Raw genomic sequence first — 112,720 nt, forward strand, 5'->3', positions numbered from 1 at the left:
CTCTCGGCCACCCGGGCGCGCAGCGCCAGCTTCCTCTCCAGCGGCAGCGGGCCGCGGTAGTCCAGCTCCAGGTGGGCGGTCATGCCCCACAGGCCCGCGGCCGCGGCCGCGGAGCCGAGCAGCTGGTCCATGAACAACGCACTCATGCCGCCGTGCACGAAGCTGGGCGGTCCCTCGTACGCCACCCCCAGGGTCACCTCGGCGGCGACCCCTTCGCCGTCCCGGCGGACGGCGAGCGGCGGGGCGAGCGCGCTGCCGATGCCGGTCACCGGGTTGAAGACCCGGCGGCCCGTCGTCAGGTCGTCCAGCGCGGGCAGCTGGGAGGCCGTCCGCCGGGCGACGGCGAGCCGCTCGGTGGCCTGGCGCACCAGCTCGGCGGCGGCACGCACCTCGGCGGCGGCGACGGTGGTGGTCACCGAGACCTCGATCAGCTCGCGCAGCGCCGTCCCGAGGTCGGCCGCGGCGGCGAGCGGTTCGGCGTCGGGGATGGTCCCGCTGTCGCTCGGAGTCACCTCCGGATCGTGACAGGGACGCTAGGCCGGCTCCCCGCCACCCCCGTGGCGGGGGAGGTCCGGCGACCCGGAGCGGGGCAGTCGGACGGTGAACGTGGCGCCCTGGCCGGTGCCCGTGGCCAGGTCGACAGAACCGCCGTGCGCGGCGACGAGCGAGGAGACGATGGCCAGGCCGAGGCCCGTGCCTCCGGCCTTCGCCACGCCGTCCTCGCCGCGGGCCCGGGAGGCGTCGGCCCGGAAGAAGCGCTCGAACGCGCGGGCGGCGTCGGCCGGGTGCAGGCCCGGTCCCTCGTCGGCGACCCGCAGCACCAGCGCGTCCCCGTCGTCGTCCGCCTCGGCGACCGACACCGTCACCCGCACACCCGGCGGCGTGTGCGTGAGCGCGTTGGTCACCAGATTGCCGACGACCTGCCGCAGCCGGCCCTCGTCACCGATCACCACGGGGACGTCGGTGAGCGACTCGTCCAGGTGCAGGCTGATGGGCCGCTCGGGTTGGACGGCCTTCGCCGCGTGCACGGCGTCCCCGGCGACCTCGGCCAGGTCGACGGGGGCCAGGGTGAGCGGGCGCTGCTGGTCCAGCCGGGCGAGCAGCAGCAGGTCCTCGACCAGGAGCCCCATCCGGCCGCCCTCGGCCTCGATCCGCTCCATCAGCCGGGCGACCTCCTCGTCGCTGCGCACGGCCCCCTGCCGGTAGAGCTCGGCGAAGCCCCGGATGGAGGTCAACGGGGTCCGCAGTTCGTGGCTGGCGTCGGCGACGAAGCGGCGCATCCGGTGCTCCGACCCCCGGGCGGCCTCCTCGGACGCCTTCTGCGCACGGAAGGCGCTCTCGATCCGCGAGAGCATGACGTTGAGGGCGGTGGACAGGCGGCCGACCTCGGTCCGCTGGTCACCGGCGGGCACGCGCTGGGAGAGGTCACCGGCCGCGATGGCCTGCGCCGTCCGTTCCACCTCCGCCAACGGCCGGAGGCTGTTGCGCACCAGCAGATAGCCCGCGGCGCCAAGGAGGACGAGGAGGGCCAGGCCGACGACCAGCTCGATGCGGACCAGCCGGGAGATCGCCTTCTCGTCGCCTTCGAGACCGACGCCGACGACCAGCATGTACCCGCCGGGCAGTTCCCCCGAGGCCATCCGCCAACGTTCGCCGTCGACCCAGACCGTGAGGGGCCGCTCGTCCTCGCGAAGCCTATCGACTGCCTCTCGGCTCAACCGGGGCAGCGCGTCGCCGTCCGGGCCACGGGGCTCGCCGATGACCACCGGCTCGTCGCTGTCGGGAACGAGACACGCGACGTAGAAGGAGCTGGGTTGCGGATAGCCGTCCTGGAGGCAGGCGCCGACCAGTTCGGCCCGCTGGTTGTTCTTGACGGTGGCGCGCAGTTCGTCGTCCCGCTGCTGCTGCAGGTAGTCCCGCAGAAGGGACGTGGTGGCGAAGCCGGTTGCCAGCAGGGCGACGCTCAGCAACGCCACCATCAGCGCGACGAGGGTGACGCGGAGCGGGACCCGGGGACCCGACGGCGTGGCGGAGCTGCTCACGCCATCACCGGTTCGCTCCCGCGGGGCGCTCCGCTCCTCTCCGCTCACGTGCCGCGCGGCAGCCGCAGCGTGTAGCCGACGCCGCGGATGGTGTGCAGCAGACGCGGCTCCGTGGTGTCGATCTTCCGGCGCAGGTAGGAGATGTAGGACTCGACGACGTTGGCCTCGCCGTTGAAGTCGTAGTTCCAGACGTGATCGAGGATCTGGGCCTTGGACAGCACCCGGCCGGCGTTGGCCATCAGGTAGCGCAGCAGCTTGAACTCCGTCGGGGACAGGCTGATCAGCGTGCCCGCCTTGATGACCTCGTGGCTCTCCTCGTCCAGCTCGATGTCGGCGAAGGTGAGCCGGGGCGCCTCGGCCGCGGCCTGCTGGGCGCCGGCGGTGCGCCGCAGCACCGCCCGGATGCGGGCGATGACCTCGTCGAGGCTGAACGGCTTGGTGACGTAGTCGTCGCCGCCCAGCGTCAGCCCCGAGACCTTGTCCTCGGCGGCGTCGCGGGCGGTGAGGAAGAGGACCGGCGTGTGCCGGCCGTTCTGGCGCAGCCGGCGGACGACGCCGAAGCCGTCCATCCCCGGCATCATGACGTCGAGCACCAGCAGGTCCGGGCGGAAGGAGTCCGCCAGCGCGAGAGCCTGCTGGCCGTCCGCGGCGGTGGCGACCTCGAACCCGGCGTACCGCAGGCTGGCCGAGAGGAGCTCGCGGATGTTGGGCTCGTCGTCCACGACGAGGAGCCGGGCCTCCGGTGTGGTTCGGGTGGTCCCACCGGGAGACTGCGAGGTGCCGGCCACGGTTCCTCCGGTCGGGCGAGCGGGTGCCGTCGTCATGCCCCGAGGGTGGCGTTCCCGGCTGCGGTCGGTCTGGACGCTACCTGTGAAATCCCTGTGCCCGACTCCCTCGGGCATAGGAAGCTATTCATACGTCTCGGACCCGCTGAACGCTGGTAAAGCCTCCTATGCCCAGGAGTCAGCCGGCGGGCGCCATGCAACCAGCGGCTTCCGCGCTCCGGTCCGCTCCTCGCTCGACGTCAACGGCGCCTCCGCGGTCGCTCCGCTCCTCGCTCGCTGGCGCTCGCTGCGATGCTCACTCCCTGTCGGCGCCGGCCTCGCTGCGATGCTCCCGCAGCTGTCAGCCGCCCATGGCTCGGCCCCGGCGCCAGTAGCCGATCGCATGGTGCTGGGCCCGTCCCAGTCCCCAGCGGCTGCGCAGGTCCGCGCGGATCGAGCGGACGGCCGCGGACTCGGCCGCCACCCAGGCGAACACGTCGTCCCCCTCGGGCCGGTCGAGACCGGCGACGGCGTCGACCAGCAGCGTGCTCTCCCCGGGAGCGACGCCGCTGCGGTGCAGCCAGCGCACGGTGACGCCGGCGGGTGCCGGCAACGGCTGCTCCTCCGTGGCGTCCGCGACCTCGACGAGGGCGAGTCCGCGAACGGTGGTCGCCGCCTCGGCGAGGATCCGCGAGATCGCCGGGAGGGCGGTCTCGTCCCCGGCGAGGAGCAGGTGCCCGGCCGGTCGCTCGCCCAGCGACGCGGCGCCGCCGACGGCCAGCAGGGCGCCGGGCGCCGCCGCGGCGGCCCAGGCCGCCGCCGGGCCGTCACCGTGCAGCACGAAGTCGATCTCCATCTCGCCGACGCCGGGATCCTGCCGGCGCGCGGTGTAGCTGCGCAGCGCGACGCCGTGGCTGCCCTGTGGCCAGACGATCCGTCCGTCCTTGGCCACGCGCGGCCACTCGGGGGCCGGGTCGCCGACGCGGGGCACGAGCAGGTTGACCGTCGGGCCGGCGGCGGCCGGGGAGCCGGAGAGGGCCACCCGGCGGACCGTCGGGGTCACGTCCCGGACGCCGACGACCGTCAGGACGTCGACCGGACGCAGCCCGCCGGGCGCGAGGCCGTCGGAGGCGGGGGGCGTGGTCACGGCACGCCAGCCTAAACGGGCCGACCCGGCCAACTCCGGGGGAATGGAGTCGACCGGGCCGGCGATCGAGGACGGAACCGGGAGTCACGCTGGGTAGCGCGATCTCCCGTCGGACCAGCGTGGACGCCGATCCGGTTGCCGTCGTCGTCGACGCTACGTGACGAAAGCGGCCCTGCAATGGCCCCTTGGGGTGAGGTCGCGTCCCGAACGGGTGATCGTGCGCCCGGCCGCGGCGATGTGTGTGCCGCGACGCCCGGGGGCAGGGCAGTGGCGAGCACGTACCGGACGGAGGAGGGACGTCATGGCAGAGAAATTCTCGAAAGGTGACCACGTCACCTGGCAGAGCCACGGCAGCACGACGGAAGGCACGGTCGAACGGAAGATCACCGAGGACACGGAGGCGTCCGGGCGCACCGTCCGGGCCAGCAAGGACGAGCCGCAGTACGAGGTCCGCAGCGACAAGAGCGGGAAGACGGCGGTCCACAAGCCCGCCGCCCTGCACGAGGACTGACCAGCCGCCCGGCTGCGTCCGGGCCAGAACCGAAGGAGACACCGTGACCGAGTCCGGCGGCGAGTTCGCCTCCCAGCGGAGCACCAAGCACAGCCCGCGGGTCGACGAGGAGATGGAGCACGAGATCCAGGGCTTGCTCAAGGCCGAGCGAGCCACCCGCGCCGAGGAGTGGCGCGAGGTGGAGCCGGTCGCCGAGGGCGACCCGGACATCGACGCCGACCCCGCGGGCACGCAGGTCGGCGGCACACCGGTCGGGATGGACGCCGACGCGGTGGTCGCCCGCGCCGAGCTCGCCCGCTGGCTGGACCGGGCGGACTTCCCCGCCACCGGCCCCCAACTCGTCGAGGCCGCCCGCGACCACCGGGCCCCGGACGTCGTCGCCACGGAGCTGGAGAAGCTACCGGCAGGGGAGACCTTCGAGCGGATCGGCGACGTGGTGCGCGCCCTCGGCTACCCGACCGAGACGTGATCCGAGGCGGGAGGACGCCGGCTCACGAGCCGGCGTTCTCCCGCGCCTCGTTGTCCGAGATCTCCTCGGCCCCCCGGCGGCGGAACAACTTCGAGCCGGGGAACCCCTTCACGATCTGCCGCATGTCCTGGACGGTGTCCACCAGGTCGTGCACGTCGGTGCCGACGTTCGCCAGGTTTTCCAGGACGGGCAGGATGTCCTCGTCCAGGTGGATCACCAGCTGGGGCAACCGGTCGATGAGCGTGATCAGGGCGTCGACCTCCCCGGGGTCGAACGAGGCCGCCAGCCGCCTGATCGACGGCGCCAGGGCGGTCAGCGCCGGCTCGTAGTCGGCGAGCAGCGGCTCCACGCGCCCGACCATCACCTCGGCCCGTCCGACGATCGAGTCGGCGCGGGCCGCCGTCCCGTCGACGGCCTCGATGGCCGCGTCGGCCTTGGCGCGGGTGTCCCCGACACCCTCGATGGCCACGTCGGCCTTGGCGCGGGTGGCCGCGACGCCGGCGATGGCCTCGTCGGCGTTGGTGCGGGTCCGGTCCACGCCGGCGATGGCCTCGTCGGCCTTGGCCCGGATCAGTTCGACGCCGGCGATGGCCTCGTCGGCGTTGGTGCGGGTCCGGTCCACGCCCGCGATGGCCTCGTCCGCTCTGGCCCGGATCAGTTCGACGCCTTCGATGGCCTCGTCGGCCCGTGTGCGGGTGGTGTCCAGGCGACTGATGGCCTCGTCGGCGCGGTCCACGACCGCGTCGACCCGGTCGAGGACGCCCGCCACCCGGCCCAGCAGCTCTTCCATGCGGCCGACCGCCGCGCCGACCCGGGGGATCAGGTCGAGCGCGTCGGAGAGACCGTCGCGCACACCTCCCACGGCGTGCAGGAGATCGGACGGACCCGGCACCGAGGGCAGTCTCACCGGCCACACGCTACGCAGGAGGACGGTGGCCCACTATTCGGTTGAGTGCCTCGTTCGCCCGTCCGGGGGTGCCCGGTGCCGCGCGTCCGGCCCTCTCCCCGCCCGTGCCCCCGTATCGTCGGTGACGGGCCGGAACGACGGCCGGCGACGGGGCAGGACGACGACGAGAAGGTGTCGACACCGGTGGGGGAACAGCCGACGCGGGACGCTGGTGGTTCCGGCGTCCCCCGTGGCGTCCCGGGACGCACCCGCCGCGGCCGGGACGGCGAGCAGGGCGGCGCCCAGGCGGTGACCGTCGAGCAGCTGCTCGCCCGTCAGGGCAGTGGCTCCGTCAGCCGTCGCCGAGCCGCCCGCCGGGTCGAGGACCCTCCGCTCCGGGCTCCCGACGAGCCGCCGCCCGTCGTCCGGGACGGGCTGCCGCCCGTGCCCGGTGGCGGCGCGGCCGCGCGGCAGGGCGGGCTGCCGCCCGTTCCGGGAGCCGGCCGTCCCGCGGCACGGGCCGGTCTGCCTCCCGTGCCCGCCGCGCCGTCGTCCTGGGAGCCCGACGGCCGCCCCTCCCGGAAGAGCGGCCCTGTTCCCCCGCTCCCGGGTCGGTTCCCTCCTCCGGCCGACCGCGACCGGTCGCGGCCCCGACGACCCGCCCGCCCACCCGCTGGCCCCGGGCGCCGGCGGCTGACCCGCGTGCTGACGGCGCTGGGTGTGGTCGTGGGCGTGGTGCTGCTCTACCACCTGGGGCTGTACTTCTACGTGGACCAGAAGATCGATCGGGTCGACGCCCTCGCGGTCGACGGGCCGGAGATCCTCGCGCCGGTGCTGCAGGCCGGCGACGAGACCTATCTGGTGGTCGGCAGCGGTGTACCCGGCGAGACCGGCGCGGCATCGGTCGCCACCCTGCTGGCGTCGGTCTCGGCCGAGGGCGACCGGGCGGTGCTGGTCAGTTTCCCGCCGACGGCGCTCGTGGACACGCCGGCCTGCCGCACGCCGGACGGCTCACTGCGCAGCCCGACCACGGAGGCCTTCGCCAGCTCCCTGCTCGAGGGCGGCCCCGGGTGCATGGTGCGGGCCGTCCAGCAGCTCTCCGGTCTGCGCGTCGACCACTACCTCGGCGTCGATCTGGCCGGCCTCCCCGGGATGGTCGACGCCCTGGGCGGGGTCCCCGTCTGCGTCATCCCGTCGCAGGCGACCGAGGCCGCGGCGACCCCCTTGCCGGCAGGGTTCTCGGAGGTCTCGGGCGAGGCGGCGGCCGGGTACCTGCAGCCGGGTGACAGCGGTACCGACGTGGACGGTACCGCCGTCGCCGAGCGGGCCCAGCGGCTGCTGACCTCCACGCTGCGGGCCGGGATGTCGACCGCCACGCTGGTGGACCCGCTCGCCCTCAACCGCTTCCTCAACCGTGCCGCGGAGGCGCTCACCGTCGACGAGCAGACGACCCTCGGCGACCTCCGGACGCTGGCTGCCAGCCTCGGCGACCTGTCCGGCGACGCGGTGCAGCGGGCCGGCCTGCCGGTGGCCCAGGTCGGCTACGTCCCGGCCGGCACCGACCAGGCCTACGTGCTCCTGGACGGCGCGGGCACGCGCGCGCTGTTCGACGCGGTCATCGAGGGCACCCAGGTGCCCGAGGAGTTCACCATCGGCCCGGAGGCGCCGGGCGCACCCGCGGAGGAGCCCCCGGCCGCCGATGTCCCGCCGCCCGCCGAGGCTGCGGCGCCGACGGGCACGGGGCCGACCGTCCCGCCGTCGTCGGTGGCGGTCGACGTGCTCAACGGCACGGGGACGACGGGTCTCGCGGCGACCGTCGCCGACCTGATGCGGGCACAGGGCTTCGCCGTCGGCACGGTCGGCAACGAGTCGGGGACGGTGACCGAGACCGTCGTCCGCCACGGGCCGAACGTCCTGGAGCAGGCGCGCACGGTGGCGGCCGCCGTGCCCGGGGCGGTGCTGCAGCCCAGCGACTCCATCGGCGACACGGTGCAGCTGGTCATCGGGCCGGGGTACTCGACCGTCGTCCCCGTGACGATCGCTCCCGTCCCCGAGACCGCAGCGGCGGCGGATGTCAGTGAGCCGGCCGCGGCCGAGCCGGAGCAGGCGCCGGTCACCTGCTGAGTGGTGGGCGACCTGTTCACGCGCTCGTCGCGTGGACGGCCCGGCGAGGGGTACGGCTCGCGCATGTCGATGATGCCGCCGCCGTTCAGTGCCGACCCGTCCGACGAGGGGATCCCCGCCGCCGATCCGGGAGCCGGCGCACCACCACCGGCGCCGGGCTATGGCGAAGAGAGCGGAGAGCCCGACGTGTTACTGCCCGAGGACGGGCCGTCGGACGACGCCAGGGTGACGGAGCGGGACGAGACGACGTTCCGCACGCCGGACCCGCGGGAGGTCGGACCGGACGACGAGCGCTGAGCAGCTCAGCCGAAGCGGCCGGAGATGTAGTCCTCCGTCGCCTTCTCGTCGGGGTTGCTGAAGATCTTCTCGGTCGGGTTGAACTCGATCAGCCGGCCGGGCTGGCCCACCCCGTTGAGGTTGAAGAAGCCGGTCTGCTCGCTGACGCGGGCGGCCTGCTGCATGTTGTGCGTGACGATGACGATCGTGTACTTGTCCTTGAGCTCGGTCATCAGGTCCTCGATCGCCAAGGTGGAGATCGGATCCAGGGCCGAGCACGGCTCGTCCATCAGCAGGACGTCGGGCTCCACCGCGATGGCGCGGGCGATGCACAGCCGCTGCTGCTGCCCACCGGACAGGCCGGAGCCGGGCCGGTCGAGGCGGTCCTTGACCTCGTTCCAGAGGTTGGCGCCCCGCAGGGAGGACTCGACGAGGTCGTCGAGGTCGGCCCTCTTCATCTTCGCGTTGTTGAGCCGGATGCCGGCCGCGACGTTGTCGTAGATGGACATCGTCGGGAACGGGTTGGGGCGCTGGAAGACCATGCCGATCTGCCGGCGGACGTCGACCGGGTCGACGTCGGCGCTGTAGAGGTCCTGGCCGTCCATGACGACCTTGCCCTCCACCCGGGCGCCGGGCAGCACCTCGTGCATCCGGTTGATCGAGCGCAGGAACGTCGACTTGCCGCACCCCGAGGGGCCGATGAGCGCCGTGACGCTGCGCGGCTCGATCGAGACGGTGACGCCCTCCACGGCGAGGAAGCTGCCGTAGTAGATGTGGAGATCGGAGACGTCGATCCGCTTGGCCATGAGGTTCTCCAGATCCTGGTCAGCGACCGGTCTTGGGGGCGAAGAATCGGCTGATCAGACGGGCGATGACGTTCAGCCCCATCACCAGGACGATCAGGATGAGAGCGGCGGTCCAGGCCCGGTCGATCGCGTACTCCGGCGGGACGCCGGGCTGGGTGAGCTGGTAGTAGGCGTACACGGGAAGCGTCGCCATGCGCCCGTCGAAGGGATCGAAGTTCGTGGCGTTGGTGATGCCGACGGTCACGAGGAGCGGTGCGGTCTCGCCGATGACGCGGGCGATCGCGAGGGTGACGCCGGTGGCCAGCCCGGCGATCGCGGTCGGGAGCACCACCTTGATGATCGTCCGCCACTTCGGCACGCCGAGGGCGTAGGCGGCCTCGCGCAGCTCGTTGGGGACCAGCTTGAGCACCTCCTCGGCCGACCGGACGACGACCGGGATCATCAGCACCGACAGCGCCACCGCGCCCGCGATGCCGAGCCGGACGCCCGGGCCGAAGAAGATGACGAAGAGCGCGTAGGCGAAGAGCCCGGCGACGATCGACGGGATGCCGGTCATGACGTCGACGAGGAAGGTGATCGCCCTCTTCAGCCGGCCGGTGCCGTACTCCACGAGATAGATGGCGGTCATCAGGCCGATCGGCACCGAGATCGCGGTCGTGAGGGCGGTGATGACCAGCGTGCCCATGATCGCGTGGTAGGCGCCACCGCCGTCGCCGAGCACGCCGAGCAGCGACCACGTGAAGAACTGGCCGTCCAGTCGCTCGATCCCCCGGCGGAGGACCTCGTACACCAAGCTGATCAGCGGCACCATGGCCAGCCCGAATGCGCTGCCCACCAGGCAGGTGACCAGCCGGTCGGTGGCCCGGCGGGGGCCCTCGACCCAGCGGGACAGGGCGTACAACCCGACCGTCCCGAGGACGACGGTGTAGACGACGAACGTGGCGACGTTCAGCGCGCTGAGCGAACCCAGGACCACGGCGCCGACGGCTCCGCCGGCGAAACAGGCCCAGGGTGCCCACCGGGGCAGCCGGCTTCCCGGCGGCCGGCCGGGTGACGGCGGCTCCGTGCCCACGGTGGGGGAGGACGTGGGTGTCGTCGCCGTGCTCACGAGTTCGCCCCGGAGAACTCCGCACGACGGTTGACCACGTACCGGGCGAGCATGTTGACCGCGAAGGTGATCACGAACAGGACGAGTCCGCTGGCGATCAGCGTGTTGACCGCGAGCCCCGTCGACTCGGGGAAGTCCAGCGCGATGTTCGCCGCGATCGTCGACGGATTGCCGGAGCCGATCAGGTTGAACGTGATGCCGCCGGACACCGAGAGCACGAGCGCGATCGCCAGGGTCTCCCCGAGCGCGCGGCCCAGCCCCAGCATCGCGCCACCGATGACCCCGGACTTGCCGTAGGGCAGGACCGCCATCCGGATCATCTCCCAGCGGGTGGCGCCCAGGGCCAGCGCCGCCTCCCGGTGCAGGATCGGGACCTGGCGGAAGACCTCCCGGGCGATCGCGCTGACGATCGGCAGGATCATGATCGCGAGCACCAGGCCGGCCGTGAACATGGTGCGCCCGGTCGCCGAGGTCGGTCCCGCGAAGAACGGGAGGAAGCCGAGGTTCTCCTCCAGCCACCCGTAGAACGGGACGAGCCGGGGGGCGAGCCAGTAGATGCCCCAGAAGCCGTAGACGATGCTCGGGATCGCCGCCAGCAGGTCGACCAGGTAGCCCAGCCCCTGAGCGAGCCGGGGCGGAGCGTAGTGCGTGATGAACAGGGCGATGGCCACCGCCAGAGGAGTCGCCACGATCAGCCCGATGGTGGCCGCCAGCAGAGTGCCGAACAGCAACGGGGCGACGTAGGACACCAGGCCGTCCCCGCCGGGGATCTCCTCGGCCGGGGCGGTGAACGCCGGGAAGGCCTCGACGAGGAGGAAGATCGTGACCCCGGCGAGGATCGCCAGGATGAGGATGCCGGCGCTCCTCGCCCCGCCGGCGAAGAGACGGTCGCCGAGCCGCGACGCCGGCCGTGGCCGGCTCGACGGGCGCTCGCGGGTGGCCGTCACCGATGCTCCGTCCGGATCGTCCGCGCGGTGTCCCCGAGGGTCATGGGTGCCTGCTTCATGCCGATCCCGCCGCGGTGACGGCGTCGATCGCCGTCAGCGCCTGGTCGCGGAGAGCATCGGAGATCGGGGCGGATCCCGCCACCTGTGCGGCCGCCCGCTGCCCTTCCTCACTGACGACGAACGTCATGAAGGCCCGCACCAGCTCGGCGACCTGCGGGTCGTCGTACTCGATGCAGCCGATGTGGTAGCTGACGAGGACGATCGGGTACTGCCCGGAACCGGTGGTGTCCCGGGCTATCTCGATCGCGTAGTCGTACTCACCGCGCCCCTCCAGCCGTCCGGAGTTCTCCACGACGGCCGCCGCAGCTTCTGCCGACGGCGCGACGAACTCCTCACCGACGCCGATGCGGGCGACGCCGAGGTCACCGGCCTGGCTGAGGTCGGCGTACCCGATGGCGCCGTTCCCGGCGCTGACGGCCCCGACGACACCGGAGTTCCCCTGCGCGGCCTCCCCGCCCGCGACGGGCCAGTTGCCGTCGGGTTCGTGGGGCCAGGCATCCCCAGCGGCAGCGCTGAGGTACTCGACGAAGTTCTCCGTCGTGCCGGACTCGTCGCTGCGGTTGACGGGCGTGATCGCGAGGTCGGGCAGGTCGACGTCCGGGTTGTCCGCGGCGATCGCCGGATCGTCCCACCGCGTGATCTCCTGGTTGAAGATCCCGGCGAGCGTCTCCGGCGAGAGGTTCAGCGCCTCCCCGTCGGCGAACACGCCCTCCAGGTTGTAGACCACGGCGATGGGGGAGATGTAGTTCGGCAGCTCGAAGATCCCGGCCGGCCCGCATCGCTCGTTCGCCTGCGCCAGCTCCTCGTCGTCCAGAGCCGCATCGGATCCTGCGAAGTCCGTCCCCCCGGCCAGGAACTGCTCCCGGCCGCCTCCGGAGCCGACCGGGTCGTAGTTCACGGTCACTTCCGGCTGCACGCTGGTGAACGCGGCAGTCCAGCCCTGCATGGCGGCCTGCTGGGCGCTCGAGCCCGCCCCCACCAGGGTTCCGCTCAGTGCCTCCTCGCCGGTACCGGTGAGGCCCCGCTCGTTGACTGCCGCGCAGCCGGTGACGGACAGGCCCGCGGCCAGCAGGAGGGGTGCCAGCGAACGGAGGCGCGCGCCAGGAGACCCCACTCAGCTGCCTTTCGTCGATGAACCGATCATGACCGCAACGGTGAACGACTGGTGACCGTAGGCGGCACAGGTTGACGCCCGACCCACAGTCGATGAACGGAAGATGAACGAGAGCGGGAACGCCTTGATCCACGGCTCGCGACGGCCGGGTCGGGTGACCGGCCTCACGTCACTCCGAGGGGGCCTGGAGCAGGTAACCGGAGCGGCCGACCGTGGTGATCAGCCGGGGTCGGCGAGGGTCGTCGCCGAGACGCCGGCGGAGGCGGCGCATGTGCACGGAGACGGTGTTGGACGCCGACGGCGCGGTTCCTCCCCACACCGCCTCCCAGAGCTGCACCTGGCTCACCACGCGCCCTTCGTGCGCCATGAGGAAGTGGAGCAACCGGAACTCCCGCGGCGGCAGAGGGATCAGCGAGCCGCGCAGCCGGACCGTCCGCGCGTCGGGGGAGAGCTCGAGCGGGCCGCAACGCACCACGTCGCCGTCGCGGGCCGGCGAGGCGGGACGGAGGGCGGACACCAGGGCCAACAGCTGGGCGGCACGGTACGGCCGTGCGACGCACGCCACCGCTCCGGCTTCCAGCGCCGCGCCCGCGAGCTCCGGGTGCTCGCCGTCCACGGCCACGATCACCGGCAGCTCGCAGCAGTGGTCGAGCAGGTGCACCACTGTCGGCGCGGGGACGTCGGCCAGGTCGGCGCGCAGCAGCACCACGTCAGGACGCGTCGCCCCGGCGACGAGGAGCCCCTCGGCGGCCGACGCGCACACACGGACGTCGAGCCGTCCGTCGACGTCGTCGAGCAGGCCGGTCGCCTGGGGATCCGGGTCGATGACCAGCAGCAGGGTCCGGGCGCGGGACGCGGCCACGTCCCAGGCCGGCTCGGCCTTCAGCAGTGCGGTCGCCGTCGACCGGAGGTTGTCCATGGTGCTGGGCAGCAAACCGGCAGCGGGTGTTGCCCGGGGGTCCTCGGTGTGAACGCCCGCTGAACATCGACGGTGATGACGATGACGGCCGGTCCGCCGCCGGTGGCCGGGGCCGTCCGGGGCACTCACCGTGGGGACGCGAGGTCGACAGGCGTGTCGGCAACGTTCGCCGTCCGTTCACCTGACGCGGTGCACCGGTTCACCGCTGCTCCCTAGCTTTCGAGCCGTCCGTCCCGCTGCCTGGCAATCGGCCAGGTGGAGACAGAGAGGCTCATCCGTTGACGACCAGCACCCTGCGCCGCCGTTCCGTGCCCGCGGCCGCCGTGCTCGCCCTTGCCCTTGCCCTCAGCGCCTGCGGTGGCTCCAACGAAGAGGAGGCCGGTGGCGGCGACTCGGCCCTCTCCGGCGACGTGCTCTCCGACGGTTCCTCGACGGTTGCACCGCTGACGTCCGCGGCAGCGGAGTTCTTCGCCGAGGAGGAGCCGGGTGTCAACGTCTCGGTGGCGACGTCGGGCACCGGCGGCGGCTTCGAGGTGTTCTGCCAGGGCACCACCGACGTCTCCAACGCCTCTCGCCCCATCAGCGACGAGGAGATCGCCATCTGCGAGGAGAACGGCGTCGAGTACACGGAGCTGACCGTGGCGCGCGACGCGCTCACCGTCGTCACCTCCGCCGAGAACGACTTCATCACGTGCCTGACCACCGAGCAGCTCGCCACCCTGTGGGGCCCCGAGGCCGAGGGGACCATCACGACGTGGGACCAGATCGACCCGTCGTTCCCGGCCGAGCCGATCGAGCTGTACGGCCCCGGCACCGACTCGGGCACCTTCGACTACTTCACCGACGAGATCAACGGTGACGAGGGTGTGAGCCGCACGGACTACAACGCCTCGGAGGACGACAACGTCATCGTCCAGGGCGTGTCCGGCTCGCCGAACGCGCTCGGCTACTTCGGGTTCACCTACTTCGAGGAGAACGCCGACTCGCTGAAGGCGATCGAGGTCGACAGCGGTGACGGCTGTGTCGCACCGAGCGCCGAGACGGTGCAGGACGGCTCCTACACCCCGCTCGGGCGCCCCCTGTTCATCTACGTGAACGACGCGTCGTACAGCGAGAAGCCCGGGGTGGCCGCCTTCGTCGACTTCTACGCGCAGAACGACTCCGACATCGCCGAGGCCGCTCAGTACATCCCGCTGAACGACGAGCAGCGCGGCGAGCTGGAGTCCGCCGTCGGCTCGATCAGCTGAACCCCCGCAACCCAGCGGCAGGACGGGAAACGACGAGGCAAGGAGTGTCGTGAGCAGCATCACGGCAACAGGGGGGCCCCCGGTGTCGGGGGCCCCCCGCGGGCGGGGCCCGGAAGACGGGCGGCGCTCGCTGACGCGGCAATCGCCTCGGTACGGGGAGCGCACCGTCATGGTGGTCCTGGCGGGAGCATCGCTCCTGTCGGTGCTGGTGACCGTCGGGATCGTGCTCTCGCTGCTCCTGCCTGCGCTGTCGTTCTTCCGCGAGGTCAGTGTCTCGGAGTTCCTCTTCGGGACCCGGTGGACGCCACGGTTCACCGGACAGGAGTCCTACGGGGTCCTGCCGCTGATCACCGGCACGGCGTGGACGACGTTCATCGGCCTCCTCGTCGCGATCCCGTTCGGCCTCGGCGCGGCGGTATATCTCGCCGAGTACGCGCCGTGGCGCGTCCGCAAGGTGCTCAAGCCCGTGCTCGAGGTGCTCGCCGGCATCCCCTCGGTCGTCTACGGCTTCTTCGCGCTGACGTTCGTGGCGCCGTTCGTGCTCGACGACCTGCTGGGCCTCGACGTCGGCACCTTCAGCGTGCTCTCCGCGGGCATCGTCCTGGGGATCATGATCATCCCGACCGTGGCCTCCTTGTCCGAGGACGCCATGTCCGCGGTGCCCGACTCCCTCCGCCAGGGCTCGTTCGCCCTCGGGGCGAACAAGATGCGGACCACGCTGCGTGTGGTCTTCCCGGCCGCGGTATCCGGCATCGCTGCGTCGATCGTCCTGGCACTGTCCCGTGCGGTGGGCGAGACGATGATCGTCGCGCTGGCGGCGGGGACGCAGGCCCGCATGGTCGGTGGTCCGACCGAGTTCGGGCAGACGATGACCGGCTTCATCGCCCAGACGGCGACGGGGGAGAGCACTCCCGGGACGCTCAGCTACAACACGCTCTTCGCCGTCGGACTCCTCCTGTTCGCGATCACCTTCGTGATCAACATGATCAGCATCCGGCTGGTCCGCAAGTTCCGAGAGGCCTACTGATGGCGACCATCGGCCAGATCGCCACCCGGCCGCTCCGCGCGGAACAGCACGGTGAACGGAGCCTCGCCTCCATCGCCTTCCTGGTGACGCTGTGGCTGGCCCTGGCCTTCGCGGTCCTGTGCCTGATCACCCTGCTCGTGACGTCGTTCCTCGACGGTGTCGGGCGCTTGGACGGCAACCTCTTCACCCAGTACTCGTCGCAGGTGCGACCGGAGACGGGTGGCGCACGGGCGGCGATCTGGGGGACCGTCTGGGTCATCGGCCTGACCGCGGTCCTGGCGATCCCGCTGGGCGTCGCCGCGGCGGTGTACCTCGAGGAATTCGCCGACCCGGACCGCTGGTACAACCGCCTGGTCGAGGTCAACCTGCAGAACCTGGCGGCTGTGCCGGCGATCGTCTACGGCATGCTGACCGCAGGCCTCGCGCTCACCATCGGGCTGCGTCGCGGGGTCGTCCTCGCCGGCGGGATCGCCCTGGCGCTGCTGATCCTGCCGGTCATCATCATCACGACCCGGGAGGCGCTGCGCGCCGTGCCGGCGGAGATCCGCCAGGGGTCTCTCGCCCTCGGCGCGACGCCCCTCATGACCGTCTGGAAGCAGACGCTGCCCTCGGCGGTCCCTGGTGTGGCGACCGGGACCATCCTCGCGCTCTCCCGAGCGCTGGGGGAGGCCGCGCCGCTGCTCCTGCTGGGCGCCGTCGTGTTCATCCGGTTCGACCCCGACGGGCTGATGTCGGGCTTCACGACCATGCCCGTGCAGATCTTCAACTGGGCCAGCCAGCCCCAGGCAGAGTTCCGCGAGCTCGCCGCGGCCGCGATCATCGTGCTGCTCGCGATGCTCCTGCTGATGAACGCCGTCGCGATCCTCATCCGCAACCGCTACCAGAGGCGTTGGTGAGATGCCCGCCCCCGCTCTGCACGCACACCCCCACACCACTGGACGGATCATGACCAGCACCCAGACCTCGACCGACGCGCCCGCGGCGTCCGGCGCCGCCGTGGCCCCGGAGGGCTCTCCCCGTCCCCATGTCGAGACCCAGAGCGGTACCGGACGCCACCTCTCGGAGACGCCGGTTCCCGTCATCGAGTGCGAGAACGTCGACATCTACTACGGCGGTTTCCGCGCCGTGAACGACGTGTCCCTGGTCTACGGGCAGAACGAGATCACCGCGATGATCGGGCCGTCCGGCTGCGGCAAGTCGACGGTCCTCCGCTGTCTCAACCGGATGAACGACCTGATCCCGGGCGCTCGGGTGACCGGACGGGTGTCCTACCACGGCCAGGGCATCTACGACTCCGACGTCGATCCGATCGAGGTCCGTCGCCGGATCGGCATGGTCTTCCAGAAGCCGAACCCGTTCCCCAAGTCCATCTACGACAACATCGCCTACGGCCCCCGGGTCACGGGCATGCAGGTCGAGTCCATGGACGACCTGGTGGAGCAGGCGTTGCGCGCGGCGGCCCTGTGGGACGAGGTGAAGGACAAGCTCAAGCAGTCGGCCTACGGGCTGTCCGGCGGCCAGCAGCAGCGCCTGTGCATCGCGCGCACGATCGCGGTACGGCCAGAGGTGATCCTGATGGACGAGCCGTGCTCCGCCCTGGACCCGATCGCCACCGCGCGCATCGAGGACCTGATGGAGGATCTGCGCAAGGACTACACGATCATCATCGTCACCCACAACATGCAGCAGGCAGCCCGAGTGGCCGACCGCACCGCGTTCTTCACCGCGCAGGCGGCGGAGGGAACGGGTGATCGCACCGGCCAGCTGGTGGAGTTCGACCTCACGACCAAGATCTTCTCCAACCCCGCCGACAAGCGGACCGAGGACTACATCTCCGGCCGGTTCGGCTGAGTCGTCAGCCGGCCGGGCACAGCCTGGGCAGCCGTTGACATGCCACCTCCGCGGGACCGGCGTGGACACCGAGATGGAGGACCGATGAGTGGACGGAACGACCGTCCCGCGGGCGAGAGCAGCGACCGAGGACCTCACGAGAAGGTGGCCCGGCACGCTGCCGACGGCGGGGACGCCGGGTCGGTGGGCGCCCTGGACGGCGTCGCGGCGGCCGGTGGCAGGGGCGCCGTGAGCGACGGCAAGCGCGGCAGCCTCATCCCTGAGGAAGCCCCGGACCCGAGCATCGGCCCGGACTGAGCCGCAGGGCGCGAGGGACGTCGGCCGGCATGCCTCTCGTCGTCGCTCAGGGGACGCATCTGCTCCCAGAGCCCTCACACCGCCTCTCTCGCCCGACGGCGCGGCCGCGATGCCCCCGGAGGGCACCGACACCTGCTGCCCGGCGTAGCGGGTCGGTCAGAGCGGTCCCGGCGCCAGGAGACGTCGACGGCGAAACGCCGGAAGCCGCGGCTCTCGTACAGCCGGACGGCTGCGGCGTCGTCCTGCTCCACGTACAGCAGCACCTCACCCAGTCCGCGGCCGCGCAGGTGCCAGGCCGAGGTCGGTGAGCGCCCGCCCCAGCGACATGCCCTGGGCGTCCGGGTCGGTGCCGGGCACGTAGATGTCGATGCCGGGCACGTAGATCTCGCCGACCGGCTGATCGGCGACGTCGCCGGCTGTGCGTCCAGTTGCTCTCCGCAGGCGGATCCCGCACGTACTCCTCGCGGGTGAACGGGAGGGGGCGGCGGGTTCACCGGAACTCCGATCCGTGGCCACGTGCGCGTCGATCGGGCTTCTTAACGTCCCGGGCGCCCCCACTGACAACGCCGAGGAGCCACGATGTCCGTATCCACCGGACCGATCATCGATCAGTCGTCCGACCCGGACGATCACTCGTCCAACCCCTCGCACGGTCGACACTTCGCCGAGATCGTCGACGCCCGGCTGTCCCGCCGCTCCGTCCTCGCCGGCGGCATGTTCGCCGCGGCCAGCTTCCTGACGACCAGCATCGCCGGCGCCCCGACGGCTCTCGCGGCACCACGCGGACGCGGTCGCGGGCCGGGGACGGATGGCGCGTCGCTGCTGGGCTACGAGGCGGTCCCGCTCGGCTACGGAGACGAGGTCGTCGTCCCGCCGGGATACTCCGCCACCCCGTTCCTCCCGTGGGGCACGCCGATCCTCGGCAGCTTCCCCGACTTCCGCCCCGGCACCCCGCCCATCGTGCCCGGCGGCAACACCGCCGAGGACCAGGCCCAGCAGATCGGGATGCACCACGACGGCATGCACTTCTTCCCCCTCGACAGGGGCGGGCGCGAGGGCAGCTCGCGGGGGCTGCTCGCGGTGAACCAGGAGTACACCGACGAGTTCTACCTGCACACCGGCACCTACATCGAGGACTACACCGAGGTCGCGAAGGGCGAGTACACGGCCGAGATGGTGCTCAAGTCGCAGAACGCCCACGGCGTCAGCGTGGTGGAGGTCAAGCGAGCCGGCAGGAAGTGGAAGGTGGAGCGCTCGGCCCTCAACCGCCGCATCACCGCCAACACCGAGATGCGCTTCGCCGGCCCCGCGACGGGCAACGAGCTCGTCCGGACCGGTGCCGACCCCGAAGGCACGTCCCCCCGCGGCACGATCAACAACTGCTCGCACGGCGTCACCCCCTGGGACACCTACCTCACGTGCGAGGAGAACTTCAACGGCTACTTCGCGATCCCCGAGGGGAGCACGTTCGACCCCGAGACCACCGCGCTGCACGAGCGCTACGGCGTGGGCGGCGACCGCTTCAACTGGGGCCTCCACGACGCCCGCTTCGTCGTCACCCCTGACGGAGCCCACGAGCCCAACCGTTTCGGCTGGGTGGTGGAGATCGACCCGTTCGACCCCGCCTCGACGCCGGTCAAGCGGACTGCCCTCGGCCGGCTCAAGCACGAAGGCGCCTTCGTGCAGACCGCCCGGGACGGCCGGGTTGTCGTGTACATGGGCGACGACCAGGTCAACGAGTACGTCTACAAGTTCGTCAGCGCCGCGACCTGGGAGGCGTCGCACAGCGCCGGCACGAGCCCTCTGGACGAGGGCACCCTCTACGTCGCCCGGTTCGACGACGACGGCAGCGGCACCTGGCTGCCGCTCGTGCACGGCCAGGGCCCGCTGACCGCCGAGAACGGCTTCGCGGACCAGGGCGAGGTGCTGGTCAAGACCCGGCTGGCGGCCGACGCGGTCGGCGCTACGCCCATGGACCGGCCCGAGTGGACCACGGTCGACCCGATCACCGGCACGGTCTACCTGACCCTCACCAACAACGCCGGCCGGGAGACCCCGAACGCCCCGAACCCGCGAGTGCAGAACCGCTGGGGCCAGATCGTCCGGTGGGAGGAGGCGGGCGGCGACCACACCGCGACCACGTTCGCCTGGGAACTGTTCCTGCTCGCCGGACCTCCGGAGTCGGGTGCCACCATCGAGGGGCAGGACGCCTTCGGCTCGCCGGACGGCCTCTGGGCCGACCCCGACGGCCGGATCTGGATCCAGACCGACGGCACGCAGCCGCTGGCGGCCAACGACCAGATGCTGGCCGCCGATCCGACCACGGTGGACGAGAACGGCGTCCCGGAGATCAAGCGGTTCTTCACCGGGGTGATCGGTTGCGAGGTCACCGGGGTGATCACCACGCCCGATCAGCGGACCATGTTCGTCAACATCCAGCACCCGGGCGAGGACGGCGGCAGCACGTGGCCGCAGACCGACGAGTTCGACACTCCCCGGTCGGCCACCGTGGTGATCACCAAGGACGACGGCGGGGTCATCGGCACCTGAGCCACTCCTGCGCCGAGTGACAGCGGCGCCGTGACCGGCTGCTCCGTCCGGTCAGCGGTCACGGCGCCGCCCCCATGGACAGACCGCGCTCGCCCCGGTCGGCGCGGGCGCAATGCACGGAGCAGGCCCTGCTCCCCCGACGACCTGGAGGAACTCGATGAACCTCGGACCCATGGAGATCGGTCTGATCCTCCTGGCCATCCTGCTGCTGTTCGGATACAAGAAGCTGCCCGACGCCTCGCGATCGCTGGGGCGCTCGCTGCGCATCTTCAAGGGCGAGATGAAGGGCATGAAGGACGACGACGCTCCCGACGGGCAGGCGACGGGCGCCGCCCCGGGGCGCGGGACGATCCTGCCCGCGGCGACTGTGCCCGGCCATCCGGCTGACGTCGGGACGTCGGGGACCGCTGCCCCAGCGAACCGGACACCGTCGGCCGACGTCGACGGCGCCCGCTGAGCTCGGACAGGTGGGGGCCATCGGGCGTCGCCGGCGCCGTGGCGGCACTGGCCGGGACAGCGCGGCCACGATGACTCTCGTCGCGCACCTCACCGAGTTGCGCACGCGCGTCGGCACGTCGCTGCTGTTCATCCTCCTGGGCACCGCACTGGCCTTCTGGTGGTACGAGCACGGGCTCGGCGACGTCATCCGCGCCCCGTACTGCGGGCTCCCGGAGGACCTGCGCTACAACGACTCGGATGGCGGCTGCGGACTGCTGATCACCGACGTCTTCGGTGGCGCGCTCATCCGGCTGAAGATCAGCTTCATCGTCGGGATCGTCCTGTCGGCTCCGTTCTGGCTGTTCCAGCTGTGGCGCTTCGTCACGCCCGGGCTCGAGCGGAACGAGAAGTTCTACGGAGTGTCCTTCGTCGCGGCGTCCTCGGCGCTGTTCGCCCTCGGTGCCGCACTGGCCTACGTATCACTGGCCGCCGGCCTGCGGCTGCTCCTCGGCCTGGCCGGCGACGGTGCCGTGATCGCGCTCACCGCGCAGGACTACATCGGCTTCGTCCTCTCGCTGCTCCTGGCGTTCGGGGTCTCGTTCGAAGTGCCGTTGATCGCCGTCATGCTCAATGCGGTCGGCATCCTGACCTACGCGGCCCTGGCGAGCGCCCGTCGCTGGATCTTCTTCCTGACCGTCGTCTTCGCCGCCTTCGTCACGCCGACGCAGGACCCGTTCACGATGCTCGTCATGGCCGGGCCCATGGTCGTGCTGTTCGAGATGGCCATACAGCTCGCCCGGCTGGTGGACAAGCGGCGCGCGCGACGGGCGGCGGTCGAGTCCTTCCACGACCTGGATGACGACGCGGCATCCCCACTGGACCCTGCACCGTCCCGGCTCGACGGCCGGCCGGCAGCGGCTGCGCCCGGGCACGTGCAACTCCTCCCGTCGGCCGGCCCGGCGCAGTCGAGACAGGGTGAGCGATGACTGCCCCCGCCCGCAGGAGCGACCGCGCTTCCAGCCACCGACCTCCTGCCCCGGCAGACGGTCCCCGTCGGGGCACGAGATCCCGTGCCGTGCTGACCCACGTGTAGGAGGTTCCTGGTGTTCGACTCGATCGGCTGGGGCGAGATCGTCGTGCTCGGCCTGGCAGCTCTCTTCATCTTCGGCCCGGAGCGGCTTCCGGACCTGGCGAAGGACGCCGCGGGGGGCCTGGAGCGGGTGCGAGCAGCGGTGTCCGGTGTGCGCGGTCAGTTCCACGACAGCCTCGGCGACGACTTCGCTCACCTGCGCGAGGTCGACCTCCGGAGGTACCACCCCAGGACGTTCCTCCGCGAGCACCTGGTGGGCGAGGACGACGGCCGGCCGGCGCCCCACGCCGGCGCGACCACGAACCGTCGGGTCCCGACCGCCCGTCCCGACCGTTCCAGCCCCGCATCCGTCGATCTCGACGCCACGTGAGCCGACGTCAGGCGCCAGGAGCGCGCTGCCAGGAGACGTCGACGGCGAACCGCCGGAAGCCGCGGCTCTCGTACAGTCGGACGGCCGCGGCGTTGTCCTCCTCCACGTAGAGGAGGACCTGATCCAGTCCGCGGCCGAGCAGGTGCGCCAGGCCGAGATCGGTGAGCGCCCGCCCCAGCGACATGCCCTGGGCGTCCGGGTCGATGCCGAGCACGTAGATCTCGCCGACCGGCTGATCGGCGACGTCGCCGGCCGGGTGCACCTTGGTCCAGTGCGAGCCCAGCAGGACGCCGCCCTCGTCCGGGGCCCCGCGCCAGGCCATGAGGAAGCCGTCCGGGTCGAACCACGGCTCGGCCTCGCGCAGCTCCAGGTCCGCCCGGGTCATCCGGCCCTGTTCGGGGTGCCAGGCGAACGCGCGCGCGTTGACCCGCAGCCAGGCCTCCTCGTCGCGGCCCGGGCGGAACGGCAGCACGCGCACGTCGTCGGGGAGCGCGGGCCGGGGGCCGGGCTCGATGGAGTCCAGCGGCATGCGCATCTGCAGCAGCACCCGCGCCCGGTCGAAGCCGTGCGGGGCGAGCAGCTCGGCCGAGCCGGGCAGGTCGCCGTGCGCCCAGATGCTCAGCGGCCGGTCGCCCGCGAGGTCGAGCAGCTGTCGCAGCAGCGCCGTCCCGAGGCCGCGGCGCCGCCGGTCGGGGTGCACGACCAGCTCGGCGGTCCCGTCGTCGAGCCGCGCGTAGCCGGCCAGGGTGCCGCCGTCGTGGACGACGACGTCGTGCCCGCCGGGGGAGCCGTGCTGCAGCCGCAGCTCGGCCTCCTCGGAGACCGGCCGCACGCCGTCGGCGACGGTGGCGGCGCGCAGGAGGGTGAGAACGGCGGGGACGTCGGTGTCGCTGTCGGAGCTCACCCGAGCATCAGACCAGCTCGGCGTCGGCCCTGTCGCCGGAGGTGGCCCCCCGGGCGGCCTTGGCGGCGGCGTCGGCGACCTGCCGGTCGAGCTTGTAGCCGACGTTGCGGACGGTGCCGATCAGGGCCTCGTGCTCGGTGCCCAGCTTGGCGCGCAGCCGGCGGACGTGGACGTCGACGGTGCGGGTGCCGCCGAAGTAGTCGTAGCCCCAGATCTCCTGCAGCAGCTGGGCCCGGGAGAAGACCCGGCCCGGGTGCTGCGCGAGGTACTTGAGCAGCTCGAACTCCTTGTAGGTGAGGTCGAGCGCGCGACCGCGGAGCTTGGCCGAGTAGCTGTGCTCGTCGATGACCAGCTCGCCGGCCCTGGTCACGCCGCCGTCGCCGCCGCCGTCGGCGGGCGTGGCCGCGGCCAGCCGCCGGGCGGTGGCCCACTTCAGCCGGGCGTCGACCTCCGCGGGGCCTGCGGTGTCGAGCAGGACGTCGTCGACCCCCCAGTCGGCCGACAGCGCCACGAGCCCACCCTCGGAGAGGACGGCGATCAGCGCGCCGGCGACACCGGTGGAGGAGAGCAGGCCGCAGAGGGTGCGGGCCTGGATGAGGTCGTGGCGGGCGTCGACGAGGAGCACGTCCCCGGAACTGGCCATCGAGTCGCCGTCGAGCAGGCTGGACAGCTCGGGGGCGACCACACGCACCTGGTGGCCGAGCAACCCCAGTGCGGGCAGCACCTCGGTCGTCGCCTGCCGGGCCGCCGTCATGAGCACGAGTCGCATCAAGTCTCCTTCGAGGGGAGTCATCGACGGCGCTGTCGAGGTGAGACGGCAGGATAACGGACGGCACGACGGCGAGGGCGCGTCCGCGGGTGCTCCGGCGCAGCCGCCGTCCGAACCGCCGTCCGAACCGGCGACGGAACCGCGCTGGACGCCAGGCGTCTGCCACGATCGACCCGTGACGTCGCCGGCGCCCCCGACCGCCCTCCCCGGGCGGGTCCACCACCTCCAGCCGGCCGCCCTCACCGTGCTCGCGGTCCTTCTGCTGGTCGGGTTACCGGAGGTGCTCGGCGACCGGGGCCGGCTGGCTGCGGTGCTGGTCCTGCAGCTCGGCCTGGTCCTCACCTGGGTCGTGGTGACCGGCATCCAGGGATTCGCCGGCTCGCTGACGGTGGGCGCCGCGGCCGCGGTCGCCGCCGACCTCGTCCTCGTCCTGCCCGAGCGGCCGGCGCTGGGCGACCTCCTGGTGGTGCTGGGGCTGGGCTTCCTCGCCGCCGTCCTGCAGCAGATGGTCCGCACGCCCCGGCAGGACCTCGTCGCGTCCCTCTCCGGCTCGGCGTTGCTCCTCGCCTCAGTCGGCGCGCTCGCCGCGCTGCTGCTGCTGGGCCGCACGCCCGAGGGCCACGACCGGGCGCTCGTGGCGCTGCTGGCCGTCGGGGTCGCGCTGCTCGTGGGGCACCTGGTCGACCTCGTCCTGCCCCGGCCCTCCCTGGCCACCGGCGTCCCCCGCGGACTTCTCGGCCTCTCGCTCTCGGTGGCGGCCGGGGCCCTCGTGGCCTTCCTCGGACGGGACGTCGGCGGCAGCGCCGGCGCGGTGCCGGCGCTGGTCCTCGGCGCGGCCCTCGCCGGCGTCACGGCGATGATGGCGCTGGTGGCCAGCTACGTGGTGGTCGAGGTGACCGCTAGCGGCGAGGACGACCGCACCGCGCTGCCCGCCTCCGGCGCCGACCCGTCGCCGTCCCCGTGGGCGCTGTCGGTGGTCCAGGCCGTGCTCCCCTTCGCGGCGAGCGCCCCGGTGGCACTGGCCCTCCAGGCGGTGCTGTGAGCACTCCCGCGTGAAGGCGCTGCTGGTCGTCACCGTCCTGCTGCTCGGTCTGGCGTACGTGGCCGACCGGGTGCTCGAACGCTGGGCCGAGGGGTACGCCGCCGAGCAGCTGGTCGAGCAGGCCGACCTCGCCGGGGCGCCCGTGGTGGACGCGCGCGGTTTCCCGTTCCTCACGCAGGTGATCGGCGGCCGCTACGACGACGTGCGGATCTCCCTGACCGCCGAGCAGCTCGGGCAGCCGGAGGGCACCCGTGCCGACGTCGTGCTGCGCGGGGTCCACGTGCCACTGTCCGGCGTGGTCTCCGGGGCGGTGGAGGAGATCCCCGTCGACCGGATCGAGGGGACGGCGACGCTCTCCTACGCACTGCTGTCCGAGCAGCTGGGCCCGGGCACCGAGCTGACCCGCGAGGGCGACGACCTGCGCGTCACGCGGACCGTGGAGCTCATGGGCCGGGAGTTGCCGCTCACCGCGGTGGGCCAGGTCCGCCTCGACGGCGGGGACCTCGTCGTGGACGTCGACCGTGCGTCCGCGGCGGGGGACGAGGTCCCCGGCTTCCTCCTGGACCGCGCCGTCGACCTCCTGGACCTGCGCTACGAGGTGCCTGCGCTGCCCTTCGGGTTGCAGCTCACCAGCGTGCGTCCTGCCGAGGGCGGCGTCGACATCCGGATCGAGTCGACCGACACCGTGCTCGCGGCCGTGGAATAGCCGCTCGGCACGCCCGGTTCCTGCGGGGGATGAGTGGGATGGGCGCCGTCGTCGACCGGCTCGGCCGGGTGCGGACGTGATCGGCTACTCTCGCGGCGTGGGCACCCTGCTGACCTCGCGACGCACAGTCGACCTGTGCCGCGTCGGCAGCTGCCTCTGTCCGACCCCCTGAGGTCGGTTCCGACCGTCCAGACGCGCCCTGTCCGCCGTCCGAAGGTCTTCCCAGCAATGACCGCACCGTCCTGCCGCACCCACGTGCGGCGGTGAGCTGCACCTGATCCACCACCGATCTACGGAGGAACCACCATGAGTCGTGCCGACGTGCTCGTCACCGCCGACTGGGCCCAGGAGAACCTGGGCGCGCCCGGCCTCGTCTTCGTCGAGGTCGACGAGGACACCAGCGCCTACGACGGCGGACACCTCGAGGGTGCCGTCAAGCTGGACTGGAAGAAGGACCTGCAGGACCCGCTGCGCCGCGACTTCGTGAACAAGGAGGCCTTCGAGGCCCTCCTGTCGGAGAAGGGCATCAGCAACGACGACACCGTGGTGCTCTACGGCGGCAACAACAACTGGTTCGCCGCCTACGCGTACTGGTACTTCAAGCTCTACGGCCACGACCAGGTCAAGCTGGTCGACGGCGGCCGCAAGAAGTGGGAGCTCGACGGCCGCCCGCTGTCCAAGGACGCCGTGCAGCGCCCGGCCACCCAGTACAAGGCCAGCGAGCCCGACCTGTCGATCCGCGCCTTCCGCGACGAGGTCGTGGCCTCGATCGGCTCGAAGAACCTCATCGACGTGCGCTCGCCCGACGAGTTCTCCGGCAAGATCCTGGCCCCGGCCCACCTGCCGCAGGAGATGGCGCAGAAGGGCGGACACGTCCCGACCGCGAAGAACATCCCGTGGAGCAAGGCGGCCAACGAGGACGGCACGTTCAAGAGCGACGAGGAGCTGGCGAAGCTCTACGCCGAGCAGGGCTACGACGAGAGCAAGGCGACCATCGCCTACTGCCGGATCGGCGAGCGCTCGAGCCACACGTGGTTCGTGCTGCGCGAGCTGCTCGGCAAGTCCGACGTCAAGAACTACGACGGCAGCTGGGTCGAGTACGGCTCGCTCGTCGGCGTCCCGATCGAGAAGTGAGCTGACATGTGCGGCGCTCCGCAGCAGGGCGGTGCCCTCGCGGGCATCGATCTCAGCACCCAGACGGTGATCCAGGGTCAGGTCTGGCACGACGGCGCTCCGGTGGCCGGTGCCTACGTCCGGCTCCTGGACGCCACCGACGAGTTCACCGCCGAGGTGGTGACCAGCCCCGAGGGTGAGTTCCGGTTCTTCGCCGCCCCGGGGGAGTGGAAGGTCCGGTCCCTGGCCCCCGTGGGCAAGGGCGAGCGGGTCATCTCCGCCGAGGTCGGCCTGAACGAGACGACGATCGTCGTCGGATAGCGGACGGCTCAGTCCGCGCCCGGCGGCAGGCGGTTCGGTCCCGCCTCCGCCGGGCGCGGGCCGTCCTCGGGATAGGCGCGCACGGCGACGACGGCGACGTCGTCCTCGCCCGCCCGTGGCACCAGCCGGGTCAGCACCGTGTCCAGGAGCTGGTCGAGCGGCTCGCGGCCCACGTCGCGCAGCGCCTCCTGCAGCCGGGCCCATGCCCTCGTCCAGATCGCCGCCCCGGCGCTCGACCAGGCCGTCGGTGACCAGCAGCAGGGTGTGCCCGTCGTCGAGCTCGACGGTGTGGCCCCGGCGCGCGGTGGCCGGATCGACGCCCAGCATCAGGTCCGGCGGGGTCTCCAGCACCCGCGAGGTGCCGTCCGGGGCCAGCAGCAGCGGGGGGACGTGCCCGGCGTTGCTCCAGCGGACCACCCGGGGGCCCGTCACGGGGACGTCCGGGTGGCGCTCCACCCGGGCGAGGATCGCGGTGGCCAGGGTCGAGACGGCCAGACCCTGGGCGGCCCGGTCGAAGCGACCGAGCGTGGTCGCCGGCGGCTCCTCGTTGTCGTAGGCGAGGGCCCGCAGCAGGCCGCGCAGCTGGCCCATCGCGGCCGCGGCGTCGCTGCCATGGCCGACGACGTCACCGATGGCGAGCATCGTCGCGCCGTCCGGCTGGAGGAAGGCGTCGTACCAGTCGCCGCCGACCTGGGCCTCGTGGCCGGCCGGCTGGTAGCGGACGGCGACGTGCAGGTGGTCGGGCTCCGGCGGCGGGGTGAGCAGCGCCTGCTGCAGCCGGTCCGACAGCGCGCGCGAGGCGGCGGCCTCGCGGGCCAGCCGGTCGAGCTCGGCCGCCTGCTGCTCGGCCGCCCGCCGCTCCGTGAGGTCGCGGAAGGAGACGACGACGCCGGTCACCTCGCCGTTCTCGACGGTCGGGACGGCGATCAGCTCGACCGGCACCGCGGTCCCGTTCTTGCGCCAGAACACCTCGTCGTCGGCGACCACGGTCCGGCCGACCCGGAAGGCCTGCCAGACGGGGCACTCCGCCCGGGGATAGGGCGTGCCGTCGGCCCGGTGGTGGTGGAGGAGGGCGTGCTGGTCCTGTCCGCGCTGCTCGTCCGGCGGGTAGCCGGTGATGCGGACGGCGGAGGGGTTCACGAACTCCACGCGCCCGTGGACGTCCAGGCCGTAGATCCCGTCGGCGACGTTGGCCAGGACCCACTCGTAACGGGCGAGAGCGCGTGCGAGCTCCTCCTCGGCCGTCCGCACGCGAGCCTCCTCAACCGGGGGACCGGTCCCGATCGGCGCGGTGGTCCCGAACCGTGTCGATCATAGGTTCGCCGGCTCTGCACGATCGCGACCACCGTCCCGCCGTCGGAACCGCTGCTGTGCTCCTGCCCGGGCCGTGGAGCCGGACGTGCGGTCCGGCCGGCGCCCGCGGCGGCGGTGCCCGCCGGCGGCCAGGACGACGGCGAGGGCCAGGACGCCGCCGCCACCGGTGACCACCTGAGGCGGCCGGCCGCGACGTCATTACCGTGGAGCCCATGGTCTCTGCCTGGGTTCTCGCCACCCTGGCGTCGCTGGGCGCGGTCGCCTGCGCCGCCGGGGCCTACCGGCTCGCGCGCCGGCCGAAGGGAGCCCGGCGATGACCGGCCCCACCGAGCTGCCGGTCCCCGACACCGCCGACGTCCGCACCGGCCCCGAGGTCTCCGACGAGCTGCTCTCGGTGCTGCCGCTGCTGGGCGAGTGGCACGGCGAGGGGCAGGCGGCCGGCGCGGCGGGTGACCACCGGTTCGGCCAGTGGATCCGGTTCAGCCACGACGGACGCGGCTTCCTCGCGTACGAGTCGCGTTCCTGGCAGCTCACCGACGACGGCGCGATCGTGGGCCCCGGCGTCCGCGAGTCCGGTTTCTGGCGGCCCCGCGGCCGGGACGACGTCGAACTGCTCGTCACGAACCCGGACGGGCTGGTCGAGCTCTACGTGGGGCAGGCACGGACGACGACGAGTTGGGAGCTGACCACCGACGTCCTGGCCCGCACCCCGGACGCCGCGGAGGTGAGCCGCGCCGTCCGGCTCTACGGGATCGTGGAGGGCGCGCTGATGTACGCCATCGACCGCGCCGGACCGGACGGCCCGCCGCGCCCCTGGATGTCCGCCCGATTGGAACGCCTCCGCTGAACACCACGCCATCGCCTGCCCGACCCACCACCCCATCGCCTGCCCGACCCACCACCCCACGACACGTCGCCGACGCCTACGTCGAGGCGGTCAGCGACCTCGACCCGATCGTCGCGACGAGCCTGGGCAACCGTCCCGGGAACGACCGTCTGCCGGATTTCAGCCCGGCGGGCCTGGAGGCCGAGGCCGAGCTGGCGCGGACGACGCTGGCGGAGCTGGAGCGCGTGCTGGCTGCCGATCCGGTGCTGGCCGAGGACCCGATCGAGCGGGGCTGCGCCCGCCTGCTGCGGGAGCGACTGGGGGCGGAGCTGGCGGCGCACGAGGCCGGCGAGGGCTACCGGGCGCTGTCCAACCTGTTCAGTCCGGTGCATTCGGTCCGCCAGGTCTTCCTGATGATGCCGTCGGCGACGGAGGAGGACTGGGCGGTCCTCGCCCGGCGGATGGTCCGGGTACCCGAGGCCTACGCGGGATTCCGCGCCTCGCTCGAGGAGGGCGCCCGGCGCGGGCTGTTCGTCGCGCCGCGCCAGGTGCGCACCGTCGTCGGACAGCTGGACGAGTGGCTGACCGGGCCGTACTTCACGACCTTCGCCGCGACCGGGCCCGACTCCCTGCGCCGCGAGCTGGACGCGGCGGCCGCGGCCGCCGACGGGGCGGTGGCGGCGATCCGCGACTACCTACGCGACGAGTACGGACCCCGCGCCGGAGGGACGCCGGACGCGGTCGGCCGTGAGCGCTACGCCGTCGCCGCGCGACGGTGGACCGGCTCGGACCTCGGTGCCGGGGCCGGGCTCGAGGACGCCTACGCGTGGGGCTGGGCCGAGCACCGCCGGATCCTGGCCGAGCAGCGCATCGAGGCCGAGAAGGTCGTCCCGGGTGGGACACCGATGGAGGCGATGCGCTGGCTGGACGTGCACGGTCCCGCCGTCGACGGCGTGGAGGCGATCCGCCGGCGGCTGCAGGCGATGATGGACGAGGCGATCGAGGCACTGGACGGCACGCACTTCGACCTCGCCGCGCCCGTGCGGAAGGTCGAGGCGATGATCGCCCCACCGGGCAGCGCGGCTGCTCCGTACTACACCCGCCCCGCGCAGGACTTCTCGCGTCCCGGGCGCACCTGGCTGCCCACGCTGGGCCGCGAGCGATTCCCGCTGTGGGACCTGATCTCGATCTGGTACCACGAGGGCGTTCCGGGTCACCACCTGCAGCTGGCCCAGTGGGCCTACGTGTCCGGCGAGCTCTCGACGTACCAGACGTCGCTGGGCTCGGTCGGCGCCAACGTCGAGGGCTGGGCGCTGTACGCCGAGCGGCTGATGGACGAGCTGGGCTACCTGACCGACCCCGCGGCGCGGCTGGGCTTCCTCGACGCCCAGCAGCTGCGCGCGGTGCGGGTGGTCATCGACATCGGCATGCACCTGGGGCTGCCGGTCCCCGACGACGCCGAGGGCTCCCTCGCCGACCACCGCGGCCGGCCGTGGACGCCGGAGCTGGCGCGGGCGTTCCTCGGGGAGAACTCGGGTGCGGCCCCGGCCTTCCTCGACAGCGAACTGGTCCGTTACCTCGGGATCCCGGGCCAGGCGATCAGCTACAAGCTGGGTGAGCGGGCCTGGCTGGAGGGCCGCGCCGCGGCGCAGCGCACCCGTGGCGACGAGTTCGACCTCAAGGCATGGCACATGGCCGCGCTGTCACAGGGTTCGCTGGGCCTCGACGACCTCGCCGCGGAGCTGTCCCGGCTGTAGTTCCTGGCGGCCCCGCTCAGTCCCCGGCGTCGGACGACGTCGGGGCGGGCGCCGTCGAGGGTTCGGTCGACGGCAGGGGCTCGAGGTCGCCCGGGAGCGTCGTGTCGGCCTCGCAGTCGGCGAGGTCCTCGCGCACGCGGTCCTCCAGCGGCTGGAGCGCCCGGATCGCCTGGTTCACCCCGGCGATGTCGAGGTCGGCGGCGGATTCCCCGAGGCCGCGGATGGCGTCGATCACGTCGCGGGTCTCGTTCACGACGCGCAGGCACGCCTCGTTCACGGTGATCTCCGCGTTCGCGCCCGGCGCCTCGGACGGCACGTCGTCGGCGGGCGCGGCGGCCGGGGGGTCGCCGGCCAGGAGGTCGGGCGGCGGGCTCTCGTGCAGCAGTCCGAGCGCGATCGCCCCCAGGAACAGGCCCACGACGAACGTGATGCCGGCCAGCCACCAGGAGCGCATGCCGCCCGAGCGTCCGCCCGGGGCACTGCCCTGCGCGGTTTCCTCCGGCACACTCGCCGTTGCCTTCCCGGACATCCGGTCGTCCCTCCGCCTGCGGCTCCCCGCTGGGGGCCCTACCCTTCCGTAGCACAGCTAGTCGGGTGCCCCGCCCCGGGTTGGGAGGCCGTGGTGACCGCACCGGCGCCCGTACGGGACGCCCTGCGGGTGCCCGGCGCCGTGCTGGGGGCGTTCGGCCGGGGCTTCCGGTCCGCCGTGGTGACCGGGCGCTGGTTCGTGCTCGTGACCTGGCTGGTGGTTGCCGTCGCGGTCGTGGTGCTGCCGGCGCCGTCGGGCGGCGGGGGCGGCAACGACATCGGCAGCCTCCTGCCGGCCGACAGCGAGGCCGTGGCGGTGCAGCAGCGGTCCATCGAGCAGTTCGCCGTCCCGGTGCTGTCGGAGACCGCCGTGGTGGTGCACGATGCCGGCGGGCTCAGCCCCCTCACGCGGGCCGACGTCGCGCTGTGGGCGCTCCAGCACACCCAGGCCTCCCTCGAGGGGAATCCACCCACGGCCGACGGTCAGATCGTCGCCGCCGTCCCGGTGCCCACGTCGACGCCCGACACCGCCGTGACGTACCTGTACGTCACCGGGGGCACGTCGCTGTCCGACAGCACGGCACTCGCCCGCCAGTACGCCGCCCACTTCCGCAACCAGGCGTCGGTGGAGTCCCACGTCGTCGGGATCACCCCGGCGCGGATCCAGCAGGCGTACCACCTGGAGTCGTGGCTGCACGTGTTCGAGGTGGTCACCCTGGTGCTCATCGCGGTGGTGGTCGGGCTGACGTTCCGGTCGGTGGTCGCACCGCTGGTCGTGCTGCTCGCCGCGGGCATCGGCTACCTCGTCGCGGTGCGCGTGCTGAGCACCGCCGCGGCCATGCTCGGGTTCGCCCTGCCCGACCAGCTCCAGCCGTTGACGGCGGCGCTGCTGATCGGCGTGGTCACCGACTACTGCGTCCTCTTCTTCTCCGGTATGCGCCGGCAGCTCGACCGCGGCCTCGGTCCGCACGACGCGGCTCGGCGGACGGTGCTGCGGGAGGGGCCCATCGTGGCGGTGGCCGGCCTCACGGTGGCCGCCGGGACCGCCGCCCTGCTGGTGGCCGAGTTCGACCTGTTCCGCGCCTTCGGGCCGGCGTTGGCGCTCACCGTCGTCGTGGGGGTCGTCGTCTCGCTGACGTTCGTACCGGCGGTGCTCGCCGTCCTGGGGCCCCGGCTGTTCTTTCCGTCAGCGATCCACGAGAGCGGCGCGACGATCGACCGCCGGGCCGGCCGGGGTGCGCGGTGGATCGCGCGCACGGCCTCGACCAGCCGTGGGGCGCTGGTCGCCGTCCTCCTCGGCGTGGCCGTACTGGTGCCCGCGGCGCTGCCCCTGTCGGACCTGCGGCTGGACCTGTCCTTCGCCTCCGGTCTGCCCGACGGGGACCCGGTGCAGCGCGGGTCGGCGGTCCTCGAGGAGTCCGGCGTCCGGGGGGTGGTGGCGCCGACGGAGATCCTGGTGGAGGGGGCCGGCGTCGCCCAGCAGCGGGCGGCCCTGGAGCGCTTCCAGGAGTCGCTGGCCGACCAGCCGGGGGTCGCCGAGGTGTTGGGCCCCACCCAGAACCCGCTCTCCGACGAGTACGGGATCGTCTTCTCCCGTGACGGCGACGCGGCGCGGTTCGTGGTCATCCTCGACAGCGATCCGCTCGGCGCCACGGCCATCGGCGATCTCCAGCGGATCCAGGACCGCCTGGACGTGCTGCTGGCCGAGGCGGGGGTGGCCGGTGCGACGGCGGGTGTCGCCGGCCAGACGGCAGTCGCCTCGGAGCTCGCCGTCATCACCCAGGAGAATCTCTGGCGGACGCTGCTCGCGGCGCTGGCCGTCGAGTTCGTGATCCTGGCGCTGTACCTGAGGGCGCTGGTCGCCCCGATCCTGCTGCTCGCGATGAGCGCCCTGGGGGTCGCGGCCGCGCTCGGGCTGACCGTCCTGGTCTTCCAGGGCCTGCTCGACGACCCCGGGCTGACCTTCTACGTGCCCTTCACGACCGCCGTGCTGCTGATCGCGCTGGGCTCCGACTACAACGTCTTCGCGGTGGGTTCGATCTGGGAGGAGGCAGGGCGCCGGCCGCTGCGTGCGGCGATCGCGGTGGCCATGCCGGCCACCGCCCGGGCGATCAGCGCTGCGGGGGTGATCCTCGCGGGTACGTTCGCGATGGTGGCGCTGATTCCGCTCGACAGCTTCCGCCAGGTCGCCTTCATCATGGCGGCGGGGCTGCTGATCGACACCTTCCTCATCCGGCCCGTGCTGACCCCTGCGGTCCTGTCGTTGCTGGGCCGGGCCGGCAGCTGGCCGAACCGGCGCATCCGTACGTCGGGCGACCCGCTCGACGCCGACGAGCAGGCCGCCCTCCTGGACGAGTGGCAGCCGGACGCGTCGGTGGCCGGGGAGCGGGAGACGACCGCGGTGGGCGGAGGGCGATGAGCGACGGACAGGCAGCGGACGCCGGGACGACGTCGCGCCGGCGCCGGCCCCGCGCGGCCACGGTCGCGTCGGTGGCCGGGGTGGTGCTCGGCGTCCTGCTGCTGCTGTGGGGGGCGGACTGGCTGGCACGGCGTGCCGCCGAGACGCTGGTGGCGCGGACGCTGCAGGAGCAGACCGGCACCTTCGACCGGCCCTCGGTGAAGGTGCGCGGCCCCTTCTTCCTCCCGCAGGTGCTGCGCGGACGGTACGCGGAGGTGGACATCGTGATGCACGGCGTCAGCTCCGGGCCGCTGCGGATCGAGACCGTGGAGGCCGAGCTGCGCGACGTCTACCTGTCCTTCCACGACCTCCTGTACCGCAACACCGACCAGCTCGTCATCGCCGAGACCGAGGCCGAGGCGCTGCTGACCTACGAGGACCTCAACCGGTACCTGGAGATGACCGGGCGCCCGCTGACGGTCGAGGACGCCGCGTCGGGGGAGCTGCGGGTGACCGGCTCGGTGGACGTCCTGGGGGCGACGCTGGACGCGTCGGCCGACGCCGCGATCGGCGCCGACGACGGCGCGCTGGTGGTGGAGCCGACGCGGATCGGCGGTGTCGACGGGCTGGACCGGGTCAGCGAGCTGCTGCTCGGTCAGCGGTTCACCTTCCGGGTGCCGCTGGATCCGCTGCCGTTCGCGCAGGAGATCACCGACATCGAGCTGGTCGAATCCGGCGTCGTCGTGGACGTGGCCGGGAGCTGGATCATCGTCGACCGCTGACCGGTCCTCCGGCGATCGGGTCGTGAGGCCGGGCCGGGGCGGCCTCGATGCCGGGAGTGGCGAGCAGGTCGGCGACGCAGGCGGCGCTGCCACCGACGTAGCTGCTGCGCAGGTCGACGTCGGTGACGACGCACCAGGCGCGGTCGGCCGGCCACCAGAGGTTGGCGCTCTGCTCGTGCGGCTCGGGTGCCAGGTTCCGGACGGCGTCGTGCGCCGCGCCCCGGACGAGGACGACGTCCCGCCCGCCGCGGAGCAGGAGCCGGGGCGGCACGTCGGGCGAGGGGAGGTCGTAGCCGAAGCCGTCCCATCTGCCGAAGAAGCAGGTCGCGGGGGTCGTGGTGTGCCGGACCAGCACGTGGACCAGGCGATCGGCGAGTGCGACGGGGAGGTGTCCCTCGCTGGGGCCGTCGTCCCAGACCGGCGGCTGGCTGTCCACGGGCCCGCGGGTGATCGCGTCCCACTGCATCAGCGGGTGGGCGACGGTGCCGTTGTGCCCGGCCGCCTCGGTCCACGGGACCTCGAGGTCGTCGTCGCCGTCGTAGCGGACGGCCGGGTGGAAAACCCGGGCGTAGTCCTCGAACACCGCAGGGACGAGCGCCGCCACGGTGCCGGACTCCCCGCGGCGGCGGGCGGAGGAGAACCACACGCCGAGGGAGACGTCGGTCTCGATCGGAAGTCCGCCGAGATCCACGCTGGAGAACCTACCCAGGGAACGGACAATCCCCGGGCTGCTCCGCGGCGCGGTCCTCCGGAGAGGAAGCTGCACGCGGGCCGACTGGACAAATGTCGGCGGCCCGGGGATCGGGTGACTGTCCGGTTCTCGCTCGCCGCCGTACGACGGACGGGCGATCTGCCGTCGCTCAGACTGTCGTCTGAACGGGCGGCCCATCTGGACGGCGGCTAGCGGACAGCCACCTCACGAGTCCTGTAGCTATGCAAAGTTACGGACCACCTCCTCTCTCGTGTACGACGAAAGTACGTCGATCCGGGAGGGTCGGCAACGAGGATTTTCAGCCGTCAGCGGACGGCCCGACCGTCCGTCCCGGTGGGCGGGCGCCTTTCCAGTCCGGGTCGTGGTCCGCCTGGTCGTCCACCGTCTCGTAGGCCGGAGGGTGGGCGTCGCTCTCGTCCCCCAGCGGGACGTCTCCGACGGTCCGGCCCGGAGGTGGCGCGCCCTGCCAGTCCGGATCGTGCTCGGCGCGGTCGTCGACGGTCTCGCGTTCGTAGACGTCGGGGATCCCGTCCTGGTCGAGGTCGACCTGCTCGTCGGCGTAGATGCGCTTGTACCGGCGGTTGCGGAGCCGCAGCACGACCGCAGCCAGCAACGCCGCGGTCAGCGTCCCGACCAGGACACCGACCTTGACGACGTCGTCGCGCTCGGAGCCTTCCCCGAAGGCGAGCTCGCCGACCAGCAGGGACACGGTGAAGCCGATGCCGCCGAGCAACGCCAGCCCGATGACGTCCGGCCAGCCGAGGTCCTCGTCGAGCTCGGCGCGCGTGAATCGAGCCATCAGCCACGTGGCGCCGGTGATGCCCACCGTCTTGCCCGCCACCAGGCCGACCATGATCCCGAGCGCCACGCTGTCGGAGAGCGCTGCGCCCAGGCCGGACAGCCCGCCCACGGTGACCCCGGCGGAGAAGAAGGCGAAGATCGGGACGGCGATGCCGGCCGAGATCGGCCGGATCCGGTGCTCGAGGTGTTCGGCCAGCCCGGGCCCGGCGGCCGGGCCCCCGGCGGCCTCGCTGCGGAGCACCGGGACGGTGAACGCGAGCAGCACGCCGGCCACCGTGGCGTGCACGCCCGACTCGTGCATGAGCACCCACGTCACCAGTGCCAGCGGCAGCAGCAGCCACCAGGAGCGGATCCGCTTCTGCACCAGGAGCCCGAAGATCGCCAGCGGGATGAACGCGAGCAGAAGCGGGACCACCGAGAGGGCGGCGGTGTAGAAGAACGCGATGATCGTGATGGCCAGCAGGTCATCGACGACGGCCAGCGTGAGCAGGAAGGTGCGCAGGCCGGCCGGGAGGTGGGTGCTGATCACCGCCAGGACGGCCAGCGCGAACGCGATGTCGGTCGCCGTCGGGATGGCCCAGCCGCGCAACGCCCCGTCGCCGGCCCCAAGGTTGATCAGGACGTAGAAGAGCGCCGGCACCGCCATCCCCCCGACCGCGGCGGCCACGGGCAGCGCGGCGCGGCGCGGGTCGCGCAGGTCCCCGGCGACGAACTCGCGCTTGAGCTCGAGCCCGACGACGAAGAAGAAGATCGCCAGCAGGCCGTCGGCCGCCCAGGTGCCGAGGGTGAGATTCAGGTGGAGGGACTCGGGGCCCACCTCGGTGTCGCGGAGCGACTCGTAGGCCCCCGCCCACGGGCTGTTGGCCCAGATCAGCGCGATGCCCGCACCGATCATCAGCAGGATGCCGCCCACGGTCTCGCGGCGCAGGACCGCGGCGATGCGCTGGGCCTCGGTCCAGGAACCTCGGCCGAAGAGGCGGGCGGGTGTCGTCACGGGGGCGGCTCCAGGCAGAGTGGGGTCGGGTCGGACGTTGCCGACCAGACTTCCCGGCGCACCGGGGCCCAGGCTACCGGGCGCGGGCGGCATAGGCTCAGCGAGTGGGACACGGGCACGACGGCGGGACTCCGGTCGAGGCGCCCCTCGCCGAGCGGCTGCGCGCCCGCGGGCTCCGGCTGACCGCGCAGCGGCAGCGCGTCCTGGCGGCGGTGAGCGCCCTGGAGCACGCGACGCCGGAGGCGATCGGCGCCCGGCTGCGCGAGGAGGCCGGGCCCGGGGGCGCTGCGCCGGACACCTCCACGGTCTACCGGAACCTGGAGCTGCTCGAGCGGCTGGGACTGGTGTGGCACACGCATCTGGGCAAGGGGGCGCCGGTCTACCACGCCGCGGAGCACCCCCATCTGCACGTGGTGTGCCAGTCGTGCGGCGAGATCGCCTCGGCCGCACCGGACCTGCTCGACAGTGCCGCGGAACGTCTGGCGGCCGAGCTGGGTTTCACCGTGGACGTGGGGCACGTCGCCCTGTCCGGGACGTGCCGTGCGTGCCGTGGACGAACCGGATCGGAGCCCTCATGACAGCCTCACCCCTCCTCTCGCGTCCAGGCGCGGTCATGGTGGAGGGCGGTTCCGTCGCTGCCCACTACGGCGACCCGCTGCGCGAACAGCGGCTGCTGGCCGAGGGAGCCGGACTGGTCGACCGCGGCGACCGCGACGTCCTGACCGTGCCCGGTGCCGACCGGCTCAGCTGGCTGCACAGCATCACCAGTCAGCACCTCGACCGGCTGGCCGACGGCTCCGGCAGCGAGGCGCTCGTGCTCTCGCCGAACGGCCACGTCGAGCACCACCTGGCGATCGCCGAGCTGGGTGGGACGACCTGGGCCGACGTCGAGCCCGGCACCGGGGAGGCGCTGCTGGCCTTCCTGCAGAAGATGCGGTTCATGCTCCGTGTGGAGCCGGCGATGGTCACGGCCGACTGGGCCGTGCTGAGCCTCGTGGGGCCGGAGGCCGCCGAGGTCCTCGCGGTGGCGCAGCTGCCGGTGCCGGACCGCGAGTACGAGGTGCGCGCCCTCGACGCGGGCTTCGTGCGCCGCATGCCCCCGATCGGCGACGGCGGCGCGACGGTGTTCGACCTCGTCGTCCGCCGGGGGGAGATCGACGCCACGGTGGACCGGTTGGCGGCGCCCTTGGCCGGCGTCCAGGCCTACGAGGCGCTGCGGGTCGAGGCCCGCCTCCCCCGGTTCGGCGTCGACACCGACCACCGCACCATCCCCAACGAGCTGCCGTGGCTGCGCACCGCCGTCCACCTGGAGAAGGGCTGCTACCGCGGCCAGGAGACGGTGGCCCGCGTGCACAACCTGGGCCGGCCGCCGCGGCGGCTGGTCCTCCTGCACCTGGACGGCGTCAGCGAGGTGCTGGCCGAGGCGGGGAGCCCCGTGCTCGCCGGCACCCGCGAGGTGGGCCGGGTGGGCAGCGTCGTCCGCCACTTCGAGCTCGGCGTCGTCGCCTTGGCGCTGGTGAAACGGTCGGTCGGAGCCGACACCGCGCTCGCGGTCGGCGACGCCGTCGCCGCCGTGGACCCGGACGACCTCGTGGAGGAGACCGACGACACCCTGGCGGCGGCCCGCGACCGCGTGCGCGCGGTCCGGTCTGCGACGATCGGCCGGTGACCTACAGCACGCTCATCACGGTCGCCCCGACGGGCGCCGAGTCGGCGAAGGCCGACGTCCCGGCGTTGCCGGTGACGGTCGAGGAGGTCGTGGCGGCTGCCCGGGACTGCCAGGCGGTCGGCGCCTCCGTCATCCACCTGCACGTCCGCGACACCGACACCCGCCCGACCCTCGACCTCGGCCGGGTGCGCGAGGTCGTCGCCGGGGTGCGGGACAGCACCGACCTGATCGTGCAGCTCTCCACCGGCGGCGCGGTGACCGACCCGTTCGACGCGCGGCTCGCCGTCCTGGACGCGGAGCCGGATGCCGCGTCGCTGACGCTGGGCACCGTCAACTTCGGCCGCGACGTCTTCGCCAACCCGTGGGACCTGATCGTCGAGCTGCACACGCAGATGCAGCAGCGCGGCATCGTGCCCGAGTACGAGGTGTTCGACCTCGGTCAGCTCGCCACCCTGGAACGGCTGCTGGACCGGCACGGCCTGCCGCACGGCGGACACGTGCACGTGGACCTGGTGATGGGCGTCCCCGGTGGCATGCCGGGGACGGCGCAGGCGCTCACCGCCTGCCTGCCCCTCCTGCCGCCCGGAGCCACCTTCGCCGCGACCGGCGTGGGCCGGACGTCGCTGCCGGTGATGCTCGCCGCGCTGTCGGCCGGGGGACACCTGCGGGTGGGCATGGAGGACACGCTCACCTACGCTCCCGGCGAGCCGGTCCGCGACAACACCCAGCTGGTGGCCCGGGCGGCGGGACTGGCCCGTATCGCCCAGCGCCCGCCGATGACCACAGACGACGCCCGAAGCCTGTTGGGGATCAAGCCGATGGAGATTGTCTCGTGAACGAGCTCGCGAGTTCACCGATCAGCAGAGCAGTCCGGCGAACGCCGGCGACGAGCGCCAGCGAGGAGACGCTGTGAACGAGCTCGCGAGTTCACCGATCAGCAGAGCAGTCCGGCGAACGCCGGCGACGAGCGCCAGCGAGGAGACGCTGTGAACGAGCTCGCGAGTTCACCGATCAGCAGAGCAGTCCGGCGAACGCCGGCGACGAGCGCCAGCGAGGAGACGAAGTGAGTCCGAAGCCTGCTCGCGCCGGGGGTGCCGCCGTCGACGCGCTCCTCCAGCCCGCCTTCCTCCAGAACGCGACGACGCAGCCGATGTCGGAGGTCCGGCGCCTGCGGCGCGAGGCCGAGCAGCAAGAGGTCAACCTCTCCTACACGCGGCGCCTGCTGCAGGGGCGGCTCGACATCGTCCGCCGCGAGCTGCAGCGGCGCGCCGAGGACGACGGGCGTTCGCTGGTCGACCTGCTGCCCGAGATCCTCTCCGAGAAGGGGCGTGGTCCCGCGCACGGTCTCGGCCGGCACCAGACCGTGCAGCCGCAGGCGCCGGAGGAGTACGAGTCCTGGGTCAACGCGCTCACCTCGGGCATCGACGTGTCCGCCATCTCGACCCTCACGGACGCCAAGCTCGAGAAGGCGGCCCGCGCGCTGGCCGAGGCGGAGGTCGACCTGTCCGAGCGTCGTCGCGGCGTCCAGCAGGTCATGGACGGGCTGGCTGCCGAGCTCGGCCGCCGCTACCGGGACGGCGAGGCCGACGTCGCCGCCCTGCTCGCCGACGAGGGCAGGCACTGAACGCCGAGCCGGCCGGCGGGGGCAACGCCTGGCCGGACAACCCTGTCCTGGTCGAGGTGTGGCGGTCGGGGTTCCTCGAGTCGGTGCACCGTGGGTCGCTCGTCGTCCTGGACGCCGCCGGAGAGGTGACCTTCGCCGCCGGCGCGGTCGAGCGGCCGACCCTTCCGCGCTCGTCGAACAAGCCGGTGCAGGCGACGGCCCTGCTGGCGGCGGGCTGGGCTCCCCGGTCCGCGCGCGAACTGGCCATCGGTGCCGGCTCGCACAACGGTGAGGACGGCCACCGCGAGGTGGCCGCCGGGATGCTGGCGGCCGTGGGACTCGCACCGGACGACCTCGGCTGTCCGCCGGCGCTGCCGCAGCACATCGGCACGGAATCGGAGTGGATCGTCGCCGGTCGTGCGCCGGAGCGACTGGCGATGAACTGCTCGGGCAAGCACGCGGCCATGCTGTCCGCGTGCGTGGCCGCCGGCTGGCCGACGTCCGGGTACCTGGAGCGCGACCACCCGCTGCAGCAGGCGATCGAGGCGCGGCTGGCCGAGGCCGCCGGAGAGCCGGTGACGGCCGTCGTCGTCGACGGGTGCGGCGCTCCCCAGCACGCGCTGTCGGTGACCGGACTGGCCCGTGGCGTGCTGTCGCTGGTGCAGGCCGAGAAAGGGACGCGCGAGCGCGCCGTCGCCGACGGGATGCGGGCCGAGCCCTGGTTCGTAGCCGGCACCGGCCGCGAGGACACCGAGCTCATGCAGGCCGTCCCGGGTCTGCTGGTCAAGGGTGGGGCGGACGGGGTGCACGTCGCCGCCGTGCCCGACCGTGGTGCCGTGGCCTTCAAGCTCGACGACGGCGGAGACCGCGGGCGCACGCCTGCGCTGGCGGCGGGTCTGCTGCGGCTCGGGCTGCCCGACGACGTGCTCGCCCGGTGGTTGCTGACCCCCGTCTCCGGCGGTGACGGCGTGGTCGGAGAGGTCCGCGCCGCACCGGAGCTCGGCCGCTGAGCTGCGGCTTCGTGTGATCCGATTCACGGCGGTCTGCTAGCAGCTCCGCTTGCAACAGCTAGCACCCCGGCCTATCGTCGTAACCGTGCAGACCCCCGGTGAGTTCGTCCGTGAGCAGGTGACGACGGTCCGCTCGACGGTGGATCGGGTCGCCGGCAGCGTGGCGGAATCGGTCGCGGACGCCTCCGGCGTCGCCGGCGTCAGCTCGCAGGTGGGCGACTTCATCCGTGAGCAGCGCAGTGCTGCCCGGGTGTCGCTGCGCGAGCTGGCTCGCACCGCAGGGGTCAGCAACCCGTACCTGTCCCAGGTGGAGCGGGGGCTCCGCAAGCCGTCAGCGGAGATCCTCGCGTCGATCGCCCGGGGTCTGAAGATCTCCGCCGAGTCGCTCTACGAGCAGGCAGGGATCCTCGACCGGCGCGCCGGCAACCCGGACACGGTGGCGGCGATCCGGTCGGACGAGTCGCTGTCCGAGCGCCACAAGGCGGTCCTGCTCGAGCTGTACGAGACGTACGTGCGCGAGCACCGGGCCGCAGCCCCGACCTCTTCCCAGCCCGCAGCAGAGACCCGAACCTCCAAGGAGTCAGCATGACCCCCACCCAGACCGTGAAGCAGTACGGCGAGACCGCCGTCAAGCTCTACAAGACCCAGCTCCTGGCCACCATCGGCGCCGGCGACCTGGCCGTCGAGCGGGCCAGGACCGTGCTCGACCAGTTCCGTTCGAAGGCCGAGGCGCTGCCCGGCGAGGCTCAGGTCCAGGCCGACCTGGCCGTCAAGGAGGCCCGGACCCGGGCCACCGAGGCTGCCGGCACCGCCCGGACCACGGCGCACCAGCTGGCCGTCGCCGCCCGTCCGGAGGCGCTGCGCAGCACCGTCGCCGGCCTGGTCGAGACCGCCCGCACCCAGGCGCTCGCCACCGTCGAGACGCTCGCCGAGCGTGGCGCCGAGGTCGTCGAGGAGCTGCGCCAGCAGCCGGGCTTCCGCCGCGTCGTGCGTCGTGCAGAGCGGGCCGTCGACACCGTCGAGGACGCTCTCGAGGACGTGCTCGAGGACACCGCTGAGGCCGTCGTCGAGGCGTCCAACGAGGTGACCTCGGTCGCGCAGAAGACCGCCGACAAGGCGACCAAGGTCGCCGCGAAGGCCGAGGACAAGGTCGAGGTCGCCGCCGAGGCGACCAAGACCACCGCCGAGGAGGCCGTCGAGGCCCCGAAGGCCAAGTCGACCACCGTCAAGGCGGCCGCGCCGGCCAAGAAGAGCACCCCGGCCGCCCGCAAGTCGCCGGCGAAGTCCACCTCCGCGCGCGTGTCTCGCGCCCGCACCGCCAAGCCGGCCAACCCGACCGCGGTGCCCGCCAAGAAGAGCTGACGTCCCGGACGTCGGACCACCGACCAGGGCCCCGGAGCTGCGACACGCGCTCCGGGGCCCTGTCGCGTTCGAACCGTCCCGGGGCAGGGGCTGTCGGCGGCCACTGATCCGGTCGTGTGCGTGCCCCCGGAATCGCGGCCGGACGCAGGTAGGCTTCCGGCATGGCGATGTTCGAGGGGTGGGTCCTCCTCATCCTCGGTTGGGCCGGCCTCGCTCTGACCGCCTGGGCGTTCGTGGATGCCTTGATACGGCCGGCGGCCGGCTTCGTCGCCGCAGGCAAGCTGACCAAGCCCGGCTGGGCGGCGATCACCGGCCTGTCGGTCGTCGCCGTGTACTTCTTCGGCCTGTTGAGCTTCCTGGGCCTGCCCGCGATCATCGCCGCGATCGTGTACCTGGTCGACGTGCGACCGGCCGTGCGCGGACTGCCGCGCGGCAACAGCTGGTGACCCGCTCCTCCTGAGCGCTGCTCCCGGGGCGCCGTCAGTCCGACGGCATGAGGAGCCAGAGCACGAGGTAGGCGATGAACTGCGGGCCGGGAAGCACGCAGGACAGCACGAACGCCAGGCGGAGGCCGTTGCGGGAGAGCCCGTAGCGGCGTGCGATGCCGGCGCAGACCCCGGCGATCACCTTGTTGCGGGAGTCCCTGCGGAGCCGGTACGGGGTGGGCGTGGTCATGCCGCGACCCTACGGTCGTGGACATGGATCTGCGTGCGGTGCGCGGCGACATCACGCAGGTCGACGTGGACGTGGTCGTGAACGCGGCCAATCCCGGACTGCTCGGCGGCGGCGGGGTGGACGGTGCCATCCACGCGGCCGGAGGGCCGTCCATCCTCGCCGAGTGCCGGGCGGTCAAGGAGCGTCTGCCGGGCGGGCGGCTGCCCCGCGGGCAGGCGGTCGCCACGACGGCCGGACGGCTGCCGGCCCGCTGGGTGGTGCACACGGCCGGACCGATCTGGTCGGCGAGCCGGGATCTCTCCGAGGTGTTGCGCTCCTGCTATGTCGAGAGCCTCCGGGTGGCCGACGGGCTGGGCGCGCGCACGGTGGCGTTCCCCGCCATCTCGGCGGGAATCTACGGCTGGCCCTTGAGTGACGCGGCGCGGCAGGCGGTCATCGCGGTGCGGTCGGCGTCGGTCGAGCATGTCCAGGAGGTGCGGTTCGTCCTGTTCAGCGACGAGGCTCTGGCCGCGTTCGAGGCGGCGCTGACCGGCTGACGTCAGCGACCGAAGACGCCCGCGGGTGGCTCGGGCGAGGCGACGGCATCGACGTCGAGGACGGGCCGCGCGGTGCCGACGAATCGCTCGAGGTCGTCGTCGTGGACGACACGGGACGGCATGGGTTCCCGGGCGCAGCGGCGGACGTAGTCGGCGATGGGCAGTTCGGCGTCGGAGGCGACCGCCACGAGGTTGCCGAACCGGCGGCCGCGCAGGATCCCCGGTTCGCCGAGGAGGCAGACGTTGCCGAACACCGCGCGCAAGGTGGCGACCTGCGCTCGGGCGAACTGCAGCGGGGGGCCGTCGGCGACGTTGGCGACGTGCACGCCACCCGGACGCAGTGCACGGTGAGCCTCCGCGGCGAACTCGGCGCTGGTGAGATGGGCGGGTGTTCGCGCGCCGGCGAAGACGTCGCAGATGACGACGTCGGTGCTGGCGGTGTGCAGGGCGGCGAGGCCGACGCGGGCGTCGTCGGCGCGAACCCGGATGCGGGCGCCGCGGGGGAGCGGCAGGTGCTCGCGGACCAGGTCGGTGAGCGGCTGGTCGACCTCGACGACGCGCTGCCGTGAGCCCGGGCGGGTGGCCGCGACGTAGCGGGGAAGGGTGAGGGCGCCGCCGCCCAGGTGGACGATGTCGAGCGGGGTTCCCGATTCGGCCGCGAGGTCGAGGACGTGGCCCATCCGGCGGACGTACTCGAACTCCAGGTGCGTCGGGTCGTCGAGGTCGACGTGGGACTGCGGGGTGCCGTCGACCAGGAGCATCCAGGAGCCGTTCCGGTCGGCGTCGGCGAGCAGCTCCGCGGTGCCGCCGGTGACGGGGGTCGGGCCCGGCGGCGTCGGCATCCGGCTGTCGGGCCGTCTCATCGGCCACGGAGGAGTGCTTCGGCGGCCGGGTCGCCGTCCACGGTCACGTCCGCAGGGCGTCCCCAGAGGTGCAGGAGCAGCTCGTGGACGGGGGCCCGGAGGTGTGCGTCCTCGGTGCCGGTCTGGTCGGTCGTGACGGTGACGGCCCCGCGGACGACGCGGACCGACCAGGTGCGGCCGGTGTCGGAGCCGGTGACGGCGACCGACGCGTCGGCGCTCGACAGCGGCTCGGTCGGTGCCCACCGGGGGAGCACCACGGTGAGCAGCTCGTCGACGCCGTCCTCGGCGAGGGCGGTGTCGACGGCGACGTGCGCGACGCCGGCCGCCGATTCGAGGTCGCACCGGTGGACGAGGAGCTCGTGCGCCTGCCGCCGCGCCCAGGATGCGGCGACCTTCTCGGCGGCGGGGCTCATGTGCCAGGCGGGGGCATCCGCTGGTGTGCTGCGCAGCGCCGCCACGAGGTCGGCCAGGCCGGCGGCGTACCACTCGAGCAGTCCATCGGTCGGCGGCGACTTCATGGCCCCCGGCGGGGGACGCTCGGTGTGCCCGGCTCGCAGGATCGCGGTCGCCCAGCGGTGGACGGTGCCGAGGTGGCCGACGAGGTCAGCCGCCGTCCATGCGGGGACCCACGGCACGTGGACGGCCAGGCCGCCGCGTGCCGGGGTCAGTCCGGCGGCGAGCTCCTGCGCCAGGATCCCGACCCGCTCGCCCTCCTCGATCACGGACTCGATGCACCGCTGCCGCAGCGTCTCGCCGCGGAGCCGGATCATCCCGTCATCCTGCCCGAAGCGCCGGCGCACCCCGTGTCGCCCTTCCGGCAACCCGCGGCACCTCGTCAGAAGGGTGCGGGGTCGTTGGTGCGTTCTTCGGCGGTGGCTGATCGGCCGAGGACGAGTTCGCGGAGGCTGAGTGGTGGGGGCCGCTCGGGTGGTTTCGGTGGTTTCGGTGGTGCGGGGTCGTCGTTGCCGTAGCGGGGCGGGTGGGTGGTGATGCGGTCGCCGCTGGGTGTGGTCCATTCGATGCCGCCGTCGGGGAGGCGGTGCATGGTCCAGCCGGGTGCCTGGTGGCTGAGCCGGTGGTGGTGGCGGCACAGGCAGCAGAGGTTGTCGCAGCTGGTCGCCCCGGCCGGGTAGGGGGTGTTGTGGTCGAGATCGCAGCGGTCGGCGCGGGCGCGGCAGCCGGGGAAGCGGCAACGCCGGTCGCGGGCGCGGACGAACCGCTGCAAAGAGTCAGAGGGCTGGTAGCCGGGGCTTTCCGGTGGTGGGCCGAGGCCGAGGCCGGCGGGTGGGTGGGTGCAGGGAGTGCGGCCGGTGCGGCAGGCGCGGCGGGTGCAGGTGGCCGCGCGGCGGGTCTCGGCCGCTGAGGCGAGGGCGAGCAGCTGCCCGGAGAGCTCGTCGATGATGGCGATCTGCGGCAGGCCGGCCAGCGCCGTGCCGGCGGTGGAGCGCAGATTCAGCAGATCGCCCAACCAGGCCGACGCCAGGTCGGCCGCGACGGCCTGACGGCCATCGGTGGATTGCGCCCGCGCCGGGTCCGGAAACCCGGGCTCGGGTTCTGTTGGCTGCGGCTCTGTCCGCTCGAACGTCGCCGGCTTGGACTCCGCAGGCTCGGGCTCTGTGCTCACGGGCTCGGCCGCCTCGGGTGCGGCGCGGTCAGTTCCCGCGGCGACAGCGGCTGGTTCGCCGGCCGGGATCCCGTCGCCCCGGCCGTCGTGGTCGCCGACGTCGTCTCCGGCCTCGTCTCCGGCCCCGTCGTTGTGACCCTCGTGATTGTGGCCCTCACCGTTCGAGCCCTGGTCGTCCTCGGCCTCGCCCTCAGCCGGGATCTCGGCGTTCGGGGACTGAGTGGATGCGGGCCGGGGCAGCAGGCTCAGGGCGTAGGCGAGTTCGCGGATCAGCGCCGCGGGGACCGGCTGGCCGTCGACCTCGCCGGGTTCGTCGCCGCCGGTGAGCGTGCCCACCGAGGCGACGATGTCCAGGTGCGCCTGCACCGGCGGGCGGTCGGGATCGTTCGGGCGCAGGATCAGGTCGACCAGGCAGTCCAGCTTCCGCTGGTCCAGGGTGCGCTCATCCCTGGGGAACGTGCACGCCTCGGCGTACTGGTGCAGCGCGCTCTCACACGCCCGCAGCACCGGCAGCGGCATCGAGGCCGCCAGCGTGCCCATGCCGTCCTCACCGGCGTAGCCGCGCACCGCCCGCTGCCCGATCGCCGTGGCCAGCCGCCGGGTGGCCGCCGTGGCGTCCACGCGCAGCACCGCCCGCTGCGCCGAGGCGCGCAGCTGGCCGACCGTGCGGCCCGCCGCCCCGGCCAGCAGGCCGGCCTCCACCTCCGCGCGCACTCCGTCATCGCTCAGCGGGGCCAGCACCTGGATCAGCATCCGGGCGTGTGTCCAGGAAATGGTGCCGGCCTCCAGTGCGGCCACCGTGGCCGGCAGCTGCTCCACCAGCGTGACCGAGTCCGTCAGCAGCACCGTGGCGGCCTGGGAGGACAGCCCGAGGGCGACCATCACCTCATCGACGGCCCACTCGCTCACCTGCGTCAGCATCGCCGGCCGGGCCGCCCGCGAGGCCGCCGCGGCCGCCCCCACCTCGTCATCGGGCCGGTCCAGCGCCGCGGCAGGGCGGGCCGCGGCGAACGCCGCCAGCGCCCGCACCTGCACCGCCGCCTCCCGCCACTGCACCCGATGCGCGGCCTTCGCCCGCGCCAGATGCCCCGCCCCGACCTCCAGCAGACCGGCGAACGCCGCCAACTCCGGCTCCACCGCCCCGGACTCCGGCTCGCAGTCCGTCACCGCTTCCGGCCCGGAGCCGGCCACCGTGCCCGTTGTAACCACCACGGCGTCCGGCTCGGCTTCCTCCACGGCCTCCGGCTCGGCGACCGCCACGTCGTCCGGGTCGGTGTCCGGCACCGTGCCTGACTCGAGCCGCGTGGCCGCGGGCGTGGTGCGGTGCGAAGGCAGCTCGATGAGTAGCGTCGAGCGGGGCGCGAACGACTGGATCAGACCGGGGGCGTCGGCCAGGGCAGCGCGCAAGAGCGACTCGAAGACCGAGGGTCGGTCCTCGACACTCGCCTGAGCAGCACCGAACATGTGTTCGATCATAGTGGAGCCTCGCGGCTCCGACCAGCGGGAACGCTTCTGTGGACAAGCCCGTCACCTGTGGACGAGTAACCGCCTCAGATCGGTGCCACCGCCGACCATCGCACCGTGACCTCGCCGTGCCGCCACCGCCGTGTCGACCCCACCATCGGCCAGCCCTGGGCCGCCAGGGCCTCGACCGCAGCCACCCAGCGCTGGCGCGGGCCGAAGGTGGACAGCCCCGCGGCCGCGGCCCACGTCGCGTCGAACGCCCGCAGGAACTCGTGGACCGGCTGACCCGGAACGTTGTGGTGGATCAGCGCCTTCGGCAGACGCTCGGCGAGGTCCGACGGCGTCGAGATGTCCGCCACCCGCGTGGAGAGCGTGAGCGTCAGGGGGCCGCCGGCGTCCAGCGCCACCCATGCGGAGCGCCGTCCCCACTCGTCGCAGGTGCCCTCGACGAGGACGCCACTTGGCCCGAGCGCAGCGCACATGGTCTCCCAGGCGCGTGCGGCGGACCGCTCGTCGTACTGCCGGAGCACGTTGAACGCCCGCACCAGCACCGGCTGGAGACCGGCGAGCTCGAAGCCGCCCACCCGGAAGTCCACGCGGGGCGGATCCCGGTCGGCCCCCACCGCCGCGACGCGCGCCGGGTCGATCTCCAGGCCCACCACCTCGAGCCGGCCCACCTCAGGGCTCAGCCGCTCGACCAGCTCCAACGTCGTCACCGCGGACGAGCCGTACCCGAGGTCGACGACCAGCGGTCGCGCGGAGTCGCGCAGGCGGGGCAGTTGGGTGGCGAGCAGCCAGCGGTCCACCCGCCGAAGACGGTTGGCGTTCGTGGTGCCGCGGGTCGGCAGGCCGAGGGCGCGGGCCCGGCCGGCGGCCAGTCGGGGTGCCTTGCGCTGCGACGAAAGGGACAGCGATGCCCGTCGCTTGTGATCGCTCCCAGCCTCGCTCACCGGTCCGGAGGGTAGTCCCGGTTAGCGTGGTGTCGTGCAGGTTCGACGCGACGTCCGGCTGGCGGACCTCACCACCCTCGCCGTGGGCGGTCGGATCGACCGTCTCGTCGAGGTCGAAACAGCCGTGGAGCTCGTCACCGCCGTCCGGGAGGCGGACGAGGCCGGCCGGCCGTTGCTCGTCCTGGGTGGCGGCTCGAACGTCGTCGCACCCGACGAGGGCTGGCCCGGGGACGTCGTCCTGGTTCGCGCACGTGGCATCGAACGGTTCGGCAACGCGCTGACCGTCCAGGCAGGCCACGACTGGGACGCGCTGGTCGCGTACACGGTCGAGAACCGGCTGGCCGGTGTCGAGGCGCTGTCCGGCATCCCCGGCTCGACGGGCGCCACGCCGATCCAGAACGTGGGCGCCTACGGCCAGGAAGTCGCGCAGACGATCACGGCCGTCCGCGTCTGGGACCGGGCCGAGAAGGCCGAGCGCACGCTCACGCCGGCCGAGTGCGGGTTCGCCTACCGCGACAGCCGGCTCAAGCGCGATCCCGTCCGGTTCGTCGTCCTCGACGTGACCGTCGATCTGCACCCGGGCGACGAATCGCGACCGGTCACCTACGCCGAGCTCGCCCGCACACTGGGCGTGGAGATCGGCGCCACCGCTCCGCTGGCCGCCGTCCGGGAGGCGGTCCTGGCGCTGCGCCGTGGCAAGGGCATGGTCTGGGATCCCGCCGACCCCGACAGCCGCAGCGCCGGATCGTTCTTCACCAACCCGATCGTGCCGTCGGAGCAGGCGCTCGAAGGCTGCCCGAGTTGGCCGGCCGGTGACGGCATGGTCAAGCTCAGCGCCGCGTGGCTCGTCCAACACGCCGGCTTCGGCCGCGGCACGCGGGAAGGACGCGTCGGGACGTCCTCCCGGCACAGCCTCGCCCTCACCACCGAGGACGGCGCGACGGCGGCCGAGCTGCTCGCCTTCGCCGACCGGATCGTCGCGACGGTGCGCGAGAAGTTCGGCGTCACCCTCGAGCGCGAGCCGACCGCCGTCCGACCCTGACTCGGTCAGCCGGGCAGGAGCTCCTGGTACAGCCCATCGGGATAGGCGTAGGTGCGCCCGGCGGTGACGATCGCGTCGAAGATTGGGTGGATCACCGGCCAATCGGCGTCGATGGCGCCGCGGATGTGCACGGGACGACCCTAGGCCGCTCCCGGGTATGCCCGCGCACGTTCGGGAACGGTGATCCGCCTACTCCCGCGCGACCTTGTGCTGGGCGGCCTGGGCCAGCGGTCGCACGATCATCAGGTCGATGTTCACGTGGTGCGGCCGGGTGATGACCCAGGCGATGCAGTCGGCGACGTCCTCGGCCACCAGCGGCTCCCGCACCCCCCGGTAGACCGCGTCGGCCTTGTCGGCCGACCCCAGTCGATTGAGCGAGAACTCCTCCGTGCGCACCATCCCCGGTGCGATCTCCAGCACCCGGATCGGCTCCCCGTTCAGCTCCAGCCGCATGGTCTCGGCCAGCGTGTGCACCCCGTGCTTCGCCGCCGTGTACGACGCCCCGCCCTCGTAGGACACCAGCCCCGCCGTCGAGCTCACGAACACGACGTCAGCCGCGCCGGACGCCCGCAGCGCCGGCAGCAGCGCCTTGGTCAGCCGCACGGTCCCGAGCACGTTCACCTCATAGGTCTGCGCCCACGAGTCCAGATCGGCGGCCTCGACCCGGTTCGCGTCGAACGCGCCACCGGCGTTGTTCACCAGCACGTCCACCCGGTCCAGCGCCCCCGCGAAGGCCTCGACCGAGGACGGGTCGGTCACGTCCAGCGGCAGCGCCCGCCCACCGATCGACGCGGCCAGCGACTCCAACCGGTCCATCCGCCGGGCCCCCAGGACGACGTCGAAGCCCTCCGCCGCCAGTCGCGTCGCGGTGGCCGCGCCGATCCCGCTGGAGGCTCCGGTGACGACGGCGGTGCGCCCCGAACCGGGGAAGCGGTCGTCGGGACGGCGGTGGGTGGAGTGGGGCGACTCGGTACCGGGCATGAACGCCATCCTGGCGCTGTTGCAGGATGAACAGTCGACGGGGGGCTCGGAAAGCCCCCTTTTCAGCGGATCGAGAGCGGGGAGGTCGCACGTGCCCGCTCGCCGCTTCCCGCGCTCCGCCATGCCCCGGCGCGTGGCCACCCTCTCGGTGCACACCAGTCCGCTCGACCAGCCCGGCGCCGGCGACGCGGGCGGCATGAACGTCTACATCGTCGAGGCCTCCCGCCGGCTGGCCGCGCGCGGCGTCGAGGTCGACATCTTCACCCGAGCGACCTCCAGCGACCTCCCGCCGGTCGTCGAGATGAGCCCGGGCGTGACGGTCCGTCACGTGAGCGCCGGCCCGTTCGAGGACCTCGGCAAGGAGGAGCTGCCCGCGCAGCTCTGCGCCTTCACGGCCGCCGTCCTGCGCGAGGAGGCGCAGCACGAGCCGGGCTACTACGACGTCGTCCACTCCCACTACTGGCTCTCGGGGCAGGTCGGCTGGCTGGCCCGCGACCGCTGGAGCGTGCCGCTGGTCCACACCGCGCACACCTTGGCCAAGGTCAAGAACGAGGCGCTGGCCGACGGCGACCGGCCCGAGCCGCGCGCCCGCGTGATCGGTGAGGAGCAGGTCGTCGCCGAGGCCGACCGGCTGATCGCCAACACCGAGGAGGAGGCCCGCCAGCTGGTCCGCCTCTACGGCGCCGACCCGGCCCGCACCCTCGTCGTCCCGCCCGGCGTCGATCTCGAGCGGTTCTCTCCGGGCGGCCGGGCTGCGGCCCGCCAGGCGGTCGGCGCCCCTACGGACGCCGTGGTGCTCCTCTTCGTCGGGCGGATCCAGCCGCTCAAGGCCCCCGACGTCCTCCTGCACGCGGCCGCCCGCCTGCTCGCCGACGAGCCGGCGCTCCGCAGCCGGCTGCGGGTCCACGTCGTCGGCGCCCCCAGCGGGTCCGGTCTCGAGGCCCCCGAGCAGCTGCACAAGCTCGTCGCGTCGCTCGGCATCGCCGACGTCGTCACCTTCTTCCCCCCGCAGCCGCCCGACCGTCTTGCCGAGCACTACCGGGCCGCCGACGTCACCGTCGTCCCCAGCCACAACGAGTCGTTCGGGCTGGTGGCGCTCGAGGCGCAGGCCTGCGGCACCCCCGTCGTCGCAGCCGCCGTCGGTGGGCTGCGCACCGCCGTCCGGAACGGCATCTCGGGCGTGCTCGTCGACGGGCACGACCCCCGCGACTACGCCACCGCCGTCCGCGCCGTCCTCGCCCGCCGCGAGCTGCTCGCCGCCGGTGCCCGCAGGCACGCCGGATCGTTCTCCTGGGACCGGACGGCCGACGCCCTCGTCGACGCCTACACCTCCGCCGCGGAGGAGATGGGCCGGGCGCCGCAGCAGGTGCGGCGCACCGTCGGCCCGCTCCGCGCTCTGCCCGGTGTGCAGGTGGCCCGATGACGGAGCGGATGGTCGCCGACCTCGACGCGGTGATCGAGCAGACCCTGCGGGACGGTGAGCTGGTCCACGAGCACCCGGCCCCGGGGAGGTGGCTGATCGACCTCCCCGGGACGAAGAAGCTCAAGACCGTCTGCGGCCTCATCGTCGGTGAGCACGCGCTCCGGGTGGAGGCCTTCGTCTGCCGCCAGCCCGACGAGAACCGCGAGCAGCTGTGGACCTTCCTGCTGCAGCACAACGCCCGCATGTACGGCGTCGCGTACTCCGTCGACAGCGTCGGTGACGTCTACCTGACCGGACGCCTCCCGCACGCCGCCGTCACGCCGGACGAGCTCGACCGGATCCTCGGCTCGGTGCTCAGCTACGCCGACGACCACTTCAACGCGATGCTCGAGATCGGCTTCGGCACCTCGATCCGCCGCGAGTGGGACTGGCGGGTCAAACGCGGGGAGTCGTTGCGCAATCTCGAGGCATTCGCCGCGTTCGCGGACCCCACGCGCCGGTCTTGAGTTCTCCGGAGGAGCCGCCGCCCGGCTACGCCCGGCGCTGGTGGGTCCTGGCGACCATGACGGTCTGCCTGCTCGTGGTGATCATGGGGAACACCATCCTCAACGTCGCCCTGCCCACCCTGCAGCGTGACCTCGGCGCGACCCACGGCGAGCTGCAGTGGGCCGTCGACGGCTACATCCTGGTGTTCGCCGGGCTGCTGTTCTCCTGGGGCGTCGTCGGTGACCGGATCGGCCGGCGCAAGGTCCTGCTCATCGGGCTCACGATCTTCGCCCTCGGGTCCGTGCTCGCCGCCTTCAGCAGCAGCCCCCTCGAGCTGATCGCCTGGCGCGCGGTCATGGGTGTCGGCGGGGCGGCCGTCCAGCCGACGACGCTCGCCGTCATCACCAACGTCTTCCCGCCCCGGGAGCGCGGCCGCGCGATCGGCATCTGGGCCGGGACCGCCGGCATCGCCGTGGCCGGCGGGCCGCTGGCCGGCGGCGCGGTCCTCGAGCACTACTGGTGGGGCTCGGTGTTCCTCGTCGGCGTCCCGGTCGCGCTGCTCGGCATCGTGGGCGTTCTCGCCGTCGTGCCGGAGTCGAAGGACCCGTTCCCCGGCCGGCTCGACGTCCCCGGCGTCCTGCTGTCGATCGTGGCCCTGGCCGGCCTCGTCTACGGGATCATCCGCGGCGGCTCCGGAGCGGGGTGGACGACGCCCGGCGTGCTCGTGCCGCTCGTCGGCGGGGTGGTCCTCCTCGCGCTGTTCGTGTGGCTGCAGCGGCGCTCGACGCACCCGGCGCTCGACGTCTCGCTCTTCCGCAACCCCGCCTTCTCGGCCGCGGCCGGCGCGCTCGGGCTGAACTTCTTCGCGCTGCTCGGCGCCACCTTCTACCTCGTCTACTACCTCCAGGGCGTTCGCGACTACAGCCCGCTGCAGAGCGGTGCGGCGCTGATCCCCGTTGCCCTCGGCATGGCGATGATGGCGCCGCGCAGCTCGGGGCTGGCCGAGCGGCACGGGGCCAAGGCGGTGTGCGCCACCGGGTTCCTGCTGATCGCGCTCTCCTTCGTCGGCATCCAGTTGCTCGACCTCACCTCGCCGGTGTGGCTGCTCCTGCTCGTGCTCTCGGTGCAGGGCGTCGGCATGGGCGCGGTGATGGCCCCGGCCACCGAATCGATCATGTCGGTCGTACCGCGGGAGAAGGCCGGCGCCGGCGCGGCGGTCAACAACTCCGTCCGCCAGGTCGGCGGCGCCCTCGGCGTAGCGATCCTCGGCTCGGTCCTCGCCGCCTCCTACTCGGCACACCTCGGCAGCACCGTCGACGCGCTCCCGGCCGGGGCCCGAGCCGAGGCCAGCCAGTCCATCGTCGCCACCCTGGAAGCCGTCCGGGAGGTCCGGAACGGTGGGGACGGCGACGCCGCCCGGGCGGTGGCCGACGTCGCGGGACCCGCCCGCGAGGCGTTCGTGGCCGCCATGCACGTCACCGCGGTGTTCACCGCCGTCGCCGCCCTGGTCGCGGCGGCCGTCGTCCTCCGCTGGCTGCCCGGCCGCCGCGGGGGCGAGGCATCCGTCACGGACTGACGCTGAGCGCCCGATCACGGCTGACGCTCATGGCCACGCACGCCGAGAAAGCAGCTCGTCCGCGCCGGCGGGATCATCGCCGGCGCCGTGGCGAGCTCCGGGCGGCAGTGGCCGTCCCCGCCTGAGGAGCAGGGACGCTGCCCCGCCGATAGCGTGGCGGCGATGCCGGACAGCAGGCCCGCGCTGGAGCGCCGCGCACGGGTGCTCATCGGGGTGGTGGCCGCCTCCGCGCTGGTCTATCCGCTGCTGGTCAGCGCCGTCCAGCTGGTCGTCGCTCAGCTCTTCGTCGTCGACGTGGGGGCGATCGTGCTGTGGCTCGCGGTCGGCGTGGCCTGCAGCGTGGCCCTCGTCGCCGCCGCCCGGTGGGGCGCCGCGCGGCGGGTGCGCAGCCCGTGGCTGCTGCTCGGCCTGGTGCCCCCGCTCCTGTTCGAGCTCTGGCTGGTCTGGCCCCGACTCGCGTCTTGAGGGCGGTCCGGCAGGATGGCGGCGTGACTGGAACTCTGGTGCTGCTCCGCCACGGTGAGAGCGAGTGGAACAAGGCCAACCTCTTCACCGGCTGGGTGGACGTGCCCCTGACGGAGAAGGGCCGGGAGGAAGCCGCGCGAGGCGGTCACCTGCTGGTCGAGCACGGCCTGCTGCCCGATGTCTCGCACACCTCGCTGCTACGGCGGGCGATCATGACCGCCGAGCTGGCGCTGCACGAGGCCGACCGGCAGTGGATACCGGTCAAGCGGTCGTGGCGGCTCAACGAGCGGCACTACGGCGCGCTGCAGGGCAAGGACAAGGCCGCCACCCTCGCCGAGTTCGGCGAGGAGCAGTTCATGACCTGGCGCCGGTCCTACGACACCCCGCCGCCCCCGATCGACCCCAGCAGCGAGTTCAGCCAGGACGGCGACGCCCGCTACTCGTTCCTGCCGCCGGAGGCCCGGCCGACGACCGAGTGCCTCAAGGACGTCGTCGTCCGGATGCTGCCCTACTGGTACGACGCGATCGTCCCCGACCTACGGCTGGGCCAGACGGTGCTGGTCGCCGCCCACGGCAACAGCCTCCGCGCGCTGGTCAAGCACCTCGACGACATGGGCGACGACGAGGTGGTCGGGCTGAACATCCCGACCGGCGTCCCGCTGCGCTACGACCTCGACGACGACCTGCGCCCGGTGAAGCCCGGTGGCGAGTACCTCGACCCCGACGCCGCCGCAGCGGCCATCGAGGCCGTCAAGAACCAGGGCAAGAAGTAGGAGTTGTCGCGCCGAGTGGGCCCCGGAGGTGCCCGGAGGGGTCCGCGCAGGCGCGACGCAGTTGCTCAGCTCAGCAGGGGAACGGCTCGTGGCCGCGGTGCGGTCCGGAGGACCGCAATGTCATGGCTGCGAGACTTCGGGCACGTGGCGTTCGCCCGTCACCAGGTAGACCACCCGGCGGGCGACGCCGACGGCGTGGTCGCCGAAGCGCTCGTAGTAGCGGCCGAGCAGGGTGATGTCGATGGCCGTCTCGACGCCGTAGGGCCAGTCGTCGGAGAGCAGCTGACGGAACAGTCCCCGGTGCAGGCGGTCCATCGCGTCGTCGTCGGTCTCCAGCTCGCGCGCCGCCTCGACGTTGCGAGTGGCGATCACGGTGCCGGCCTTGGCCACCAGCATCTCCGCGACGTGCCCGGCCTCGAGGAACGCCGGCCGCACCTCCTGCGGGACGGCGTGGTCGGGGAAGCGCATCCGGGCCACCTTCGCGATGTGCTCGGCCAGGTCGCCCATCCGCTCGAGGTCGCTGGCGATGCGGGTCGCGGTGACGATCGAGCGCAGGTCGGTGGCCACCGGCTGCTGCCGCGCCAGCAGGGTGAAGCAGCGCTGGTCGATGCTCTCCCGGGTGGCGTCGATCTGCTCGTCCCCGGCGATGACGAGGTCGGCGAGCGCGACGTCCGCGTCCAGCAGGGCTGTCGTGGCCGTGCTCATCTGCGAGCCGACCGTGTTGGCCATCTCGACCAGGCAGCTCCGGATGTCCTCGAGCTCCTCGACGTAGCTCTCGCGCATGTCTGTCGTCCTCCCGTTGACCGTTGTATCCGAGGGTAGGACTCGCCGCGAGTCTCCATCCGCGCCGCCTGGTGAACGGCTGCCCACACCCAGGTGAACACTGACCCGTACGAGCGGGTGATCACCCCGGAATCGGCCTGCCGGGCCGCGGACGGACCTAGCATCGGGTCGTGAGTCCGCTGGTCGCCCTGGTGGTCGGCCTCGTCCTGGGCGGGGTCGCGGTCGCCGCCGTCATCCTGAGTCGCCGCCGCACCTTCGACGGCCCGGCCCCCGACGACGTCGGCGGCCTGCCCGAGGCGGCCTTTGCCCGCCGGTTGCTGGACCTCATGGACCCCGCGGTCGTCCTGGTGGACGTCGACGACGCCATCCTGCTGGCCAACCCCTCCGCCCGCGCGCTGGGCATCGTGCGGGGGAGCCGGCTGCTCGTGCCCGAACTGCTCGGCCTGGTACAGGCCGTGCGCGCCGGAGGCAGCCGCCGGGCCGACGTCCGCCTGCCCGGTGACCTCGTCGGCTCCGGCCCCCGGCTCATGGGCGTGCACGGGGTCCGGCTGCACAGCGGGACGGCGCCCCTGCCCGGCCCGGTCGCCCTGGTGCTCCAGGACGTCACCGAGACGCGGCGCACGGAGGCGGTCCGCCGGGACTTCGTGGCCAACGTCGGGCACGAGCTGAAGACGCCGGTCGGCGCCCTCGCTCTGCTGGCGGAGGCCATCGAGCAGGCCGCCGACGACCCGGAGGCCGTGCAGCGCTTCGCGGGCCGCATCGCCCGCGAGTCCGATCGGCTGGCCCGGCTGGTGCGCGAGCTCATCGACCTGTCCCGGCTGCAGGGTGGCGAGCCACTGCCGGAGCTGCTGCCCGTCGAGGTCGACGACGTGATCGCGGAGGCGGTCGACCGGACCCGCACCGCAGCCAAGGCGAAGGACCTCGAGATCGCCGTCGGCGGGCATGCCGGCCTCGTCGTCCGCGGCGTGGAGAGCCAGCTGGTGACGGCCGTGACCAACCTGCTGGCCAACGCCGTGGCCTACAGCGAGGGGGAGAACCGCATCGCCGTAGCGGCGCGGGCGCGGTCCGGGTTCGCCGAGATCGCGGTGACCGACAGCGGCGTCGGCATCCCGCGCAAGGACCGGCAGCGGGTCTTCGAGCGCTTCTACCGGGTCGACCAGTCCCGGGCCAGCAGCACCGGGGGCACCGGCCTGGGCCTGGCGATCGTCAAGCACGTCGCGAGCAACCACGGCGGATCGGTCGCCGTGTGGAGCGAGGAGGGGCTCGGCTCCACGTTCACCCTGCGGATCCCGCTGGCGGCCGGAGCGACGGAGCCGCTCGACGCCCACCCCCCGAAGCCTGCTGCGCCCGTCGAGAAGATGGAGATCGAACGTTCATGACCCGTGTACTCGTCGTCGAGGACGAGGAGTCCTTCTCCGACGCGCTGTCCTACATGCTGCGCCGCGAGGGGTACGACGCCGTCGTGGCCGCCAACGGCCCGGACGCGCTGGCGGAGTTCGACCGGGCGGGCGCCGACATCGTCCTCCTCGACCTCATGCTGCCCGGCCTGCCCGGCACCGAGGTCTGCCGTGCGCTGCGCAGCCGCAGCAACGTCCCCATCATCATGCTGACGGCCAAGGACGGCGAGATCGACAAGGTCGTCGGCCTGGAGCTCGGTGCCGACGACTACGTGACCAAGCCCTACTCGGCGCGCGAGCTCGTCGCCCGCATCCGGGCCGTGCTGCGCCGGCGTGGGGAGGCGGCCGAGGCGCCGTCCGCCGACGGCGTGCTCGAGGCCGGACCGGTGCGGATGGATGTCGAGCGGCACGTCGTCGCGGTGGACGGCGAGCAGGTCTCCCTGCCGCTCAAGGAGTTCGACCTGCTGGAGTACCTGCTCCGCAACGCCGGACGCGTCCTGACCCGCGGCCAGCTCATCGACCGGGTCTGGGGTTCGGACTACGTGGGTGACACCAAGACCCTGGACGTCCACGTGAAGCGGTTGCGGGCCAAGGTCGAGCCCGACCCGGCGAATCCCAAGTACCTGCTGACCGTGCGCGGGCTCGGGTACAAGCTCGAGGCCTGAGGTTCAGCCGTTCTTCAGCTCGTCGATCTTCTCCGACGCCTTGGCCTTGGTGAGGTTCTCGGGGACGTCCTCGTCCGACTGGCGGGCGAGCGTCTCCAGGTAGCTCTTCTGGGCGCCGGTGGCCGGCTCGTCGCCGGTGACCCAGTCGGCCGGGTCCTTCTCCGGCGACGCGGCCGGCTGGGTCGTCGTGTCCGGTGTGCTCGCGTTCGATTCGCTCATGTGTTCGATGCTAGGCCGGGACGGGGATCCGCGCCTCCCGGGCGGGGGCGGCCGCGAGCTTCCGGCCGGTCCGGTAGACGTGCACGCTCCCGCAGGCCGGGCACTCCACGTGCAGCGCGATGTGCGTCGGGTGGTTGGTGACCGATCGGATCCGCCGGTCGGCGACCAGCTCGTCGGTCCGGGTCGCGGGGCAGGTGATCAGCAACATGAGCAGAAGAGTGCGCGCGACCGCGGCCAGGGACGAGTGGCAGGAGTGACCGCTATCGCAGGTTTTCTGCCATAGTGTCCGCATGACCGTTCCGGACCGTCCACTGGTCGTCTCGTGCGTCGTCACCGACGGCCTCGTCGGCAGCTTCGGCATGGGCGTGGCCTGCGAGATCTTCGGCTACGACCGCCGCGCCCTGGGGCTGCCGCGCTTCGATTTCGCCCTCGTCACGGAGCGGCCCGGGGTCGTCCGCACCGACCTCGGCATCCCGATCACCGTCGAGCACGGCCTCGATCGGCTGGCGGATTCGGACATCATCACGATCACCGCCTGGGAGCTGTTCACCCGTGAACCGACGCCCGCGCTCGTCGAGGCCTTCCGCGAGGCGCACGCCCGGGGCGCGGTGATCGTCAGCCAGTGCACCGGGGCCTTCGTGCTGGGCGCGACGGGCCTCCTCGACGGGCAGCGGGCGACCACGCACTGGAAGTACGCCGGCGAGTTCGCGGCGCGCTTCCCGGCGATCGAGGTCGACCCTTCCGTCCTGTACGTCGACAACGGACAGCTCATCACCGGCGCGGGGACGGCCGCCGGGGTCGACGCCCTGCTGCACCTCGTGCGCAGGGAGTGGGGAGCCGCGGCCGCCAACGCGCTGGCCCGCGAGATGGTCGTGCCGCCACACCGGGACGGCGGGCAGGCGCAGTTCATCGACGCGCCCGTGCCCGCCTGCGAGGACGACCTGCTCGGCGCCGTCCTCGAGTGGGCCACCGGTCACCTGGCCGAGGAGATCAGCGTGGAGCTGCTCGCCCGGCGAGCGCTGATGAGCCCCCGCAGCTTCGCCCGGCGGTTCAAGGCGACGACCGGGACGACTCCGCACGCCTGGCTGCTCGGCCGGCGGCTGGCCGCCGCCGAGTCGCTGCTCGAGGAGACGGACGCGCCGGTCGAGGAGATCGCCCGGCTGGTCGGCTTCGGCACCGCGGCCGGCCTGCGAGAGCAGTTCCAGCGCCGTCGCGGCGTCTCACCACGCGCCTACCGGCAGACCTTCCGGGCGGCCGGCACGGCCCCCGCGTCAGCCGCCGGTACGGCGCCGGTGCAGCTCCACCGGCACCGGCCGGGGGCTGGCGGGATGGGGAGCGACCAGCCCCTGGTCGAGGCGGAGCTCGGCCAGCCTGCGTAGTTCGGCGAAGGCGGCCTCGCCGAGCAGCTCGGTCAGCTCCGGCGCGTAGGTTTCGACCAGCGGCTCGGGCGAGACGTGCGCCAGCGGCGCGCCCGTGCACCACCAGTGCAGGTCCGCCCCGCCCGGACCCCAGCCCCGCCGGTCGAACTCCCCGATCGTGGACACCAGCACGGTCGTGCCGTCGGGGCGTTCCACGTGCTCCTGCTCGCGGCGCACGGGCAGCTGCCAGCAGACATCGGGCTTGGTGGTCAACGGGTGCACGCCGGTCCGCAGCGCCATCCGGTGCAGCGCGCAGCCCTGTCCACCCGGGAACCCCGGCCGGTTGAGGAAGACGCAGGCGCCGTCCACGACGCGGGTGCGCAGCGACCCCTTGCCGCTCTCGTCGTGCGCGCTGTCCTCCTCGGTCCAGGCCGCCCGGCCGACGGGGGCCAGCTGCCAGTCCTCGTCGGTGAGGACGGCGACCGACGCGGTGACCCGCGCCAGGTCGTCGTCGTCGGTGAAGAAGGCCCCGTGGCTGCAGCAGCCGTCGTCGGGGCGGTCCTCGACCACGCCCGCGCAGCCGCGGCCGAAGATGCACGTCCAGGCGGAGGTGAGCCAGGTCAGGTCGGCCCGGACGACGTGATCGGGGTCGGCCGGGTCGGGGAACTCGACCCACTCGCGGGCGAAGCCGAGCGGGACCTCGGCGGGGGGAGCGTCCGGCACGCGGCCAGCGTAGGCCGTGTGATCCGGGCGCCCATCCTCGCTGCCGATGCCGCCGTCGACGCCGATCTCGAGCAGGTCGCCGGCCGGCGCCGCGACGCCGTCCTCCGGCTCGGTGAACTGTGCCTCGAGCACCTGCCCGGCTACTGGCGCGGCCCGATCGGCTGACCGGCAGACTGCTGCCATGCGACTCGGGGTGCTGGACGTCGGCTCGAACACCGTGCACCTGCTCGTCGTGGACGCCCACCGCGGCGCGCACCCCACGCCGATGCACGACGACCGCTGGCTGCTGCGTCTGGCCGAGCAGATCGGGGACGACGGCCTGCTGTCGAAGGCGGGGGAGAAGGCCCTCCTGCACGCGGTGCAGGAGGCCTGCGACCAGGCCGAGAAACAGGGCTGCGAGGAACTGCTGGCGATGGTGACGTCGGCCATCCGCGAGGCGGCGAACGGCCTCGAGGTGCTCGACCGCATCCGCGAGCGGACCGGCGTCGACCTGCAGGTGCTGACCGGTGAGGACGAGGCCCGGTTGACCTTCCTGGCCGTCCGCCGGTGGTTCGGCTGGAGCGCCGGACGGCTGCTCATCCTCGACATCGGCGGCGGGTCCCTCGAGCTGGCCAGCGGCATCGACGAGGACCCCGACGTCGCCCTGTCCCTCCCGCTCGGCGCCGGCCGCATGACGCGGCGGTTCCTGCCGGAGGCCCGGCGCGGCGGGCGGCCGGACCTGGCGGCGCTGGACGAGCTCGACGCGTACGCGGCCGGGCTGATCGAACCCGCCGCGAAGAAGCTGCGGAACGCGGGCACGCCGGATCTCGTGGCGGCCACCAGCAAGACCTTCCGCACCCTCGCCCGCCTGACGGGGGCCGCCCCGTACTCGGCGGGGCTGCAGGTGTCGCGCGAACTCTCCACCGACGGGCTGGGGCAGCTGGTCGGCTTCATCTCGCGGATCGAGAGCTCGGCGCTGGCCGAGCTGCGGGGGGTCTCACCCGACCGGGCCCATCAGGTTCCGGCCGGCGCCGTGGTGGCTGCCGCCACGATGCGTGCGCTGGACGTACGGTGCGTGAGGATCTGTCCGTGGGCGCTGCGGGAGGGTGTCATCCTGCGCAGGCTGGACTCGTTGGGAGGGGTGTGATGGCCGAGCCGGACTGGAACCCGGACACGGGGGGACGTTCACTCGCCGAGATCCTGCGCGAGGCCGGCATCGAATCGGCCAACCGGGCCGCTCGCCGCCGCACCTGGGACGACCCCGAGGAGACCGGTATCCGCCAACGGCGGGCCGAGGCCGCGGCGGCCGACGGCGCGGCCGGCCGGGCCGGGTACGGACGCCGTCGCAGCGACCAGGGCGATGCCTACTCCGGGGCCTCGTCCGACGCCCGCCCCCCGGCCGTCGAGCGCCGGCAGAACCCCGAGCGCAGGCAGCCGCGGCTTCCCGTTCCCGGCGCCTCCACGGCGGCCATCCCCGGTCTCCGCCCGGACCGCAAGCCCGGGGTCCCGGCCTCGTCCGCGATGCCGAGCGCCCCGGTGCCCAGCATCGGAGCTCCCCGGGCGCCGTTGCACAGCCAGCCGGTGCCGGCGCTCGACCGACGCGCGGGCCAGCCGATCCCGCAGCGGGCCTCGTCCCGGTCGCTGCGCGAGCCCGACCACCCGTCCACCGGCCCCATCCCCGTGGTGCGGGCCGATCAGCTCGACCTCGACGACCTCGACGCGACCCCTCGGGAGAGCGCGCTGGCGTGGTTGCGTTTCGCCGGCGAGCTGGTCATCGCCCTCGCCGTCGGTGTCGGCGTGTACTTCGCCGCCACCGTGCTGTGGGAGATCGTCCCCCACGTCGCCGTCCTGCTCGCCCCCCTGGCCGTCACCGGGCTGGTCACCGGAGTGGGCGTCTGGCGCCAGAAGCAGGGGCGGGAGCCGATCGGCGCTCGTCTGCTCGCCGTCCTCGTGTTCGCCGGCACCCTGCTGACGATCGCGCCGGCCGCCGGTCTGCTCGCCGCCGGGTCGTGAGCCGGGTCAGACGGCCGGTTCCTCCTCGTCCTCGCGGGCGAACTCCTCCACGATCGCGGCGCTGAACGCGTCCAGGTCGTCGGGCTTGCGGCTGGTGATCAGGTTCCCGTCGACGACGACCTCCTCGTCGACCCAGTCGGCGCCGGCGTTGCGCAGATCGGTCTGCAGCGACGGCCAGGACGTCATGCGGCGACCCTTCACCACGCCGGCCTCGATGAGCACCCAGGGTGCGTGGCAGATCGCCGCGACCGGCTTGCCGGCGTCGAAGAACGAGGTCACGAAGGCGACGGCGTCGGAGTCGGCGCGGACGAAGTCGCCGTTGATGACGCCGCCGGGCAGGACCAGTGCCCCGTAGGCGTCGGGGTCGGCCGAGCTGACGACGGCGTCGACCTTCCTCGTGTCGCCCTTGTCGATGTGGTCGTAGGCGGTGATCGAGCCGCTCTCGAGCGAGACCAGCTCCGGCTCGGCGCCCGCCTCCTCCAGCGCCTGCCACGGCCGGTCCAGCTCGACCTGCTCGACGCCGTCCGTCGCCAGCACGGCCACCTTCATCCCGTTCAGTTCTCCTGCCATGCGGCGGCGGCTACCCGGGGCCCGGACACGGCACACACGCGCGCACTACGGTTTCCCGCGTGATCACCCGCGTCGGAACCGCGCTGCAGCACCTGCTCAGGCGGGCGGCTGCGTCCGGGCGGGACCCGGTGGAGCTGGCGCGCGAGGTCGTCGCGGCGGGCTGCCTGGTGGAGCTCGAGAGCGACGACGTCGCGCTCGTCGAGCGGCTAGGCGGCGCCGGCCTGTCGGCCTCGGTCGAGGTGACCGTTCCGGTGGACCGCTTCGGTCCCGCCCCCCGCGCCGCTGCGCTCGCGGCGGCGGCGGGGCTCTCCGTCGCCCTGACCGGACCCGCCGAGGCGGTGGAGCGGGTCGACCTGGCCGGCGCTCGCGTGGTCGTCGCCGCGGACGAGCCGGGCGCCGAGGACCGGTGCCGGGCGCTCGCGGGCCGTCGGGTCCGGCTGGTCGCCCGGCGCCGGCGCGGCTCCGCCGACCTCTCCTTCGTCCGCTGCCTCAACGTCCTGTTGGCCGGGGAGGGGCACCCGGGCATCGCGGTGTCCGATCCCCGGCTGATCGCCATCGCCGGTGAACGCGCGGCCTGGAACGGCCGCACGCCCGACAGCTGGGAGCTCGTCATGCCCTACGGAGAACTGGTGTCCGAACGACGGCGCCTCGTCGCGGCCGGCTCCGTCGTCCGTGTGAGCGTCAGGGGCCGTTCGTGAGCGAGCTCGCGAGCTCAGCGGACGAGCAGAGCACCGCCACCGGACGCCGCGGGCTGGCCATCATCGGCGGCGGCAAGATCGGCGAGGCCCTCCTGTCGGGCCTGGTCCGCCGCGGGGGTCCCGACGGCATCCTGGTGTGCGAGCGCAGTCCCGAGCGGGCCGCGCAGCTGGCCCAGCGCTACGGGGTCGGGACGGTGGACCTGGGTGAGGCGACCGTCCGGGCGCGGGTGCTGCTGCTGGCGGTGAAGCCCCAGGACATCGACGTCCTGCTCGGCCGGCTGGCCGAGCACGTCGACCCCGGCCACCTCGTCGTCTCGGTGGCGGCGGGCGTCCCGACGACGCGCCTGGAGTCGGCCCTGCCCGGAGGCGTCCCCGTCGTCCGGGTCATGCCGAACACCCCGGCCCTGGTCGACGAGGGCATGAGCGTGCTCTCGGCGGGCGCGCATGCGGGGGAGGAGCACCTCGACGAGGCCGAGGCGCTGCTGGCCGCGGTCGGGCAGGTACGCCGGGTGCCGGAGAGCCAGCAGGACGCCGTCACGGCGCTGTCGGGCAGCGGGCCGGCCTACTTCTTCTACCTGGTCGAGGCGATGGTCGACGCGGGGATCCTGCTGGGTCTGCCGCGGGCGCTGGCGGCCGACCTCGTGGTCCAGACCGCGCTGGGCGCCGCGGTGATGATGCGCGACTCGGGGGAGCACCCCGTCCAGCTGCGCGAGGCCGTGTCCAGCCCGGGGGGTACGACGGTCGCCGCGATCCGGGAGCTCGAGCGGCACGGCGTCCGGGCGGCGCTCATGGCCGCCATCGAGGCCGCGCACGCCCGCTCGGTGGAGCTCGGCAGGGATCATGACGAGGGCCCCCGCCGGGACAGGACCTGACGGACGAGGGCTGTGGGGTGAGTGCGACCGGTGCGACGGCGAGCCGGGCACGTTAGCCCACATGTCGACACGACGCCAGCACTGTCCGTCATCGGCCAGTGACCGTGTCGCGAAACGCGCCGCGCAACAGTTCTCACGTGTCGCACTGGTGTAGTTCTGCCGAGGACGGACCGGTCCGCCTGTTCGATTCAACCATCGCACCAGTCACGTCCGTCCCCTTACGCTCTGTGGCAGCACATGCGTGTTCAGTTGCCGGTGGGGAAGCCGGCGCCACGACATGAGCTAGGTCCGGAGACGAAGACATGACCATGCCCCAGCGTGCCAACGCCCCCCTGATGTCCCGTCCGGGCGTGCCCGGCCCCCGGCCCATGGGCCGCCCGATGGCCGCGACGATGGCTCGGCCCGTTCCGGCCCAGCACCCGGCCGCCATGCCGCTCGGCCGCCCCAGCGTCCCCGCCCCCCGCGCCGCGGTCACCTTCCTGACCGTGGCGGAGGTGGCCGCGATGATGCGCGTCTCGAAGATGACCGTGTACCGCCTGGTCCACGCCGGTGAGCTCTCCGCCGTCCGCGTCGGCCGTTCCTTCCGCGTGCCGGAGCGGGCCGTGCAGGACTACCTGCGCGACGCCTACACCGACATCGCGTGACGACAGCGGCGGGAGCATCGCAGCGAGGAACGAGCGAGGAGCGGACCGGCGCGCGGAGTCGCGCCGTAAGCATCGCCTGAGCAGACAGTCGTCCCCGGTAGAGCCGCCCGCGGCAGCGTCGCCGCGGGGTGGCTCGGGTACGCTCGGTCGCCGGGCGACACCGGGCAGGTTCCCGCTGTCGCGTACGAGCTGATCATTTTCTGCGACGACGTCGGGAGTACCACGTGGGTTCGGTCATCAAGAAGCGGCGCAAGCGGATGGCGAAGAAGAAGCACCGCAAGCTGCTGAAGAAGACGCGCGTTCAGCGACGCAACAAGAAGTGAGCTGACGCTCGTGCCGCCCGCGGTCGTCCTCGTGACCGGCGTGAGCCGGTGGCTGGGGGGCGCGCTGGCGGCCGAGCTGGCGGCCGACCCCTCGATCGGGCGGGTCATCGGCGTGGACACCGTCCCGCCGTCCCAGGAGATGCTCCGCCGGCTCGGGCGCACCGAGTTCGTGCGGGCCGACATCCGGAACCCGCTGATCGGCAAGGTCATCGCGGCGGCAGCGGTCGACACCGTCGTGCACATGAACATCAGCTCCACCCCCGCCGGGTCCGGCGGGCGCGCGCCGATGAAGGAGCTCAACGTCATCGGCACGATGCAGCTGCTGGCCGCCTGCCAACGGGCACCCTCGGTCGCCCGTTTCGTGCTCAAGTCGACCAGCGCCGTGTACGGCGCCTCCTCCCGCGACCCCGCGGTGTTCACGGAGGCCATGCAGGCGCGGCGGGTCCCCTCGGGCGGCTTCGCCAAGGACAGCCTCGACATCGAGAGCTACGTGCGCGCGTTCTCGCGCCGCCGTCCTGACGTCGACGTCGCCATGCTGCGGTTCACCAACTTCATCGGTCCGCGGATCGACTCCCTGCTCAGTGGGTTCTTCCGCATGCCGGTGGTCCCCACGGCCCTGGGCTACGACGCCCGCGTCCAGCTCCTGCACGAGGACGACGCCCTGGCCGTGCTCACCCGCGCGACGACCGGCTCCTTCACCGGCACGGTCAACGTCGGTGGCGCGGGCACGCTGCTGCTGTCGCAGGCCATCCGGCGGCTGGGACGCGTGGAGGTCCCGCTGCCCTCGCCGGCCCTCGGCTCGGTCGGCCGGCTGTCCCGGCGGTTCGGCTTCGTGGACTACTCGCCGGAGCAGATGCGCTTCCTCAACTTCGGGCGGGTCGTCGACACGACGGTCCTGCGCGAGCAGTTCGGCTACACCCCCCGCTACACGACGGAGGCCGCGCTGGCCGACTACGCCCGCACCGTTGCGCCGGTGATCTCACCGCGACTGGTGCACTCGGTCACGTCCAGCATCCGCTCGGCGCTGCAGCATGCCGGCGACACCGCGACCGCGGTCGGCGACCGGCTCCGCCCGGCGCCTCCGACCCCTGGGCTGCGGGCGGTGCGCGATGCCTGAGGCCCGCGTGATCCCCCTCCGTCCCGACGACGACGAGCCCTACGTCCCGCCGGCGTCCCCGCCCGGTTGGGAAGAGCAGCTGGCCGGTGGGCTGGAGTTCCTGCGTCGCCGGGTGACGGGGGAGTACGAGACCGACGAGTTCGGCTTCGACCCCGACCTGACCGACCACCTGCTGCTGCCGATCCTGCGACCGCTGTACGAGAAATGGTTCCGGGTCGAGAGCCAGGGGCTGGAGCACGTCCCGTCACAGGGCGGCGCCCTCGTGGTGGCCAACCATTCGGGCACCATCCCGGCCGACGCGCTGATGACCACCGTGGCGCTGCACGACGACCACCCGGCTCGGCGGCGGCTGCGGTTGCTCGGCGCGGACCTCGTCTTCGAACTGCCCTTCATCGGGACGATGTCCCGCAAGATGGGCACGACGCTGGCCTGCAACGAGGACGCCGAGCGGCTGCTGACCAACGGCGAGCTGGTGGGGGTGTTCCCCGAGGGGTTCAAGGGCATCGGCAAGCCCTTCCGCGAGCGGTACACCCTGCAGCGGTTCGGCCGCGGGGGTTTCGTCACAGCGGCACTGCGGACGGGCGTCCCGATCATCCCGTGCGCGATCGTCGGGGCCGAGGAGATCTACCCGATGATCGGCAACGCCAGGACCGCGGCGCGCCTCCTGGGCCTGCCCTACCTGCCCATCACGCCGACGTTCCCGCTGCTGGGTCCGCTCGGGCTCGTGCCGCTGCCGTCGAAGTGGCTGATCGCGTTCGGTGAGCCGATCGAGACGGCGTCCTACGGCCCGGCCGCGGCCGAGGACCCGATGCTGGTCTTCAACCTGACCGATCAGGTGCGCGAAACCATCCAGCACTCGCTCTACCAGCTGCTGCTCCAACGGGAGAGCGTCTTCGGCTGAGCCCCCGACGAGTGGGGGCCGGAGGCTCCCCGAGGAGGGGCTCGAAGCCGCGGCACCGAGCGATAGGACCTGCGGTCGCGCGGATGCTGACCTGGGTCGCCTGCGAGGTGCCGTGAGGAATGGGGGCCGAAGGCTTTCTGACGATCGGCGGCAGCGGCTCGACGCAGCAGGGGTACGGCTCCTGGCCGCGGTGCGGTCCGGAGGACCGCAACGTGCTCAGAACGGGAGCTTCTGGCGCCGTCGCAGGGCGAGTGCCCCGCCGGCGAGGCCACCGGACAGTGCAGCCGCGGCGACGGTGGGGACGCCGATCTTCGCGGCCTTCCGCCCGGTGCGGTAGTCGCGGATGGTCCAGCCCCGCGCCCTCGCGACGGCCCGGAGCTCGGTGTCGGGGTTGACCGCAACGGCCGTGCCGGTGAGGGAGAGCATCGGCAGGTCGTTCGCCGAGTCGCTGTAGGCGGTGCAGCGGGAGAGGTCCAGGCCCTCCCGCTCGGCGAGGGCGAGGACCGCCTCCGCCTTCGCCGGCCCGTGCATGAGCTCGCCCACCAGCCGGCCGGTGTACTTGCCGTCGACGATCTCGGAGACGGTGCCCAGTGCCCCGGTCAGCCCCAGCCGGTGCGCGATGATCGAGGCCAGCTCGACCGGCGTCGCGGTGACCAGCCAGACCCGCTGACCGGAGTCGAGATGCTGCTGAGCCAGCGCCCGCGTCCCGGCCCAGATCCGGTCGGCCATGAGCTCGTCGTAGATCTCCTCGCTGGCCTGCACGATCTCCGACACCGGACGTCCGGCGACGAAGGCGAGCGCGTTCTCCCGGATGGTGAGCATGTCGTCGGGATTGCCCTCGTTGCCGCCGATGCGGAACTTCGCCTGCTGCCAGACGAACCCCAGCATGTCCCGGCTGGAGAAGTACTTGCGGGCGGCCAATCCCCGGGCGAACCAGAAGAGCGAGGCGCCCATCATCATCGTGTTGTCGACGTCGAAGAACGCCGCGCCTGTCGGGTCGGGACGCACCGCCGGAGGTGCCGCGACCTCGGCCGCCGCAGCAGAAGCCGCACCGGCGACGTGGGCGCGGGTTTCCTCGTCCAGCCGGGACTCCGCGCGCGCGGACCGGCGGCCGCGGATCGACACTCGCGGCACGACAGACCTCCCAGCGATCGACTGCCACCCGGGCTCGGGAGCCCGACGTCCCGACCCTAGTGGGGCCGGCGACACAGGGTCCCGGGGGTCAACAGCCGACCGTCACCAGGGGAGGCGCGCACACCTCGATCGGCCCCAGCGGCGGCTGCTCGATGATCGGTGGCGATGACGTCGTGCCGTCGCTGCCGGGCAGCGGCAGCGACGGCAGCGCCGGATCCGGCAGCCCTGGCGTCGTCGGCGTCGTCGGCGTCGACGGGGCCGGCACCGGCGCCGGGAGTCCGCCGTCAGGGGCCGTGCTCGGCGGGACCGTGGGGGATCTCGGCGTGCCCTCCGTCGTGGGCGTCTCCGGCACGGCGCCGGTGGTCGGATCGGTGCCCCCGCCACCGCCCGGGACCGCCGGCGGGGCGGTCTCCGGAGCGGGGCAGGGCGCGGGCACCGGGCCGAGGGAGTCCGCTCCCGCGACGGCCGGACCGGCCGGGCAGGTGAAGGCGGCCTTCAGGCCGTCGGTGCGCGCCCCGATCTGGGCCAGCAGTGTCAGGGACTGCCCCACCGCCTCGGACGCCTCCTCGGGGATGCGGGGCTGCAGATCGGCGAGCTCGCCGGCCTGACCCGTGGCCCACCGGGCCAGGTCGTGCAGCGGCTGCTCCTCGCCGGTCCCGACCGCGCGGTCGGTGAGCCAGACGGCGGCGTCGGTCGTCTGCTGGTCCATCGTCCGCAGCGTCTCGATCACGAGGGCCGGGTCGGCGCCGGCAGCGGAGACCGTGTCGTCGCCGGACCCCGCGGGGGTGGCCGGCAGGGCCGTGCCGCCCTCCCCGACCAGGGCCGCGACTTCGTCGAGCCGGGTGCTGGCGAAGTCGAGCAGCGTCCGGCCGCGGACGTCGCCGGCCAGGGCGAGCTGGGTCTGCTCGGTGCCGCGCTTGAGGTCGTAGAGGACGTCACCGGGGCGGGCGCCGTCTGCGACGGCGACCAGGCCGGCCAGAGCGGTCACGGTCAGGGTCGCGCCGGCCAGGCCGGCGGTGAGCCGGTTGCGCCACCGCGCGGGCGCGGCGGCGGGTGCGCGGACGGCCAGCAGCCGCTGGAGGCCGGAGGCGGGAGCCGGCTCGGGCGTGCGGACGGCGGCCATCGCGACCAGACGGGCCCGGGTCTTCGCCTGGAAGGCGGGATCGGGCTCGCCATCGAGATGCGGCGCGAGCTGGTGCAGCCGCGTGACGAGGGCGTCCTCGCGGTCGTGCACGCTCACCTGGGGCCTCCGGACGTCGATCCTGCGGGGACGCCACTGCCCGGCGCACCCCGCTGCACCCGATCCAACGAGCGGCCAGGGTATTCGGTTACGGCCCCGACGATTCGATCTCCGGTCATCGCAGACCGTCCGGCAGGAGGCCCGCGAGACGGCGGACCGCCCGGTGCTGGAGCGCCTTGATGGCGCCGTCCTTCTTGCCCATGATCTCGGCGGTCTCCGACACCGACAGGCCGTGGATGAAGCGCAGCACGATGCACTCCTGCTGCTCGCTGCCGAGCTGCTGCACGCAGGCCAGCAGTTCCCGGTTCGTCAGGTGCTGGACGACGGCGTCCTCCGGACCGTCGGTTGCCCGGTCGGCGTCCCGCATGTCCGCCGTCGTGACCTCCAGCCGGTACCGGCTGCTCTTCACGTGGTCCCGGATGATGTTGCGAGCGATCGTGACCAGCCACGCGCCCACGTCACGGCCCTGGAAGGACAGGGAATCGATCCGGCGCAGGGCCCGCACGAAGGTCTCGCTGGTGACGTCCTCGGCGGTGGCGCGGTCCCCGACCCGGTAGTACACGTACCGGTGCACCATCGACACGTAGTGGTCGTAGAGCCGCCCGAACGCCTCCGCGTCGCCCGCCTGGGCCTGGTGGACCAGTGCCCAGACGTCCACGCCCTCGGGTGCGGGCAGGAGGTCGATCCCCAGTGCACCGACGTCCTCGACCTCCTCGACGTCCTCGTCGACGACCGGGGCGGGCACCTCCTGCACCACGTTCGGTGCCGGGAAGGCCTCCGCGCTCGCCCGCGGGTACGGGGTCGGCCGGGGTCGGGGGGCCGGCCGCGGGTGCGGGGAGGGTCTCGGCGACGCCGTCGGAGGCGCGGCGGCGCGCGACCGCTCCGCGTCCAGGGGGTGGGGCATGCGGGCGATCGACCTCCTTGCCGGCCCGCGTACCTGGACGTCTTCCCCCGGCGCGCCCGGCGGGGAACGGGCGCGCGATGCTGCAGGGCCGACCCCATGGTGACAACATCGCCACAGCCCGTCCACGCCAGCCTGCCGGATCACACCCGGAAGTGCCTCCCGGTGGCCGGCGATGAGCACCACTCCAACGGAGGAGATGTGGAAGAGGCAGGCACGTCGCTGGCCGAGCTCGTCCGGGCCGCCGCCCGCAGGCGCCCCGACGCGCCCGCGGTGGTGGCCGGGGAGCAGCGGCTCACCTGGGCCGAGCTCGACGCCGCCGTCGACCGCGCCGCGGCCGGCTTCGCCGGACGGGGTCTCGCCCCCGGCGACCGGGTGGCGATCCAGCTGCCCAACGGGCTGGCCTGGCTGCGCGCCGCGCTGGGTGCCTTGCGGGCCGGGCTGGTCGTCGTCCCGGTGAACACCGCCTACACCGATCCCGAACTCGAGTACGTCCTCACCGACTCGGGTGCCGGCCTGCTCGTCGCGGCGACCGACCGGTCGCCAATGGCCGGCGTGCCGGTCAGCCCGGGCCCGCCGGACGCCGACGGCCCGCCGCCCGAGGTGGCGGCGGACCCGGCGGCGCCGTCGTTCCTGGCCTACACCAGCGGGACGACGGGTCGTCCCCGCGGCGCCATCCTCGCCGCCGCCGCGCTGCGGGCCAACCACGAGCAGTGCCTGGCGATGACGCCGCCGCCGGTCCGCGAGGACGACCGCGTGCTCCTGGTCCTGCCGCTCTTCCACGTCTACGGCCTCAACGCCGGCTTCGGGCTGGTCGCCGCCACCGGTGCCTGCGCCGTCCTGCAGGAGACCTTCGACCCGCGCGCGTCGCTGGCCCTGATGGCCGAGGAGCGCGTGACGGCGGTGCCCGGTGCGCCGCCGATGTACCAGGCCTGGCTCGCCGCCGCCGACGCGGCCAACCGCGACGATCCCGCCCATCCCGACGCCGAGCTGCGCCGGGGGTTCGCCGCGATGCGGATGGCCTCCTCCGGCGCGGCGCCGCTGCCCGAGGAGGTCTGGTCGGCCATGCGGGACCGCGCCGCGGTGACCGTCTGGGAGGGCTACGGCCTCACCGAGGCCGCACCGGTGGTGGCGAGCACCCTGGCCACCGGACGGGCCAAGCCGAACTGCATCGGCGGGCCCCTCCCCGGGGTGGAGCTCGAGCTGCGGGACACCGCCACGACCGGGCACGACGGTCAGCCCGAGGACGACGAGCCACTGGAGGGCCCCGGGGAGATCTGGATCCGGGGCGCCAACCTCTTCGCGGGCTACTGGCCCGACGGCGCCGACGGCCCGGACGCCGGCGGCTGGCTGGGCACCGGCGACCTCGCCTATCGCGACGCCGACGGTGACCTGCACCTGGTCGACCGGCGCAGCGACCTCGTCCTGGTGAGTGGGTTCAACGTCTACCCCGCCGAGGTGGAGCGCGTCCTGGACGCCCACCCCGCCGTCGCGGAGAGCGCCGTCATCGGCGTGCCCGATCCCACAACCGGGGCCGCGGTCCGCGCCGTCGTCGTCGTCCGGCCGGGCGCGCGGCTCACCTTCGAGGAGCTCCAGTCGCACGCCGCGGAATCCCTGGCCCGGTACAAGGTGCCGACGTCGGTGCACTTCCTGCCGGCGCTGCCCCACTCCCTGACCGGCAAGGTCAGCCGTGCCCGGCTGCGAGAGCTCGGCCTCACCGGGACCGACGGCGCCGGGGTGGACACCGAGGTCGTGGTCGCCGGTGGCTGACAGCACCCCCCGCCTCCAGCTGCTCACCCGGGCCGGCTGCCACCTGTGCGAGACGGCCGCCGAGACGCTGACCCGGATCGGCGCCGAGGCCGGCCTGGTCCCGGAGGCGATCGACGTCGACGCCGATCCGGAGCTGCAGGCCGAGTACGGGGACCGGGTGCCGGTCGTGCTGCTCGACGGCCGCGAGCACTCCTACTTCACCGTGGACGTCGTCCGGCTGCGGCAGGACCTCGGACTCGCCTGACACGGACCCAGGCATAGGTACCTATACCTGTGTTTTTGGTGCCCAGACGCATGTATAGGTACCTATGCCTGGGCGCGGGGGCAGGGGGGTCCTTCCGCACTCGGTCGGGGGTTTCCGTGGGCTCGTTCAGCGTGGTCTCCACCACAGCGGCACCCGTACGGGCCGGTCAACGGCCTCCACGGCCTCCGACGACTTTGTTCCTGCGTTCACAAGCGGCTACCGTGGCGAACGCAGGCGAGTGCCGCCTGCGTCCCCTGATCCCCGCGCCCTGTACGGGCGCGACCGCTGTGGAGAGCCCGTGATCCAGCCGCGGCCCCGGACGATCCCGGAGGCCACCGTCGCCCGCCTGGCCGTCTACCTCCGGGTGCTGACAGCACTGGCCGACGGCGGCCGGAGCACCGTCTCCTCCGGGGAACTGGCCGCGGCGGCCGGGGTCAACCCGGCCGGGCTGCGCAAGGACCTCTCCCATCTCGGCTCCTGCGGCGTGCGCGGGGTGGGCTACGAGGTCCGCACGGTGCGCGACCGCATCTCCCGCGTGCTCGGTGTCGAGCGCTCCCGAGCCTGCGTGCTGGTCGGCATGGGCAACCTCGGGTCGGCGCTGGCGGACTACGCCGGGTTCGGTTCCCGCGGGTTCGCGTTCGTCGGCCTGTTCGACGCCGACCCCGCCCGGATCGGTCAGTCGATCGGCGGGCACACCGTGCGCCAGATGGACGAGCTCGAGGACGTCGTCGCCGCGACGCAGGCCTCCATCGGGGTCATCACGACACCGGCCGAGGTGGCCCAGTCGGTCTGCGACCGGCTGGCCACGGCCGGGGTGAGGAGCATCTTGAACTTCGCGCCGGTCACCCTCGCCGCGCCGCCCGGGATCGACGTCCGCAAGGTCGACCTGTCCGTGGAGCTGCAGGTGCTGGCCTTCCTCGGCCAGCAGCGGCTCGTCCCCGCTCTCGACGACACGGCTGTCGGGGAACCGGCGTGAGTCTCCTGGCGGTGGGCGTGTCCCACCAGACCGCTCCCGTGGCGCTGCTCGAGCAGTTCGCCATGGGCCCCGACGACCGGGTCAAGGCCCTGCACGAGCTGGTCGAGAGCATGCACGTCACCGAGGCGCTGGTGCTCGCGACGTGCAACCGGATCGAGGTCTTCGCCGAGGTCGAGAAGTTCCACGGCGGCGTCAGCGACGTGAGCCGGGTCCTCGCCCGCCAGGCCGGCGCCACGGTCGAGGAGCTCTCGCCCTACGTCACCGTGCACTACGAGGACCAGGCCGTCGCGCACCTGTTCACCGTCGCCTCGGGGCTCGACTCGATGGTCGTCGGCGAGACGCAGGTGCTCGGCCAGCTGCGCGCGGCCTACGCCCTCGCCCGCGAGGAGGGGACCGTCGGCCGTGCCCTCCACCCGGTGGCGCAGCGCGCCCTGCGGGTCGGCAAGCGGGTGCACACCGAGACGGGCATCGATCGGGCGGGCGCCTCGCTCGTCTCCGTCGCGCTCGACCGGGCCGAGGAGTCCATCGGCAGCCTCGACGGTCGCCGGGTCCTCGTCGTCGGCGCGGGGTCGATGGGCGCACTCGCGGCCACCACGCTGGCCCGTCGCGGGGCGGCGGTGGTCGTCAGCACCCGCACCGAGGCCCATGCCGCCCGGCTCGCGGAGGCTGTCGGTGGCCGCGCCGCGGCTCTCGACGACCTCTCCACCGAGCTGGCGGGCGCCGACGTCCTGGTCACGTGCACCGGTGCGACGGGGCTCGTCGTCGCCACCGACGTGGTCGCCGACGCCATGCAGGGGCGAGGGGAAAGGCCGCTCGTCGTCGTCGACCTCGCCCTGCCGCGGGACGTCGACCCGGGCGTGGCTGCGCTGCCCGGCGTGCACGTGGTCGATCTGGCTCTCCTGCAGGGTGAGCGCGCCGCCACCCCCGGGCGGCCCACCGCCGGCCCGGTCGCGGCCGACGACATCGCCGCCGCCCACGCCCTCGTCGAGGCCGAGACCGCCCTGCTGCGCGCGGAGCGGCAGGCCGCCGAGGTCGCGCCCACGGTCTCGGCGCTGCGCAGCCAGGCCGCCGAGGTCGTCGACGCCGAGTTGCTGCGGCTGTCCACCCGCCTGCCCGCCCTCGACGCCCGCGACCGCGCCGAGATCGCCCGCACCGTCCGCCGGGTGGTCGACAAGCTGCTGCACGAGCCGACCGTGCGCGTGAAGGAGCTCGCGGCCACCCCGGGGGAGACCGACTACGCCGGAGCCCTGCGGGCGTTGTTCGGGCTCGGCATCGACTCGCCCGTCCAGGACCTGGCCGACGCGGTCACGGTCGACCCGGACCTGCGGGCGGGGGAGGCGTCGTGACCACCTCTACCGTCACCGCCACCCTGCGCCTGGGCACCCGGGGCAGCGAGCTGGCGCGCACCCAGTCCCAGGCCGTCGCCGACGCCATCACCGCGGCGACCGGCGCACCGGTCGAGCTCGTGCCGATCGTGACCGAGGGCGACCGCTCGCCGGCCGCCATCGCCCAGCTCGGCGGCACCGGCGTGTTCGTGGCCGCGATCCGTCGCGCGCTGCTCGAGGGAACCGTCGACCTGGCCGTGCACAGCTACAAGGACCTGCCGACGGCGGCCGAGCCGGGGCTGACCATCGCCGCCGTGCCCCGCCGGGAGGACCCGCGCGACGCGCTGGTCGCCCGCGACGGACTCACCCTCGGTGAGCTGCCGCCCGGGTCGAAGGTGGGCACCGGCGCGCCCCGCCGCGTCGCCCAGCTGCGGGCCCTGGGCCTCGGCCTGGACGTCGTCCCGATCCGGGGCAACGTCGACACCCGCATGGGCCGGGTGCGCGGCGTGGGCGAGCCGGGCGACCTCGACGCCGTCGTCCTCGCCCGGGCCGGACTGACCCGGCTGGGCCGCCTCGGCGCGATCACCGAGACCCTCGACCCGCTCCAGGTGCTGCCGGCCCCGGCCCAGGGAGCGCTGGCGGTGGAGTGCCGCACCGGCGACGCCCGCACCCGGGAGCTGATCGGCCGGCTGGAGGACGCCTCCGCCCGTGCCTGCGTCGCGGCCGAGCGCAGCACTCTCGCCGCACTCGAGGCCGGCTGCAGCGCTCCGGTCGCCGCCTACGCCGAAGTGGCCGAGGGCGAGCACGGCCCCGAACTGTTCCTCCGCGCCTCCGTGACCGCGATCGACGGCAGCGACGCCGTCCGCGGCTCGGTGAGCGGCCCGCTCGCGGACGCTGCCGCCCTCGGGCGGGCGCTGGCCGACGAGCTCCTCGACCGCGGTGCGGCCGAGCTCATGGCGGTCCGGTCATGACCCGCCATCCCATTCAGACCCCCGCACAACAGGCCCTTCGGGCCAGGATCAGGAGCACGCGATGACGCGCTTCCGCAAGACCGCAGGCCACGCCGGCCGGGTCGTCTTCGTCGGAGCAGGCCCGGGTGACCCCGGCATGCTCACTGCCCGGGCGACCGCGGCGCTCGCCGAGGCCGTCCTCGTCCTCGTCGACCCCGACGTCTCCGTCGCCGTCCAGGACGCCGTCCGGGACGCGCACCCCGGCACGGAGCTGAGCCCGGCCGTGGGCGAGCCGGCCGAGGTGGCCAAGGCGGCTGTCGAGGCGGCCAAGAAGGGCGCGGTCGTCGTCCGGCTGGTCGCCGGTGACCCGTACGCCACCGACGCCGTGGTCAAGGAGGTGCTGGCCGTCGGCCGCACGTCGGTCGCCTTCGACGTCGTTCCGGGCGTGGCGACCGCGACCGCCGTTCCCGCCTTCGCCGGGGTCGCCACGGGCGGCACGACGGTCACGGCCGACCTCCGCAGCGGGGTGGACGTGACGGCGCTGGCCGCCGCGACCGGCTCGACCGGCGGCACGCTGGTTCTCCAGGGCGCCGTCGAGGACCTGCCCGACGCCGCAGCACGGCTGGTCGAGGGCGGTCTCTCGGGTGGCACCCCGGTCGTCGTCACCACCGGGGGCTCGGGGACGGCGCAGAAGAGCGTCGTCGCGAAGCTCGCTGCGGTGGCCGAGAAGACGGCCGGACTGGACTCGTTCAGCGGCCCGGTCGTGGCCACCGTCGGCACCGCCGTCGACAAGCGCGCCCGGCTGTCCTGGTGGGAGAGCCGGCCGCTGTTCGGCTGGCGGGTGCTGGTGCCGCGCACCAAGGACCAGGCCGGCGAGATGAGCGACCGGCTGCGCGCCTACGGCGCCGTGCCGGTGGAGGTGCCGACGATCGCCGTCGAGCCGCCGCGCAGCCCGGCGCAGATGGACCGCGCAATCAAGGGCCTGGTCACGGGCCGGTACGGCTGGATCGTGTTCACCTCGGTGAACGCGGTGAAGGCCGTGCGCGAGAAGTTCGCCGAGCTCGGCCTCGACGCCCGCGCGTTCGCCGGCGTCAAGGTGGCCTGCGTCGGCGAGCAGACCGCCGAGACCGTGCGCGCCTTCGGCATCCAGCCGGAGCTCGTCCCCTCGGGCGAGCAGTCCAGCCAGGGCCTGCTGGCCGACTTCCCGCCCTACGACGACGTCTTCGACCCGATCGACCGGGTGCTGCTGCCCCGCGCCGACATCGCGACCGAGACCCTCGCCGCCGGGCTCCAGGAGCGCGGCTGGGAGATCGACGACGTGACCGCGTACCGGACCGTCCGGGCGGCCCCGCCGGCCGCGTCGGTCCGCGAGGCGATCAAGGGTGGCGGGTTCGACGCGGTGTGCTTCACCTCGTCGAGCACGGTGCGCAACCTCGTCGGCATCGCCGGCAAGCCGCACGCGAAGACCGTCGTCGCGGTCATCGGCCCGGCCACGGCCGCCAGCGCCCAGGAGTTCGGCCTGCGCGTGGACGTGCAGCCGGAGACCGCGGCCGTCGGCCCGCTGGTCGACGCGCTCGCCGAGTTCGCCGCGGCCCGTCGCGCCGAGGAGGAAGGGTCCGACTCGTGACCGCCGGGTTCGCCCGCGGGCGTCGGCTCCGGTCGACGCCCGCGCTGCGGCGGCTCACCGCGCAGACCCGGCTGGCCCCCGCCGACTTCGTGCTCCCCGTCTTCGTCAAGCAGGGCATCGACGAGCCGGTCGCGATCAGCTCGATGCCCGGCGTCGTCCAGCACACCCTGGACTCGCTGCGGAAGGCCGCGCACGAGGCGGCCGACGCGGGCATCGGCGGGCTGATGCTGTTCGGCATCCCCGGCGACAAGGACCCGGTCGGCTCGCAGGCCGACGCCGCCGACGGCATCGTCAACGTGGCGCTGCAGCAGTTGCGCGCCGACCTCGGCGACGAACTGGTGCTCATGGCGGACCTGTGCCTGTGCGAGTACACCGACCACGGGCACTGCGGCGTGGTCACCCCGGCCGGCGTCGTCGACAACGACCCGACCCTCGACCGCTACGCGGCGGTGGCCATCGCCCAGGCGCAGGCCGGCGCCCACGTCATCGCGCCCAGCGGGATGATGGACGGCCAGGTCGCGGCCATCCGGCGGGCCCTGGACGGCGCCGCGTACACCGAGACGCCGATCCTGGCCTACGCCGCCAAGTACGCGTCGGGCTTCTACGGCCCGTTCCGCGAGGCGGCCGAGGGGGCGCCGCAGTTCGGCGACCGCTCGACCTACCAGATGGACCCGCCCAACGCCGACGAGGCGCTGCGCGAGGTGGCCCAGGACCTCGCCGAGGGCGCCGACGCCGTGATGGTGAAGCCGGCGTTGCCCTACCTCGACATCATCACGCGGGTCGCCGACGCGGTGCACGTGCCGGTGAGCGCGTACCAGGTCAGCGGTGAGTACGCGATGGTGGAGGCGGCCGCCGCGAACGGCTGGGTCGACCGCGAGCGGGCGATCCTGGAGACCCTCACCGCCATCCGCCGTGCGGGGGCCGGCACGGTGCTCACCTATTGGGCCGTCGAAGCGGCACGCCTCCTGCGGTGACCGCCTACGTCGAGCAGGGGGGCACCTGGCGGCCGTTCTGGATCGTCGCGGCCGCGATGGTCGCCTTCCTGGTGCTCGACGTCGCCCTGCCGGGACCGGACATCGCTCCACTCGTCTGGGTCGTGGCGCTGGTCGTCGTCCTCGGGATCGTCGCCGTCGGCACGCTGTCCGGCCGCCGGGTCTGGACGGTCCGGGTGGACGACGGCGCGCTCTCCGTCGGGCGCGAGGAGGTGCGGCTCGCCGACATCGACGTCGACCACCTGCGCGCGGTCGACTCGGGGGTCGACGCCGGCGCGCCGGTCCTCGGCGGCGGCTGGTCGCTGCCGCGGGGCCGCACCGGGCTGCCGCTGAGGTTCACCGACGGGCGGACCGTCCTGGTGCCGACCCGCGATCCGGCGGCGCTGCACGAGGCGCTGGTGGTCCGTGTGGCCGACACCTCCGACACCCGTGACAGTTCGTCAGGATCAGAGGGGACACTGGGCTCGTGACCTCGCTGGACAGCACTGCCTACACCTACGAGGCCCCGGTCTCGGCCGGCCTCTTCGCCCGTGGACGGACCATCATCCCGGGCGGGGTGAACAGCCCGGTCCGCGCGTTCCAGGCCGTTGGAGGCACCCCGCGGTTCATGGCCGAGGGGTCCGGTCCCTGGATCACCGACGCCGACGGCCGCCGCTACGTCGACCTGGTCAGCTCCTGGGGTCCGCTGCTGCTGGGCCACGCGCACCCCGCCGTCGTCGAGGCGGTCACCGCCGCAGCCCGGCGCGGGCTGTCCTTCGGCGCCCCGACCGAGGGCGAGCTCGACCTCGCCGAGGAGATCCGGTCGCGCGTGGCCCCGGTGGAGCGGGTGCGGCTGGTCAACTCCGGCACGGAGGCCGTGCTCTCGGCCGTCCGGCTCGCCCGGGGCACCACCGGCCGGCCGCTCATCGTGAAGTTCGCCGGCAACTACCACGGGCACGTCGACGCGCTCCTCGCCTCGGCCGGCTCGGGCGTCGCCACGCTGGGCCTGCCCGACACCCCTGGCGTCACGACGGGCGCCGCCGCCGACACCGTCGTCCTGCCCTACAACGACGTGGCCGCGGTCGAGGCAGTGTTCGCCGAGCGGGGCGGCGAGATCGCCTGCGTCATCAGTGAGGCCGCCGCGGGCAACATGGGCGTCGTCCCCCCGCTGGACGGCTTCAACGCCGAGCTGCGCCGGATCACCGCCGCCCACGGCGCGCTGCTGATCCTCGACGAGGTCATGACCGGCTTCCGCGTCTCGCGCTCGGGCTGGTACGGCCTGGACCCGGTCGACGCCGACCTGTTCACCTTCGGGAAGGTCATGGGCGGCGGGCTGCCCGCCGCCGCCTTCGGCGGCCGGGCCGACCTCATGGACTCGCTCGCCCCGCTCGGGCCGGTCTACCAGGCCGGCACGCTGTCGGGGAACCCGGTGGCCGTCGCCGCCGGGCTGGCCACGCTGCGGCACTGCACCGACGAGGTCTACGCCCACTGCGACGAGGTCGCCGCCGTCCTGCGCGGCGCCGCGAGCGCCGCGCTGTTCGCCGCCGGGGTGGCCCACCGGGTGCAGCAGGCGGGCAGCATGTTCTCGATCTTCTTCGTGCCCGACGAGCGGCAGGTCCGCGACTACGACGACGCGAAGACGCAGGACGTCGCGCAGTACACCGCCTTCTTCCACGCGCTGCTGGCCCGCGGCGTCTACCTGCCGCCGTCGGCCTTCGAGGCGTGGTTCGTCAACGCGACGCTGTCGGGCGAGGCCCTCGACCGTGTCCTCGAGGCGCTGCCGGCCGCCGCCCGTGCCGCGGCGGAGGTGTCGGGGTGACGGAGAGCACCGTCGTCCACCTGCTCCGGCACGGGGAGGTGCACAACCCCGCCAAGGTCCTCTACGGCCGGCTCCCCGGCTACCGCCTGTCGACCACCGGCGAGGCGATGGCGCTCGCGGCGGCGGAGTGGCTCGCCGGCAAGGACGTCGCACACCTGGTGTCCAGTCCGCTCGAGCGGACGCAGCAGACGGCCGCGCCGATCGCCGAGAAGTTCTCGCTCCCGGTCGCGATCGACGAGCGGATCATCGAGGCGGGCAACGCCTTCGAGGGGCTCGTGGTCGGCGTCGGGGACGGTGCCCTGCGCGTTCCGAAGCACTGGTGGAAGCTGCGCAACCCGTTCCGGCCGTCCTGGGGGGAGCCCTACGTCGAGATCGCCGCGCGCATGCTGGCCGCCGTCGAGGCCGCCCGGGACGCCGCCCGCGGGCACGAGGCCGTGCTGGTCAGCCACCAGTTGCCGATCTGGACGCTGCGTCTGCACCTGGAGGGCCGGCGGTACGGGCACGATCCGCGCCGCCGCCAGTGCGGCCTGGCCAGCGTCACGTCGGTCGCCTACGACGGCGACCGAGTCGTCGGCGTCTCCTACGCCGAGCCCGCCGGCGGCACGCCGGCGGACGCGGTGCCGGGCGCATGAGGCGGGCCCTTCCTGCGCTGCTGGTGGCGCTGTTCCTCACCGGGTGCTCCTCCGGGCCCGACGCCGTCGACGTCAACGACGGCGGCGAGTTCCGGTTCGTGGAGGCGACGCCGACGGGCGAGGTCATCCCGCCCGACGAGCGGGCCACCGCGCCGGAGTTCTCCGGCACCCTGCTGGGCGGCGGCGAGTTCTCGTCCACGGAACTGTCCGGCGACGTCGCCGTCCTCAACTTCTGGGGCTCCTGGTGCCCGCCCTGCCGGGTGGAGACGCCGGAGTTCCAGGAGGTCTACGCCGACGTCCGGGACGACGGGGTGCAGTTCCTCGGCCTGAACGTGAAGGAGACCAGCGAGCAGTTCGCCCTGGCCTTCGTCGACCGCTTCGGCATCGAGTTCCCGTCGCTCTACGACCCGCGCGGGGAGGTGGCGCTGGCGTTCCGGGACTACCCGGCGACCGCCATCCCGTCCACGATCGTGCTGGACCGCGAGGGCCGGGTGGCGGCGGTGTACACCGGCGAGGTGTCGCAGGAGGACCTGCGGGGCGTGCTCGACCTGGTGCTCGGGGAGGTCTGACGTGGGGGACACCTTCGCCGGGCTGGTCACGGACGGACCGCTGCTCCTGGCGGCTGCCGTGGCCGCGCTCGTGGGGCTGGTCAGCTTCGCCTCGCCCTGCGTGCTCCCGCTCGTGCCCGGCTACCTGTCCTACGTCACCGGGCTGGTCGGCTCCGGTGCGGCGGCGGCGCCCAGCTCCAGCGGGTCGGGCGGGACGGCGACGGCGGTGCGCACCGAGGTCCCCCCGCGGGCGCGGATGGTGCTGGGCGCGTCCCTGTTCGTGCTGGGCTTCACCCTGGTCTTCGTCGCGTTCGGTGCGGCGTTCGGCGGCCTCGGCCGGCTGATGCTCGAGCACGCCGACCTGCTCAACCGCGTCTTCGGCGTCGTCACGATCGTCGTGGGCCTGGCCTTCCTGGGCTGGCTCCCGGTGCTGCAGCGGACGAAGCGGATCTCCGCCCGCCCGGTGGCCGGCCTCGCCGGGGCGCCGCTGCTCGGCATCGTGTTCGGCCTGGGCTGGACCCCGTGTCTCGGGCCGACGCTGTCGGCGGTCTACTCGCTGGCGTTCTCCGAGGCGACGGCGACGCGCGGCGCCCTTCTCAGCGTGGCCTACTGCATCGGGCTCGGGGTGCCGTTCGTGCTCGTCGCGCTCGGTGCGCGGTGGGCGGTCGGGGCCACCTCGTTCCTGCGCCGGCACGCGCGCTCGGTCACCCGGTTCGGCGGAGCAGTGCTGGTGCTGGTCGGGCTGCTCCTGCTCACCGGCGCGTGGACCGAGATGATGGAGTGGCTGCGGTCCTGGCTGGCCGCGACCGGGTTCGCGGAGACGGCGCTGTGACCGTGCTCGTTCCGCCGCGCGACACCCGGGCTCCCGCGCCGTCGCCTTCGGCTCCGCGGCGGGGCGCTGGGCTGCTCCCGCGCTGGTGGCGGCGGCTCACCGCGATGCGCACCGCGATCGTGCTGCTGTTCCTCCTCGCGCTCGCCGCCGTCCCCGGGTCGCTGCTCCCGCAGCGGTCGCTGTCGCAGAACAGCGTCAACCAGTACTTCATCGAGCACCCGTCGCTCGCGCCGGTGCTGGATCGGCTCTACCTCTTCGACGTCTTCAGCTCGCCCTGGTTCGCCGCGGTCTACCTGCTCCTGTTCGTCTCGCTGATCGGCTGCGTCCTGCCGCGCGGGCTGGAGCACTACCGGGCGATGCGGGCGGCGCCGCCGCCGGCTCCCCGCAATCTGCTGCGCCTGCCCGACTCCGGCCAGCTGCCCACCGTCCTTCCCGCGGAGCAGGCGCTCGACGTCGTGGAGGAGGAGCTGCGGGTCCGCCGCTTCCGCGTCGTCCGCCGCCGGGGGGAGCTCTCCGCCGAGAAGGGCTACCTCAAGGAGACCGGCAACCTGCTGTTCCACCTGTCGCTGGTGGCGCTGCTGCTCGGCCTGGCCGGCGGGAAGCTCTGGGGGTACGAGGGCAGCATCCTGGTGACCGAGGGCCAGGGCTTCTGCAATTCCTTCCAGCAGTACGACACGTACTCGGCGGGTCCGCTGGTCGACAGCGGCGACCTCACCCCCCTGTGCGTCGACCTCGAGGACTTCCGCGCGGAGTACGAGGACAACCTCACCGCGGCCTCCTTCACCGCCGACATCGGCTACGGCGCTCCGGGGGAGGAGAGCCGGACGACGACCATCGGGGTCAACGACCCGCTGCGCCTCGACGGCGACCGCGTCTACACCACCGGACACGGCTTCAGCCCCACGTTCACCGTCACGCGGCCCGACGGCACCTCGCTCGACGACGTCTCGGTGCCGTTCCTGCCGTCGGACCAGGCGACGATGGCCAGCCAGGGGGCGCTGAAGGTCCCCGACCTCGGACCGGACGGCGAGGACCAGTTCGCGGTGGAGGGGTTCTTCGCCCCCACCGGACTGGTGCAGGGCGGGGTCCTCACCTCGGTGGACCCGCGGCCGCTCGCCCCGCAGGTGGCGATCGTGGCCTACCAGGGCTACCTGGGGCTGGACTCCGGCATCCCCCAGTCGGTGTACTCCCTGGATGCCTCGCAGATCGACCGGGGCCGCCTCACCGAGGTGGGCTCGGCGAACCTGTCGGTGGGCGAGTCGACCACGCTGCCCGACGGCACCACCATCGCCTTCACCGGCTACCGGCAGTTCGCCGCCTTCCAGTACTCGCACGATCCGGGCCAGCTGTGGGTGCTCGGCTCGTCGATCGCCCTGCTCACCGGTCTGCTGGGCATGCTGCTGCTCCGTCGCGAGCGGGTCTTCGCCCGAACCACCGCCGCGCCGGGCGACGGCGGTACCGTGCTCACGCTGGCCTCGATCACGCGGGGAAGCGGCGAGAACGCTCCCCGGTTCGCCGCTCTGACCGACGATCTCTCGGACGCGCTCTCCTCGCGTCGACCCGCACCCGAACCGGAGGACCCCCCGCGTGTCTCCTGACCAGCTGGCCTCGCTGTCGGACAACCTCTTCTCGATCAGCATCGCCCTGTACTCGCTGGCAGTGGTCGCCTTCAGCGCCCAGCTGGCCTTCGGCCGCCGGACGGCGCGTACCCGGCAGCTGGTCGGCGCCGGCGGTCCAGCCCTGGAGATGCCGGCCGGGACGTCGGCGCCGGCCGAGAACGGCCGCGGACGGCGCTGGGGAGCCCTCGCCATGGGGCTGGCAGCGCTCGGGGCGCTGGCCCACGGAGCGGTGCTGGTCACCCGCGCTCTGGCCACCGACCGGTTGCCGTTGGGCAACATGTACGAGTTCTCCACCGCCGCCGTCTTCGTGGCGGTCATCGCCTACCTGGTCCTCGCCCTGCGGGCGCCGGGCCTGCGGCACATCGGGCTGTTCGTCCTGGCCCCGGTCGTGCTCGCGATGGTGCTGATCGGGTTGTTCCTCTACGCCGAGGCCGGCCCGCTGGTCGCCGCTCTGCGGTCGTACTGGCTGGCCATCCACGTCAGCACGGCCGTCATCGGCTTCGGCGTCTTCTTCGTGAGCGGCATCGCCAGCGCCCTCTACCTGGGAAAGATCGCGCACGAGGAGCGGATCACCGCGGGGCAGAAGCCCGGAGGCCTGCTCTCGCGGCTCCCGGGCGCGGCGGCGCTGGACCGCGTGGCGCACCGGACCGCCGTCTTCGGTTTCCCGATCTGGACCTTCACCGTCATCGCCGGCGCTATCTGGGCCGAGGCGGCATGGGGCCGGTTCTGGGGCTGGGACCCCAAGGAGACCTGGGCGTTCATCGCCTGGATCGTCTACGCCGCCTACCTGCACGCCCGCACGACGGCGGGCTGGCGCGGCAAGCCCGCGGCCTGGGTGAACGTCGTCGGCCTCGCCGTGATGATCTTCAACCTGACGTTCGTGAACATGGTCTCCACGGGACTGCACAGCTACGCCGGAGTGAACTGAGCGCCTCGTCGCTCACGTCGGGTGATCGATCGCGAGGACGGGGCCCTTCTCAGATCCTGCGGGTTCGTGCTTCCATGCCCCGGTTGCGACCGTTCCACGGAGTCACAGAGGAGTTCACTGTGGGTAAGCATGCCGCGCCGGAGGGGGCATCGGCGGATCCGATCGTCACCGAGGCTCTCGCCCGTCGGCCCGGTGACGCCGTGCACCATGCGGCCGCGGAAGGCCCGGTCGGCTGGCCGGGGGAGCGGGCGCCCGAGGGCGGCCGCGTCGGTTGGCCGGGCGATCTTCCGGGGGCCACCGCGGAGACCACCGTGGCCCGTCGGAGCTGGCGCCGGCTGTTCGCGCCGACCAGGGTCGCCTGAGGTCAGGCGGGGGAGCCGTCGTCCCTTCGGGTGCGACGGTCCAGTTCCCGCAGGAACTCCGGGTCGTCGTCAGGGGCGAGCGGCCGGGTGGGCCGCTGCGGACGCGGGCCTCGCGGCGGACGCGGCGCGCGCAGGCCTCCACCCGGACGTCCGGGGGCCGCAGCCGCCCGCATGACCAGCACGACGACCGCCACAGCGATCACGAGAACCACCAGGAACACCACGATTGACCCCCTCGTCGGCATCCAGCGTACGTCCGCGGCGATACTCGGTGCCGAACGGACGATTCCAGCAGGGCCGCGCCCGGGACGGAGCACCGCCATCGACGCCGTGGACCAGCAGCTGATCGACCTGCTGCGCGCCAACGGCCGCGCCAGCTACGCCGAGCTCGCCCGCCAGGTCGGCCTCTCCTCACCGGCGGTGCACGAGCGCGTCGGCAAGCTGGAGGCGGCCGGCGTCATCACCGGATACCGGGCCGTCGTGGACCCCGGCTCCGTGGGACTCGACGTGACCGCGCTGGTCAGCGTCATCGAGAGCGACATGGTGGACGACACCGGCGTCGAGGCGGCCATGCGCGAGGTCCCCGGCATCGAGGACTGCTGGCGTGTCGCCGGCAGCGAGGGCTACGTGCTGAAGGTCCGCGTGACCGACATCCCGGCACTCGAGGCCACCATCGATGCGTTGAACCGGATCAGGGGTGTGGCCCGCACCCGCACGACCGTCGTGCTCTCGACCAAGTGGGAAGGCCGTCATGGCTGACAGCAGCACCGTTCCTCCGAGCCCCTCAGGAGGCCCGGCGACGCCGCCGAAGATCCTGCCGTGGCTGCTCGTCTACACCGTCGGCCGGCTGGCCATCGCCGCTGCCCTGGTGCTGATCCTCTGGATGGTCGGTCTCGGCAGCTTCCCCGGCCTGCTGTTCGGGCTGCTGCTGTCCATGCCCGTGTCCTACCTGCTGCTGCGCCCCTCGCGCGACCGGCTCACCGAGGCCCTGGCCGCGCGCAGCGTCGCGCGCAAGGCCGCCAAGGACGACCTGCGCACCCGGCTGAGCGGTACGGAGTAGGTCAGCTGCTCAAAGCGAGCCCCGCACCCAGTAGTACGCCGGTGGCGAGGGTCACCAGTCCGGTGCCCTGCAACGCTCCGATGAGGGCGTGGCCCCGCGCTCCGGAGAGAACGGTACGTACCGGTGGAACGGAGAGCGGGGAGGCGACCAGGGCGAGCAGGACCCACGGTCGCCCGACCCCGACCGCGGCGACCACCGCGAAGACGACGACGAAGAGGCCGGCGAAAGTCAGCCGCGTGGCGCGGTCGCCGAGGAGCACCGCGAGGGTGCGCTTGCCGGCGACGGCGTCCCCGTCGATGTCGCGCAGGTTGTTCACCACCAGGATCGCCACGATCAGCAACCCGGTCGGCACCGCGACGGCGAATGCCAGTCCGGGCAGCGTGCCGGTCTGCACGTAGGTGGTGCCGACCACGGCGACCGGACCGAAGAAGACGAAGACGAAGACCTCGCCCAGCGCGCGGTAGCCGTAGGGGAGCGGCCCGCCGGTGTAGGTCCAGGCCGCGGCGATGCAGACCGCGCCGACGGCGACGAGCCACCAGCTCGACAGGGCGGCCAGCGCAAGGCCGGCCACGCCCGCGACCGCGAAGGCCAGGAGCGCCGCCACGAGCACCTGCCGCGGCGCGGCCGCCCCGGAGCCGACCAGCCGCATCGGTCCCACCCGGTCGGCGTCGGTGCCGCGCGTGCCGTCGGAGTAGTCGTTGGCGTAGTTGACCGCGACCTGCAGGGCGAGCGCGACCACCAGGGCCAGGAGCGCGGCCCCGAGGTCGAACCCGTCCAGGGCGGCGGCCGTGCCGGTGCCGACGAGCACGGGGGCGACCGCGGCCGGGAGGGTCCGCGGCCGGGCGCCGGCGATCCACTGGGCGGGGGTTGCCACTCAGACCTCCTGGGTCAGCGCCGCGACCGCGCGGCGGTCGGGCTTGCCGGTGTGCAGGAGCGGCAGCGCGTCGAGGACGTGCAGTTGCCGGGGGGCGGCGGGTCCGCCGAGGCGGGCCGCGACCCACTCGCGCAGCGCCGGCAGGTCGGGCGTGGCGCCGGGCGCCGGCACGACGGCGGCGACGACGCGCTGACCCCAGGTGGGATCGGCCCGGCCGAAGACCACGGCGTCGGCCACGGCCGGGTGCTCGCGCAGGGCGGCCTCCACCGCGGCCGGGGCGACGTTGACGCCGCCGGAGACCACCACGTCGTCGAGACGGCCGGTGACGCTCAGCCGGCCGTCCGCGTCGAACGTGCCGGCGTCGCGGGTGCGGAACCAGCCGCCGGCGAAGGCGTCGTCCGTGGCGGCCGGGTCCAGCCGGTAGCCGAGCGCGAGGGTGGGGCCGGTCAGCTCTATGCCCCCACCGCCGGGTCCTGCGGGCCCGTCGGTCACCCGCACCCGGACGCCGTCCAGGGGCTGCCCGTCGTACACGCAGCCGCCCGCCGTCTCGGTCATGCCGTAGGTGGTGACCACGGCGATGCCCGTGTCCCGCGCCTGTCCGAGCAGGGCGGCATCGGTGGCCGCCCCGCCGACGAGGACGGCGTCGAAGGCGCGCAGCGCGGCGGGTTCCTCGGCCAGCCAGCGGCGGAGCTGGGTGGGCACCAGGGAGGTGTAGCGGCGTCCGACGGGCAGGCGGGCCACCGCGGCGGACAGCGGCTCGTCCTTGGCGAGGACCTCGGGCACGCTGCCGGAGAGCGCGCTGCGGCAGAGCACCTGCAGCCCGGCGATCGCCGACACCGGCAGCGCGAGCAGCCAGCTCCCCGGCCCGCCGAGGCGGGCGTGCGTCGCCGAGGCCGAGGCCTCGAGCGCTGCCGCCGACAGCAGCACCGCACGGCCGCTGCCGGTCGAGCCCGAGGTGACGACGACGAGGTCGGCGCCGGGCTCCAAGGGCTCTTCGGGCCGCAGCGCGGCGCGGGCGGCGGCGGCGACCGCGGGCGGACCGTCAGGGAGGACGGCGAGGGGCGCGGTGCCGGCGAGCGCGGCCCGCACCGCGTCGGGGGAGAGCTCGGCCGCGGGCACGACGGTGAGGTGCCTGGCCACGACACGGGAGCCTACGTTCGCGCCGAACTAGGCTGACCACCGTGATCACGGCCGTGTACCGGGTGCCGCTGCGCACCCGCTTCCGCGGCATCGACGTCCGCGACGGCGTGCTCCTGCGAGGCCCGGCGGGATGGGGCGAGTTCTCCCCGTTCTGGGACTACGACGTCGAGGAGAGCCGCCGGTGGTGGGCGTCGGCCGTCGAGGCGGCGACGCAGGGCTGGCCGGCGCCGGTGCGCACCTCGGTGCCGGTGAACGTCACCGTGCCGGCGGTCGACGCCGAGCGCGCGCACGCGATCGTCGCCGCCTCCGGCTGCCGGACGGCCAAGGTGAAGGTGGCCGAGCCGGGTCAGTCGGCGGCCGACGACCTCGCGCGGGTGGAGGCGGTCCGGGACGCCCTCGGGCCGGCCGGTGCGATCCGGGTCGACGCCAACGCCGCCTGGGACGTCGACACCGCGGTCACCCGCATCCCCGAGCTGGACCGCCTCGTGGGCCTCGAGTACGTCGAGCAGCCGTGCGCGACGCTCGAGGAGCTCGTCGCGCTGCGGCGCAGGATCGCCGTGCCGATCGCGGCCGACGAGGTCGTGCGCCGATCGGCCGACCCGCTGCGCGTGGACCTGCGCGAGGCCTGCGACGTCGTCGTCCTCAAGGTGCAGCCGCTCGGCGGGGTGCGGGCGGCGCTGCGCGTCGCCGAGGCGCACGGCCTGCCGTGCGTCGTGTCGTCGGCGCTGGAGTCGTCGGTCGGCATCGCCGCCGGGGTCGCGTTGGCGGCCGCGCTGCCGGAGCTCCCGTTCGCGTGCGGCCTGGCCACCGTCGCGTTGTTCACCGACGACGTCACGTCGTCGCCCCTGCTGCCGGTCGACGGCGCGCTGCCGGTGGTGCGCCCCGAGCCCGACCGGCTGTCCTGCGTCGCCGCCGACGAGGACACCGACGCCCGCTGGCGCGCGCGGCTCGACGCGGTGCGCGCGTGAACCCGGCCACCGCGTTCGCCCGCGTGCTGGTGGACGAGCTCGTCCGGGGCGGCGTCACCGACGCCGTCCTGGCGCCCGGCTCGCGGTCGGCTCCCGTCGCACTGGCCCTGGCGGCCGCCGAGCGCGACGACCGGTTGCGCCTGCACGTGCGCATCGACGAGCGGACGGCGGCCTTCCTCGCCCTCGGCCTGGCCAGGGCCTCGGGCCGGCCGGTGCCGGTGCTGACCACGTCGGGGACGGCGGCCGCCCACCTGCATGCAGCTGTCCTGGAGGCCGACGCCGGCGGGGTGCCGCTGCTGGCGCTCACCGCTGACCGGCCGCCGGAACTGCGGGCGACCGGCGCCAACCAGACGATCGAGCAGGCCGCCCTCTACGGCGGCGCGGTCCGCTGGGCGGCCGACGTCGGCGTCCCCGAGGTGGGCCGGGAAGCGGAGCAGAACCGGTACTGGCGGTCGCTGGTCGCCAAGGCGCTGCTCACCGCCGCCGGTGCGCTGTCGGGCGACCCGGGGCCGGTGCACCTGAACCTCGCGCTGCGCGAGCCGCTGCTCCCCGACGACGACGGCGAGCTCACCGGCCGCTGGGCGGGGCGGCCGGACGGTGCTCCGTGGACGGCGGCCGGCCCGCCGGCATCGACCGAGCGGCGGGCGTCTTCGGGCCCGTCCCGCACCCTGGTCGTGGCCGGCGACTGCGCGCCGGCACTCGGCCGAGCCGCCGCAGAGCTCGCGGACGCGTGCCGGTGGCCGGTGATCGGGGAGCCGTCGAGCGGGACGTGGTCGTCCGAGGGCGTCGTGCGCGGTGGCGCCCTCCTGCTCGGCGTCCCCGGCTGGCTGGACCGGCACCGGCCCGAGCGGGTGCTCGTGGTGGGGCGGCCCACCCTGTCGCGGCCGGTCTCCGCGCTGCTCGCCGATCCCGCCATCCGGGTCGAGACGGTCGCGGCGGCGCCGCGCTGGGCCGACGCGGCCCGGTCCAGCGGACACGTGTCGACCGGGCTGCCGGTGGCCGGCGGTGCGATCGCGGAGGGATGGCGCGCGTCCTGGTCGTCGGCCGCTGCGGCGGTCGGCTCCTCGGTGGACGTGGTGCTGGACGAGGCTCCCGGCCTCACGGCCGCGCGGCTCGCCCGCGACGTGGTCGCCGCGCTTCCGTCCGGTGCGCTGCTGGTGCTCGGGTCCTCGACGCCGGTGCGCGACGTCGACCGGCTGGCGGTACCGCGCGCCGACCTGACGGTCCTCGCCAACCGCGGGGTCGCCGGTATCGACGGGACGATCTCGACCTCGGTCGGTGCGGCGTCCGTGCACGAGGGGCCGGCGTTCGCGCTGATGGGCGACCTGACGTTCCTGCACGACCTGACCGGGATGCTCCTCGGTGAGGGGGAGCCGGCGCCGGACCTCACCGTCGTCGTCCCCGACAACGACGGCGGCGGGATCTTCGCCCAGCTGGAGCCCGGGGAGGACCGGCACGCGCGCGACTACCGCCGGGTGTTCGGCACGCCGCACGGCCGTGACCTGGTCGCGGTCGCACAGGCGCTCGGGTGGGCCGCGACGCGGGTGAGCTCGGCCGACGAGCTGCCGGCCGCGCTGGCGCTCGGCGGGCCGCGGGTCGTCGTCGTGCGCACGGACCAGCGGGCCGAGGCGGCCCTGGCCGTCGAGCTGCGCGCCGCCGCGACCGCGGCGCTCCGCGGCTGACGCTACCGACCCGTCAGCCTTCGAGCGCGGCCTGGAAGGCGGCGAACTTCGACTGGGTCTCGGCCAGCTCGGCGGCCGGGTCGGAGCCGGCGACGATGCCGCACCCGGCGAACAACCGGGCGCTGTCCTCGCCGACCAGCTGGGCGCAGCGCAGGGCCAGCCCGAACTCACCGTCGCCCCGGGAGTCGAGCCAGCCGACCGGCCCGGCGTAACGGTCGCGGTCCATGCCCTCGAGCTCGGCGATGACGTCCGCGGCGTCCGGCGTCGGGGTGCCGCACACGGCGGCCGTGGGGTGCACCGCGCCGACGAGCTCCAGCAGGCCGGCCCGGCCGCGCGCGCCGGTGCGGCGCTGCGTCCCGGTCACGTCGCTGGCCAGGTGTCGCACGTTGGCGAGGGTGAGCAGGTCGGGCTCCTCGGGGGCGTCCAGCGCCGCGCAGTAGGGCTCGAGGGCGCGAACCAGGGAGTCGACGGCGAGCGCGTGCTCGGCCCGGTCCTTGGCGGAGCCGATCAGCGCCGCGGCCAGCCGCTCGTCGTCGGCACCCGCCCCGCGCGGGGCGGTGCCGGCCAGCACCCGGGCGGAGAGCTCCCGGCCGCTGCGGCGCAGCAGGAGCTCGGGGGTCGCACCCAGCAACCCGTCGACGGCGAACGTCCAGCAGTCGGGGAATCGGGCCGCCAGGCGGCGCAGCAGGCGCCGTGGGTCGAGCGGGACGTCGGCGGAGACCAGCAGGTCGCGGGCGAGCACGACCTTCTGCAGCTCCCCGGCGTCGATGCGCGTCACGGCCTCGGCGACGGCCGCGCACCAGGTGGCCGGGTCGAGGGCGCCGTCGGCGTAGCGCAGCCGCGGCGGGGGGCCGTCGTCGAGCGCCTCGGGATGGAGGACGTTGCGCGGATCGACGTCGCCCACCGTGGTCAGCCAGGCGACGCCGTCCCGCCGGCCGAGGACGACCTGCGGGACGACGAAGACCGACGTCCCGGCGGCGGGGTCGAACGCGATGCTGGCGAACAGCACGGGACCGGAACCCGCCACGTCGAGCTCGTCGTCGGTGTCCAGGCCGTCGGTGTACGCCGTCCACCAGGCGGCGGCCTCCTCCAGCGCCCGCGGCCCGCTGACCTCCAGCCGGGCCGCCTCCCCACAGCCGACCAGACCCTCGCCACGGCGCACCCACGACAGGGCGCCCTCGACCGGCAGCCGGTCGAGCAGCTCGCCGGTGGCCTCCGTTCGGACCGTCGTCACCGTGCACGCGGCGGCTGCCGGGGAGGTCAGGGCGGCCGCGGTCACTTCACCAGCCTAAGAGCCTCTGTAGCGTCGGCGCCGTGGGAGACCGGCGAGAGAACGCACACACCCCGGGCGTCCGCGCGGGGCTGGACAAGCGGCCCGCCGACGTCGCCGCCATGTTCGACCGCGTCGCGCGCCGCTACGACGTCACGAACACCGTCCTCTCCGCCGGTCTCGACGCCTCGTGGCGCCGGGCGACGCGGGAGGCGCTGGGCGCGCGCCCCGGCCAGACCGTCCTCGACGTCGCCGCGGGGACGGCGGTGTCCACGGTTGAGCTGGCCGCCGGTGGGGTCACCGCGATCGCGTGCGACTTCTCCCAGGGCATGCTCCGCGCCGGCGCCTCGCGGCCGGTGCCGAAGGTCGCCGGGGACGCGATGGCGCTGCCGCTCGCCGACGAGAGCGTCGACGGCGTCGTCATCTCCTTCGGCCTGCGCAACGTGGCCGATCCCGACGCCGCCTTGCGCGAGTTCCGCCGGGTGACGCGGCCGGGCGGCGCGCTGGTGGTCTGCGAGTTCTCCTCGCCCACCTGGGCGCCGTTCCGCACCGTCTACACCGAGTACCTGATGAAGGCCCTGCCGCGGATCGCCCGTGCGGTGTCGAGCAACCCGGAGGCCTACGTCTACCTGGCGGAGTCGATCCGCGCCTGGCCCGCCCAGGCGGAGCTTGCGGCCCGCGTGCAGGAGGCCGGCTGGGGCGACGTCGCCTGGCACGACCTGACCGGCGGCATCGTCGCGCTGCACCGCGCCCGCCGGGTCTGAGTCGCGAGAATGTCAGACCCCGAACGTATGTTCGACTCATGATCAGCACCGAGCTCTACCGCAGCCCGCTGGAGGGGCTGCTGGTCGACCGGCTGCTCGAGGAGCGGCCGGCGGTGACGCGCCTGCCGGTGGAGGTTCTGTCGGCGGAGCAGGCTGCGGCGGAGCTGCAGCGGCTCCAGGCACGGAAGGCGATGGATGCCGCCTACGAGGCGGAGTTGGTGATGGCGCTGGCCGGCGAGCGGCCGGATACCGATGATCCGCCGCCGGGGCATCCGGGGGCGCGGCGCCGCGGCATGGGCTCGCCGGTGCCCGGGACGAGCGAGTTCCTGTCCGACGAGCTGGCGCTGGTGCTGAACACCTCCCGGGTGTTTGCCGCGGCGGTGCTCACCGACGCCTGGCTGCTGACCGAGCGGATGCCGGCGGTGCACGCCGCGCGCGTGGCAGGGGAGCTGGACCCGTATCGGGCGCGGCTGTTCGCCGACGTCCTGGGTCCGGCCAGCGACGAGGTGATCGCCGCGGTGGTGCCGGCCGTGCTGCCGGAAGCCGCCCGGTTGTCGGCGGGCCGGCTGCGCCGGCGGCTGATCGCCGCGGCGGTCGCGGCGGACGAGGAGTTCGCCGAGCAGCGGCGGATCGAGGCGCAGCGGCGGGCCGAGGTGCGGGTCCGCCCGACGGCCGACGGAATGTCGGTGCTGTCCAGTGAGGTGCCCTCGCCGATCGCCGGGGCGATGTGGTCGGCGATCGACGCGGCCGCGCAGCTGGCCCGCACGGCCGGTGATGACCGGCCGATCGGGGTGCTCCGGGCCGAGGCGCACGCGGCGATGGTGCTGCGGCCCGACGGTGGGGCGGAGCCTGGGTTCACCGCCCACGTCACCGTGCTGGCCCCGCTGCCCGCACTGTGCCCCGGCAGTGCCGGCGCGGTGGACGCCGAGCTGGGCCCGGCGGTGGACGGTAGCCCGATCACCGCCGCGCACCTGCGCGAGTTGCTCGCCGAGCTGAACGCGCTCGGGGTGCGGGCCCCTGCCGGTGGCAGCCTGACGCTGGCGGTCACCGGCGCCGACGGGGCGCTGCTGGCCACCACCACACCCGGAGAACTGGCGCGGCTGGCCGCCCGCGGCTGCCCGGCCCACGGTGGCCCGGAGGCGCGGTGTGACTGCCCGGTGCTCACCGCGCCGGCCGACGTCGCGGGCTACCAGCATTCGGCCGCGCAGGACCGGTTCCTCGAGGTCCGGGACCGGACCTGCCGGCAGCCCGGCTGCGCCCAGCCCGCTGGGCGCACCGACGCCGACCACGTGCTGGCCTACGACTGCGGCGGCCGGACCGGCTGCGACAACCTGTGCTGCCTGTGCCGCACCCACCACCGGCTGAAGACCTTCGCCCGGAACTGGCGCTACGAACTGCTTCCGGACGGGACGCTGCGGGTCACCACGCCGAGCGGGATCACCCGCATCACGCGGCCGCCGGGCCTGAGGGAGCCGTTCGAGCAGCGGGCGCTGCCGGCGCCACCGCCGGTCGACCGGCCGGACGAGCCGCCGCCGTTCTAGTGCCTCGCCGGGTTCTCTCTCGCCAGCGTCCGACAGATGACCGTCGATCTCTTCGCGGGAGTGGCAGTCGCCGACTTCGAGCGGTCGCTGGCCTGGTACGAGCGGCTGATAGGTGAAGGACCGGCGTTCGTGCCGAACGACGTCGAGGCCGTGTGGGAGCTCGCCGAGAATCGGTACCTGTTCATCGAGGTCCGGCCGGAGCACGCCGGCCACGCGGTGCACACGGTCTTCGTCGACGACCTCGACGCCCGGATCGAGGCCATCGCCGGCCGTGGAATCGAGCCCGCGGAGCGGGAGACCTACTCGAACGGCGTTCGGAAGGTGACCTACCGGGATCCCGACGGCAACGAGATCGGTTTCGGCGGCGGACCGGTCGAGTAGAGCGACCGGGGTTCCGATCGGTGCCGTCCGGTTCTAGCCTCGGTTCATGACGACCCCGCCGCCTCCACCGCAGCCGCCGGGTCCCGCGCCGTCGCCGACGGACCCGATCCCGCCGCCCGTACCGGCCCCGTACCCGACGCCGGATCCCACCGACCCGACGGCGCCGCCGCCGGCACCGGCGCCCGAACCCCTCTAGGACTCGCCGTGGGGGTGCGGCGCTTCGCGGACCGCCGAGAGGCCGGGCGAGCCCTCGGCGAGCGGCTGGCCGAGAGCCCCTCCGGCGGACACCCGCGCGACCTCGTCGTGCTCGGCCTCCCGCGGGGCGGCGTCGTCGTCGCGGCCGAGGTCGCCGCCGTCCTCGGGTCACCGCTCGACGTCCTCGTCGTCCGCAAACTCGGGCTGCCGCGACAGCCGGAGCTGGCGATGGGGGCCATCGCGGCCGTCGGTGACGTCGTCGAGACGGTGTGGGTCGACGCCGTGCTCGCCGCGGTCCACGTCGACCCGGAGGAGATCGAGGCCGTCCGGCACCGCGAACTCCTCGAGCTGCGCCGTCGGGAGACCACCTACCGGGACGGCCGCCCGCCCGCCGCGCTGACCGGCCGGGCCGTCGTCCTCGTGGACGACGGGCTGGCCACGGGCGCCACGATGCACGCTGCGGTCGTCGCCGTGCGGGCGCGGCTGCCCGCGACCCTCGCGGTCGCCGTGCCGATCGGCTCACCCAGCGCCTGCGCCGCACTCGAACCGCTCGTCGACGAGGTGCTCTGCCTGGTCGCTCCGGACACGTTCCGCGCGGTCGGGCAGGGCTACGCCGAGTTCGGCCAGACCACCGACGAGGAGGTCCGGCGCGCGTTGCGCGGCAGCCCGCACGAGGTGTGACCGATCGCATGGCCGGGGGGTGCTGTCAGGTTCCTCACAGCCGGGCCTAGACTCGGAACCAGTGACCTTGTGAACCATTTCACAAGGTCTCGGAAGCCTTGAGGGAGGCGCCGCGTGCCCGGCAGGACGACCGCAGCACCACTCGGCGCCGATGCGCGCGCCGACGTGGTCGTGGTCGGCGCGGGGCCGGCCGGGTCCAGCGCGGCCTGGTGGCTCGCGCAGGCAGGGCTCGACGTCGTCGTCCTCGAGAAGGCGGCCTTCCCCCGCGAGAAGGTCTGCGGTGACGGGCTCACTCCGCGCGGCGTCAAGGCGCTGGCCGACATGGGCGTCGACACCTCCGGCTGGGTGCAGCACTTGGGTCTGCGCGTTCACGGCGGGGGCCAGGTCGTCGAGGTCGACTGGCCGCAGCTCTCGTCCTGGCCGCACCGCAGCCTGGTGTGCCGCCGCAGCGAGCTCGACGCCCGGCTAGCCGCGCACGCCCAGGCTGCGGGGGCGCGCCTGCACACCGAGGTCACCGTCACCGACCCCCTGCTCGACGAGGCCGGGCGGGTCGCCGGCGTCCGCTTCACCAGCGGTCCGGGCAAGGAGCCGGGGGAGATCCACGCACAGCTCGTGCTCTCCGCCGAGGGGCTGTCCGGGCGCCTGGCCAAGTCCCTGGGACTGGTCCGCCGCGAGGACCGGCCGCTCGGCGTCGCCGTCCGCCGGTACGTCGCCAGCCCGCGGGCGACCGACGACTACCTCGACATCTCCTTCGACCTCGCTCCCGAGGGCCCGACCGCCGAGTCCATGCCCGGCTACGGCTGGATCTTCGGGATGGGCGACGGCACCGCCAACGTCGGCTTCGGCCTGCTCGACACCCGGCGCTCCGACGGCGGCGACCACCGCGAGGTGCTGCGCCGCTGGCTGGACACCTTTCCGGCCGAGGATCACCTCGGCGAGGAGTACGCGGTGACCCCGCTGCGGGGGGCGGGCCTGCCCATGGCCCTGCACCGGCAGCCGGCCTACACCCGGGGCCTGCTGCTCACCGGTGACGCCGCCGGCACGGTCAACCCGTTCAACGGCGAGGGGATCAGCTACGCCATGGAAAGCGGGCGCATGGCCGCGGAGACGGCGGCCGAGGCGCTGGCCCGGCCCGCCGGTCCCGCGCGGGAGTCGGTCCTGCGCCGGTATCCCGAGCGGCTGCGCGCCGCCTACGGGCGGCACCACCGCCTCGGCGTCGGCTTCCTCGCCCTGCTCAGCCGCCCGGACGTCGTCCGGTTCGCCACGGCGCACGGCCTCAAGCGGCCGGCGCTGGTGAATGCCGCGCTGCGGCTCATGGGCAACCTCAGTGACGGCCGGGACGGCGACGGCGTGGACCGCGCCATCGCCGTCCTCACCCGCCTGGTGCCGGCGGTCTGACGTGCGCCGCCCCCCGTGTCTCGACACGCTCCGTAAGCGTTCCGTGCCTGCCCGGAACGTGATCGTCCTCACCGTAGGGTGCCGCTGATGCTCTCGAACTACGTCCCGATCGTCGGGCTCTTCGCACTGGCCGCGGCGTTCGCGCTGTTCTCGGTCACCGCTGCGCCCTTCATCGGTCCGCGCCGGTACAACCGGGCCAAGCTCGACGCCTACGAGTGCGGCATCGAGCCGGTCGACCAGCCGCTCACCGGGGGCCGTTTCCCGGTGAAGTACTACCTGACGGCGATGCTCTTCATCGTCTTCGACATCGAGATCGTCTTCCTCTATCCCTGGGCCGTCGCCAACGACGCGCTCGGGGTGTGGGGCCTGGTCGCGATGGTCGTCTTCATCGGCACCGTCTTCCTCGCCTTCGCCTACGAGTGGCGGCGCGGCGGGCTCGAGTGGGACTAGGGGACATCTGATGGGACTCGAGGAGAAGCTGCCGAGCGGCGTGCTGCTGACCAGCGTCGAGAAGTTGGTCAACTGGACGCGCAAGTCGTCGCTGTGGCCGGCGACGTTCGGCCTGGCCTGCTGCGCCATCGAGATGATGGCGTCGGGTGCCGGCCGCTACGACCTGGCCCGCTTCGGCATGGAGGTCTTCCGCGCCTCGCCACGCCAGGCCGACCTGATGATCGTCGCGGGGCGGGTCAGCCAGAAGATGGCCCCGGTCCTGCGCCAGATCTACGACCAGATGCCCGAGCCCCGCTGGGTGCTCGCCATGGGCGTCTGCGCCAGCTCCGGCGGCATGTTCAACAACTACGCGATCGTCCAGGGCGTCGACCACATCGTCCCGGTGGACATGTACCTGCCCGGCTGCCCGCCGCGGCCGGAGATGCTCATGGACGCGATCCTCAAGCTGCACCACAAGATCCAGCACGAGCCGCTCGGCGCGAAGCGGGAGCGCGCGCTCGAGCGGGCGCGCGAAGACGGCACGGCCGAGGACCTGCACGTCGAGATGCCTTCCACGGTGCGCGTGGACAAGAAGGCGCGGCGCGCGTACGAGGAGGCCGCGGCGCAGGGACGTACCGGTCAATTCCTCATCGAGCAGCGCGACGGCAACGCCGTCCTGCTGCCGGAGGAACGTCCTGCTGGTCTCGGGAAGGCGTGGCGATGAGCGCCGCGAACACGACGGGCGAGCGAGCATCGCTCCAGGCTGGGGGCACCTCCCGCTTGCGGGGGACAGCGACCGAGGAGCGGAACGAGTCCGGAGTGGAGCAATGAGCAACGACGGGGGAGAGATCGTCCCCGGCCGCGAGGAGGCCGGCTACGACGCGAGCACGGCTCCGAGCGGCGGGTTCCGCAAGGGAGCCTTCGGCGTCACCGGCAGCGGCGACACCTCCGGCTTCGGTGGCCTCGTCCGGGTGGAGCCCGGCGGCGCGGTGGCTCTGCACTCCACCGACCGGCCGTACGGTGGCTGGTTCGACGAGGTCACCGACGCGCTCATCGAGGCCGTCGGCGAGGCGACCTACGACGCCGCCGTCCACCGCGTGCTGGTCGACCGTGGCGAGATCACCTACTTCATCGCCCGGGAGCACCTGCTGACGCTGGTCCAGGCGCTGCGGGACGACGAGGCGCTGCGCTTCGAGCTGTGCAGCAGCGTCTCGGGAGTCGACTACCTCGACAGCGGCGGCCCCGCCGTCGACCCCGGCCGGCCGAGGCTGCACGTCGTCTACCACCTGACCTCGATGACCTATCGGCGGCGCATCCGGCTCGAGATCGCCGTGACCGCCGAGGACACGCACGTGCCGTCGGTGACGGGCATCTACCCCACGGCGGACTGGCACGAGCGCGAGACCTGGGACATGTTCGGGATCGTCTTCGACGGCCACCCCGCGCTGACCCGCATCCTGATGCCCGACGACTGGGACGGCTTCCCGCAGCGCAAGGACTACCCGCTGGGCGGGATCCCCGTGGAGTACCACGGCGCCACGATCCCGCCGCCGGACACGCGACGGAGCTACCGATGAGCCGGGATCTGACGTCACGCGGTGATCGTCCCGCCGCGAACACCCGGAGGGCGTACCGATGAGCACCACGTACAACGAGGCCGACCCGTACGCCGGTTCTCGCGAGACCACCGAGGGCCGCGTCTACACCGTCACCGGTGGCGACTGGGACCTGACCTTCGCCGATCCGCACGGCGAGGAGCGCCTCGTCGTCAACATGGGGCCGCAGCACCCCTCCACCCACGGCGTCCTGCGGCTGGTCCTCGACCTCGAGGGCGAGACGGTGACCAAGGCGCGGGTGGTCATCGGCTACCTGCACACCGGCATCGAGAAGAACACCGAGTACCGCAACTGGACGCAGGGCACGACCTTCGTGACGCGGATGGACTACCTGTCCCCGCTGTTCAACGAGGCCGGGTACTGCATGGCCGTCGAGAAGCTCCTCGGCGTCGAGGTGCCGCAGCGGGCCCGGACGATCCGCGTCCTGGTGATGGAGCTCAACCGGATCGCCTCGCACCTGGTCGCGCTGGCCACGTTCGGCATGGAGATGGGTGCCCTCACCGGCATGACCAACGGCTTCCGCGAGCGGGAGATGGTCCTCGACCTGCTCGAGGAGATCACCGGCCTGCGGATGAACCACGCCTACATCCGCCCCGGCGGCCTGGCGCAGGACCTTCCCGAGGGCTCGGTCGAGAGCATCCGTGAGTTCCTGAAGATCTTCCCCAAGCGGGTGGCCGACTTCCACCGGCTGCTCACCGGTCAGCCGATCTGGCAGAACCGGCTCAAGGACGCCGGCTACCTCGACCTCACCGGCTGCGTGGCGCTGGGCATCACCGGGCCGGTGCTGCGGGCGACCGGTCTGCCCTGGGACCTGCGCAAGGTCGAGCCGTATCTCGGTTACGAGACCTATGACTTCGAGGTGCCGACCGCGGACACCTGCGACGCCTGGGGCCGCTACCTGGTCCGCATGGCGGAGGTGAACGAGTCGCTCCGGCTCATCGCCCAGGCGCTGGACCGCCTCGAACCCGGTCCGGTCATGGTCGAGGACAAGAAGATCGCCTGGCCCGCGCAGCTGTCGCTCGGCGCCGACGGCATGGGCAACTCCCTGGACCACGTCCGCCACATCATGGGCCAGTCGATGGAGGCCCTGATCCACCACTTCAAGCTGGTCACCGAGGGCTTCCGCGTGCCGGCCGGTCAGGTGTACGTACCGATCGAGTCGCCCCGCGGCGAGCTCAGCTACCACGTGGTCAGCGACGGCAGCACCCGGCCGTGGCGCGTGCACGTGCGCGACCCCAGTTTCGTGAACCTGCAGGCCACGGCGGCGATGAGCGAGGGCGGCATGATCGCCGACGTCATCGCGGCCATCGCGTCGATCGACCCCGTGATGGGAGGAGTCGACAGGTGAGTGCTCTCCCTGGTTCGGCCGAGGGGACGGCGGTGACGGGCCTGGACTCGACGCCCGTGGACTCCTCGCCCGAGGCCCTCGCCGACCTGCCCCCGCTGACCGAGCAGACCCGCCTCGAGGCGCGGGAGATCATGGCCCGCTACCCGGTGGCTCGCTCCGCGCTGCTGCCGATGCTGCACCTGGTCCAGTCGGTGCAGGGCTACGTCTCACCCGAAGGCGTCACCTTCTGCGCGGAGGAACTCCGGCTCACCAAGGCCGAGGTGGGCGCGGTCGCGACCTTCTACACGATGTACAAGCGCCGTCCCACTGGTCGGCACCTGGTGAGCGTCTGCACCAACACGCTGTGCAGCGTCCTCGGCGGCCAGCGGATCATGGACGCGCTGTCGGCCGACCTCGGTGTCCACCACGACGAGACCGCCGCCGATGGCTCGATCACCCTCGAGCACGCCGAGTGCCTGGCCGCCTGCGACTACGCGCCGGTCGTCACCGTGGACTACGAGTTCTACGACCAGCAGGACGTCGAGAGCGCCCGCGAGCTGGTCGCGGCCCTCCGCCGTGGCGAGAAGCCCGCGCCGACCCGGGGCGCCCCGCTGACCGACTTCAAGGGCATCTCCCGGCAGCTGGCCGGCTTCTCGCAGTACGAGGACCCCTACGAGATGGCCGCCGCCGTCGACCACCACGGCGACTACAGCCCGACGCTGATCGGGCTGCGGCTGGCCGAGGAGCGGGGGGAGTCGGCGCCGGCGATGCCGCGGACCACGCCCAGCGAGGCCCCGGACGCCGGAGAGCCGGCTGAGACCGTCGCGCCCACCGGCCGGACAGGAGCCACCCCCGGCGAGGAGGCGGCCGACGCGCGCGTCGCCGCCGCGGACACCCCGGCCGAGAAGGCCGGTGCGGCCGGTTCGCACCCCGACGCCCCGGAGCCCGCCGGCCGGCGGCTGCCCGACGGCCGTGCCGGCACCGACACGCCGGCCGGCCAGGAGCCGGGCACGAGTGGTCAAGGCCCCGCCAGTCCACCCCCGGCCGCCCAGGGCCCCGCCGAGGCGCCCCGCACCATCGAGGGCCGGTCCACCCCGAAGCGGAAGGACTGAGCCATGCCTCTCACTCCCGTGCTCACCACCCGGTGGGGCGCCGACAGGTCCTGGCGCCTGAAGACCTACGAGCGGCTCGAGGGCTACGCCGCGCTGAAGCAGGCGCTGCGCATGGCGCCCGACGAGCTCGTCGCCCTGGTCAAGGACTCCGGCCTGCGCGGCCGCGGCGGCGCCGGCTTCCCGACCGGCATGAAGTGGAGCTTCATCCCGCAGCCCAAGCCGGGGGAGGCCCCCACCGGACCGGCGGCGATGCCGAAGTACCTCGTGGTCAACGCCGACGAGGGCGAGCCGGGCACCTGCAAGGACCTGCCGCTCATGATGGCCGACCCGCACTCGCTCATCGAGGGCGTGATCATCTCCGCCTACGCGATCCGGTCGCACTTCGCCGTCATCTACGTGCGCGGCGAGGCGGTGCACGCCCACCGCCGACTGATGTCCGCCGTCGAGGAGGCCTACGCCGCGGGCTACCTCGGCAGCGACATCCTCGGTTCCGGCTACGACCTTGAACTGGTCGTGCACGCCGGCGCCGGTGCCTACATCTGCGGCGAGGAGACGGCGCTGCTGGACTCGCTCGAGGGGTATCGCGGGCAGCCGCGGCTCAAGCCGCCGTTCCCCGCCGTCGCCGGGCTCTACGGCGCCCCGACGGTCATCAACAACGTCGAGACCCTGGCCAGCGTGCCGTTCGTCGTCCGCGGCGGCGCCGACTGGTTCAAGGACTTCGGCCCCGAGAAGTCGCCCGGCCCGAAGATCTACTCGCTGTCGGGCCGCGTCGTCCGCCCCGGCCAGTACGAGGCCCCCATGGGGACGACGATGCGCGAACTGCTCGAGATGGCCGGCGGTGTCCGCCCCGGCCACGAGCTGAAGTTCTGGACGCCGGGCGGCTCGTCCACGCCGTACTTCACCGCGGAGCACCTCGACGTCCCGCTGGACTTCGACTCGGTCGCGGCGGCCGGCTCCATGCTCGGCACCACCGCGCTCATGGTGTTCGACGAGACCGACTCCATCGTCGAGGCCACCCTGCGGTTCACCGAGTTCTACGCGCACGAGAGCTGCGGGAAGTGCACGCCCTGCCGCGAGGGCACCTACTGGCTGGTGCAGATCCTCGAGCGGATCGCGCACGGCCGCGGCACCGCCCAGGACCTCGACATCCTGATCGACACCTGCGACAACATCCTGGGCCGGTCGTTCTGCGCCCTCGGTGACGGCGCCACGAGCTGCATCACCAGCTCGCTGAAGTACTTCAAGGACGACTACGTCGCCCTGCTGCCCCCGGAGGAGCAGGCCCGGCTGGGCCGCACCCTCCGCATCGAGCCCGTGAAAGTTGCCTCATGACGCTCACCAGCCCCGATCCTGCGCCCGCGGTCCCGCCGGGAACCCCGGGTCCGCACACGCCGCCCGACGCCGTGCACTGCACGATCGACGGCTTCGAGGTCGCCGTTCCCAAGGGGACGTTGATCATCCGGGCCGCCGAGCAGATCGGCGTCCAGATCCCCCGGTTCTGCGACCACCCGCTGCTCGAGCCGGTCGGCGCCTGCCGCCAGTGCCTGGTGGAGGTGGAGGGCCAGCGCAAGCCGGTCGCCTCCTGCACCATGCCGGTCACCGACGGCATGGTCGTGCAGACCCAGCTCACCAGCGCCCAGGCGGACAAGGCGCAGCAGGGCACCATGGAGCTGCTGCTGATCAACCACCCGCTGGACTGCCCGGTCTGCGACAAGGGCGGCGAGTGCCCCCTGCAGAACCAGGCGATGAGCAATGGTCGCGCCGAGAGCCGGTTCGTCGACGAGAAGCGGACCTACCCGAAGCCGCTGCCGATCAGCAGCGAGATCCTGCTCGACCGCGAGCGCTGCGTGCTCTGCGCCCGCTGCACCCGGTTCTCCCAGCAGGTGGCCGGCGACCCGTTCATCGAGTTGTTCGAGCGCGGCGCCCTGGAGCAGGTCGCCATCTACGAGGACGAGCCGTTCGAGTCCTACTTCTCCGGCAACACCACCCAGATCTGCCCCGTCGGTGCGCTCACGAGCGCCCAGTACCGCTTCCGCGCCCGCCCGTTCGACCTGCGCAGCGAGGACAGCGTCTGCGAGCACTGCGCGTCGGGCTGTGCCCAACGCAGCGACTACCGGCGCGGCAAGACCACCCGCCGGCTGGCGGGCGATGACCCGGCGGTCAACGAGGAGTGGAACTGCGACAAGGGGCGCTACGCGTTCCGCTACGTCACCGCGAACGAGCGGCTCACCACACCGCTCGTCCGCCGGGACGGCGAGCTGCAGCCGGCCTCCTGGCCGGAGGCCTGGGCCGCCGCGGCGGCCGGGCTCGCGCAGGCCCGAGCGGACGGCGGGGTCGGCGTCCTGCCCGGCGGCCGGCTGACCGTCGAGGACGCCTACGCCTACGCCAAGTTCACCCGTGTCGCGCTGGCCACCAACGACGTCGACGCCCGCGCCCGCGCGCACTCGGCCGAGGAGCTCTCCTTCCTCGCCGCGGCCGTGGCCGGGACCGGCCCCGCGACCGGGGCGGTCACCTACGACGACCTCTCCGCAGCGCCCGCCGTCCTCCTCGCCGGCTTCGAGCCGGAGGAGGAGTCGCCGATCGTGTTCCTGCGGCTGCGCCGCGCCGTGCGCACCGCGAAGACGCAGGTCTTCGACCTCGCGCCGCTGGCGACCCGCGCCGCGGAGAAGCTGCAGGCCACCGTGCTCGCCACCCTCCCCGGGGCGGAGGCGCAGTCGCTGCGGGCCCTGGCCGACGGCTCCTGGGGAGGCCCGGCGCTCGAGGCGCTGCGCCTGCCCGGCGCCGTCGTCCTCGCCGGTGAGCGGCTGGCCGAGGTGCCCGGCGCCTTCTCTGCCCTGATGACGCTCGCCCGCGCCACCGGCATCCGGGTCGCGTGGGTGCCGCGCCGGGCGGGGGAGCGCGGGGCGGTCGAGGCCGGCGCGCTGCCCACCCTGCTCCCCGGCGGCCGGGGGGTCGGCGACCCGGCCGCGCGCGCCGAGGTCGGCGCGCTCTGGGGCGCCGAGCTGCCGGCCACGCCGGGACGTGACCTGACCGGCATCCTCACCGCCGTCCGCGACGGGGAGCTCCCGGGCCTCCTCGTCGGCGGGGTCGACCCCTGCGACCTGCCCGACCCGGCCCTGGCCGAGACCGCCCTGGCCAGCGCCTCGTTCGTGGTCAGCTTGGAGCTCTTCCCGAGCGTGGTCACCGAGTGGGCCGACGTCGTCCTGCCGGTCGCCGCGGCGCCGGAGAAGGCGGGAACCTACCTGGACTGGGAGGGCCGTCCGCGGGCCTTCGACGCCACCTTGCACGGCACCGGCCGGCTGACCGACGGTCGCGTCCTGCAGGGGCTGGCCGACGAGATGGACGTCGACCTGCGGCTGCCCACCCCCGAGGCGGCGCGCGCGGAGCTGGCCGCGCTCGGGGCCGTCCGCCGGCCCGGCAACGGCCGTGCCCGCCCGACCCAGGGGCTCGAAGTCCCGCCGCCCGCTGCGCCGTCCCTCGGCGCCGACCAGGCCCTGCTGGCCTCGTGGCGGCAGCTGATCGACGCCGGAACCCTGCAGCGCGACGAGCCGGAGCTCGCCGGCACGGCGCGCCCACCGGTGGTCCGGATCGGCCCCGACGCCGCCGGCCGGCTCGGCGTCGTCGACGGCGACCGCGTCACCGTGAGCGGCGCGACCGGCTCGATCACCCTCCCGGTGCGGATCACCCCGATGCCCGACCAGGTCGTCTGGCTGCCGATGAGATCACCGGGCAGCGACGTCCGCTCCGACCTCGGCACCGGCCCCGGCGGCGTGGTGCGACTGGCCGTGTCGTCGCCCGCCACGACGACCCCGGTAGGAGGCGCGCAGTGATGTACCTGGCCAGTCCTGACCAGCCGACGCTCGAGGACTTCGGGAACGACGTCTGGTGGATCGTGCTCATCAAGATCCTGGGCGTCTTCGTGATCCTGGTCCTGCTGACGCTGTTCGCCATCGTGTTCGAGCGCAAGGTCGTCGCGCGCATGCAGCAGCGGATCGGCCCGAACCGGGTCGGCCCCCGCGGCTACCTGCAGAGCCTCGCCGACGGGCTGAAGCTGGCGTTCAAGGAAGACATCATGCCGGCGCTGGCGGACAAGCCGGTGTACTTCCTGGCCCCGGTGATCGCGACCATCCCGGCCTTCGTGGCCTTCTCGGTGATCCCGATGGGCCCCTCGGTGAGCATCTTCGGCGAGGTCACGCCGCTCCAGCTCACCGACGCCCCGATCGGCGTGCTGATCATCCTCGCCTCCTCGGCCATGGGCATCTACGGCATCGTGCTGGGTGGCTGGGCGTCCGGCTCGACGTACCCGCTGCTGGGCAGCATGCGCAGCGCCGCCCAGATGATCAGCTACGAGATCGCGATGGGCCTGTCCATCGTGGCCGTGTTCCTCTACGCCGGCACGATGTCCACCTCGGAGATCGTGGCCGCCCAGGCCGACGGCAACCAGCTGGACTTCTTCGGCTGGGAGTTCACCGGTCCCAGCTGGTACGGGGTGCTGCTGCCGGTCTCCTTCGTCATCTACGCCATCGCCGTCGTCGGCGAGACCAACCGGGCGCCGTTCGACCTGCCCGAGGCCGAGAGCGAGCTCGTCGGCGGCTTCCACACCGAGTACTCGTCGCTGAAGTTCGCGCTGTTCTTCCTGGCCGAGTACATCAACATGGTCACCGTCTCGGCGCTGGCGGCGACGCTGTTCCTCGGCGGCTGGCGGGCGCCGTGGCCGATCTCCATCTGGGACGGCGCCAACACCGGCTGGTGGCCGCTGCTGTGGTTCTTCCTCAAGGTCGTCGCCGCGCTGTTCGTCTTCATCTGGCTGCGCGGCACGCTGCCTCGGCTGCGTTACGACCAGTTCATGCGTTTCGGGTGGAAGGTGCTCGTCCCGGTCGCGCTCGTGTGGATCCTCATCGTCGCCACGATGCGCACCGTCTCCCGCGAGGCGGACCTCTCCACCGGCGAGGTCGCGCTCTACGTCGGCGTGCCGGCCGCGGTGGTGGTGCTGGGGGTCCTGCTGATCGCCAGCCGGGCCAGCAACCGGGACACCCGGCTCGCCGCCGTCGAGGCGGCCGCCGGCTCCAACCACCCGACCGAGCCCGAGGTCCTGCCCCCGACCGGACCGCGTCGCCGGCCCACCGGTGGCCCGAGCCGGGCCGAGGGCGGTTTCCCCGTGCCGCCGATGGACCTGAAGGTGCCGCCGTCCCCCCGGCTGCGGCGCCAGCCGGTGGGCAGCGACGGCTCGCCCGTCGTGAGCACCGGGCGGCGTGGCACCACCACTGTGGAGGAGGACGGCGATGTCTGAGCGCACCCCGGCGGCCCGCCGAGGCGGGGAGGTGGCGCGTCCCTCGACCGATCACCTGGCCAAGCCGAAGGTCCGTGACAGCCTGCTGCCCGCGCCGGTGCAGGGCTTCGGCGTCACCTTCGCGCAGATCTTCCGCAAGGTGACCACCGAGCAGTACCCGTTCGAGCCCAAGGTGACCAAGCCGCGCTACCACGGTCGGCACGTGCTCAACCGGCACCCGGACGGCCTGGAGAAGTGCGTCGGCTGCGAGCTGTGCGCCTGGGCCTGCCCGGCCGACGCGATCTACGTCGAGGGCGGCGACAACACCGAGGACGCCCGCTTCTCCCCCGGCGAGCGGTACGGCGCGGTCTACCAGATCAACTACCTGCGCTGCATCTTCTGCGGGCTGTGCATCGAGGCCTGCCCGACCCGGTCGCTGACGATGAGCAACGACTTCGAACTGGCCGACGACAACCGCCAGGACCTGATCTACACCAAGGAGCAGCTGATGGCGCCGCTGCTGCCCGGCATGGAGCAGCCGCCGCACCCGATGCGGCTCGGCGACGACGAGAAGGACTACTACCTGCGGGTCCCCGGCTCCTCACCCGCCGAGCCGGTGGCGGAGGAGCGAGTATGACCGAGACTCTCAGCGGCGCCGAGACCGTCGTCTTCTGGGTGCTGGGGCCGATCTCGCTGGCCGGAGCCCTGGGCATGGTGTTCAGCCGGAACGCGGTGCACTCCGCGCTCTGGCTGGTCAACACGATGCTGTCGCTCGGCGTCTTCTACGTCGTCCAGGAGGCGCCCTTCCTGGGCGCGGTGCAGATCATCGTCTACACCGGCGCGATCATGATCCTCTTCCTCTTCGTGCTGATGCTGGTCGGCCGCGACTCCTCGGACTCACTGGTCGAGACCCTCCGCGGCCAGCGGGTGGCGGCCACGCTGGTCGGTATCGGCTTCGCCGCGCTCGTGGGCGCCGGGATCGCCCGTGCCACGCAGGACCTCCAGGTCATCGGCCTCGAAGCGGTGCAGGGCAGCGCGGCCGGGGGCAACATCGAGGCGATCGCCGAACTGCTCTACACCCGCTACCTGCTGGCCTTCGAGGTCACCGGCGCGCTGCTGATCGTGGCCGCCGTCGGTGCGCTGATCTTCACCCAGATCGAGCGGACCCCCGGCAGCCGGCGCGGCCAGAAGGAGCTCTCGCGGGCCCGCTTCCTCACCGACCGCCCGCAGACCGTGTCCGGTCCCGGCGTCTTCGCCCGGGCCAACTCGGTCGCGGTGCCGGCGATCCTCCCCGACGGCAGCCAGTCGGAGGACAGCTTCGCGACCGGCATCGCGCCCTCCCAGCCCGACGAGATGCTCCGGCCCACGGGCCGCGAGCAGCTCGGTTCCCCGGACGCGGCGCTCGGGTCCACGGCACCGACTCTCGAGGACGGCGGGCGGACACGGTGAGCGAGCGGGCGAGCGAACCCAGGAACAGAGCACGCGGCGGCATGTCGACGACGAGCGCCGGCGAGGAGACGCCATGACGCTGAGCTACTACCTCGTGCTCGCCGCGATCCTGTTCACGATCGGCGCCATCGGGGTCCTCGTGCGGCGCAACGCGATCGTCGTCTTCATGTGCGTCGAGCTGATGCTCAACGCCGTCAACCTGACGCTGATCACGTTCGCCCGGTCCACCGGCACCGTGGACGGGCAGATCATCGCCCTCTTCGTGATGGTCGTCGCGGCCGCCGAGGTGGTCATCGGTCTCGCGATCATCATGTCGATCTACCGGACCCGCAGGTCCGCCTCGATCGACGACGCCAACCTGCTGAAGTACTGACGGCGAGACGGGGACATCTGTGTCTGAGACGCTGCCCGCCGACGGGCTGCTCGGCTGGTCGTGGCTGCTGATCGCGCTACCACTGGCCGGCGCCGCGGTGCTGCTCCTGGGCGGCCGCCGCACCGACCGCTGGGGCCACCTGCTGGGGACGGCGACCGTCGTCGCCTCCTTCCTCCTCGCGGTGCTGTGCACGATCCAGCTCGCCGGCCTGGAGGAGCGGTCGGCCGACGTCGACCTGTTCACCTTCATCTCCACCGGTGAGCTCGACGTCCGGGCGGGACTGCTGTTCGACCCGCTGTCGGCGATCTTCGCGCTGCTGATCACCGGTGTCGGCTCGCTGATCCACGTCTACTCGATCGGCTACATGGCGCACGACCCCGCGCGCCGCCGGTTCTTCGCCTACCTGAACCTGTTCGTCGCCGCGATGCTCCTGCTCGTCCTCGGCAACAGCTTCGTGGCCCTCTACGTCGGATGGGAGGGCGTCGGTCTGGCGTCCTACCTGCTGATCGCCTTCTGGTACACCCGCCCGGCCGCGGCCACCGCGGCCAAGAAGGCGTTCATCATGAACCGGGTCGGCGACGTCGGGCTGGCCCTGGCGATCTTCATCATGTTCGCCCAGCTCGGGACGACGTCCTACGAGGGCGTCTTCGGCGCCGTCGGCACCCTGGCCGGTGGCACGATCACCGCGATCGGGCTGCTCCTGCTCCTCGGGGCCTGCGGAAAGTCCGGTCAGTTCCCGCTACAGGCATGGCTGCCCGACGCCATGGAGGGCCCGACCCCCGTCTCCGCCCTCATCCACGCCGCCACCATGGTCACCGCCGGCGTGTACCTGATCGCCCGCTCGGCCCCGATCTACGACCTCACGGAGACAGCGCGGACCGTCGTCCTCGCGATCGGTGCGCTCACCCTCCTCATCGGTGCCATCGCCGGCTGCGCCTACGACGACATCAAGAAGGTCCTGGCCTACTCGACGGTCAGCCAGATCGGCTACATGTTCCTGGCCGTCGGCCTCGGGCCGGCCGGGTACGTCGCAGGGCTGGCCCACCTGCTCGCGCACGGCTTCTTCAAGGCCGGGCTGTTCCTCGGTGCCGGCTCGGTCATGCACGCCATGAACGACCAGGTCGACATGCGCCGGTTCGGGGGGCTCTGGAAGAAGCTGCCGGTCACCTTCGTCACCTTCGGCCTGGGTTACCTGGCGCTGATCGGGTTCCCGTTCCTGTCCGGCTACTTCACCAAGGACGCGATCATCGAGGCCGCTCTGGACCGCGACGACGTCTGGGGCTGGGTGCTCGGCGGTGTCGCCGTCCTCGGTGCCGGGCTGACCGCCTTCTACATGACGCGGCTGATGCTGATGACCTTCTTCGGCCGGGCGCGGTGGGAGGACGGCCATGGCTCGACCCCGGTCAATCCGCACGAGTCGCCGTCGGTGATGACGGCGCCCATGGTCGTGCTGGCCTTCGGGTCGGTGTTCGCCGGCGCCCTGCTCGTGTCGGTCTTCCCGCTCTCGGGCTGGCTGGAGCCGGTGTTCGGCGAGCCGGCGGAGGCCGCGCACGTGGTCGCCCCGGCGCTGATCGGCCTGGTCGTGACCGTCGTCATGCTCCTCGGCGTCCTGGCGGCCTGGCTGTTCGTCGGCCGCCGCGAGGTGCCGGTGACCGCGCCGGTCCGGGTCTCCCCGGTCACGCGGGCGGCCCGCAACGCCCTCTACGCCGACACGGTCAACGAGTCGCTGTTCATGCGGCCCGGCCAGTGGCTCACCCGGGCCCTGGTCTGGGTGGACAACCGCGGTGTCGACGGCGCCGTCAACGGCCTGGCCGCCACGCTCGGCGGCTCGTCGTCGCGGCTGGGCCGGGCGCAGACCGGCTTCGTGCGTTCCTACGCCCTGGGCATGCTCGGCGGCGCCGTGCTGGTCGCGGGCGCCCTGCTGGCGGTGACGGCGGGATGACCGCGAACTCCACGGATCGAAAGGCGTCCCGACGGTGACCGATTTCCCCTGGCTCCTGCTGATGATCGCCGTCCCGGCGATCGGGGCGGCCATTGTCGCCGCGCTGCCCAGGGGCCGCGACGAGCTCGCCAAGCAGCTCTCGCTGGGCGTGAGCCTGGTGGTGCTGCTGCTCGCCGTCCTCACCACGGTCGCGTTCGACGCCGGCGGCGACCGATTCCAGCTGACCAGCTCCTGGACCTGGATCGCGGACTTCGGGGTGTCCTTCGCCCTCGGCGTCGATGGCATCGCCGTGGTGATGCTGTTGCTCATCGGGGTGCTCGTGCCGGTGGTGATCGGCGCGTCCTGGCGGGACGAGCTGCCCGGCGGCCGGTCGATGACGGCGTACTTCGCCTGGCTGCTGCTGCTCGAGGCGTTCATGGTGGGCGTCTTCGTCGCCACCGACGTCTTCCTGTTCTACGTCTTCTTCGAGGCGATGCTCGTCCCGATGTACTTCATCATCGGGAGCTTCGGCGGGCCCCGGCGGCAGTACGCCGCGGTGAAGTTCTTCCTCTACAGCCTCGTCGGCGGGTTGATCATGCTGGCCGCCGTCATCGGCCTGTACGTGGTCAGCAACAGCCAGCTCGGGGAGGGCACGTTCGCCTTCGACGCGCTGCGCCAGCTCGAGATCGACCCGGGGGTGCAGAAGCTGCTCTTCCTCGGCTTCTTCATCGCCTTCGCGATCAAGGCGCCGCTGGTGCCGTTCCACACCTGGCTGCCCGACTCGGGTTCCGAGGCGCCGATCGGTGGCGCGGTGCTGCTGGTCGGCGTCCTGGACAAGGTCGGCACGTTCGGGTTCCTGCGCTACTGCCTGCCGCTGTTCCCCGACGCGTCCCGGTTCTTCGCGCCGTTCGTGCTGGTCCTGGCGGTCGTCGGCATCCTCTACGCCGCCCTGCTGGCAATGGGCCAGAGCGACATGAAGCGCCTGGTGTCCTACACCTCGATCTCGCACTTCGGCTTCATCGCGCTCGGCATCTTCGCCTTCACCACCGAGGCCGCCACGGGCGCGGTGCTCTACATGGTCAACCACGGCATCGCGACCGGCTTGCTGTTCCTCGTGGTCGGGATGCTGATCGCCCGCGGCGGATCCCGGCAGATCGGCGACTACGGCGGCGTCGCCGCGAAGGCCCCGCTCCTAGCCGGAACCTTCCTCCTCGCCGGCCTGGCCTCGCTCGCGCTGCCGGGGACCAACAGCTTCGTGAGCGAGTTCCTCGTGCTGATCGGCTCGTTCCCGCGGGAGCCGGTGTTCACGATCCTCGCGACGGCCGGGATCATCCTGGCCGCGCTCTACATCCTGCTGATGTACCAGCGGACGATGCACGGGCCGGCCCGCGGGGTGCTGCTACCCGACGTGCACGCCGGAGACCCGGCACCGCAGCCGGAGCCGGCCCGTGGCGGCGCTTCGGCGGCCACCGCGACGGTGACCGCGCCCGCCCCGGCCCGCGGCGGCCGGCTCCTCCGGGACCTCGACCGGCGAGAGCTGGCGGTGGTGACGCCCCTCGTCGCGCTGATCATCGTGCTCGGTTTCTACCCGCAGCCACTGCTCGAGCTGATCGAGCCG

The 112,720-nt window shown here is 73.3% G+C and carries 120 protein-coding genes and 1 pseudogene (2 of these 121 only partly in view); 85 read left to right on the forward strand and 36 right to left on the reverse strand.

Going from position 1 to position 112,720, the window contains the following annotated elements:
* From FHU33_RS02675 to FHU33_RS02690, 4 genes are all read right to left on the reverse strand, one after another.
* On the reverse strand, positions 1-512 hold the 5' portion of the coding sequence (locus FHU33_RS02675; protein WP_142023945.1) for a PaaI family thioesterase. The gene continues 202 nt to the left of window position 1, outside the view; 512 of the gene's 714 nt are visible here — the first part of the coding sequence; its start codon is at positions 510-512; its stop codon lies beyond the left edge, outside the window.
* A 21-nt stretch (positions 513-533) separates the two neighbouring features.
* A complete protein-coding gene (locus FHU33_RS02680) occupies positions 534-2,042 on the reverse strand; it encodes a sensor histidine kinase (RefSeq protein ID WP_246063223.1) in 1,509 nt (502 codons plus the stop codon).
* Positions 2,043-2,086: 44 nt separating this feature from the next.
* A complete protein-coding gene (locus FHU33_RS02685) occupies positions 2,087-2,866 on the reverse strand; it encodes a response regulator transcription factor (protein WP_211354984.1) in 780 nt (259 codons plus the stop codon).
* 301 nt (positions 2,867-3,167) lie between these two features.
* Positions 3,168-3,953 carry a siderophore-interacting protein gene (locus FHU33_RS02690; RefSeq protein ID WP_142023946.1) on the reverse strand — a complete coding sequence of 262 codons (786 nt, stop codon included), beginning with the start codon at positions 3,951-3,953 and terminating at the stop codon, positions 3,168-3,170.
* 301 nt (positions 3,954-4,254) lie between these two features.
* On the opposite strand from FHU33_RS02690, the gene FHU33_RS02695 reads away from it, so the two are divergent.
* Complete coding sequence (locus FHU33_RS02695; protein ID WP_142023947.1) at positions 4,255-4,464, forward strand: hypervirulence associated TUDOR domain-containing protein; 210 nt, start codon at positions 4,255-4,257, stop codon at positions 4,462-4,464.
* 43 nt (positions 4,465-4,507) lie between these two features.
* The gene (locus FHU33_RS02700) at positions 4,508-4,933 is read left to right on the forward strand and encodes a DUF2795 domain-containing protein (protein WP_142023948.1); all 426 of its coding nucleotides are present in this window, start codon (positions 4,508-4,510) and stop codon (positions 4,931-4,933) included.
* A gap of 22 nt (positions 4,934-4,955) precedes the next feature.
* Here FHU33_RS02700 and FHU33_RS02705 read toward each other — a convergent pair whose 3' ends face one another.
* Positions 4,956-5,840 carry a hypothetical protein gene (locus FHU33_RS02705; protein ID WP_142023949.1) on the reverse strand — a complete coding sequence of 295 codons (885 nt, stop codon included), beginning with the start codon at positions 5,838-5,840 and terminating at the stop codon, positions 4,956-4,958.
* A gap of 183 nt (positions 5,841-6,023) precedes the next feature.
* Here FHU33_RS02705 and FHU33_RS02710 point away from each other — a divergent pair, with 183 nt between their 5' ends.
* Both FHU33_RS02710 and FHU33_RS02715 read left to right on the forward strand, forming a co-directional pair.
* Positions 6,024-7,943, forward strand: a complete 1,920-nt coding sequence (locus tag FHU33_RS02710; RefSeq protein ID WP_142023950.1) for an LCP family protein — start codon at positions 6,024-6,026, stop codon at positions 7,941-7,943.
* On the forward strand, positions 7,944-8,240 hold the full coding sequence (locus tag FHU33_RS02715) for a hypothetical protein (protein ID WP_246063224.1): 297 nt from the start codon (positions 7,944-7,946) through the stop codon (positions 8,238-8,240).
* 5 nt (positions 8,241-8,245) lie between these two features.
* Here the strand turns inward: FHU33_RS02715 and pstB (FHU33_RS02720) are convergent, their stop codons facing one another.
* The 5 genes from pstB (FHU33_RS02720) to FHU33_RS02740 all read right to left on the reverse strand — a co-directional run bounded on the left by pstB (FHU33_RS02720) (position 8,246) and on the right by FHU33_RS02740 (position 13,188).
* Positions 8,246-9,025 (reverse strand): phosphate ABC transporter ATP-binding protein PstB, encoded by a 780-nt coding sequence (gene pstB, locus FHU33_RS02720; protein WP_142023951.1) that lies wholly within the window; start codon positions 9,023-9,025, stop codon positions 8,246-8,248.
* 19 nt (positions 9,026-9,044) lie between these two features.
* Positions 9,045-10,133: a phosphate ABC transporter permease PstA gene (gene pstA / locus FHU33_RS02725; protein WP_211354985.1), complete on the reverse strand. Its 1,089-nt coding sequence runs from the start codon at positions 10,131-10,133 to the stop codon at positions 9,045-9,047.
* Positions 10,130-11,080: a phosphate ABC transporter permease subunit PstC gene (gene pstC / locus FHU33_RS02730; protein WP_142023952.1), complete on the reverse strand. Its 951-nt coding sequence runs from the start codon at positions 11,078-11,080 to the stop codon at positions 10,130-10,132. The genes pstA (FHU33_RS02725) and pstC (FHU33_RS02730) overlap by 4 nt, the downstream gene beginning before the upstream one ends.
* A 55-nt stretch (positions 11,081-11,135) precedes the next feature.
* Positions 11,136-12,254: a phosphate ABC transporter substrate-binding protein PstS gene (gene pstS / locus FHU33_RS02735; RefSeq protein WP_142023953.1), complete on the reverse strand. Its 1,119-nt coding sequence runs from the start codon at positions 12,252-12,254 to the stop codon at positions 11,136-11,138.
* 169 nt (positions 12,255-12,423) lie between these two features.
* Complete coding sequence (locus FHU33_RS02740) at positions 12,424-13,188, reverse strand: response regulator transcription factor (protein WP_142023954.1); 765 nt, start codon at positions 13,186-13,188, stop codon at positions 12,424-12,426.
* 263 nt (positions 13,189-13,451) lie between these two features.
* Here FHU33_RS02740 and FHU33_RS02745 point away from each other — a divergent pair, with 263 nt between their 5' ends.
* The 9 genes from FHU33_RS02745 to FHU33_RS02790 all read left to right on the forward strand — a co-directional run bounded on the left by FHU33_RS02745 (position 13,452) and on the right by FHU33_RS02790 (position 22,043).
* Positions 13,452-14,420 (forward strand): PstS family phosphate ABC transporter substrate-binding protein, encoded by a 969-nt coding sequence (locus tag FHU33_RS02745; protein ID WP_142023955.1) that lies wholly within the window; start codon positions 13,452-13,454, stop codon positions 14,418-14,420.
* Between the two features lie 169 nt (positions 14,421-14,589).
* Entirely contained in the window at positions 14,590-15,447 is an 858-nt protein-coding gene (gene pstC, locus FHU33_RS02750; protein WP_142023956.1) for a phosphate ABC transporter permease subunit PstC, read from the forward strand.
* Positions 15,447-16,343, forward strand: a complete 897-nt coding sequence (pstA, locus tag FHU33_RS02755; RefSeq protein ID WP_142023957.1) for a phosphate ABC transporter permease PstA — start codon at positions 15,447-15,449, stop codon at positions 16,341-16,343. Before pstC (FHU33_RS02750) ends, pstA (FHU33_RS02755) begins: the two co-directional genes overlap by 1 nt.
* A gap of 49 nt (positions 16,344-16,392) precedes the next feature.
* The gene (pstB, locus tag FHU33_RS02760) at positions 16,393-17,298 is read left to right on the forward strand and encodes a phosphate ABC transporter ATP-binding protein PstB (protein ID WP_142023958.1); all 906 of its coding nucleotides are present in this window, start codon (positions 16,393-16,395) and stop codon (positions 17,296-17,298) included.
* An 84-nt stretch (positions 17,299-17,382) separates the two neighbouring features.
* Positions 17,383-17,595 (forward strand): hypothetical protein, encoded by a 213-nt coding sequence (locus FHU33_RS02765; RefSeq protein ID WP_142023959.1) that lies wholly within the window; start codon positions 17,383-17,385, stop codon positions 17,593-17,595.
* Positions 17,596-18,174: 579 nt separating this feature from the next.
* Positions 18,175-20,145, forward strand: coding sequence for a PhoX family protein (locus FHU33_RS02775; RefSeq protein ID WP_142023960.1), 1,971 nt, complete (start codon positions 18,175-18,177; stop codon positions 20,143-20,145).
* A gap of 157 nt (positions 20,146-20,302) precedes the next feature.
* Positions 20,303-20,602 carry a Sec-independent protein translocase subunit TatA gene (gene tatA, locus FHU33_RS25645; RefSeq protein WP_246063225.1) on the forward strand — a complete coding sequence of 100 codons (300 nt, stop codon included), beginning with the start codon at positions 20,303-20,305 and terminating at the stop codon, positions 20,600-20,602.
* Between the two features lie 70 nt (positions 20,603-20,672).
* A complete protein-coding gene (gene tatC, locus FHU33_RS02785; RefSeq protein WP_142023962.1) occupies positions 20,673-21,569 on the forward strand; it encodes a twin-arginine translocase subunit TatC in 897 nt (298 codons plus the stop codon).
* Between the two features lie 117 nt (positions 21,570-21,686).
* A complete protein-coding gene (locus FHU33_RS02790) occupies positions 21,687-22,043 on the forward strand; it encodes a twin-arginine translocase TatA/TatE family subunit (RefSeq protein ID WP_142023963.1) in 357 nt (118 codons plus the stop codon).
* A 7-nt stretch (positions 22,044-22,050) separates the two neighbouring features.
* Here FHU33_RS02790 and mshD read toward each other — a convergent pair whose 3' ends face one another.
* Both mshD and FHU33_RS02800 read right to left on the reverse strand, forming a co-directional pair.
* On the reverse strand, positions 22,051-22,947 hold the full coding sequence (gene mshD / locus FHU33_RS02795) for a mycothiol synthase (protein WP_142023964.1): 897 nt from the start codon (positions 22,945-22,947) through the stop codon (positions 22,051-22,053).
* A gap of 7 nt (positions 22,948-22,954) precedes the next feature.
* Positions 22,955-23,716 carry a winged helix-turn-helix transcriptional regulator gene (locus FHU33_RS02800; protein WP_281281605.1) on the reverse strand — a complete coding sequence of 254 codons (762 nt, stop codon included), beginning with the start codon at positions 23,714-23,716 and terminating at the stop codon, positions 22,955-22,957.
* Positions 23,717-23,891: 175 nt separating this feature from the next.
* Here FHU33_RS02800 and FHU33_RS02805 point away from each other — a divergent pair, with 175 nt between their 5' ends.
* From FHU33_RS02805 to FHU33_RS02820, 4 genes are all read left to right on the forward strand, one after another.
* Entirely contained in the window at positions 23,892-24,758 is an 867-nt protein-coding gene (locus FHU33_RS02805; RefSeq protein WP_142023966.1) for a hypothetical protein, read from the forward strand.
* A 10-nt stretch (positions 24,759-24,768) separates the two neighbouring features.
* Positions 24,769-25,464 (forward strand): LmeA family phospholipid-binding protein, encoded by a 696-nt coding sequence (locus FHU33_RS02810; RefSeq protein ID WP_142023967.1) that lies wholly within the window; start codon positions 24,769-24,771, stop codon positions 25,462-25,464.
* A 306-nt stretch (positions 25,465-25,770) separates the two neighbouring features.
* Positions 25,771-26,598, forward strand: a complete 828-nt coding sequence (locus FHU33_RS02815) for a sulfurtransferase (RefSeq protein ID WP_142023968.1) — start codon at positions 25,771-25,773, stop codon at positions 26,596-26,598.
* A gap of 6 nt (positions 26,599-26,604) precedes the next feature.
* Entirely contained in the window at positions 26,605-26,898 is a 294-nt protein-coding gene (locus tag FHU33_RS02820; protein WP_142023969.1) for a DUF1416 domain-containing protein, read from the forward strand.
* A gap of 8 nt (positions 26,899-26,906) precedes the next feature.
* Here FHU33_RS02820 and FHU33_RS25650 read toward each other — a convergent pair whose 3' ends face one another.
* Positions 26,907-27,071 carry a hypothetical protein gene (locus FHU33_RS25650; RefSeq protein ID WP_246063226.1) on the reverse strand — a complete coding sequence of 55 codons (165 nt, stop codon included), beginning with the start codon at positions 27,069-27,071 and terminating at the stop codon, positions 26,907-26,909.
* Positions 27,072-27,159: 88 nt separating this feature from the next.
* Positions 27,160-28,149, reverse strand: a pseudogene (locus FHU33_RS02825) (PP2C family protein-serine/threonine phosphatase); the annotation flags it as partial.
* Between the two features lie 376 nt (positions 28,150-28,525).
* Between FHU33_RS02825 and FHU33_RS02830 the strand changes: the two are divergent.
* Both FHU33_RS02830 and FHU33_RS02835 read left to right on the forward strand, forming a co-directional pair.
* Positions 28,526-29,059 carry a heme-binding beta-barrel domain-containing protein gene (locus FHU33_RS02830; RefSeq protein ID WP_142023970.1) on the forward strand — a complete coding sequence of 178 codons (534 nt, stop codon included), beginning with the start codon at positions 28,526-28,528 and terminating at the stop codon, positions 29,057-29,059.
* A gap of 107 nt (positions 29,060-29,166) precedes the next feature.
* Positions 29,167-30,795, forward strand: a complete 1,629-nt coding sequence (locus FHU33_RS02835; protein WP_281281666.1) for a DUF885 domain-containing protein — start codon at positions 29,167-29,169, stop codon at positions 30,793-30,795.
* Positions 30,796-30,811: 16 nt separating this feature from the next.
* Here FHU33_RS02835 and FHU33_RS02840 read toward each other — a convergent pair whose 3' ends face one another.
* Complete coding sequence (locus FHU33_RS02840) at positions 30,812-31,249, reverse strand: hypothetical protein (protein ID WP_142023971.1); 438 nt, start codon at positions 31,247-31,249, stop codon at positions 30,812-30,814.
* A 168-nt stretch (positions 31,250-31,417) separates the two neighbouring features.
* Between FHU33_RS02840 and FHU33_RS02845 the strand changes: the two genes are divergently transcribed.
* Together FHU33_RS02845 and FHU33_RS02850 are read left to right on the forward strand one after the other, a co-directional pair.
* A complete protein-coding gene (locus tag FHU33_RS02845) occupies positions 31,418-33,742 on the forward strand; it encodes an MMPL family transporter (RefSeq protein WP_142023972.1) in 2,325 nt (774 codons plus the stop codon).
* Positions 33,739-34,503 (forward strand): LmeA family phospholipid-binding protein, encoded by a 765-nt coding sequence (locus FHU33_RS02850; RefSeq protein WP_142023973.1) that lies wholly within the window; start codon positions 33,739-33,741, stop codon positions 34,501-34,503. Before FHU33_RS02845 ends, FHU33_RS02850 begins: the two co-directional genes overlap by 4 nt.
* On the opposite strand, the gene FHU33_RS02855 is transcribed toward FHU33_RS02850, so the two are convergent.
* Both FHU33_RS02855 and nhaA read right to left on the reverse strand, forming a co-directional pair.
* Positions 34,487-35,194, reverse strand: a complete 708-nt coding sequence (locus FHU33_RS02855) for a hypothetical protein (protein ID WP_246063227.1) — start codon at positions 35,192-35,194, stop codon at positions 34,487-34,489. The two genes, FHU33_RS02850 and FHU33_RS02855, sit on opposite strands and share 17 nt — an antisense overlap.
* Before the next feature lie 319 nt (positions 35,195-35,513).
* The gene (gene nhaA, locus FHU33_RS02860; protein WP_211354986.1) at positions 35,514-37,010 is read right to left on the reverse strand and encodes a Na+/H+ antiporter NhaA; all 1,497 of its coding nucleotides are present in this window, start codon (positions 37,008-37,010) and stop codon (positions 35,514-35,516) included.
* A 104-nt stretch (positions 37,011-37,114) separates the two neighbouring features.
* Here nhaA and FHU33_RS02865 point away from each other — a divergent pair, with 104 nt between their 5' ends.
* The 8 genes from FHU33_RS02865 to FHU33_RS02900 all read left to right on the forward strand — a co-directional run bounded on the left by FHU33_RS02865 (position 37,115) and on the right by FHU33_RS02900 (position 43,100).
* Positions 37,115-37,588 (forward strand): Fur family transcriptional regulator, encoded by a 474-nt coding sequence (locus FHU33_RS02865; protein WP_142023977.1) that lies wholly within the window; start codon positions 37,115-37,117, stop codon positions 37,586-37,588.
* Entirely contained in the window at positions 37,585-38,679 is a 1,095-nt protein-coding gene (gene ygfZ, locus FHU33_RS02870) for a CAF17-like 4Fe-4S cluster assembly/insertion protein YgfZ (protein WP_142023978.1), read from the forward strand. Before FHU33_RS02865 ends, ygfZ begins: the two co-directional genes overlap by 4 nt.
* A complete protein-coding gene (locus FHU33_RS02875; RefSeq protein ID WP_142023979.1) occupies positions 38,676-39,515 on the forward strand; it encodes a beta-keto acid cleavage family enzyme in 840 nt (279 codons plus the stop codon). The genes ygfZ and FHU33_RS02875 overlap by 4 nt, the downstream gene beginning before the upstream one ends.
* Positions 39,516-39,742: 227 nt before the next feature.
* Positions 39,743-40,303, forward strand: a complete 561-nt coding sequence (locus tag FHU33_RS02880; protein ID WP_142023980.1) for an RsiG family protein — start codon at positions 39,743-39,745, stop codon at positions 40,301-40,303.
* Positions 40,304-40,359: 56 nt separating this feature from the next.
* Positions 40,360-41,292, forward strand: a complete 933-nt coding sequence (locus tag FHU33_RS02885) for an asparaginase (protein WP_246063228.1) — start codon at positions 40,360-40,362, stop codon at positions 41,290-41,292.
* A gap of 85 nt (positions 41,293-41,377) precedes the next feature.
* A complete protein-coding gene (locus tag FHU33_RS02890) occupies positions 41,378-41,881 on the forward strand; it encodes a helix-turn-helix domain-containing protein (protein WP_142023982.1) in 504 nt (167 codons plus the stop codon).
* Positions 41,878-42,654 carry a hypothetical protein gene (locus tag FHU33_RS02895; protein ID WP_142023983.1) on the forward strand — a complete coding sequence of 259 codons (777 nt, stop codon included), beginning with the start codon at positions 41,878-41,880 and terminating at the stop codon, positions 42,652-42,654. Before FHU33_RS02890 ends, FHU33_RS02895 begins: the two co-directional genes overlap by 4 nt.
* Positions 42,655-42,815: 161 nt before the next feature.
* Positions 42,816-43,100 (forward strand): DUF2516 family protein, encoded by a 285-nt coding sequence (locus tag FHU33_RS02900; RefSeq protein WP_142023984.1) that lies wholly within the window; start codon positions 42,816-42,818, stop codon positions 43,098-43,100.
* Positions 43,101-43,134: 34 nt separating this feature from the next.
* Here the strand turns inward: FHU33_RS02900 and FHU33_RS02905 are convergent, their stop codons facing one another.
* Positions 43,135-43,329 carry a PspC domain-containing protein gene (locus FHU33_RS02905; RefSeq protein ID WP_142023986.1) on the reverse strand — a complete coding sequence of 65 codons (195 nt, stop codon included), beginning with the start codon at positions 43,327-43,329 and terminating at the stop codon, positions 43,135-43,137.
* 23 nt (positions 43,330-43,352) lie between these two features.
* On the opposite strand from FHU33_RS02905, the gene FHU33_RS02910 reads away from it, so the two are divergent.
* Positions 43,353-43,865, forward strand: a complete 513-nt coding sequence (locus FHU33_RS02910; protein ID WP_142023987.1) for an O-acetyl-ADP-ribose deacetylase — start codon at positions 43,353-43,355, stop codon at positions 43,863-43,865.
* A gap of 2 nt (positions 43,866-43,867) precedes the next feature.
* On the opposite strand, the gene FHU33_RS02915 is transcribed toward FHU33_RS02910, so the two are convergent.
* The 4 genes from FHU33_RS02915 to FHU33_RS02930 all read right to left on the reverse strand — a co-directional run bounded on the left by FHU33_RS02915 (position 43,868) and on the right by FHU33_RS02930 (position 48,766).
* The gene (locus tag FHU33_RS02915) at positions 43,868-44,728 is read right to left on the reverse strand and encodes a spermidine synthase (protein ID WP_246063229.1); all 861 of its coding nucleotides are present in this window, start codon (positions 44,726-44,728) and stop codon (positions 43,868-43,870) included.
* Positions 44,725-45,498, reverse strand: a complete 774-nt coding sequence (locus FHU33_RS02920; protein WP_170182302.1) for a maleylpyruvate isomerase family mycothiol-dependent enzyme — start codon at positions 45,496-45,498, stop codon at positions 44,725-44,727. Before FHU33_RS02920 ends, FHU33_RS02915 begins: the two co-directional genes overlap by 4 nt.
* Positions 45,499-45,563: 65 nt before the next feature.
* A complete protein-coding gene (locus tag FHU33_RS02925) occupies positions 45,564-47,816 on the reverse strand; it encodes a DUF222 domain-containing protein (RefSeq protein WP_142023991.1) in 2,253 nt (750 codons plus the stop codon).
* Between the two features lie 86 nt (positions 47,817-47,902).
* Positions 47,903-48,766, reverse strand: coding sequence for a class I SAM-dependent methyltransferase (locus tag FHU33_RS02930; RefSeq protein ID WP_142023992.1), 864 nt, complete (start codon positions 48,764-48,766; stop codon positions 47,903-47,905).
* Between the two features lie 34 nt (positions 48,767-48,800).
* Here FHU33_RS02930 and FHU33_RS02935 point away from each other — a divergent pair, with 34 nt between their 5' ends.
* Positions 48,801-49,808 carry a UDP-N-acetylmuramate dehydrogenase gene (locus tag FHU33_RS02935; protein ID WP_142023993.1) on the forward strand — a complete coding sequence of 336 codons (1,008 nt, stop codon included), beginning with the start codon at positions 48,801-48,803 and terminating at the stop codon, positions 49,806-49,808.
* A 5-nt stretch (positions 49,809-49,813) separates the two neighbouring features.
* On the opposite strand, the gene FHU33_RS26125 is transcribed toward FHU33_RS02935, so the two are convergent.
* Both FHU33_RS26125 and FHU33_RS02940 read right to left on the reverse strand, forming a co-directional pair.
* Entirely contained in the window at positions 49,814-49,939 is a 126-nt protein-coding gene (locus tag FHU33_RS26125) for a hypothetical protein (protein WP_281281606.1), read from the reverse strand.
* Between the two features lie 58 nt (positions 49,940-49,997).
* Positions 49,998-50,789, reverse strand: a complete 792-nt coding sequence (locus FHU33_RS02940) for an SDR family oxidoreductase (protein ID WP_142023994.1) — start codon at positions 50,787-50,789, stop codon at positions 49,998-50,000.
* A 91-nt stretch (positions 50,790-50,880) separates the two neighbouring features.
* On the opposite strand from FHU33_RS02940, the gene mshA reads away from it, so the two are divergent.
* From mshA to FHU33_RS02965, 5 genes are all read left to right on the forward strand, one after another.
* Entirely contained in the window at positions 50,881-52,212 is a 1,332-nt protein-coding gene (mshA, locus tag FHU33_RS02945) for a D-inositol-3-phosphate glycosyltransferase (RefSeq protein WP_246063230.1), read from the forward strand.
* A complete protein-coding gene (locus FHU33_RS02950; protein WP_142023997.1) occupies positions 52,209-52,718 on the forward strand; it encodes a type III secretion system chaperone family protein in 510 nt (169 codons plus the stop codon). The genes mshA and FHU33_RS02950 overlap by 4 nt, the downstream gene beginning before the upstream one ends.
* A complete protein-coding gene (locus FHU33_RS02955) occupies positions 52,715-54,274 on the forward strand; it encodes an MFS transporter (protein WP_246063231.1) in 1,560 nt (519 codons plus the stop codon). The genes FHU33_RS02950 and FHU33_RS02955 overlap by 4 nt, the downstream gene beginning before the upstream one ends.
* Positions 54,275-54,436: 162 nt before the next feature.
* Positions 54,437-54,739, forward strand: coding sequence for a hypothetical protein (locus FHU33_RS02960; protein WP_142023998.1), 303 nt, complete (start codon positions 54,437-54,439; stop codon positions 54,737-54,739).
* 23 nt (positions 54,740-54,762) lie between these two features.
* A complete protein-coding gene (locus tag FHU33_RS02965; RefSeq protein ID WP_142024000.1) occupies positions 54,763-55,512 on the forward strand; it encodes a phosphoglyceromutase in 750 nt (249 codons plus the stop codon).
* Between the two features lie 120 nt (positions 55,513-55,632).
* Here the strand turns inward: FHU33_RS02965 and phoU are convergent, their stop codons facing one another.
* Positions 55,633-56,295, reverse strand: coding sequence for a phosphate signaling complex protein PhoU (gene phoU / locus FHU33_RS02970; RefSeq protein ID WP_142024001.1), 663 nt, complete (start codon positions 56,293-56,295; stop codon positions 55,633-55,635).
* Between the two features lie 170 nt (positions 56,296-56,465).
* Here phoU and FHU33_RS02975 point away from each other — a divergent pair, with 170 nt between their 5' ends.
* Together FHU33_RS02975 and FHU33_RS02980 are read left to right on the forward strand one after the other, a co-directional pair.
* On the forward strand, positions 56,466-57,674 hold the full coding sequence (locus FHU33_RS02975; RefSeq protein ID WP_142024002.1) for a sensor histidine kinase: 1,209 nt from the start codon (positions 56,466-56,468) through the stop codon (positions 57,672-57,674).
* The gene (locus FHU33_RS02980) at positions 57,671-58,357 is read left to right on the forward strand and encodes a response regulator transcription factor (RefSeq protein ID WP_142024003.1); all 687 of its coding nucleotides are present in this window, start codon (positions 57,671-57,673) and stop codon (positions 58,355-58,357) included. Before FHU33_RS02975 ends, FHU33_RS02980 begins: the two co-directional genes overlap by 4 nt.
* 3 nt (positions 58,358-58,360) lie before the next feature.
* On the opposite strand, the gene FHU33_RS02985 is transcribed toward FHU33_RS02980, so the two are convergent.
* Together FHU33_RS02985 and FHU33_RS02990 are read right to left on the reverse strand one after the other, a co-directional pair.
* Positions 58,361-58,576, reverse strand: a complete 216-nt coding sequence (locus FHU33_RS02985) for a DUF3072 domain-containing protein (RefSeq protein ID WP_142024005.1) — start codon at positions 58,574-58,576, stop codon at positions 58,361-58,363.
* A gap of 10 nt (positions 58,577-58,586) precedes the next feature.
* A complete protein-coding gene (locus FHU33_RS02990) occupies positions 58,587-58,784 on the reverse strand; it encodes a hypothetical protein (protein ID WP_142024006.1) in 198 nt (65 codons plus the stop codon).
* 82 nt (positions 58,785-58,866) lie between these two features.
* Between FHU33_RS02990 and FHU33_RS02995 the strand changes: the two genes are divergently transcribed.
* Positions 58,867-59,955, forward strand: coding sequence for a helix-turn-helix domain-containing protein (locus tag FHU33_RS02995; protein ID WP_142024007.1), 1,089 nt, complete (start codon positions 58,867-58,869; stop codon positions 59,953-59,955).
* Here FHU33_RS02995 and FHU33_RS03000 read toward each other — a convergent pair.
* A complete protein-coding gene (locus tag FHU33_RS03000; RefSeq protein WP_142024008.1) occupies positions 59,848-60,657 on the reverse strand; it encodes a DUF3109 family protein in 810 nt (269 codons plus the stop codon). The genes FHU33_RS02995 and FHU33_RS03000 overlap by 108 nt on opposite strands.
* Before the next feature lie 18 nt (positions 60,658-60,675).
* Here FHU33_RS03000 and FHU33_RS24785 point away from each other — a divergent pair, with 18 nt between their 5' ends.
* Genes FHU33_RS24785 through FHU33_RS03010 form a run of 3 tightly spaced genes read left to right on the forward strand, consistent with a single transcriptional unit; the run spans position 60,676 to position 62,649 of the window.
* Complete coding sequence (locus FHU33_RS24785) at positions 60,676-60,822, forward strand: hypothetical protein (RefSeq protein WP_170182303.1); 147 nt, start codon at positions 60,676-60,678, stop codon at positions 60,820-60,822.
* Between the two features lie 16 nt (positions 60,823-60,838).
* Positions 60,839-61,783 carry a Ppx/GppA family phosphatase gene (locus FHU33_RS03005; RefSeq protein WP_142024009.1) on the forward strand — a complete coding sequence of 315 codons (945 nt, stop codon included), beginning with the start codon at positions 60,839-60,841 and terminating at the stop codon, positions 61,781-61,783.
* The gene (locus tag FHU33_RS03010) at positions 61,783-62,649 is read left to right on the forward strand and encodes a hypothetical protein (protein WP_142024010.1); all 867 of its coding nucleotides are present in this window, start codon (positions 61,783-61,785) and stop codon (positions 62,647-62,649) included. Before FHU33_RS03005 ends, FHU33_RS03010 begins: the two co-directional genes overlap by 1 nt.
* Positions 62,650-62,655: 6 nt before the next feature.
* Here FHU33_RS03010 and FHU33_RS03015 read toward each other — a convergent pair whose 3' ends face one another.
* Positions 62,656-63,219 (reverse strand): type 1 glutamine amidotransferase domain-containing protein, encoded by a 564-nt coding sequence (locus tag FHU33_RS03015; protein ID WP_142024011.1) that lies wholly within the window; start codon positions 63,217-63,219, stop codon positions 62,656-62,658.
* 59 nt (positions 63,220-63,278) lie between these two features.
* On the opposite strand from FHU33_RS03015, the gene FHU33_RS03020 reads away from it, so the two are divergent.
* The 6 genes from FHU33_RS03020 (at position 63,279) to FHU33_RS03045 (ending at position 67,774) form a co-directional block, all read left to right on the forward strand.
* Positions 63,279-63,917: a hypothetical protein gene (locus FHU33_RS03020; RefSeq protein ID WP_142024012.1), complete on the forward strand. Its 639-nt coding sequence runs from the start codon at positions 63,279-63,281 to the stop codon at positions 63,915-63,917.
* Complete coding sequence (gene proC, locus FHU33_RS03025; RefSeq protein ID WP_142024013.1) at positions 63,914-64,789, forward strand: pyrroline-5-carboxylate reductase; 876 nt, start codon at positions 63,914-63,916, stop codon at positions 64,787-64,789. Before FHU33_RS03020 ends, proC begins: the two co-directional genes overlap by 4 nt.
* 302 nt (positions 64,790-65,091) lie before the next feature.
* Positions 65,092-65,433 (forward strand): helix-turn-helix domain-containing protein, encoded by a 342-nt coding sequence (locus FHU33_RS25655; protein ID WP_246063232.1) that lies wholly within the window; start codon positions 65,092-65,094, stop codon positions 65,431-65,433.
* A 224-nt stretch (positions 65,434-65,657) separates the two neighbouring features.
* Positions 65,658-65,756, forward strand: a complete 99-nt coding sequence (locus FHU33_RS03035) for a 30S ribosomal protein bS22 (RefSeq protein WP_012854759.1) — start codon at positions 65,658-65,660, stop codon at positions 65,754-65,756.
* Between the two features lie 10 nt (positions 65,757-65,766).
* Positions 65,767-66,873 carry an NAD-dependent epimerase/dehydratase family protein gene (locus FHU33_RS03040; RefSeq protein ID WP_142024014.1) on the forward strand — a complete coding sequence of 369 codons (1,107 nt, stop codon included), beginning with the start codon at positions 65,767-65,769 and terminating at the stop codon, positions 66,871-66,873.
* Entirely contained in the window at positions 66,866-67,774 is a 909-nt protein-coding gene (locus FHU33_RS03045) for a lysophospholipid acyltransferase family protein (protein WP_211354987.1), read from the forward strand. Before FHU33_RS03040 ends, FHU33_RS03045 begins: the two co-directional genes overlap by 8 nt.
* 216 nt (positions 67,775-67,990) lie before the next feature.
* On the opposite strand, the gene FHU33_RS03050 is transcribed toward FHU33_RS03045, so the two are convergent.
* The 3 genes from FHU33_RS03050 to FHU33_RS03060 form a co-directional block, all read right to left on the reverse strand.
* Positions 67,991-68,908, reverse strand: coding sequence for an HAD family hydrolase (locus FHU33_RS03050; protein WP_142024017.1), 918 nt, complete (start codon positions 68,906-68,908; stop codon positions 67,991-67,993).
* 88 nt (positions 68,909-68,996) lie between these two features.
* Positions 68,997-70,148, reverse strand: a complete 1,152-nt coding sequence (locus FHU33_RS03055) for a DUF5667 domain-containing protein (RefSeq protein ID WP_142024019.1) — start codon at positions 70,146-70,148, stop codon at positions 68,997-68,999.
* Between the two features lie 115 nt (positions 70,149-70,263).
* Complete coding sequence (locus FHU33_RS03060) at positions 70,264-70,893, reverse strand: sigma-70 family RNA polymerase sigma factor (RefSeq protein ID WP_246063233.1); 630 nt, start codon at positions 70,891-70,893, stop codon at positions 70,264-70,266.
* 357 nt (positions 70,894-71,250) lie between these two features.
* Here FHU33_RS03060 and FHU33_RS03065 point away from each other — a divergent pair, with 357 nt between their 5' ends.
* From FHU33_RS03065 to FHU33_RS03135, 15 genes are all read left to right on the forward strand, one after another.
* The gene (locus tag FHU33_RS03065) at positions 71,251-72,819 is read left to right on the forward strand and encodes an AMP-binding protein (protein WP_142024023.1); all 1,569 of its coding nucleotides are present in this window, start codon (positions 71,251-71,253) and stop codon (positions 72,817-72,819) included.
* Entirely contained in the window at positions 72,812-73,063 is a 252-nt protein-coding gene (locus tag FHU33_RS03070; protein WP_142024026.1) for a glutaredoxin family protein, read from the forward strand. The genes FHU33_RS03065 and FHU33_RS03070 overlap by 8 nt, the downstream gene beginning before the upstream one ends.
* A gap of 298 nt (positions 73,064-73,361) precedes the next feature.
* Complete coding sequence (locus FHU33_RS03075) at positions 73,362-74,039, forward strand: redox-sensing transcriptional repressor Rex (RefSeq protein ID WP_142024028.1); 678 nt, start codon at positions 73,362-73,364, stop codon at positions 74,037-74,039.
* On the forward strand, positions 74,036-75,385 hold the full coding sequence (locus FHU33_RS03080; RefSeq protein WP_142024029.1) for a glutamyl-tRNA reductase: 1,350 nt from the start codon (positions 74,036-74,038) through the stop codon (positions 75,383-75,385). The genes FHU33_RS03075 and FHU33_RS03080 overlap by 4 nt, the downstream gene beginning before the upstream one ends.
* The gene (gene hemC / locus FHU33_RS03085; protein ID WP_142024031.1) at positions 75,382-76,335 is read left to right on the forward strand and encodes a hydroxymethylbilane synthase; all 954 of its coding nucleotides are present in this window, start codon (positions 75,382-75,384) and stop codon (positions 76,333-76,335) included. Before FHU33_RS03080 ends, hemC begins: the two co-directional genes overlap by 4 nt.
* Before the next feature lie 61 nt (positions 76,336-76,396).
* A complete protein-coding gene (locus FHU33_RS03090; RefSeq protein WP_142024033.1) occupies positions 76,397-77,941 on the forward strand; it encodes a uroporphyrinogen-III synthase in 1,545 nt (514 codons plus the stop codon).
* Positions 77,938-78,915: a porphobilinogen synthase gene (gene hemB / locus FHU33_RS03095; protein WP_142024035.1), complete on the forward strand. Its 978-nt coding sequence runs from the start codon at positions 77,938-77,940 to the stop codon at positions 78,913-78,915. The genes FHU33_RS03090 and hemB overlap by 4 nt, the downstream gene beginning before the upstream one ends.
* Positions 78,912-79,403, forward strand: coding sequence for a hypothetical protein (locus tag FHU33_RS24790; protein WP_170182305.1), 492 nt, complete (start codon positions 78,912-78,914; stop codon positions 79,401-79,403). Before hemB ends, FHU33_RS24790 begins: the two co-directional genes overlap by 4 nt.
* The gene (gene hemL, locus FHU33_RS03105) at positions 79,400-80,731 is read left to right on the forward strand and encodes a glutamate-1-semialdehyde 2,1-aminomutase (protein ID WP_142024037.1); all 1,332 of its coding nucleotides are present in this window, start codon (positions 79,400-79,402) and stop codon (positions 80,729-80,731) included. Before FHU33_RS24790 ends, hemL begins: the two co-directional genes overlap by 4 nt.
* Entirely contained in the window at positions 80,728-81,363 is a 636-nt protein-coding gene (locus FHU33_RS03110) for a histidine phosphatase family protein (RefSeq protein WP_142024038.1), read from the forward strand. The genes hemL and FHU33_RS03110 overlap by 4 nt, the downstream gene beginning before the upstream one ends.
* A complete protein-coding gene (locus FHU33_RS03115) occupies positions 81,360-81,932 on the forward strand; it encodes a TlpA family protein disulfide reductase (RefSeq protein WP_142024040.1) in 573 nt (190 codons plus the stop codon). Before FHU33_RS03110 ends, FHU33_RS03115 begins: the two co-directional genes overlap by 4 nt.
* 1 nt (position 81,933) lies before the next feature.
* Positions 81,934-82,743, forward strand: a complete 810-nt coding sequence (locus FHU33_RS03120; protein WP_142024042.1) for a cytochrome c biogenesis CcdA family protein — start codon at positions 81,934-81,936, stop codon at positions 82,741-82,743.
* A complete protein-coding gene (resB, locus tag FHU33_RS03125; RefSeq protein ID WP_246063234.1) occupies positions 82,740-84,341 on the forward strand; it encodes a cytochrome c biogenesis protein ResB in 1,602 nt (533 codons plus the stop codon). Before FHU33_RS03120 ends, resB begins: the two co-directional genes overlap by 4 nt.
* On the forward strand, positions 84,331-85,290 hold the full coding sequence (gene ccsB, locus FHU33_RS03130) for a c-type cytochrome biogenesis protein CcsB (protein ID WP_142024043.1): 960 nt from the start codon (positions 84,331-84,333) through the stop codon (positions 85,288-85,290). Before resB ends, ccsB begins: the two co-directional genes overlap by 11 nt.
* 119 nt (positions 85,291-85,409) lie before the next feature.
* On the forward strand, positions 85,410-85,652 hold the full coding sequence (locus tag FHU33_RS03135; RefSeq protein ID WP_142024045.1) for a hypothetical protein: 243 nt from the start codon (positions 85,410-85,412) through the stop codon (positions 85,650-85,652).
* A 2-nt stretch (positions 85,653-85,654) separates the two neighbouring features.
* Here FHU33_RS03135 and FHU33_RS03140 read toward each other — a convergent pair whose 3' ends face one another.
* Positions 85,655-85,876 carry a hypothetical protein gene (locus FHU33_RS03140; RefSeq protein WP_142024046.1) on the reverse strand — a complete coding sequence of 74 codons (222 nt, stop codon included), beginning with the start codon at positions 85,874-85,876 and terminating at the stop codon, positions 85,655-85,657.
* Between the two features lie 106 nt (positions 85,877-85,982).
* On the opposite strand from FHU33_RS03140, the gene FHU33_RS03145 reads away from it, so the two are divergent.
* The gene (locus FHU33_RS03145; RefSeq protein ID WP_211354988.1) at positions 85,983-86,411 is read left to right on the forward strand and encodes an Lrp/AsnC family transcriptional regulator; all 429 of its coding nucleotides are present in this window, start codon (positions 85,983-85,985) and stop codon (positions 86,409-86,411) included.
* A complete protein-coding gene (locus FHU33_RS03150; protein WP_142024048.1) occupies positions 86,404-86,712 on the forward strand; it encodes a DUF4229 domain-containing protein in 309 nt (102 codons plus the stop codon). Before FHU33_RS03145 ends, FHU33_RS03150 begins: the two co-directional genes overlap by 8 nt.
* Before the next feature lies 1 nt (position 86,713).
* On the opposite strand, the gene FHU33_RS03155 is transcribed toward FHU33_RS03150, so the two are convergent.
* Positions 86,714-87,586, reverse strand: a complete 873-nt coding sequence (locus tag FHU33_RS03155; protein ID WP_142024050.1) for a 1,4-dihydroxy-2-naphthoate polyprenyltransferase — start codon at positions 87,584-87,586, stop codon at positions 86,714-86,716.
* Complete coding sequence (gene menE / locus FHU33_RS03160) at positions 87,587-88,726, reverse strand: o-succinylbenzoate--CoA ligase (protein WP_142024052.1); 1,140 nt, start codon at positions 88,724-88,726, stop codon at positions 87,587-87,589.
* Between the two features lie 41 nt (positions 88,727-88,767).
* Between menE and FHU33_RS03165 the strand changes: the two genes are divergently transcribed.
* Positions 88,768-89,694 (forward strand): o-succinylbenzoate synthase, encoded by a 927-nt coding sequence (locus FHU33_RS03165; protein WP_246063235.1) that lies wholly within the window; start codon positions 88,768-88,770, stop codon positions 89,692-89,694.
* On the forward strand, positions 89,691-91,376 hold the full coding sequence (gene menD, locus FHU33_RS03170; protein ID WP_142024055.1) for a 2-succinyl-5-enolpyruvyl-6-hydroxy-3-cyclohexene-1-carboxylic-acid synthase: 1,686 nt from the start codon (positions 89,691-89,693) through the stop codon (positions 91,374-91,376). Before FHU33_RS03165 ends, menD begins: the two co-directional genes overlap by 4 nt.
* A gap of 13 nt (positions 91,377-91,389) precedes the next feature.
* Here the strand turns inward: menD and FHU33_RS03175 are convergent, their stop codons facing one another.
* Positions 91,390-92,655 (reverse strand): isochorismate synthase, encoded by a 1,266-nt coding sequence (locus FHU33_RS03175; RefSeq protein ID WP_142024057.1) that lies wholly within the window; start codon positions 92,653-92,655, stop codon positions 91,390-91,392.
* Positions 92,656-92,690: 35 nt separating this feature from the next.
* Here FHU33_RS03175 and FHU33_RS03180 point away from each other — a divergent pair, with 35 nt between their 5' ends.
* The 18 genes from FHU33_RS03180 to FHU33_RS03265 all read left to right on the forward strand — a co-directional run.
* Complete coding sequence (locus FHU33_RS03180) at positions 92,691-93,410, forward strand: demethylmenaquinone methyltransferase (protein WP_142024059.1); 720 nt, start codon at positions 92,691-92,693, stop codon at positions 93,408-93,410.
* A gap of 38 nt (positions 93,411-93,448) precedes the next feature.
* Entirely contained in the window at positions 93,449-94,951 is a 1,503-nt protein-coding gene (locus FHU33_RS03185) for an HNH endonuclease signature motif containing protein (protein ID WP_142024061.1), read from the forward strand.
* 36 nt (positions 94,952-94,987) lie between these two features.
* Complete coding sequence (locus FHU33_RS03190) at positions 94,988-95,332, forward strand: VOC family protein (protein WP_142024062.1); 345 nt, start codon at positions 94,988-94,990, stop codon at positions 95,330-95,332.
* Positions 95,333-95,536: 204 nt separating this feature from the next.
* A complete protein-coding gene (locus tag FHU33_RS03195) occupies positions 95,537-96,208 on the forward strand; it encodes a phosphoribosyltransferase (RefSeq protein ID WP_246063236.1) in 672 nt (223 codons plus the stop codon).
* A gap of 114 nt (positions 96,209-96,322) precedes the next feature.
* A complete protein-coding gene (locus tag FHU33_RS03200; protein WP_142024064.1) occupies positions 96,323-97,606 on the forward strand; it encodes a geranylgeranyl reductase family protein in 1,284 nt (427 codons plus the stop codon).
* Positions 97,607-97,693: 87 nt separating this feature from the next.
* A complete protein-coding gene (locus FHU33_RS03205; RefSeq protein WP_142024065.1) occupies positions 97,694-98,056 on the forward strand; it encodes an NADH-quinone oxidoreductase subunit A in 363 nt (120 codons plus the stop codon).
* A gap of 10 nt (positions 98,057-98,066) precedes the next feature.
* Entirely contained in the window at positions 98,067-98,759 is a 693-nt protein-coding gene (locus FHU33_RS03210) for a NuoB/complex I 20 kDa subunit family protein (RefSeq protein WP_142024067.1), read from the forward strand.
* A gap of 103 nt (positions 98,760-98,862) precedes the next feature.
* The gene (locus tag FHU33_RS03215) at positions 98,863-99,612 is read left to right on the forward strand and encodes an NADH-quinone oxidoreductase subunit C (RefSeq protein WP_142024068.1); all 750 of its coding nucleotides are present in this window, start codon (positions 98,863-98,865) and stop codon (positions 99,610-99,612) included.
* Between the two features lie 58 nt (positions 99,613-99,670).
* On the forward strand, positions 99,671-100,999 hold the full coding sequence (locus FHU33_RS03220; RefSeq protein ID WP_142024070.1) for an NADH-quinone oxidoreductase subunit D: 1,329 nt from the start codon (positions 99,671-99,673) through the stop codon (positions 100,997-100,999).
* Positions 100,996-102,090, forward strand: a complete 1,095-nt coding sequence (gene nuoE, locus FHU33_RS03225; RefSeq protein ID WP_142024072.1) for an NADH-quinone oxidoreductase subunit NuoE — start codon at positions 100,996-100,998, stop codon at positions 102,088-102,090. The genes FHU33_RS03220 and nuoE overlap by 4 nt, the downstream gene beginning before the upstream one ends.
* Before the next feature lie 3 nt (positions 102,091-102,093).
* Positions 102,094-103,422, forward strand: a complete 1,329-nt coding sequence (gene nuoF / locus FHU33_RS03230) for an NADH-quinone oxidoreductase subunit NuoF (protein ID WP_142024074.1) — start codon at positions 102,094-102,096, stop codon at positions 103,420-103,422.
* On the forward strand, positions 103,419-105,920 hold the full coding sequence (locus FHU33_RS03235) for an NADH-quinone oxidoreductase subunit G (RefSeq protein WP_142024075.1): 2,502 nt from the start codon (positions 103,419-103,421) through the stop codon (positions 105,918-105,920). The genes nuoF and FHU33_RS03235 overlap by 4 nt, the downstream gene beginning before the upstream one ends.
* Positions 105,920-107,380: an NADH-quinone oxidoreductase subunit NuoH gene (gene nuoH, locus FHU33_RS03240; protein ID WP_170182306.1), complete on the forward strand. Its 1,461-nt coding sequence runs from the start codon at positions 105,920-105,922 to the stop codon at positions 107,378-107,380. Before FHU33_RS03235 ends, nuoH begins: the two co-directional genes overlap by 1 nt.
* Positions 107,373-107,996, forward strand: a complete 624-nt coding sequence (gene nuoI / locus FHU33_RS03245; RefSeq protein ID WP_211354989.1) for an NADH-quinone oxidoreductase subunit NuoI — start codon at positions 107,373-107,375, stop codon at positions 107,994-107,996. The genes nuoH and nuoI overlap by 8 nt, the downstream gene beginning before the upstream one ends.
* A complete protein-coding gene (locus FHU33_RS03250) occupies positions 107,993-108,808 on the forward strand; it encodes an NADH-quinone oxidoreductase subunit J (protein ID WP_142024079.1) in 816 nt (271 codons plus the stop codon). The genes nuoI and FHU33_RS03250 overlap by 4 nt, the downstream gene beginning before the upstream one ends.
* Before the next feature lie 73 nt (positions 108,809-108,881).
* Complete coding sequence (gene nuoK / locus FHU33_RS03255) at positions 108,882-109,181, forward strand: NADH-quinone oxidoreductase subunit NuoK (RefSeq protein WP_142024080.1); 300 nt, start codon at positions 108,882-108,884, stop codon at positions 109,179-109,181.
* Between the two features lie 19 nt (positions 109,182-109,200).
* Positions 109,201-111,123 carry an NADH-quinone oxidoreductase subunit L gene (nuoL, locus tag FHU33_RS03260; RefSeq protein ID WP_246063237.1) on the forward strand — a complete coding sequence of 641 codons (1,923 nt, stop codon included), beginning with the start codon at positions 109,201-109,203 and terminating at the stop codon, positions 111,121-111,123.
* A gap of 34 nt (positions 111,124-111,157) precedes the next feature.
* Positions 111,158-112,720: the 5' portion of an NADH-quinone oxidoreductase subunit M gene (locus tag FHU33_RS03265; RefSeq protein WP_142024081.1), read on the forward strand. 42 nt of this gene lie beyond the right edge of the window; only the first 1,563 of its 1,605 coding nucleotides appear in the window; the start codon lies at positions 111,158-111,160; its stop codon lies off the right edge, out of view.

The sequence above is a fragment of the Blastococcus colisei genome (assembly GCF_006717095.1).
Lineage (GTDB): Bacteria > Actinomycetota > Actinomycetes > Mycobacteriales > Geodermatophilaceae > Blastococcus_B > Blastococcus_B colisei.

Bases quoted from the DNA above. Each gene is read 5' to 3' on its own strand.
- FHU33_RS02685 (WP_211354984.1), bottom strand. From the start codon at position 2,866: ATGACGACGGCACCCGCTCGCCCGACCGGAGGAACCGTGGCCGGCACC.
- FHU33_RS02695 (WP_142023947.1), top strand. From the start codon at position 4,255: ATGGCAGAGAAATTCTCGAAAGGTGACCACGTCACCTGGCAGAGCCAC.
- pstB (WP_142023951.1), bottom strand. From the start codon at position 9,025: ATGGCCAAGCGGATCGACGTCTCCGATCTCCACATCTACTACGGCAGC.
- pstC (WP_142023956.1), top strand. From the start codon at position 14,590: ATGGTGGTCCTGGCGGGAGCATCGCTCCTGTCGGTGCTGGTGACCGTC.
- pstA (WP_142023957.1), top strand. From the start codon at position 15,447: ATGGCGACCATCGGCCAGATCGCCACCCGGCCGCTCCGCGCGGAACAG.
- pstB (WP_142023958.1), top strand. From the start codon at position 16,393: ATGACCAGCACCCAGACCTCGACCGACGCGCCCGCGGCGTCCGGCGCC.
- FHU33_RS02765 (WP_142023959.1), top strand. From the start codon at position 17,383: ATGAGTGGACGGAACGACCGTCCCGCGGGCGAGAGCAGCGACCGAGGA.
- FHU33_RS02775 (WP_142023960.1), top strand. From the start codon at position 18,175: ATGTCCGTATCCACCGGACCGATCATCGATCAGTCGTCCGACCCGGAC.
- tatA (WP_246063225.1), top strand. From the start codon at position 20,303: ATGAACCTCGGACCCATGGAGATCGGTCTGATCCTCCTGGCCATCCTG.
- tatC (WP_142023962.1), top strand. From the start codon at position 20,673: ATGACTCTCGTCGCGCACCTCACCGAGTTGCGCACGCGCGTCGGCACG.
- FHU33_RS02800 (WP_281281605.1), bottom strand. From the start codon at position 23,716: ATGCGACTCGTGCTCATGACGGCGGCCCGGCAGGCGACGACCGAGGTG.
- FHU33_RS02815 (WP_142023968.1), top strand. From the start codon at position 25,771: ATGAGTCGTGCCGACGTGCTCGTCACCGCCGACTGGGCCCAGGAGAAC.
- FHU33_RS02820 (WP_142023969.1), top strand. From the start codon at position 26,605: ATGTGCGGCGCTCCGCAGCAGGGCGGTGCCCTCGCGGGCATCGATCTC.
- FHU33_RS02830 (WP_142023970.1), top strand. From the start codon at position 28,526: ATGACCGGCCCCACCGAGCTGCCGGTCCCCGACACCGCCGACGTCCGC.
- FHU33_RS02840 (WP_142023971.1), bottom strand. From the start codon at position 31,249: ATGCGCTCCTGGTGGCTGGCCGGCATCACGTTCGTCGTGGGCCTGTTC.
- FHU33_RS02850 (WP_142023973.1), top strand. From the start codon at position 33,739: ATGAGCGACGGACAGGCAGCGGACGCCGGGACGACGTCGCGCCGGCGC.
- ygfZ (WP_142023978.1), top strand. From the start codon at position 37,585: ATGACAGCCTCACCCCTCCTCTCGCGTCCAGGCGCGGTCATGGTGGAG.
- FHU33_RS02895 (WP_142023983.1), top strand. From the start codon at position 41,878: ATGACCCCCACCCAGACCGTGAAGCAGTACGGCGAGACCGCCGTCAAG.
- FHU33_RS02900 (WP_142023984.1), top strand. From the start codon at position 42,816: ATGGCGATGTTCGAGGGGTGGGTCCTCCTCATCCTCGGTTGGGCCGGC.
- FHU33_RS02905 (WP_142023986.1), bottom strand. From the start codon at position 43,329: ATGACCACGCCCACCCCGTACCGGCTCCGCAGGGACTCCCGCAACAAG.
- FHU33_RS02910 (WP_142023987.1), top strand. From the start codon at position 43,353: ATGGATCTGCGTGCGGTGCGCGGCGACATCACGCAGGTCGACGTGGAC.
- FHU33_RS02915 (WP_246063229.1), bottom strand. From the start codon at position 44,728: ATGAGACGGCCCGACAGCCGGATGCCGACGCCGCCGGGCCCGACCCCC.
- FHU33_RS02920 (WP_170182302.1), bottom strand. From the start codon at position 45,498: ATGATCCGGCTCCGCGGCGAGACGCTGCGGCAGCGGTGCATCGAGTCC.
- FHU33_RS02925 (WP_142023991.1), bottom strand. From the start codon at position 47,816: ATGTTCGGTGCTGCTCAGGCGAGTGTCGAGGACCGACCCTCGGTCTTC.
- FHU33_RS02940 (WP_142023994.1), bottom strand. From the start codon at position 50,789: ATGCCCGGTACCGAGTCGCCCCACTCCACCCACCGCCGTCCCGACGAC.
- FHU33_RS02950 (WP_142023997.1), top strand. From the start codon at position 52,209: ATGACGGAGCGGATGGTCGCCGACCTCGACGCGGTGATCGAGCAGACC.
- FHU33_RS02960 (WP_142023998.1), top strand. From the start codon at position 54,437: ATGCCGGACAGCAGGCCCGCGCTGGAGCGCCGCGCACGGGTGCTCATC.
- phoU (WP_142024001.1), bottom strand. From the start codon at position 56,295: ATGCGCGAGAGCTACGTCGAGGAGCTCGAGGACATCCGGAGCTGCCTG.
- FHU33_RS02980 (WP_142024003.1), top strand. From the start codon at position 57,671: ATGACCCGTGTACTCGTCGTCGAGGACGAGGAGTCCTTCTCCGACGCG.
- FHU33_RS02985 (WP_142024005.1), bottom strand. From the start codon at position 58,576: ATGAGCGAATCGAACGCGAGCACACCGGACACGACGACCCAGCCGGCC.
- FHU33_RS02990 (WP_142024006.1), bottom strand. From the start codon at position 58,784: ATGTTGCTGATCACCTGCCCCGCGACCCGGACCGACGAGCTGGTCGCC.
- FHU33_RS02995 (WP_142024007.1), top strand. From the start codon at position 58,867: ATGACCGTTCCGGACCGTCCACTGGTCGTCTCGTGCGTCGTCACCGAC.
- FHU33_RS03005 (WP_142024009.1), top strand. From the start codon at position 60,839: ATGCGACTCGGGGTGCTGGACGTCGGCTCGAACACCGTGCACCTGCTC.
- FHU33_RS03010 (WP_142024010.1), top strand. From the start codon at position 61,783: ATGGCCGAGCCGGACTGGAACCCGGACACGGGGGGACGTTCACTCGCC.
- FHU33_RS03015 (WP_142024011.1), bottom strand. From the start codon at position 63,219: ATGGCAGGAGAACTGAACGGGATGAAGGTGGCCGTGCTGGCGACGGAC.
- FHU33_RS25655 (WP_246063232.1), top strand. From the start codon at position 65,092: ATGACCATGCCCCAGCGTGCCAACGCCCCCCTGATGTCCCGTCCGGGC.
- FHU33_RS03045 (WP_211354987.1), top strand. From the start codon at position 66,866: ATGCCTGAGGCCCGCGTGATCCCCCTCCGTCCCGACGACGACGAGCCC.
- FHU33_RS03090 (WP_142024033.1), top strand. From the start codon at position 76,397: ATGACGCGCTTCCGCAAGACCGCAGGCCACGCCGGCCGGGTCGTCTTC.
- FHU33_RS03115 (WP_142024040.1), top strand. From the start codon at position 81,360: ATGAGGCGGGCCCTTCCTGCGCTGCTGGTGGCGCTGTTCCTCACCGGG.
- FHU33_RS03150 (WP_142024048.1), top strand. From the start codon at position 86,404: ATGGCTGACAGCAGCACCGTTCCTCCGAGCCCCTCAGGAGGCCCGGCG.
- FHU33_RS03185 (WP_142024061.1), top strand. From the start codon at position 93,449: ATGATCAGCACCGAGCTCTACCGCAGCCCGCTGGAGGGGCTGCTGGTC.
- FHU33_RS03190 (WP_142024062.1), top strand. From the start codon at position 94,988: ATGACCGTCGATCTCTTCGCGGGAGTGGCAGTCGCCGACTTCGAGCGG.
- FHU33_RS03205 (WP_142024065.1), top strand. From the start codon at position 97,694: ATGCTCTCGAACTACGTCCCGATCGTCGGGCTCTTCGCACTGGCCGCG.
- FHU33_RS03210 (WP_142024067.1), top strand. From the start codon at position 98,067: ATGGGACTCGAGGAGAAGCTGCCGAGCGGCGTGCTGCTGACCAGCGTC.
- FHU33_RS03215 (WP_142024068.1), top strand. From the start codon at position 98,863: ATGAGCAACGACGGGGGAGAGATCGTCCCCGGCCGCGAGGAGGCCGGC.
- FHU33_RS03220 (WP_142024070.1), top strand. From the start codon at position 99,671: ATGAGCACCACGTACAACGAGGCCGACCCGTACGCCGGTTCTCGCGAG.
- nuoF (WP_142024074.1), top strand. From the start codon at position 102,094: ATGCCTCTCACTCCCGTGCTCACCACCCGGTGGGGCGCCGACAGGTCC.
- FHU33_RS03235 (WP_142024075.1), top strand. From the start codon at position 103,419: ATGACGCTCACCAGCCCCGATCCTGCGCCCGCGGTCCCGCCGGGAACC.
- nuoH (WP_170182306.1), top strand. From the start codon at position 105,920: ATGTACCTGGCCAGTCCTGACCAGCCGACGCTCGAGGACTTCGGGAAC.
- nuoI (WP_211354989.1), top strand. From the start codon at position 107,373: ATGTCTGAGCGCACCCCGGCGGCCCGCCGAGGCGGGGAGGTGGCGCGT.
- FHU33_RS03250 (WP_142024079.1), top strand. From the start codon at position 107,993: ATGACCGAGACTCTCAGCGGCGCCGAGACCGTCGTCTTCTGGGTGCTG.
- nuoK (WP_142024080.1), top strand. From the start codon at position 108,882: ATGACGCTGAGCTACTACCTCGTGCTCGCCGCGATCCTGTTCACGATC.